The sequence below is a fragment of the Enterobacter sp. BIDMC92 genome, assembly GCF_001030225.1.
Classification (GTDB): Bacteria; Pseudomonadota; Gammaproteobacteria; order Enterobacterales; family Enterobacteriaceae; genus Enterobacter; species Enterobacter sichuanensis.
The window spans coordinates 3857449-3972791 of the sequence record NZ_KQ087598.1 but is presented as its reverse complement, the minus strand read 5'-3'; the positions used below and the strand labels follow the sequence as shown (position 1 = coordinate 3972791).

Annotated in this window: 109 protein-coding genes, 2 tRNA genes, 1 other RNA gene and 1 pseudogene (1 of these 113 running past the window's edge); 68 read left to right on the top strand and 45 right to left on the bottom strand. The window is 55.5% G+C overall.

The window, feature by feature from the left end; all coding sequences use genetic code 11:
- The 3 genes in view from trmB to SP99_RS18530 are tightly spaced (at most 56 nt apart) and all read left to right on the top strand, a layout consistent with a single transcriptional unit that may run on beyond the window.
- Positions 1-305, top strand: partial view of a tRNA (guanosine(46)-N7)-methyltransferase TrmB gene (gene trmB, locus SP99_RS18540; RefSeq protein ID WP_047959438.1) — the final stretch only. 415 nt of this gene lie to the left of the window's left edge; 305 of the gene's 720 nt are visible here — the last part of the coding sequence; its start codon lies off the left edge, out of view; it ends in the stop codon at positions 303-305.
- Positions 305-631, top strand: a complete 327-nt coding sequence (locus SP99_RS18535) for a YggL family protein (protein ID WP_003862421.1) — start codon at positions 305-307, stop codon at positions 629-631. The genes trmB and SP99_RS18535 overlap by 1 nt, the downstream gene beginning before the upstream one ends.
- Positions 632-687: 56 nt before the next feature.
- A complete protein-coding gene (locus SP99_RS18530) occupies positions 688-1404 on the top strand; it encodes a YggN family protein (protein ID WP_025760375.1) in 717 nt (238 codons plus the stop codon).
- An 82-nt stretch (positions 1405-1486) separates the two neighbouring features.
- Here the strand turns inward: SP99_RS18530 and SP99_RS18525 are convergent, their stop codons facing one another.
- Genes SP99_RS18525 through SP99_RS18500 form a run of 6 tightly spaced genes read right to left on the bottom strand, consistent with a single transcriptional unit; the run spans position 1487 to position 5202 of the window.
- Complete coding sequence (locus tag SP99_RS18525) at positions 1487-1825, bottom strand: endonuclease domain-containing protein (protein ID WP_047959437.1); 339 nt, start codon at positions 1823-1825, stop codon at positions 1487-1489.
- 56 nt (positions 1826-1881) lie between these two features.
- The gene (gene hemW / locus SP99_RS18520) at positions 1882-3030 is read right to left on the bottom strand and encodes a radical SAM family heme chaperone HemW (RefSeq protein WP_047959436.1); all 1149 of its coding nucleotides are present in this window, start codon (positions 3028-3030) and stop codon (positions 1882-1884) included.
- Positions 3023-3616 (bottom strand): XTP/dITP diphosphatase, encoded by a 594-nt coding sequence (locus SP99_RS18515; protein ID WP_047959435.1) that lies wholly within the window; start codon positions 3614-3616, stop codon positions 3023-3025. Before SP99_RS18515 ends, hemW begins: the two co-directional genes overlap by 8 nt.
- A gap of 3 nt (positions 3617-3619) precedes the next feature.
- Positions 3620-3916 carry a DUF167 family protein YggU gene (yggU, locus tag SP99_RS18510; protein ID WP_025757710.1) on the bottom strand — a complete coding sequence of 99 codons (297 nt, stop codon included), beginning with the start codon at positions 3914-3916 and terminating at the stop codon, positions 3620-3622.
- Entirely contained in the window at positions 3913-4479 is a 567-nt protein-coding gene (locus SP99_RS18505) for a YggT family protein (RefSeq protein WP_013098667.1), read from the bottom strand. Before SP99_RS18505 ends, yggU begins: the two co-directional genes overlap by 4 nt.
- 21 nt (positions 4480-4500) lie before the next feature.
- Positions 4501-5202 carry a YggS family pyridoxal phosphate-dependent enzyme gene (locus tag SP99_RS18500; RefSeq protein ID WP_047959434.1) on the bottom strand — a complete coding sequence of 234 codons (702 nt, stop codon included), beginning with the start codon at positions 5200-5202 and terminating at the stop codon, positions 4501-4503.
- Positions 5203-5219: 17 nt separating this feature from the next.
- Here SP99_RS18500 and SP99_RS18495 point away from each other — a divergent pair, with 17 nt between their 5' ends.
- The gene (locus SP99_RS18495) at positions 5220-6200 is read left to right on the top strand and encodes a type IV pilus twitching motility protein PilT (protein ID WP_047959433.1); all 981 of its coding nucleotides are present in this window, start codon (positions 5220-5222) and stop codon (positions 6198-6200) included.
- Between the two features lie 9 nt (positions 6201-6209).
- Here the strand turns inward: SP99_RS18495 and ruvX are convergent, their stop codons facing one another.
- The 8 genes from ruvX to metK form a co-directional block, all read right to left on the bottom strand.
- A complete protein-coding gene (gene ruvX / locus SP99_RS18490) occupies positions 6210-6626 on the bottom strand; it encodes a Holliday junction resolvase RuvX (protein WP_021242076.1) in 417 nt (138 codons plus the stop codon).
- Positions 6626-7186: a YqgE/AlgH family protein gene (locus SP99_RS18485; protein WP_025757717.1), complete on the bottom strand. Its 561-nt coding sequence runs from the start codon at positions 7184-7186 to the stop codon at positions 6626-6628. The genes ruvX and SP99_RS18485 overlap by 1 nt, the downstream gene beginning before the upstream one ends.
- Before the next feature lie 82 nt (positions 7187-7268).
- The gene (gshB, locus tag SP99_RS18480; RefSeq protein ID WP_025757718.1) at positions 7269-8216 is read right to left on the bottom strand and encodes a glutathione synthase; all 948 of its coding nucleotides are present in this window, start codon (positions 8214-8216) and stop codon (positions 7269-7271) included.
- Between the two features lie 18 nt (positions 8217-8234).
- Complete coding sequence (gene rsmE, locus SP99_RS18475; RefSeq protein ID WP_047959432.1) at positions 8235-8966, bottom strand: 16S rRNA (uracil(1498)-N(3))-methyltransferase; 732 nt, start codon at positions 8964-8966, stop codon at positions 8235-8237.
- Positions 8967-9018: 52 nt separating this feature from the next.
- Positions 9019-9726, bottom strand: coding sequence for a deoxyribonuclease I (gene endA / locus SP99_RS18470; RefSeq protein WP_047959431.1), 708 nt, complete (start codon positions 9724-9726; stop codon positions 9019-9021).
- A 94-nt stretch (positions 9727-9820) separates the two neighbouring features.
- Positions 9821-10318, bottom strand: coding sequence for a SprT family zinc-dependent metalloprotease (locus tag SP99_RS18465; RefSeq protein ID WP_025757721.1), 498 nt, complete (start codon positions 10316-10318; stop codon positions 9821-9823).
- A gap of 58 nt (positions 10319-10376) precedes the next feature.
- Positions 10377-11774: a galactose/proton symporter gene (galP, locus tag SP99_RS18460; protein ID WP_047959430.1), complete on the bottom strand. Its 1398-nt coding sequence runs from the start codon at positions 11772-11774 to the stop codon at positions 10377-10379.
- Positions 11775-12133: 359 nt separating this feature from the next.
- Complete coding sequence (metK, locus tag SP99_RS18455; protein ID WP_014885184.1) at positions 12134-13288, bottom strand: methionine adenosyltransferase; 1155 nt, start codon at positions 13286-13288, stop codon at positions 12134-12136.
- Between the two features lie 138 nt (positions 13289-13426).
- Here metK and SP99_RS25130 point away from each other — a divergent pair, with 138 nt between their 5' ends.
- The 5 genes from SP99_RS25130 to speB all read left to right on the top strand — a co-directional run bounded on the left by SP99_RS25130 (position 13427) and on the right by speB (position 17326).
- Entirely contained in the window at positions 13427-13825 is a 399-nt protein-coding gene (locus tag SP99_RS25130; RefSeq protein ID WP_025757723.1) for a hypothetical protein, read from the top strand.
- Between the two features lie 9 nt (positions 13826-13834).
- Complete coding sequence (locus SP99_RS25390) at positions 13835-13978, top strand: hypothetical protein (protein ID WP_420796100.1); 144 nt, start codon at positions 13835-13837, stop codon at positions 13976-13978.
- A 94-nt stretch (positions 13979-14072) separates the two neighbouring features.
- Entirely contained in the window at positions 14073-14204 is a 132-nt protein-coding gene (yqgB, locus tag SP99_RS24055; protein WP_127312443.1) for an acid stress response protein YqgB, read from the top strand.
- An 8-nt stretch (positions 14205-14212) separates the two neighbouring features.
- Positions 14213-16189, top strand: coding sequence for a biosynthetic arginine decarboxylase (speA, locus tag SP99_RS18445; RefSeq protein WP_025757724.1), 1977 nt, complete (start codon positions 14213-14215; stop codon positions 16187-16189).
- Between the two features lie 216 nt (positions 16190-16405).
- A complete protein-coding gene (gene speB / locus SP99_RS18440) occupies positions 16406-17326 on the top strand; it encodes an agmatinase (protein ID WP_025757725.1) in 921 nt (306 codons plus the stop codon).
- Between the two features lie 51 nt (positions 17327-17377).
- Here speB and SP99_RS18435 read toward each other — a convergent pair whose 3' ends face one another.
- Positions 17378-18646, bottom strand: coding sequence for an OprD family outer membrane porin (locus tag SP99_RS18435; protein ID WP_047959429.1), 1269 nt, complete (start codon positions 18644-18646; stop codon positions 17378-17380).
- A gap of 209 nt (positions 18647-18855) precedes the next feature.
- Positions 18856-19614 carry a metalloprotease LoiP gene (locus SP99_RS18430; protein WP_021242066.1) on the bottom strand — a complete coding sequence of 253 codons (759 nt, stop codon included), beginning with the start codon at positions 19612-19614 and terminating at the stop codon, positions 18856-18858.
- Positions 19615-19886: 272 nt separating this feature from the next.
- On the opposite strand from SP99_RS18430, the gene tkt reads away from it, so the two are divergent.
- The 7 genes from tkt (at position 19887) to SP99_RS18395 (ending at position 28251) form a co-directional block, all read left to right on the top strand.
- Positions 19887-21878 (top strand): transketolase, encoded by a 1992-nt coding sequence (tkt, locus tag SP99_RS18425; RefSeq protein ID WP_025757729.1) that lies wholly within the window; start codon positions 19887-19889, stop codon positions 21876-21878.
- A gap of 325 nt (positions 21879-22203) precedes the next feature.
- Positions 22204-23223, top strand: a complete 1020-nt coding sequence (gene epd / locus SP99_RS18420) for an erythrose-4-phosphate dehydrogenase (protein ID WP_025757731.1) — start codon at positions 22204-22206, stop codon at positions 23221-23223.
- A gap of 49 nt (positions 23224-23272) precedes the next feature.
- Positions 23273-24436 carry a phosphoglycerate kinase gene (gene pgk, locus SP99_RS18415; RefSeq protein ID WP_023309116.1) on the top strand — a complete coding sequence of 388 codons (1164 nt, stop codon included), beginning with the start codon at positions 23273-23275 and terminating at the stop codon, positions 24434-24436.
- Between the two features lie 92 nt (positions 24437-24528).
- A complete protein-coding gene (gene fbaA / locus SP99_RS18410) occupies positions 24529-25608 on the top strand; it encodes a class II fructose-bisphosphate aldolase (protein ID WP_008499731.1) in 1080 nt (359 codons plus the stop codon).
- 186 nt (positions 25609-25794) lie between these two features.
- Entirely contained in the window at positions 25795-26649 is an 855-nt protein-coding gene (mscS, locus tag SP99_RS18405; protein ID WP_045286591.1) for a small-conductance mechanosensitive channel MscS, read from the top strand.
- A gap of 142 nt (positions 26650-26791) precedes the next feature.
- Complete coding sequence (argO, locus tag SP99_RS18400) at positions 26792-27427, top strand: arginine exporter ArgO (RefSeq protein ID WP_025757735.1); 636 nt, start codon at positions 26792-26794, stop codon at positions 27425-27427.
- A 92-nt stretch (positions 27428-27519) separates the two neighbouring features.
- Positions 27520-28251, top strand: coding sequence for an oxidative stress defense protein (locus tag SP99_RS18395; protein WP_025757736.1), 732 nt, complete (start codon positions 27520-27522; stop codon positions 28249-28251).
- Between the two features lie 42 nt (positions 28252-28293).
- Here SP99_RS18395 and argP read toward each other — a convergent pair whose 3' ends face one another.
- Entirely contained in the window at positions 28294-29187 is an 894-nt protein-coding gene (gene argP / locus SP99_RS18390; protein WP_008499727.1) for a DNA-binding transcriptional regulator ArgP, read from the bottom strand.
- A gap of 127 nt (positions 29188-29314) precedes the next feature.
- On the opposite strand from argP, the gene rpiA reads away from it, so the two are divergent.
- Both rpiA and serA read left to right on the top strand, forming a co-directional pair.
- A complete protein-coding gene (gene rpiA, locus SP99_RS18385; protein WP_013098630.1) occupies positions 29315-29974 on the top strand; it encodes a ribose-5-phosphate isomerase RpiA in 660 nt (219 codons plus the stop codon).
- Positions 29975-30241: 267 nt separating this feature from the next.
- A complete protein-coding gene (gene serA, locus SP99_RS18380; RefSeq protein ID WP_045286590.1) occupies positions 30242-31474 on the top strand; it encodes a phosphoglycerate dehydrogenase in 1233 nt (410 codons plus the stop codon).
- Positions 31475-31574: 100 nt separating this feature from the next.
- Here serA and SP99_RS18375 read toward each other — a convergent pair whose 3' ends face one another.
- The 3 genes from SP99_RS18375 to zapA form a co-directional block, all read right to left on the bottom strand.
- Positions 31575-32171 (bottom strand): 5-formyltetrahydrofolate cyclo-ligase, encoded by a 597-nt coding sequence (locus SP99_RS18375; protein WP_047959428.1) that lies wholly within the window; start codon positions 32169-32171, stop codon positions 31575-31577.
- A gap of 24 nt (positions 32172-32195) precedes the next feature.
- Positions 32196-32379, bottom strand: a non-coding RNA gene (gene ssrS, locus SP99_RS24045) — 6S RNA.
- A gap of 41 nt (positions 32380-32420) precedes the next feature.
- Positions 32421-32750, bottom strand: coding sequence for a cell division protein ZapA (gene zapA / locus SP99_RS18370; RefSeq protein WP_006811891.1), 330 nt, complete (start codon positions 32748-32750; stop codon positions 32421-32423).
- A 168-nt stretch (positions 32751-32918) separates the two neighbouring features.
- On the opposite strand from zapA, the gene SP99_RS18365 reads away from it, so the two are divergent.
- From SP99_RS18365 to SP99_RS18325, 9 genes are all read left to right on the top strand, one after another.
- Entirely contained in the window at positions 32919-33497 is a 579-nt protein-coding gene (locus tag SP99_RS18365) for a YecA/YgfB family protein (RefSeq protein WP_024906571.1), read from the top strand.
- A gap of 31 nt (positions 33498-33528) precedes the next feature.
- Positions 33529-34842: a Xaa-Pro aminopeptidase gene (pepP, locus tag SP99_RS18360; RefSeq protein WP_095452450.1), complete on the top strand. Its 1314-nt coding sequence runs from the start codon at positions 33529-33531 to the stop codon at positions 34840-34842.
- Entirely contained in the window at positions 34839-36017 is a 1179-nt protein-coding gene (gene ubiH, locus SP99_RS18355) for a 2-octaprenyl-6-methoxyphenyl hydroxylase (protein ID WP_047959426.1), read from the top strand. The genes pepP and ubiH overlap by 4 nt, the downstream gene beginning before the upstream one ends.
- A gap of 12 nt (positions 36018-36029) precedes the next feature.
- On the top strand, positions 36030-37232 hold the full coding sequence (ubiI, locus tag SP99_RS18350) for an FAD-dependent 2-octaprenylphenol hydroxylase (RefSeq protein ID WP_047959425.1): 1203 nt from the start codon (positions 36030-36032) through the stop codon (positions 37230-37232).
- Positions 37233-37628: 396 nt separating this feature from the next.
- Positions 37629-38723: a glycine cleavage system aminomethyltransferase GcvT gene (gene gcvT / locus SP99_RS18345; protein WP_025757745.1), complete on the top strand. Its 1095-nt coding sequence runs from the start codon at positions 37629-37631 to the stop codon at positions 38721-38723.
- 23 nt (positions 38724-38746) lie between these two features.
- Positions 38747-39136, top strand: coding sequence for a glycine cleavage system protein GcvH (gene gcvH / locus SP99_RS18340; protein WP_025757746.1), 390 nt, complete (start codon positions 38747-38749; stop codon positions 39134-39136).
- Between the two features lie 68 nt (positions 39137-39204).
- Entirely contained in the window at positions 39205-42078 is a 2874-nt protein-coding gene (gene gcvP, locus SP99_RS18335) for an aminomethyl-transferring glycine dehydrogenase (protein WP_047959424.1), read from the top strand.
- A gap of 70 nt (positions 42079-42148) precedes the next feature.
- Entirely contained in the window at positions 42149-42892 is a 744-nt protein-coding gene (locus SP99_RS18330) for an SDR family oxidoreductase (RefSeq protein ID WP_047959423.1), read from the top strand.
- Between the two features lie 114 nt (positions 42893-43006).
- Positions 43007-44149: an IS481 family transposase gene (locus SP99_RS18325; protein WP_047958346.1), complete on the top strand. Its 1143-nt coding sequence runs from the start codon at positions 43007-43009 to the stop codon at positions 44147-44149.
- A gap of 102 nt (positions 44150-44251) precedes the next feature.
- On the opposite strand, the gene SP99_RS18320 is transcribed toward SP99_RS18325, so the two are convergent.
- Together SP99_RS18320 and SP99_RS18315 are read right to left on the bottom strand one after the other, a co-directional pair.
- Positions 44252-45685 (bottom strand): 6-phospho-beta-glucosidase, encoded by a 1434-nt coding sequence (locus tag SP99_RS18320; RefSeq protein ID WP_047959422.1) that lies wholly within the window; start codon positions 45683-45685, stop codon positions 44252-44254.
- Between the two features lie 116 nt (positions 45686-45801).
- Positions 45802-46533: a MurR/RpiR family transcriptional regulator gene (locus SP99_RS18315; RefSeq protein WP_025757752.1), complete on the bottom strand. Its 732-nt coding sequence runs from the start codon at positions 46531-46533 to the stop codon at positions 45802-45804.
- Between the two features lie 265 nt (positions 46534-46798).
- On the opposite strand from SP99_RS18315, the gene trhA reads away from it, so the two are divergent.
- A complete protein-coding gene (gene trhA / locus SP99_RS18310; protein ID WP_025757753.1) occupies positions 46799-47458 on the top strand; it encodes a PAQR family membrane homeostasis protein TrhA in 660 nt (219 codons plus the stop codon).
- An 84-nt stretch (positions 47459-47542) separates the two neighbouring features.
- On the opposite strand, the gene ygfZ is transcribed toward trhA, so the two are convergent.
- The gene (gene ygfZ, locus SP99_RS18305) at positions 47543-48523 is read right to left on the bottom strand and encodes a tRNA-modifying protein YgfZ (protein WP_047959421.1); all 981 of its coding nucleotides are present in this window, start codon (positions 48521-48523) and stop codon (positions 47543-47545) included.
- Positions 48524-48817: 294 nt separating this feature from the next.
- Between ygfZ and sdhE the strand changes: the two genes are divergently transcribed.
- Both sdhE and SP99_RS18295 read left to right on the top strand, forming a co-directional pair.
- Positions 48818-49084, top strand: a complete 267-nt coding sequence (gene sdhE, locus SP99_RS18300) for an FAD assembly factor SdhE (RefSeq protein WP_025757757.1) — start codon at positions 48818-48820, stop codon at positions 49082-49084.
- Positions 49065-49475, top strand: coding sequence for a protein YgfX (locus SP99_RS18295; protein ID WP_025757758.1), 411 nt, complete (start codon positions 49065-49067; stop codon positions 49473-49475). Before sdhE ends, SP99_RS18295 begins: the two co-directional genes overlap by 20 nt.
- Before the next feature lie 6 nt (positions 49476-49481).
- On the opposite strand, the gene fldB is transcribed toward SP99_RS18295, so the two are convergent.
- Positions 49482-50003, bottom strand: coding sequence for a flavodoxin FldB (gene fldB / locus SP99_RS18290; protein ID WP_047959420.1), 522 nt, complete (start codon positions 50001-50003; stop codon positions 49482-49484).
- 101 nt (positions 50004-50104) lie between these two features.
- Between fldB and xerD the strand changes: the two genes are divergently transcribed.
- The 5 genes from xerD to lysS all read left to right on the top strand — a co-directional run bounded on the left by xerD (position 50105) and on the right by lysS (position 56198).
- Entirely contained in the window at positions 50105-51001 is an 897-nt protein-coding gene (gene xerD, locus SP99_RS18285) for a site-specific tyrosine recombinase XerD (protein WP_028016949.1), read from the top strand.
- Between the two features lie 28 nt (positions 51002-51029).
- The gene (gene dsbC / locus SP99_RS18280) at positions 51030-51743 is read left to right on the top strand and encodes a bifunctional protein-disulfide isomerase/oxidoreductase DsbC (protein ID WP_047959419.1); all 714 of its coding nucleotides are present in this window, start codon (positions 51030-51032) and stop codon (positions 51741-51743) included.
- Between the two features lie 5 nt (positions 51744-51748).
- Positions 51749-53482 carry a single-stranded-DNA-specific exonuclease RecJ gene (recJ, locus tag SP99_RS18275; protein ID WP_047959418.1) on the top strand — a complete coding sequence of 578 codons (1734 nt, stop codon included), beginning with the start codon at positions 51749-51751 and terminating at the stop codon, positions 53480-53482.
- Between the two features lie 90 nt (positions 53483-53572).
- A protein-coding gene (prfB, locus tag SP99_RS18270) for a peptide chain release factor 2 (RefSeq protein ID WP_095908218.1) occupies positions 53573-54671 on the top strand; the annotation gives its coding sequence in 2 pieces (ribosomal slippage) (positions 53573-53647 and positions 53649-54671; 1098 coding nt in all).
- Positions 54672-54680: 9 nt separating this feature from the next.
- A complete protein-coding gene (gene lysS, locus SP99_RS18265; protein WP_047959417.1) occupies positions 54681-56198 on the top strand; it encodes a lysine--tRNA ligase in 1518 nt (505 codons plus the stop codon).
- A 38-nt stretch (positions 56199-56236) separates the two neighbouring features.
- Here lysS and idi read toward each other — a convergent pair whose 3' ends face one another.
- Entirely contained in the window at positions 56237-56779 is a 543-nt protein-coding gene (gene idi, locus SP99_RS18260) for an isopentenyl-diphosphate Delta-isomerase (RefSeq protein WP_025757767.1), read from the bottom strand.
- Positions 56780-56943: 164 nt separating this feature from the next.
- Between idi and actS the strand changes: the two genes are divergently transcribed.
- From actS to SP99_RS18235, 6 genes and pseudogenes are all read left to right on the top strand, one after another.
- Positions 56944-57687 (top strand): amidase activator ActS, encoded by a 744-nt coding sequence (actS, locus tag SP99_RS18255; protein WP_047959416.1) that lies wholly within the window; start codon positions 56944-56946, stop codon positions 57685-57687.
- 80 nt (positions 57688-57767) lie between these two features.
- Positions 57768-57841, top strand: a tRNA-Gly gene (locus SP99_RS18250).
- A gap of 506 nt (positions 57842-58347) precedes the next feature.
- A complete protein-coding gene (locus tag SP99_RS18245) occupies positions 58348-59046 on the top strand; it encodes a hypothetical protein (protein ID WP_045285845.1) in 699 nt (232 codons plus the stop codon).
- Positions 59046-59474 carry a hypothetical protein gene (locus SP99_RS18240; protein WP_047959415.1) on the top strand — a complete coding sequence of 143 codons (429 nt, stop codon included), beginning with the start codon at positions 59046-59048 and terminating at the stop codon, positions 59472-59474. Before SP99_RS18245 ends, SP99_RS18240 begins: the two co-directional genes overlap by 1 nt.
- Positions 59475-59590: 116 nt before the next feature.
- Positions 59591-59755, top strand: a pseudogene (locus SP99_RS24035) (recombinase family protein); the annotation flags it as partial.
- Between the two features lie 305 nt (positions 59756-60060).
- Positions 60061-60375: a hypothetical protein gene (locus SP99_RS18235; RefSeq protein ID WP_047959414.1), complete on the top strand. Its 315-nt coding sequence runs from the start codon at positions 60061-60063 to the stop codon at positions 60373-60375.
- On the opposite strand, the gene SP99_RS24030 is transcribed toward SP99_RS18235, so the two are convergent.
- The 9 genes from SP99_RS24030 to SP99_RS18190 form a co-directional block, all read right to left on the bottom strand.
- Positions 60372-60572 (bottom strand): DUF4225 domain-containing protein, encoded by a 201-nt coding sequence (locus SP99_RS24030; RefSeq protein WP_072060286.1) that lies wholly within the window; start codon positions 60570-60572, stop codon positions 60372-60374. The two genes, SP99_RS18235 and SP99_RS24030, sit on opposite strands and share 4 nt — an antisense overlap.
- Positions 60573-60630: 58 nt before the next feature.
- On the bottom strand, positions 60631-60957 hold the full coding sequence (locus tag SP99_RS18225) for an NIPSNAP family protein (protein WP_047959854.1): 327 nt from the start codon (positions 60955-60957) through the stop codon (positions 60631-60633).
- A 331-nt stretch (positions 60958-61288) separates the two neighbouring features.
- On the bottom strand, positions 61289-62428 hold the full coding sequence (locus tag SP99_RS18220; protein ID WP_224752926.1) for an MFS transporter: 1140 nt from the start codon (positions 62426-62428) through the stop codon (positions 61289-61291).
- A gap of 52 nt (positions 62429-62480) precedes the next feature.
- Positions 62481-63404, bottom strand: coding sequence for an aKG-HExxH-type peptide beta-hydroxylase (locus tag SP99_RS18215; RefSeq protein WP_045285841.1), 924 nt, complete (start codon positions 63402-63404; stop codon positions 62481-62483).
- 439 nt (positions 63405-63843) lie between these two features.
- The gene (locus tag SP99_RS18210; protein WP_047959413.1) at positions 63844-64914 is read right to left on the bottom strand and encodes an ABC transporter ATP-binding protein; all 1071 of its coding nucleotides are present in this window, start codon (positions 64912-64914) and stop codon (positions 63844-63846) included.
- Positions 64907-66676: an ABC transporter permease gene (locus SP99_RS18205; RefSeq protein WP_025757776.1), complete on the bottom strand. Its 1770-nt coding sequence runs from the start codon at positions 66674-66676 to the stop codon at positions 64907-64909. Before SP99_RS18205 ends, SP99_RS18210 begins: the two co-directional genes overlap by 8 nt.
- A gap of 81 nt (positions 66677-66757) precedes the next feature.
- Complete coding sequence (locus tag SP99_RS18200; protein ID WP_045285838.1) at positions 66758-67846, bottom strand: ABC transporter substrate-binding protein; 1089 nt, start codon at positions 67844-67846, stop codon at positions 66758-66760.
- Positions 67847-68014: 168 nt separating this feature from the next.
- Positions 68015-68710, bottom strand: a complete 696-nt coding sequence (locus tag SP99_RS18195) for a response regulator (protein ID WP_156167807.1) — start codon at positions 68708-68710, stop codon at positions 68015-68017.
- A complete protein-coding gene (locus SP99_RS18190; protein WP_047959411.1) occupies positions 68694-70334 on the bottom strand; it encodes an ATP-binding protein in 1641 nt (546 codons plus the stop codon). The genes SP99_RS18195 and SP99_RS18190 overlap by 17 nt, the downstream gene beginning before the upstream one ends.
- 176 nt (positions 70335-70510) lie before the next feature.
- On the opposite strand from SP99_RS18190, the gene yjdI reads away from it, so the two are divergent.
- Together yjdI and SP99_RS18180 are read left to right on the top strand one after the other, a co-directional pair.
- On the top strand, positions 70511-70741 hold the full coding sequence (yjdI, locus tag SP99_RS18185; protein ID WP_008499689.1) for a 4Fe-4S mono-cluster protein YjdI: 231 nt from the start codon (positions 70511-70513) through the stop codon (positions 70739-70741).
- A gap of 10 nt (positions 70742-70751) precedes the next feature.
- Complete coding sequence (locus SP99_RS18180) at positions 70752-71024, top strand: GNAT family N-acetyltransferase (RefSeq protein WP_008499687.1); 273 nt, start codon at positions 70752-70754, stop codon at positions 71022-71024.
- A gap of 169 nt (positions 71025-71193) precedes the next feature.
- Here SP99_RS18180 and SP99_RS18175 read toward each other — a convergent pair whose 3' ends face one another.
- A complete protein-coding gene (locus SP99_RS18175; RefSeq protein WP_047959410.1) occupies positions 71194-71805 on the bottom strand; it encodes a LysE family translocator in 612 nt (203 codons plus the stop codon).
- A 116-nt stretch (positions 71806-71921) separates the two neighbouring features.
- On the opposite strand from SP99_RS18175, the gene SP99_RS18170 reads away from it, so the two are divergent.
- Positions 71922-72374: an Lrp/AsnC family transcriptional regulator gene (locus SP99_RS18170; RefSeq protein WP_021242030.1), complete on the top strand. Its 453-nt coding sequence runs from the start codon at positions 71922-71924 to the stop codon at positions 72372-72374.
- Between the two features lie 55 nt (positions 72375-72429).
- Here SP99_RS18170 and SP99_RS18165 read toward each other — a convergent pair whose 3' ends face one another.
- Together SP99_RS18165 and SP99_RS18160 are read right to left on the bottom strand one after the other, a co-directional pair.
- Entirely contained in the window at positions 72430-73659 is a 1230-nt protein-coding gene (locus SP99_RS18165; protein ID WP_047959409.1) for an amino acid permease, read from the bottom strand.
- 119 nt (positions 73660-73778) lie between these two features.
- Positions 73779-74240, bottom strand: coding sequence for a multidrug/biocide efflux PACE transporter (locus SP99_RS18160; protein WP_047959408.1), 462 nt, complete (start codon positions 74238-74240; stop codon positions 73779-73781).
- 105 nt (positions 74241-74345) lie between these two features.
- Between SP99_RS18160 and SP99_RS18155 the strand changes: the two genes are divergently transcribed.
- The 7 genes from SP99_RS18155 to SP99_RS18125 all read left to right on the top strand — a co-directional run bounded on the left by SP99_RS18155 (position 74346) and on the right by SP99_RS18125 (position 82228).
- A complete protein-coding gene (locus SP99_RS18155) occupies positions 74346-75212 on the top strand; it encodes a LysR family transcriptional regulator (protein WP_047959407.1) in 867 nt (288 codons plus the stop codon).
- A gap of 93 nt (positions 75213-75305) precedes the next feature.
- Positions 75306-76484 carry an acetyl-CoA C-acetyltransferase gene (locus SP99_RS18150; RefSeq protein ID WP_025757788.1) on the top strand — a complete coding sequence of 393 codons (1179 nt, stop codon included), beginning with the start codon at positions 75306-75308 and terminating at the stop codon, positions 76482-76484.
- 238 nt (positions 76485-76722) lie between these two features.
- Positions 76723-77559, top strand: a complete 837-nt coding sequence (gene kduI, locus SP99_RS18145; RefSeq protein ID WP_047959406.1) for a 5-dehydro-4-deoxy-D-glucuronate isomerase — start codon at positions 76723-76725, stop codon at positions 77557-77559.
- 63 nt (positions 77560-77622) lie between these two features.
- The gene (gene kduD, locus SP99_RS18140) at positions 77623-78384 is read left to right on the top strand and encodes a 2-dehydro-3-deoxy-D-gluconate 5-dehydrogenase KduD (RefSeq protein ID WP_047959405.1); all 762 of its coding nucleotides are present in this window, start codon (positions 77623-77625) and stop codon (positions 78382-78384) included.
- A gap of 310 nt (positions 78385-78694) precedes the next feature.
- Entirely contained in the window at positions 78695-80110 is a 1416-nt protein-coding gene (gene araE / locus SP99_RS18135) for an arabinose-proton symporter AraE (RefSeq protein WP_025757791.1), read from the top strand.
- A 210-nt stretch (positions 80111-80320) separates the two neighbouring features.
- Positions 80321-81445, top strand: coding sequence for an LPS O-antigen length regulator Wzz(fepE) (gene wzz(fepE) / locus SP99_RS18130; protein ID WP_047959404.1), 1125 nt, complete (start codon positions 80321-80323; stop codon positions 81443-81445).
- A gap of 90 nt (positions 81446-81535) precedes the next feature.
- Positions 81536-82228 carry an aspartate/glutamate racemase gene (locus SP99_RS18125; RefSeq protein ID WP_045285830.1) on the top strand — a complete coding sequence of 231 codons (693 nt, stop codon included), beginning with the start codon at positions 81536-81538 and terminating at the stop codon, positions 82226-82228.
- Here SP99_RS18125 and SP99_RS18120 read toward each other — a convergent pair.
- On the bottom strand, positions 82223-83149 hold the full coding sequence (locus SP99_RS18120) for a LysR family transcriptional regulator (protein WP_047959403.1): 927 nt from the start codon (positions 83147-83149) through the stop codon (positions 82223-82225). The genes SP99_RS18125 and SP99_RS18120 overlap by 6 nt on opposite strands.
- Before the next feature lie 122 nt (positions 83150-83271).
- On the opposite strand from SP99_RS18120, the gene lysA reads away from it, so the two are divergent.
- A complete protein-coding gene (lysA, locus tag SP99_RS18115; protein WP_045285829.1) occupies positions 83272-84534 on the top strand; it encodes a diaminopimelate decarboxylase in 1263 nt (420 codons plus the stop codon).
- On the opposite strand, the gene SP99_RS18110 is transcribed toward lysA, so the two are convergent.
- Complete coding sequence (locus SP99_RS18110; protein ID WP_047959402.1) at positions 84504-85541, bottom strand: LacI family DNA-binding transcriptional regulator; 1038 nt, start codon at positions 85539-85541, stop codon at positions 84504-84506. The genes lysA and SP99_RS18110 overlap by 31 nt on opposite strands.
- 222 nt (positions 85542-85763) lie before the next feature.
- Here SP99_RS18110 and SP99_RS18105 point away from each other — a divergent pair, with 222 nt between their 5' ends.
- Entirely contained in the window at positions 85764-86249 is a 486-nt protein-coding gene (locus SP99_RS18105; protein ID WP_047959401.1) for a GNAT family N-acetyltransferase, read from the top strand.
- On the opposite strand, the gene galR is transcribed toward SP99_RS18105, so the two are convergent.
- Positions 86210-87226, bottom strand: a complete 1017-nt coding sequence (galR, locus tag SP99_RS18100; RefSeq protein WP_025757800.1) for an HTH-type transcriptional regulator GalR — start codon at positions 87224-87226, stop codon at positions 86210-86212. The genes SP99_RS18105 and galR overlap by 40 nt on opposite strands.
- Positions 87227-87651: 425 nt before the next feature.
- Here galR and aas point away from each other — a divergent pair, with 425 nt between their 5' ends.
- Both aas and lplT read left to right on the top strand, forming a co-directional pair.
- The gene (aas, locus tag SP99_RS18095) at positions 87652-89811 is read left to right on the top strand and encodes a bifunctional acyl-ACP--phospholipid O-acyltransferase/long-chain-fatty-acid--ACP ligase (protein WP_047959400.1); all 2160 of its coding nucleotides are present in this window, start codon (positions 87652-87654) and stop codon (positions 89809-89811) included.
- Complete coding sequence (lplT, locus tag SP99_RS18090) at positions 89804-90997, top strand: lysophospholipid transporter LplT (RefSeq protein WP_025757803.1); 1194 nt, start codon at positions 89804-89806, stop codon at positions 90995-90997. The genes aas and lplT overlap by 8 nt, the downstream gene beginning before the upstream one ends.
- A gap of 93 nt (positions 90998-91090) precedes the next feature.
- Here the strand turns inward: lplT and SP99_RS18085 are convergent, their stop codons facing one another.
- The 3 genes from SP99_RS18085 to mutH form a co-directional block, all read right to left on the bottom strand.
- Positions 91091-92131, bottom strand: a complete 1041-nt coding sequence (locus tag SP99_RS18085) for an NADP(H)-dependent aldo-keto reductase (RefSeq protein ID WP_047959399.1) — start codon at positions 92129-92131, stop codon at positions 91091-91093.
- A gap of 131 nt (positions 92132-92262) precedes the next feature.
- Entirely contained in the window at positions 92263-92481 is a 219-nt protein-coding gene (locus tag SP99_RS23245; protein WP_008499668.1) for a YgdI/YgdR family lipoprotein, read from the bottom strand.
- Between the two features lie 128 nt (positions 92482-92609).
- Complete coding sequence (gene mutH, locus SP99_RS18075) at positions 92610-93302, bottom strand: DNA mismatch repair endonuclease MutH (protein WP_047959398.1); 693 nt, start codon at positions 93300-93302, stop codon at positions 92610-92612.
- Between the two features lie 683 nt (positions 93303-93985).
- Here mutH and rppH point away from each other — a divergent pair.
- The 12 genes from rppH to recD all read left to right on the top strand — a co-directional run bounded on the left by rppH (position 93986) and on the right by recD (position 112316).
- Positions 93986-94516: an RNA pyrophosphohydrolase gene (gene rppH, locus SP99_RS18070; protein WP_013098553.1), complete on the top strand. Its 531-nt coding sequence runs from the start codon at positions 93986-93988 to the stop codon at positions 94514-94516.
- Positions 94517-94528: 12 nt separating this feature from the next.
- A complete protein-coding gene (gene ptsP / locus SP99_RS18065; protein WP_045285824.1) occupies positions 94529-96775 on the top strand; it encodes a phosphoenolpyruvate--protein phosphotransferase in 2247 nt (748 codons plus the stop codon).
- A gap of 193 nt (positions 96776-96968) precedes the next feature.
- Positions 96969-97844 carry a prolipoprotein diacylglyceryl transferase gene (gene lgt, locus SP99_RS18060; RefSeq protein WP_047959397.1) on the top strand — a complete coding sequence of 292 codons (876 nt, stop codon included), beginning with the start codon at positions 96969-96971 and terminating at the stop codon, positions 97842-97844.
- A 6-nt stretch (positions 97845-97850) separates the two neighbouring features.
- The gene (gene thyA, locus SP99_RS18055) at positions 97851-98645 is read left to right on the top strand and encodes a thymidylate synthase (RefSeq protein WP_047959396.1); all 795 of its coding nucleotides are present in this window, start codon (positions 97851-97853) and stop codon (positions 98643-98645) included.
- A gap of 184 nt (positions 98646-98829) precedes the next feature.
- A complete protein-coding gene (locus tag SP99_RS18050; RefSeq protein ID WP_047959395.1) occupies positions 98830-99294 on the top strand; it encodes a prepilin peptidase-dependent protein in 465 nt (154 codons plus the stop codon).
- The gene (locus tag SP99_RS18045) at positions 99285-99845 is read left to right on the top strand and encodes a prepilin peptidase-dependent protein (protein WP_047959394.1); all 561 of its coding nucleotides are present in this window, start codon (positions 99285-99287) and stop codon (positions 99843-99845) included. The genes SP99_RS18050 and SP99_RS18045 overlap by 10 nt, the downstream gene beginning before the upstream one ends.
- Positions 99842-100243, top strand: coding sequence for a DUF2509 family protein (locus SP99_RS18040; RefSeq protein ID WP_047959393.1), 402 nt, complete (start codon positions 99842-99844; stop codon positions 100241-100243). The genes SP99_RS18045 and SP99_RS18040 overlap by 4 nt, the downstream gene beginning before the upstream one ends.
- Positions 100228-100551, top strand: coding sequence for a prepilin-type N-terminal cleavage/methylation domain-containing protein (locus SP99_RS18035; protein ID WP_047959392.1), 324 nt, complete (start codon positions 100228-100230; stop codon positions 100549-100551). Before SP99_RS18040 ends, SP99_RS18035 begins: the two co-directional genes overlap by 16 nt.
- A gap of 12 nt (positions 100552-100563) precedes the next feature.
- A complete protein-coding gene (gene recC / locus SP99_RS18030; RefSeq protein WP_047959391.1) occupies positions 100564-103938 on the top strand; it encodes an exodeoxyribonuclease V subunit gamma in 3375 nt (1124 codons plus the stop codon).
- Between the two features lie 139 nt (positions 103939-104077).
- Entirely contained in the window at positions 104078-106960 is a 2883-nt protein-coding gene (gene ptrA, locus SP99_RS18025) for a pitrilysin (RefSeq protein WP_047959390.1), read from the top strand.
- Positions 106957-110499 (top strand): exodeoxyribonuclease V subunit beta, encoded by a 3543-nt coding sequence (recB, locus tag SP99_RS18020; RefSeq protein ID WP_047959389.1) that lies wholly within the window; start codon positions 106957-106959, stop codon positions 110497-110499. Before ptrA ends, recB begins: the two co-directional genes overlap by 4 nt.
- Positions 110496-112316 carry an exodeoxyribonuclease V subunit alpha gene (recD, locus tag SP99_RS18015; RefSeq protein ID WP_047959388.1) on the top strand — a complete coding sequence of 607 codons (1821 nt, stop codon included), beginning with the start codon at positions 110496-110498 and terminating at the stop codon, positions 112314-112316. The genes recB and recD overlap by 4 nt, the downstream gene beginning before the upstream one ends.
- A gap of 34 nt (positions 112317-112350) precedes the next feature.
- Here recD and argA read toward each other — a convergent pair whose 3' ends face one another.
- Positions 112351-113682: an amino-acid N-acetyltransferase gene (gene argA, locus SP99_RS18010; protein ID WP_014885072.1), complete on the bottom strand. Its 1332-nt coding sequence runs from the start codon at positions 113680-113682 to the stop codon at positions 112351-112353.
- A 227-nt stretch (positions 113683-113909) separates the two neighbouring features.
- Between argA and amiC the strand changes: the two genes are divergently transcribed.
- Positions 113910-115163, top strand: a complete 1254-nt coding sequence (gene amiC / locus SP99_RS18005) for an N-acetylmuramoyl-L-alanine amidase AmiC (protein WP_025760261.1) — start codon at positions 113910-113912, stop codon at positions 115161-115163.
- 86 nt (positions 115164-115249) lie between these two features.
- Here amiC and SP99_RS18000 read toward each other — a convergent pair.
- A tRNA-Met gene (locus SP99_RS18000) sits at positions 115250-115326 on the bottom strand.
- Positions 115327-115343: the final 17 nt, after the last annotated feature.

Genomic DNA, 115343 nt, shown 5'->3' with positions numbered 1-115343 from the left:
AGCTCTTTTTCCCTGACCCGTGGCACAAAGCACGTCATAATAAACGCCGTATCGTTCAGGCGCCGTTTGCTGAGCTGGTAAAAAGTAAGCTCAAGCTGGGCGGTGTCTTCCATATGGCGACCGACTGGGAACCTTATGCGGAACATATGCTGGAAGTGATGTCATCGCTGGACGGTTACAAAAACCAGTCGGCGAGCAACGACTATGTACCGCGTCCGGAATCGCGTCCGGTAACGAAATTTGAACAGCGTGGCCATCGTCTTGGTCACGGTGTATGGGACTTAATGTTCGAGAGGGTGAAATAATGGCAAAGAATCGTAGCCGTCGTCTGCGTAAAAAGATGCACATCGAAGAATTCCAGGAAGTGGGCTTCTCCGTTGCCTGGCGTTTCCCGGAAGGCACCAGCGTTGAGCAGATCGATCAGGACGTTGATGCGTTCATCAACGAGGTGATCGAGCCAAACAAACTGGCCTTCGATGGTAGCGGCTATCTGGCGTGGGAAGGTCTGATCTGCACCCAGGAAGTGGGTAAATGCACCGAAGAACATCAGGCCCTGGTACGTAAATGGCTTGAAGACCACAAGCTGGAAGATGTTCGCGTCAGCGAACTTTTCGACGTTTGGTGGGACTAATAAAGTAGTAAAGGGCCAGCATTAGCTGGCCCATTTTGTCTGAGGGAGTGTTTAAGATGCGCAAAACGTTGCTGGCTGCTGCTTTGATGGCAACCGGATTCACCGCCCATGCGGAGTATAAATGTAGCGTCACCCCGCGTGATGACGTGGTGTTAAGCCCGCAAACCGTGCAGGTCAAAGGCGAGAACGGCAATCTGGTGATTACGCCGGAAGGGAACGTCACCTTTAACGGCAAACAGTACAACCTGACTGCGGCACAGCGTGAGCAGGCGAAAGACTACCAGGCCGATTTGCGTACCGCGCTGCCATGGATTAACGAAGGCGCGCTGACGCGCGTTGAGAAAAGCCGCGTGGCGCTGGATAAGATCATCACCAAAGAGGTGGGGGAGAGCAGCAATATGCGCACCCGCCTGACGAAGCTCGATAAGCAGTTGAAAGAGCAGATGAACCGGATTATCGAGACGCGTACCGACGGCCTGACGTTCCACTACAAGGCGATTGATCAGGTCCGCGCTGACGGGCAGCAGCTGGTGAACCAGGCGATGGGCGGTATCCTGCAGGACAGCATTAACGAGATGGGCGCCAAAGCGGTACTGAAAGGCGGCGGTAACCCACTTCAGGGCGTGCTGGGCAGTCTGGGCGGCCTGCAGACCTCCATTCAGAATGAGTGGAAGAACCAGGAAGATGATTTCCAGAAGTTCGGCAAAGACGTGTGTAAACGCGTTGTATCGCTGGAAGATAGCCGGAAGGCGCTGGTGGGGACGTTGAAGTAAGATCTCTGCGCGCTGGGCCCCTCACCCCGGCCCTCTCCCCATGGGAGAGGGTGTAATCGTTCCCTCTCCCTGTGGGAGAGGGTTAGGGTGAGGGCATCAGGCAGCGCAGTCGTTGCAATATAGCCATCAACACCTCCTCCTCGTTTGTCCTGAATTCATTATTCCAGAACCGTAGTATTTCCCAGCCGTTCGCATTCAAAAATTCAGCACGACGTGAATCATACATTTCGTTGTTCTGATGTTGTCCACCATCCAGCTCAATGATCAGTTTCGCCTTAAAGCAGGCAAAATCTACGATATACGCACCAATCGGCATCTGGCGGCGAAACTTATAGCCAAAGAAGCGGCGTCCCCTGAGTAAATACCAGAGGCGTAACTCTTCGGGCGTCATGTGTTTGCGGAGTTGTTTTGATTTGTCCATCCCCACACTCTGCCAGCCTCTCCCTCAGCCGGCAGCGCGGGATGCAAAATCCTGAATCAGCCTTCAGATTCTTCGGCGAGGAACAGCTCAAGAAGGGAGTTTAAGAACAGTTTGCCGTGCTCGGTGATCTGCCAGTATTCCTCACATTCCGTGAGATACCCCTTCGCCAGCGCTTCGTCAATCTGTGGACGAATCACTGACTCCGGCAGCCCGGTGTAACGCGAAAATTCCGCACGCGGTGCGGCTTCCAGCAGGCGGAAGCGGTTCATAAAGAACTCAAACGGTTTATCCACCGCCTCGACATCATGCTGACGTTCCAGGTAACGGCCTTCCATATAGCCACGCGGGTGGCGGGTCTTCGCCGTGCGCAGAATGCGCCCGTCCGGGAAAGTCACTTTACCGTGCGCGCCGCAGCCAATCCCCAGATAGTCGCCAAACCGCCAGTAGTTCAGGTTGTGCTGACACTGATAGCCCGGTTTCGCATAGGCGGACGTTTCATACTGCTGATAGCCTGCGGCAGTCAAAAGCCTGTGGCCCTGCTCGAAGATATCCCACAGGGCGTCGTCGTCCGGCAGGACTGGCGGGCGCGAACCAAACAGCGTGTTGGGCTCGATGGTGAGCTGGTACCACGAAAGGTGTGGTGGGTTCAGTTCAATCGCCTGGCGCAGGTCGTCCAGCGCCTCGTCCAGCGACTGGTCCGGGAGGCCGTGCATCAAATCCAGGTTGAAGCTGCGAAGATTAAGCCCCGTCGCCAGCGTTGCCGCACGCTTCGCCTCTTCCGGGCCGTGAATGCGCCCCAGGCGTTTCAGTTTCGGCTCGCTAAAGCTCTGCACACCGATGGAGATGCGGTTCACGCCTGCACGCTGATACTCGACAAAACGGTCGGCCTCAACGGTGCCGGGGTTGGCTTCCATCGTAATTTCAGCATCCGCTGCCAGGTTCAGGCGCGCACGCACGCCGTCCAGCAGCGTTTGCATCGCCGGGCCTGACAGCAGGCTCGGCGTACCGCCACCAATGAAAATGGTCTTAACTTCACGTCCCTGTGCGTACACGACATCGGCGTCCAGATCGGCCAGCAGATGCGCAACGTAGTCATCGTGCGGCACTTCGCCCTTCAGCGCGTGCGAGTTGAAATCACAGTACGGGCATTTCTGCACGCACCACGGGATGTGAATATAAAGACTCAGAGGTGGCAGATTAGCCATTACGCAGTGCTTCCAGTAACAGTTTCAGGGCGCGTCCGCGGTGGGAAATCGCGCTTTTCTCTTCGCGGGTCAGTTCCGCAGCGGTCTTGCCCTCGGACGGGACAAAGAAAATAGGATCGTAACCAAAACCGCCGTTACCTGCCGCTTCGCGGGTAATCACTCCCGGCCAGCTGCCGTGGCAGACGATGGGGGTCGGGTCTTCCGCATGACGCATATAGACCAGCACGCAGTGGAACTGCGCGGTACGCTGCTCGTCCGGCACGTCTTTCAGCGCGACAAGCAGCTTTTCCAGATTCTGCTGGTCGGTCGCGTCCACGCCGGAATAGCGTGCAGAGTAGATCCCCGGCGCGCCGCCGAGAAAATCGACCGCCAGACCGGAGTCGTCAGCGATTGCGGGCAGGCCCGTAATCTGTGCGGCATGGCGTGCTTTCAGGATCGCGTTTTCGATAAACGTCAGCCCCGTCTCGTCGGCGGAATCCACGCCGAGCTCGGTCTGGGCGACCACATCCAGCCCAAAATCATGTAATAGCGAGGCCAGCTCGCGCACTTTACCGGCATTACCGGTCGCGAGAACAACTTTCTGCATGGTTTAGTCCTGTTCTGTCAAAGCCGCGACTTCCGTCGGGATAGATTGCGGGTTTAGGATTTTTACCTGTTTATGCCGCCCCAGTTCGCCTTTTTCAATGATGACCTGGCTTTTAGCCACGCGAAACTGTTTTGCCAGATATTTGGTCAGATGCGCGTTCGCCTGGCCGTCAACGGGCGGGGCAGTGATGGCGACTTTTAACTCGTCGCCATGCAGTCCAACAATAGTGTCACGGCTGGCTTTCGGCTGAATATACAGCCTTAAAACCAGCCCGTCAGCGCAGGTGCTTACTGCACTCATAGCGCCATCCACAGCCCCGGCAGCAGCATATCGCCCGTGGACTGTAACAGCTCGGCGATCCCCATGTTGACCACATAAAGCAGCAGAACGAGGATCATCGGAGAAAAATCGATACCGCCCATAGACGGAAGCAGGTTACGGATCGGACGCAGCAGCGGTTCGGCCAGCTGAATCAAGGCGTACTCCACCGGGCTACGTCCCTGGCTGACCCAGCTCATGATGGCCATCACCAGCAGCACCCAGAAGATCAGCAGACCGATGGTTTTAATCAGGATCAGGACGGCTGCAATCCAGATGATCGGCTGGAAGGTAATGACCATAAACAGCACGATTGCTTTGATAACGCTCAGAATAAACGCCACCAGCAAAGACGCGCTGTCGATGGGACCCATTGCCGGGATAATACGGCGCAGCGGTCCGACAACAGGTTGCGTGATTTTCACGACAAACTGCGAGAACGGGTTGTAAAAATCACAGCGGGCCCACTGCATCCAGACGCGTAGCAAAAGCGCCATCGTATACAGCTCAATGACCGTTGAGAGCAGGAAAGTCAACGTCTTCATGGCGTTCCTCAGGTTTCCTTATTATTGGGTGTAGTCGCGCGCACCGAAAATGGCTGTACCGATGCGCACCATAGTGCTGCCTGCCGCGATGGCGGCTTCCATATCATCCGACATGCCCAGAGAAAGCGTGTCTACCGTGTCATAGCGCGCTTTAAGCGCCTCAAATGCTACAGCCATTTGCTGTGCCACGGCAAACTGCCTTTCATAACTTGACTCAGGGGCCGGAATGGCCATCAGCCCGCGCAGGGTTAAGCGCGGCAGGGCGGCCACCTCTGCCGCCAGCGCATCTACTTCACCGAGCGCAATGCCAGACTTGCTGTTTTCATCGCTGATGTTGACCTGAATCAGCACGTTAAGCGCAGGCAACTCTGCCGGACGCTGGTCATTCAGGCGGGTCGCAATGCGCAGACGGTCAATGGTGTGGCACCAGTCGAAGTGCTCTGCCACCAGACGGCTTTTGTTCGACTGCAGGGGACCAATAAAGTGCCACTGCAGAGACGTATTCCCCTGTTGCTGGAAATAGCGAATTTTGTCCACGCCTTCCTGAACGTAGTTTTCACCAAACGCTCGCTGGCCTGCATCAATGGCTTCTGCGATGGCGCTCGCAGGCTTCGTTTTGCTGACTGCAAGTAACGTAATTTCTTCTGAAGCACGGCCGCAACGCGTTGCGGCGGTTGAGATTTTGTCCCGGACCTGTGCCAGGTTATGCGCAATGTCGTTCATTTTCCGAGGAGTAGTCTATGGATGTGGAAGAAATTGTGGCCCTTAGTGTAAAGCATAACGTCTCCGATCTACACCTGTGCAGTGATTCGCCACCCCGCTGGCGCAGAACAGGCCGTCTTGAGCCGGCACCGTTTCCGCCTCCGGACGTTGAAGCATTGCTAAAAGCGTGGCTCAACGACGAGCAGCAGGGAATATGGTGGGCAAACGGGCAGGTGGATTTTGCGGTGACGGTAGCGGGGGGCCAGCGCCTGCGCGGCAGTGCCTTCAGGCAGATGAGAGGTGTTTCCGTAACGCTGCGGCTGTTGCCGCGAACCTGTCCGCAACTCGCTTCGTTGGGCGTGCCGCGGGCCACTTCGGAACTGTTATCCAATGATGCCGGGTTGATTCTGGTGACGGGGGCAACCGGTAGCGGCAAATCCACTACGCTCGCTGCGATGGTCGATTTTCTCAACCATCATACCGACGGCCATATCCTCACGCTTGAAGACCCGGTGGAGTTTATCTACCAGAGTGAACGCTGCCTGATACAACAGCGGGAGATAGGCCAGCACACGCCGTCATTTGCTGAAGCGCTGCGCGGTGCGTTACGCGAGGATCCGGACGTGATCCTGCTGGGAGAGCTGCGCGACAGCGAGACAATCCGCCTGGCGCTGACGGCGGCCGAAACCGGGCATCTGGTGCTGGCGACGCTGCATACGCGCGGGGCATCGCAGGCGATTGAACGGCTGGTGGATACGTTTCCGGCGCAGGAGAAAGATCCGGTTCGCAATCAGCTGGCCGGCAGCCTGCGGGCGGTGCTGGCGCAGAGGCTGGTTCCCGATCTCCAGGATGGACGCGTCGCGCTGTATGAACTGCTGGTGAATACCGCTGCGGCGGCGAATCTGATTCGCGAAGGAAAAACGTGGCAACTGCCCGGCATCATTCAAACCGGTCAGCAGGCGGGCATGCAGAACTTTGACCAGAGCCTGGCGGAGAGACGGGCGCAGGGGCGGCTATAGGCCCCTTGCTCAGAAGCCCTGTTCGAAATAGCTTTCGAGGATGATGACGGCAGAAGCGGAGTCCACGCTGCCTTTGTTGAGCGCCCGGAAGCCGCCGTGTTCAAACAGACCCGCACGCGCTTCGACTGTGCTGAGACGCTCGTCGTGAAGCTTTACGGAAACACCAAAGCGGCCATGAATTTTATTGGCAAATTTACGCGCCCTGGCGGTAAGCGGCTGTTCTGTGCCATCCATGTTGAGCGGCAGCCCAACAATCACGTCATCCGGCTGCCACTCTTTGAGCAGACGTTCAATGAGATTCCAGTCTGGCGTGCCGTCGTTGGCCTTAAGGGCCGTCAGCGGACGTGCGGTACCGGTAATGCGCTGACCCACGGCGACGCCAATGCTTTTGGTGCCAAAATCAAAGGCCAGAAGTGTTCCGCTCATCAGGCGTGCCCCGCTACGCCAGGCATGGTCAGAATATCAATGCCAATCAGTTTCGCCGCGTCACGCCAGCGATCGGCGATAGGGGTTTTAAACAGGATATTCATGTCCGCAGGGGCGGTGAGCCAGGCGTTATCGAGGATCTCTTGCTCAAGCTGGCCTTTTTCCCACGAGGAATAGCCCAGCGCCACCAGCACTTCTGAAGGCTGCTCAGCGGTGCCCAGCGTTTCAAGCACGTCGCGCGAGGTAGTGATGACGGTGTTATCCGAAATGCGAATACTGGAAGCGAATACCGGCGGCGTATGAAGAATAAAACCGCGATCTTCTGCAAGAGGTCCACCCAGCATCACGGGTTTATCCAGCCGGATTTCCGGCAAGCGCGCTTCAGCCGGAATTTTCAGCTTGTCCAGAATCCCTTCAACCTGAAGATTTTCAAGCGGTTTGTTGATGATAATGCCCATCGCGCCGTCTTCATTGTATTCACAGATATACACCACTGCGCGGCGAAAAATCGGGTCCTGGAGAGCAGGCATGGCAATAAGAAAGTGATGCTGTAAATTCATTGTCAGAGGTACTGTTTCCTGGTTTAAAAAGCGACAGCGACCAGTATGCGGAGAAACCCGGGCGCTGTCACTCATTGGTGGGTTATTTCTGCAGGCGTTTTTCGATGGCGTCCATCAGCATTCCGGTGATCGAGACCGGGAATTCCGCTTCAATTTCACGAATGCAGGTCGGGCTGGTGACGTTCACTTCCGTCAGACGATCGCCGATGATATCCAGGCCAACGAAGATAAGCCCCTTAGCCTTAAGGGTTGGACCGACGCGGCGGGCAATTTCCCAGTCGCTTTCGGTCAGCGGGCGCGGCTCGCCGCGGCCACCTGCGGCCAGGTTACCGCGGGTTTCGCCACCCTGCGGGATGCGTGCAAGGCAGTAAGGAACCGGTTCGCCATCCACCACCAGCACGCGTTTGTCGCCGTCTTTGATCGCCGGAATATAGTTCTGCGCCATGCAGTAACGGGTGCCCAGCTCGGTCAGGGTTTCGGCAATCACGCCAATGTTCGGATCGCCTTCTTTCACGCGGAAAATCGACGCGCCGCCCATGCCGTCCAGCGGCTTCATGATGATATCACCGTGTTTCTGCCAGAATTCCTTCAACTGGGTTTTGCTGCGGGTCACCAGCGTTTCAGGCGTCAGGTCAGAGAACCAGGCGGTGTAGAGTTTTTCATTACAGTCGCGCAGGCTCTGCGGTTTGTTGACGATCAGCGTCCCTTTCTCTTCTGCACGTTCAAGGATATAGGTGCAGTAGATATACTCGGTGTCGAATGGCGGATCTTTACGCATCAGAATGACGTTGAGATCGGCAAGCGCGATGTCCTGCTCTGTGCCGAATTCGTACCATTTGTCGTAGTTCTGCTCGACGTTAACGATGCGGGTGCGCGCCCGGGCTTCACCGTTGATCAGGTAAAGATCGTTCATCTCCATATAGTGGAGTTCATAGCCGCGACGCTGCGCTTCCAGCAGCATAGCGAAGCTGGAATCTTTCTTGATGTTAATGTTTGCGATGGGGTCCATCACGATGCCGAGCTTGATCATCTTTCTCTCCAATATGCGTCAACCCAGATCGCCAAACCGTACCTGTAGCGCGGTAATGGCCGTGAGTGCCGTTGTCTCAGTGCGCAGAACGCGAGGTCCCAACAGAATATCAGTAAACTGGTAACGTGCCGTCATCGCGATTTCATCCGCCGAAAGCCCACCTTCGGGGCCAATCAGCAGGCGTACGCGCTCGACGGGCAAGGGCAGCGTATTGATGCTGGCGCTGGCGCGCGGATGAAGATTGAGCTTCCGCCCACCGTCCTCTTCTGCACACCACGCCTCCAGATCCATCGCCGGGCGGATCTCCGGAATACGGTTGCGGCCGCACTGTTCACAAGCCGCAATGGCAATTTTCTGCCACTGCTGGATCTTCTTGTTCAGACGTTCCGCATCCAGTTTAACGCCACAGCGCTCAGAAAAAAGTGGCGTAATGAGGCTTACACCGAGTTCAATCGATTTCTGAATGGTGAACTCCATCTTTTCCCCGCGCGACATCACCTGGCCCAGATGAATGTGCAGCGGTGATTCGCGATCATCCACCTCGCCATGCAGCACGTTAACGTGCACGCTTTTTTTATCGGACCGCGTAATTTGTGCGTCGAAAACCTGGTTTGAGCCATCGAACAGCTGAATGGCCTGACCTGCGCCCATGCGCAGCACGCGACCAACGTGGTTGGCGGCGTCATCAGACAGGGCGATTTCTCGGCCTGCGGTAATCAGTTCAGGATGGTAAATGCGGGGAATGCGCATAGTCAGAAATTCCGTGTGTCATACGATGTAAGCAAATTGCCGCTAGTGTAGGTTAGCTCTTTTGCGCCTGGCAAGCCCGCTGGACGTAAGGGTTATGATTCCCCTGAACCCTGGCGATGCGTTCGTCGCGCTGGCATTCCCACTCCGTCACCGGGTATTGCTTGTCCCAGGCGTTGAACAGCTGCGTCTGCTGGCGGGAAAGGTTGAGGTTGTAACGGTCACGCATATAGAAGTAGGTGCGGGCAATACTGCCGCGCGCGCGGGCAGGAGGCTCGGCGACTTTCTCTTTGAAATCAACCTTCATTCCACACTGGCCGTACTGGCCTTCGCCACCGTTCCACTGGCTGTACATGAAATTGCCGCGGTCGCCATTCACTTCACCCACAGCGGGCTGCAGGTTATGCATATCGCTTTCCATCTGGCGATAAACCGGATCTTTGGCGCAGTTTTTACGTCCGCCATCCTGCCAGCACTGGCGCTGGTGACCAAACTGCCATGCCGGAACGACATGTTCCCATTCAATACGGCTGGCGCGGTTTTCGTTTTTACGCACCTTATATCCGCAAGACTCAAGGTCAACGACCCCTTTTTTACCCTGCCAGTTAATTTTACAGCCGCAGTAGAAATCGCCCGGCACGTCAGCATTAACCTTTACACCGGCCGCTTTGGCCTGAGAGAAACTGGTGATACCGTCGGCCAGCGCGTGGCCTGAGAGCGCCGTCGTCAAAAAGGCGACCGCGAGAGAAACATTACGGGACATCTTACACTCCGTGTCAAAACGAGCCCGCAACGTAACGAATGTTGTTCCTGTATGCAATCAGTCAGATCAGGAAAGTTCCTGAAAGTTCAGGTGATTATTCCGCAACCAGCGGTTCACCGCATTTCACGCAGCGGTAGGTCGCTTCGCCGCGCACCACGCGATTATGGCGACGGACGGTAAGCTGGTGCTGCTGACACTGGCAGCGGTAGGGGAAGGTATTGCGGCGTACTGATTCCAGCTCGAACTGATGGGTCCGGCGCGCCGGAACGCCGAGCACCGCCTCCATCATCCACTTCCACTCTTTCCCGTGGGGGGCGACGCGCCCAAAGTGCTTCCACACCAGCAGGTGCGCCAGCTCATGCGGTACCACTTCATCGATAAACGCCTGCTGATTTTCCATCATCAGAACCGGGTTAAGGCGGATCTCATAAGACTCAAGCCAGGCGGTACCGGCCGCGGTGCCACGCTGCTGATACACGATCTTAGGTTCAGGATAGTTGCGACCGAGCTTCAGGTTCGCCTGGGCAAGTTTTTCCCGCAGGCTGCGCATAACGGCTTGCTGGATGGCAATGGGGAGACGGGGAGCTTTCATAGGGGCAGAGCATAAAGCGCGAAGCGGGGAGGTGCAAGGGGCACCTCCCGTGTGAGGATTAATCGTGGGCGCCGATTTCGCGCAGAGGACGACCTTTCATCAGGTTACGTTCAATATGTTCCAGGGACACATGTTTGGTTTCTGGAACCAGCCAGATGGTCAGCACAATAAAGAAGATGTTCAGACCGGCGTAAACCCAGAAGGTGTTGGCGTTACCCAGGGTGTTGAGCATGGTCAGGAACGTTGCGCCGACGATCATGTTGGCAATCCAGTTCGTTGCGGTAGAGCAGGTGATACCAAAATCACGCCCTTTCAGCGGCTGAATTTCGGAGCAGAGTACCCAAATCAGCGGACCGGCGCTCATCGCAAACCCGACGATAAACATCAGCAGCATGCCTACCGCAAAGTACTGCGCGGTTGGTGAGTGAATGCCTACGTGCATCATGGTCCCGAGGACACCCATGCCGGCCGCCATCACCAGGAAGCCCAGCGTCAGGGTTGGCTTACGTCCCCAGCGGTCCACCAGGCCGATGGCGATAAAGGTCGCCAGCACGTTGGTCAGACCCACGATGACGGTCCCCCACATCTGCTCGGTGGTGTTGGTGTAACCCGCCAGCTCAAAGATTTTTGGCGCGTAGTACATGATGACGTTCATCCCGGTGAACTGCTGCATGACCTGCAACAGCACGCCGAGGAAGACCGCACGGCGGAAGTTACTGTTCTCTTTGAACAGCGCCCAGCCAGACTGTTTAACCTTCAGGCTTTCGCGGATCTCTTCCAGTTCGTTCTTCGCCTCTGCGCTGGTATCACGCAGGCGAAGCAGCACGCGCTCGGCATCGACGAAACGGCGCTTAGCGGCAAACCAGCGCGGGCTGTCCGGCAGGAAGAAGACGCCAATCAGCAGCAGAACCGCAGGGATAATGATCACGCCGAGCATCCAGCGCCATGCGCCGCTGTAGCTAAACGCGGTATCGGAAAGGTATGCGCCCAAAATACCGATGGTAATCATCAGCTGGTACATCGAGATCATGCTGCCGCGGATCTTTTCCGGCGCGATTTCAGACAGGTAAAGCGGTGCGGTGTAGGACGCCACCCCCACGGCCAGACCGAGCAGCACGCGGGAAACCAGCAGCACTTCAACGTTAGGCGCAGCAGCAGAGAAGAGTGAACCGGCAACGAACAGGATCGCGCCGATCATCAGACTCTTTTTACGTCCAAGTTTGAAGGAGAGCCAGCCGCTACCGACGGCCCCGACGGCAGCACCAAACATCATGGAGCTGACCACCCACTCCTGGGTGTGAGCGCTGATCTGGAACTCTTCAGTGATAAAGGGTAATGCACCGGCAATTACGCCGATATCCAGGCCAAAAAGTAATCCTGCCAGGGCGGCGAGGAAACAGACGAAGAAAGTCATCGCCTTGTTGGACGTACGCCCCTGTTTTTTATTGTCAGGCATTATGCCCTCCAGTTGGGTTATCAGTTTTATTGATATTAAGGGTAGGTGAGCGACCCGTAAAAATATGTGAGATTAATCACATTGGTGTAATCGGTTACACTAATGTGCAACCGTAAATAAAATTAAGGCTTTGAAAATATAGAGGTAAATGAGGTGATGTGCATCGCGAAAGAGCACATTTCAGACTTAACTGAAAGGGGATGTAACAGCAGAAGAAAGGCGATCATGCAAAGAGAATATTCTGAAAGCGGAAGGCTTCCGTTGCGGTGTAATCGGTTCCAAATAGTGCGCCTTTCAGCCGCCACCCGACAAAAAAAGGCCAGCCCGAAGGCTGGCCTTTTAAAAGAGATGTCAGTCGATTATTTCAGACCGGCAGCTTCACGCAGCAGGGCGGCTTTGTCGGTTTTTTCCCATGGGAAATGTTCGCGACCAAAGTGACCGTATGCAGCGGTTTCTTTGTAGATAGGGTGCAGCAGATCCAGCATCTGAATCAGGCCGTATGGACGCAGGTCGAAGAACTCGCGCACCAGCAGGGTCAGCTGTTCTGAAGGCACTTTCTCAGTACCAAAGGTTTCAACCATGATGGAGGTTGGTTCCGCCACGCCGATAGCATAGGAAACCTGAATCTCACAGCGGTCAGCCAGGCCGGCAGCAACGATGTTTTTCGCCACATAACGCGCCGCATACGCCGCAGAACGGTCCACTTTGGACGGGTCTTTACCGGAGAACGCACCGCCGCCGTGACGCGCCATGCCGCCGTAGGTATCAACGATGATTTTACGGCCGGTCAGACCGCAGTCACCCATTGGGCCGCCGATCACAAAGCGTCCGGTTGGGTTGATGAAGAATTTGGTTGCGCTGCTCAGCCATTCAGTTGGCAGAACAGGTTTGATGATCTCTTCCATCACTGCTTCCTGCAGGGATTTCTGATCGATCTCTTCTGAATGCTGGGTAGAGAGAACCACCGCGTCAATGCCGACGATTTTGCCGTCGTCGTACTGGAAGGTCACCTGGCTTTTCGCATCCGGACGTAGCCACGGCAGGGTACCGTTTTTACGTACTTCAGCCTGGCGCTGCACCAGACGGTGTGCGTAGGTGACAGGTGCTGGCATCAGCACGTCGGTTTCGTTGGTTGCATAGCCGAACATCAGGCCCTGGTCGCCCGCACCCTGTTCCAGCGGATCGGCACGGTCAACGCCCTGGTTGATGTCTGGAGACTGTTTGCCAATCGCGCTCAGTACCGCGCAGGAGTTGGCATCAAAGCCCATATCAGAATGCACATAACCGATCTCACGCACCGTGTTACGGGTGATCTCTTCGATATCAACCCATGCGCTGGTGGTGATCTCACCGCCAACCAGAACCATGCCGGTTTTGACATAGGTTTCACACGCTACGCGCGCTTTTGGATCCTGGGCCAGGATCGCATCCAGCACCGCATCGGAGATTTGGTCAGCAATTTTATCAGGATGTCCTTCTGATACGGACTCGGACGTAAACAGGTGTTTTGCCATGTTTTATTTCACCTAAGAGGAATTTGGTTAGCTCAAGCTGCTGTGTGGAATAGCCAAAGGAGATAATTCTACCAAGGCCTGCAGGTTTTTGACACTGGCAGTATGAGTGTTAATCAGTATAGATGGATTAACATCTGGATGGCTATTTTAGGTCACTTCTTCGCCCGATTTCCAGTTTTTTTTGACTCACCTCTCACTGAGTTGAAAACAGCGCTGGAAATTTTTCCTGACGGCACTGGCAACACGCGCATTTTTGTTTTGCTTTTTAGCCCCCTTCTCGGTATAAAACGCGGCGCGCGGCTCATATCCGTCATACTTCAAGTTTCATGTGCGTTGGCTTCCTCGCTCACCCCAGTCACTTACTTTTGTAAGCTCCCGGGGATTCGCTGCGTCGCCGCCTTCCTGAAACTCGAATTATTTAGGATAACCAAAAAAGCGCTCGATGGATTCATCGTGTCGCCACTTCCAGCCGGGTTAAGCAGTGAACTTTTAGCTTTGGCTTGTGGTCCGTTTCAGCAGAGGCGGCCGTGGAGGTGATACGAGATAATGAACCATCGTTTTTCGCTAATTCAGCGCAGCCGTTCTGGCGCGCATTTGATTCCCGCAACCCGCATTTCTAGTCTGCAAACCTGCCGATGTTATACCCATCTCGGCGCTTCTCAGGATTCCAGGGCCGGTCACGCTTTGTGAAAACTGAACAAGGGCGCTCTTGTTAATACAAGAGTTTTCTCGTGGTTTCGCCGAACCTTGTCATACAGAGTTCGGATACGTGTTTTACAATGATATGAATAAGAAACCGGTCGCACGGTCTGGATTTCAGCATACTCTGCTGGGAAACGGAGCCGTTTATGGGTTGTTATCGCCGTATAACGCTGCGATAGTAGTCAACTGTTTTACACTTAATACAAAGAGTTGAGGTTCGCTATGTCTGACGACATGTCTTCTTTTTCGCCTTCGTCAGCGGGCGAACAGGGTGTACTACGTTCTATGCAGGAGGTTGCGATGAGCTCCCAGGAAGCCAGCAAGATGCTGCGCACTTACAATATTGCCTGGTGGGGCAATAACTACTACGACGTCAACGAACTGGGCCACATTAGCGTTTGCCCGGATCCCGACGTCCCTGAAGCGCGCGTGGATCTTGCCAAACTGGTAAAAGCCCGCGAAGCACAGGGCCAGCGTTTGCCTGCACTGTTCTGCTTCCCGCAGATCCTGCAACACCGTCTGCGTTCGATTAACGCCGCGTTCAAGCGTGCGCGTGAATCTTACGGCTATAAAGGCGACTACTTCCTGGTTTACCCGATCAAGGTGAACCAGCACCGCCGCGTGATTGAATCCCTGATCCACTCCGGTGAACCGCTGGGTCTGGAAGCGGGCTCCAAGGCAGAGCTGATGGCCGTGCTGGCGCATGCGGGCATGACCCGTTCGGTGATCGTCTGTAACGGTTATAAGGACCGTGAATATATTCGTCTGGCGCTGATTGGCGAGAAGATGGGCCACAAGGTCTATCTGGTTATCGAGAAGATGACCGAAATCGCGATCGTGCTGGAAGAGGCCGAGCGTCTGAACGTGGTGCCTCGTCTTGGCGTGCGTGCGCGTCTGGCGTCCCAGGGGTCCGGTAAATGGCAGTCGTCCGGTGGCGAAAAATCCAAGTTCGGCCTGGCGGCCAACCAGGTGCTGCAGCTGGTAGAAATTCTCCGCGAGCGCGGTCGTCTGGACAGCATTCAGCTGCTGCACTTCCACCTCGGCTCGCAGATGGCCAACATTCGCGATATCGCCACCGGCGTGCGTGAATCAGCGCGTTTCTACGTTGAGCTGCATAAGCTTGGCGTCAATATTCAGTGCTTTGACGTGGGCGGCGGCCTGGGCGTGGACTATGAAGGTACCCGCTCGCAGTCCGACTGCTCCGTGAACTACGGCCTGAACGAATACGCCAACAACATTATCTGGGCGATTGGCGATGCCTGTGAAGAGCATGGCCTGCCGCACCCGACGGTGATCACCGAATCCGGACGTGCCGTTACGGCGCACCATACCGTGCTGGTCTCGAATATCATTGGCGTTGAGCGCAGCGAAACCACCGAAGCGACGCCGCCGGCAGAGGATGCTCCGCGTTCCCTGCAAAGCATGTGGGAAACCTGGCAGGAGATGCACGAGCCGGGCACGCGTCGTTCCCTGCGCGAATGGCTGCACGACAGCCAGATGGATCTGCACGATATCCACGTCGGCTACTCTTCAGGCACCTTTAGCCTGCAGGAGCGTGCGTGGGCAGAGCAGCTCTATCTCAACATGTGCCACGAAGTGCAGAAGCAGCTCGATCCGAGCAACCGTGCGCACCGTCCGATTATCGACGAGCTGCAGGAACGTATGGCGGACAAGATTTACGTCAACTTCTCGCTGTTCCAGTCGATGCCGGATGCCTGGGGTATCGATCAGCTGTTCCCGGTTCTGCCGCTGGAAGGGCTGAATCATGCTCCGGAACGTCGTGCGGTGCTGCTGGATATTACCTGCGACTCTGACGGCGCTATCGACCACTACGTAGATGGCGACGGTATCGCCACGACGATGCCAATGCCGGAATATGACCCGGAGAACCCGCCAATGCTGGGCTTCTTTATGGTCGGGGCGTATCAGGAGATCCTCGGCAACATGCACAACCTGTTCGGTGATACCGAAGCGGTTGACGTGTTTGTCTTCCCTGACGGCAGCGTGGAAGTTGAGCTGTCCGACGAAGGGGACACCGTGGCGGACATGCTGGAATATGTGCAGTTGGATCCGAAAACGCTGCTGACCCAGTTCCGCGATCAGGTGAAAAACACCGGTCTGGACGATGCGCTGCAGCAGCAGTTCCTGGAAGAGTTTGAAGCGGGTCTGTACGGGTATACGTATCTGGAAGACGAGTAGTCGCTGATGCCCGGTGGCGCTGCGCTTACCGGGCCTACAGTCGTAGGCCGGATAAGGCGAAGCCGTCATCCGGCAGAGTGCTATACTCACTTGAACCCGTATGCATTACCGGCGATAATTCGCCCCAATTAGCGATTTACGAATCAATCCCTTCCTCGTCGGGTTTAACGACGCGGAGGGGATTTTTTTTACATAGACTTTGAATGAGGTCAGGACATGAGCACTTTAGGTCATCAGTACGATAACTCTCTGGTATCTAACGCGTTTGGTTTTTTACGCCTTCCAATGAACTTCCAGCCGTACGACAGCGACGCTGACTGGGTCATCACCGGTGTGCCGTTCGATATGGCCACTTCTGGTCGCGCGGGTGGTCGTCACGGCCCGGCAGCAATCCGTCAGGTTTCCACTAACCTGGCCTGGGAGCATAACCGCTTCCCGTGGAACTTCGACATGCGTGAGCGCCTGAACGTGGTGGACTGCGGTGACCTGGTGTACGCCTTCGGTGACGCGCGTGAGATGAGCGAGAAGCTGCAGGCCCATGCCGAGAAGCTGCTGGCTGCCGGTAAGCGCATGCTCTCCTTCGGCGGCGACCACTTCGTGACCCTGCCGCTGCTGCGCGCCCACGCGAAGCACTTCGGTAAAATGGCGCTGGTGCACTTCGATGCGCATACCGACACCTACGCGAACGGCTGCGAGTTCGACCACGGCACCATGTTCTTCACCGCGCCAAACGAAGGTCTGATCGACCCGAACCACTCCGTGCAGATTGGTATCCGTACCGAGTTCGACAAAGACAACGGCTTCACCGTGCTGGATGCTTGCCAGGTTAACGATCGCGGCGTGGATGACATTATCGCGCAGGTGAAACAGATCGTGGGTGATATGCCTGTCTATCTGACCTTCGACATCGACTGCCTGGATCCGGCATTTGCGCCGGGTACCGGTACGCCGGTGATCGGCGGCCTGACCTCTGACCGTGCGATTAAACTGGTGCGCGGCCTGAAGGATCTGAACATTGTCGGGATGGACGTGGTGGAAGTGGCCCCAGCCTATGACCAGTCCGAGATCACTGCGCTGGCTGCAGCGACTCTGGCGCTGGAAATGCTCTACATCCAGGCAGCGAAAAAAGGCGAATAAGCTAGCCCCTCGTGGCGTAAAAAAACCTCTCCGCGGAGAGGTTTTTTTTCATCAGAACACGTTAAACGGATACTCCACGTAAGCGCGGATCTCGTCCCCACCGACGTTGTAATCGCTGGCGTTGCTGGAGACGCGCAGGACGGAGTAACGCAGTTTGAGTTTAAGATCCTTCGCCGGACCATCCTGCACCTGGTACTGGATCTGGTTAAACCACTCGTGCTCTTTGCCGTTGCTGGTTTCAGACGTTTTGATGTTGTCACCACGCACGTAGGCGGTGGTCCAGCTCAGACCCGGCAGGCCGAGACCCGCGAAGTCCAGACCGTAAGAAGCCTGCCATGAACGTTCGTCTTCACCGTTGAAATCTGACCAGTAGGAGTTCGCCAGCCAGATGGTGTTGCCACCGTCACCCACGCCGCCCTGGTCGCGGTAGCCGCCGTAGTTGTAGCCGGTGCTGCCGCTGCTCTGCTGGTACGCCACTTTAAACGTGTGAATATCCCAGATATAACTTGCCGCCAGGCTCCAGATGGTGTTGCTGCGGCCCGTATTGAGGCTGTCAGCGTAACTCTGATCCAGACGTGAGTTATACCCGTTGAAGTCGAGCACCAGCTGTTGTCCGGTGCTGAACGGCTGTTTGAAGTTCATGCCCAGATACTGCTTGTTCATCACCTCTTCATTATGCGAGGCGTACAGCGCGCCGCTGAACTGGTCGTTGAACTGGTAGCTCGCGCCGCCGAAGGAGAGGCTCTTCAGTCCGCTGTCGTGGCGATCGTCGCTTTTACGCTGCTCGTCGGTGAAGTAACCGGCGTTGATTTCCAGACCGTCGATCTCTTTTGAGGTCAGCATGGTGCCGGTATAGCTTTCAAACAGCAGGCGGGAGCTGTCGGCATTAACGATGGGCAGCTCAGGGCGCTGATTACCGTAGCTCAGGACGGTGTTTGAAAAGCGCATTTTTGCGGTTGCACCAAACTTTGCCAGATCGGATTTCGCCCGGCCGTCGTCTTCCTGTTTAAAGAAGTCAATGCCACCCGCGCCGCTCCTGCCGCGACCACCGTCCAGACGCACGCCGTATTGGGCGATGCCATCGACCCCAAAGCCCACCACGCCTTCGGTATAGCCGGATTCAAAGGTCGCGATGATGCCCTGGCCCCATTCGGCTTTATCCTGCTGGCCCTGATGGTAATCACGGCTGATATACGCATTACGTAAAAACAGGTTCAAATGGCTGTCGTCAATAAAACCCTGGCTGTCGGATTGCTGGCTTGCAGCGGCGGGTAATGCGGCAAATAAGCTTAAAGCAACTAATGATAATTCTTTTTTCACGGAGGGAACGTCTCTGTATGGATATATTAATTTTAATGACTGCGGACGTGATAATTACCGGAAAGGTTAACGTTTGCAATAATTATGTGACCAAAGATTTCAATAGAAAAGACTGATTTGGCGGGGCTTCCGGGGGCGTTACCGATACGTGCGATTAAGTTAACAATTCATGCGAAATAAAAAGGAGGCAAATTTGCCTCCTTCCAAAATTATTTAATTCCGTCTGCTGCCATACGGTCGCGAATATGCTGCGCGCGTTCTTCTGAGGCCGGATGATCGTCAAACATGGAGCTTTGGCGTCCCGCTTCCAGTTTGGCCAGTTTTTCAAAGCTGGTGGCTAAACCGGAAGGATTAATCCCGCGTTTGCGCAACAGATCATAGGAGTAGTCATCTGCTTCGGACTCCTGGCGCTGTGAGAACTGGGAGTTAACCAGTTTTTCACCGACATCGCCCAGCTGTGACTGTGACAGGCTGCCAACGATACCGCCCGCTGAGGCCGCCGCTGCGCGAATGGCATTAGTGCCCAGGGCAACCTGCATCCCTTTCTTCACGTGACCGAGCGCAACGTGGCCCATCTCATGGCCGATGACCGCTTCAACTTCATTGTCGGTCATCATGTCCATCAGCCCGCTATAGACGCGGATACAGCCGTTCGCCATGGCGAAGGCGTTCACGTCTTTCGCCATGTAAACCTTGTAATTCACCGGCTGGCCGTTGATGTTATCGCCCAGCGCGGAAGCAATCTTATTCAGACGCTGCGTGTAGGTACTGTTAGCCGGCGCGAGGGTGGCTTTTCCGTCCATATCTTTACAGGCCTGGTCGCTCAGCGCTTTAACCTGCGCATCGCTCAGGGAATAGGCCTGAAAGGCTTCTGCGCCTGACGTCATCAGACCGTTAGAATCCATATTCTGACAGCCGCTCAGCAGGAGCGTTGTACCCAGGGCCAGCACTATTGCACGCATTTTCATGAGGTTGTTTCCGTACTCGTTAATCTGAATAAAATCTGAAAAGTGCACCGGCAGCGAAGCCGGACTCGGGCTAAGTATAAGGAATATCGACGAAGCCGGGCGAGCAGATTGCGCAACATGCGAGCATGATCCAGAGATTTCTTAAGCTGCAAAAGAATGGTCCATGTACATGGCATGCCGCTTGGGTTACATTGTTGGCACTTTTTTCCGGCGTAGCCCAAAACGCGCTGTCGTCAAGGGCATGGCCTTTAACAGTCCGATCTGGAGTTAAAATGTCCTCACGTAAAGAGCTTGCTAATGCTATTCGTGCGCTGAGCATGGACGCAGTACAGAAAGCCAAATCCGGCCACCCAGGGGCCCCTATGGGTATGGCTGATATCGCCGAAGTCCTGTGGCGTGATTTCCTGAACCACAACCCGCAGAACCCGTCATGGGCTGACCGCGACCGTTTCGTACTGTCTAACGGCCACGGCTCGATGCTGATTTATAGCCTGCTGCATCTCACAGGCTACGATCTGCCTATCGAAGAGCTGAAAAACTTCCGTCAGCTGCACTCCAAAACACCAGGTCATCCGGAAGTGGGTTACACCGCTGGCGTAGAAACCACCACCGGCCCACTGGGTCAGGGTATTGCTAACGCAGTGGGTATGGCGATTGCTGAGAAAACCCTGGCGGCGCAGTTCAACCGTCCTGGTCATGACATCGTTGACCACTTCACCTATGCGTTCATGGGTGACGGCTGCATGATGGAAGGCATTTCTCACGAAGTGTGCTCTCTGGCAGGTACCCTGAAGCTGGGCAAACTGGTTGCGTTCTATGACGACAACGGCATCTCCATCGACGGTCACGTTGAAGGCTGGTTCACTGATGACACCGCTAAACGTTTCGAAGCCTACGGCTGGCACGTGGTGCGTGGCGTTGATGGCCATGATGCTGACTCGATTAAACGTGCGGTTGAAGAAGCGCGCGCAGTCACTGACAAACCATCCCTGCTGATGTGCAAAACCATCATTGGCTTTGGTTCACCGAACAAAGCGGGTACTCACGACTCCCACGGTGCGCCACTGGGCGACGCGGAAATCGCGCTGACCCGTGAAGCGCTGGGCTGGAAACACCCTGCATTCGAAATCCCTTCTGACATTTATGCGCAGTGGGATGCAAAAGAAGCAGGTCAGGCCAAAGAAGCGGCATGGAACGAGAAGTTTGCTGCGTACGCGAAAGCCTTCCCGCAGGAAGCGGCTGAATTCACCCGTCGTATGAAAGGCGACATGCCGTCTGACTTCGACGCGAAAGCGAACGAGTTCATTGCTAAACTGCAGGCGAACCCATCCAAAATCGCCAGCCGTAAAGCGTCTCAGAACGCGATCGAAGCGTTCGGTCCTCTGCTTCCGGAATTCCTGGGCGGCTCCGCTGACCTGGCACCGTCTAACCTGACCCTGTGGTCTGGCTCTAAGCCAATCAACGAAGATACTGCCGGTAACTACATCCATTACGGTGTACGTGAATTCGGTATGACGGCTATCGCGAACGGTATCGCGCTGCACGGTGGTTTCCTGCCGTACACCTCTACCTTCCTGATGTTCGTGGAATATGCACGTAACGCCGTGCGTATGGCTGCGCTGATGAAACAGCGTCAGGTGATGGTTTATACCCACGACTCCATCGGTCTGGGCGAAGACGGTCCAACTCACCAGCCGGTAGAGCAGGTGGCTTCCCTGCGTGTGACCCCGAACATGAGCACATGGCGTCCATGTGACCAGGTTGAGTCCGCTGTGGCGTGGAAATATGGTGTTGAGCGTCAGGACGGCCCAACCGCGCTGATCCTCTCCCGTCAGAACCTGGCTCAGCAGGATCGTACGCCAGAGCAGCTGGCGAACATCGCGCGCGGTGGTTATGTGCTGAAAGATTGCGCAGGCCAGCCTGAGCTGATCTTCATCGCAACCGGTTCTGAAGTGGAACTGGCTGTCGCCGCTTGGGACAAACTGACTGCCGAAGGCGTGAAAGCGCGCGTGGTATCCATGCCGTCTACCGATGCGTTCGACAAACAGGATGCTGCTTACCGTGAATCCGTTCTGCCTAAAGCGGTAACCGCGCGTGTGGCAGTGGAAGCGGGTATCGCTGACTACTGGTTCAAATATGTGGGCCTGAACGGCGCCATCGTCGGTATGACCACTTTCGGTGAATCTGCTCCGGCAGAACAGCTGTTCGAAGAGTTCGGCTTCACCGTTGAGAACGTTGTCGCGAAAGCGAAAGAACTGCTGTAATCGCCGTTTTGCCCGGTGGCGCTACGCTTACCGGGTCTACAATTGGCTCGAAAGTAGGCCGGGTAAGCGCTAGCGCGCCACCCGGCTTTTTTTGCGTCATTATTCCACCTAAAATGTGACGCAAGTCATATAGCTTGCTTATTCATCTGGACAGACATTCCTTTTATTCCTCGTTTCGCTTATTCTTGCTGAAGCGTTTCAGTCGATTAAATGTTCGACAATTGACCAATCAATCGCAGTTTGTGACAGCAAGGATTCCCCTTCGGGCGTAGCTGGATTACTCTTTCAGCCACCTCAAACCCAGGGAGTGCTTTGCAGGAGATCTATGACCGTACGCGTAGCGATTAATGGCTTCGGTCGCATCGGGCGTAATGTGGTTCGTGCTCTGTATGAATCCGGACGTCGGGCGGAAATAACCGTGGTGGCAATCAATGAACTGGCGGATGCTACGGGCATGGCGCATTTATTGAAATATGACACCAGCCACGGACGCTTTGCCTGGGATGTACGCCAGGACAGAGATCAGCTCTATGTGGGTGACGACGCTATTCGTGTGCTGCATGAGAGCAGCATTTCCGGGCTACCCTGGCGCGAACTGGGTGTGGATGTGGTGCTTGACTGTACCGGTGTGTATGGCAACCGCGAACATGGCGAAGCGCATCTCGCGGCAGGTGCGAAAAAAGTCCTGTTCTCCCATCCCGGCAGTAACGACCTCGACGCGACCGTCGTGTTTGGCGTCAACCAGCATGAGCTGCAAGCTGAACACCGCATTGTCTCCAACGCCTCCTGTACCACTAACTGCATTATTCCGGTCATCAAACTGTTAGACGATGCGTATGGCATTGAATCCGGTACCGTGACCACGATTCACTCCGCCATGCACGATCAACAGGTAATTGACGCTTACCACCCGGATTTACGGCGCACGCGTGCAGCGAGCCAGTCAATCATTCCGGTGGATACCAAACTGGCGGCAGGGATCACCCGAATTTTTCCGCAGTTTAATGACCGCTTTGAAGCGATTGCCGTGCGTGTTCCGACGATCAACGTCACCGCCATCGACCTGAGCGTCACGGTGAAAAAACCGGTAAAAGCCTGTGAAGTCAACCAGTTGCTGCAAAAAGCGGCACAGGGGGCATTTCATGGTATAGTTGACTATACGGAATTACCGTTGGTCTCAGTGGATTTTAACCACGACCCGCACAGCGCCATCGTTGATGGTACTCAAACGCGCGTCAGTGGCGCACACCTTATCAAGACGCTGGTCTGGTGTGATAACGAATGGGGCTTTGCTAACCGAATGCTCGACACTACGTTAGCAATGGCCGCTCAAGGTTTCAGGTAAGACGCATCGTGCGTCTGCAAAACTTTAAGAATCAACGAGAGGATTCACCATGTCTGTAATTAAGATGACCGATCTGGATCTGGCTGGTAAACGCGTTTTCATCCGTGCTGATCTGAACGTACCGGTTAAAGATGGCAAAGTGACCAGTGACGCGCGTATCCGTGCATCACTGCCAACCATCGAACTGGCTCTGAAGCAGGGCGCGAAAGTGATGGTTACCTCCCACCTGGGTCGTCCAACCGAAGGCGAGTACAACGAAGAGTTCTCTCTGCTGCCAGTTGTTAATTACCTGAAAGACAAACTGTCCAACCCGGTTCGCCTGGTAAAAGATTATCTGGACGGCGTTGAAGTTGCTGCCGGTGAACTGGTGGTTCTGGAAAACGTTCGCTTCAACAAAGGCGAGAAGAAAGACGACGAAACCCTGTCCAAAAAATACGCTGCACTGTGCGACGTATTCGTGATGGATGCTTTCGGTACGGCTCACCGTGCGCAGGCGTCTACCCACGGTATCGGTAAATTTGCAGACGTTGCGTGTGCCGGTCCTCTGCTGGCTGACGAACTGGAAGCACTGGGTAAAGCACTGAAAGAACCCGCTCGCCCAATGGTGGCTATCGTGGGTGGTTCTAAAGTGTCTACCAAACTGACCGTTCTGGATTCCCTGTCTAAAATCGCTGACCAGCTGATCGTTGGCGGTGGTATCGCGAACACCTTCGTTGCCGCTCAGGGCCACAACGTCGGTAAATCCCTGTACGAAGCAGACCTGGTTGACGAAGCTAAACGCCTGCTGGGCACCTGCGATATCCCGGTTCCAACGGATGTTCGCGTCGCAACCGAGTTCTCTGAAACTGCGACAGCGACCCTGAAATCTGTAAACGACATCAAAGATGAAGAGCAGATTCTGGACCTGGGCGACGTTTCTGCACAGAAACTGGCTGAAATCCTGAAGAACGCAAAAACTATCCTGTGGAACGGTCCTGTTGGCGTGTTCGAATTCCCGAACTTCCGTAAAGGTACTGAAATCGTTGCTAACGCTATCGCAGACAGCGAAGCGTTCTCTATCGCAGGCGGCGGTGACACCCTGGCAGCAATCGACCTGTTCGGTATCGCTGACAAGATCTCCTACATCTCCACTGGTGGCGGTGCATTCCTCGAATTCGTGGAAGGTAAAGTACTGCCAGCAGTAGCAATGCTCGAAGAGCGCGCTAAGAAGTAAGCCATTCAGGGGCAGGGAAACCTGCCCAATTTTCAGCGCGCTTTTAAGAGCTCGCACCTTTTCTAACGGCCGAAGATACAGGACTAAGCAACATGTCTAAAATTTTTGATTTCGTAAAACCTGGCGTGATCACTGGTGATGACGTACAGAAAGTGTTCCAGGTAGCTAAAGAAAACAACTTCGCTCTGCCAGCAGTTAACTGCGTGGGTACCGACTCCATCAACGCCGTACTGGAAACCGCTGCAAAAGTTAAAGCGCCGGTTATCGTTCAGTTCTCTAACGGCGGTGCTGCGTTTATCGCGGGTAAAGGCGTGAAAACTGACATTCCTCAGGGTGCTGCTATCCTGGGCGCGATCTCTGGTGCGCACCACGTACACCAGATGGCTGAACACTACGGTGTTCCTGTTATCCTGCACACTGACCACTGCGCGAAGAAACTGCTGCCGTGGATCGACGGTCTGCTGGACGCGGGTGAAAAACACTTCGCGGCAACCGGTAAGCCACTGTTCTCTTCTCACATGATCGACCTGTCTGAAGAGTCACTGCACGAAAACATCGAAATCTGCTCTAAATACCTGGCGCGCATGGCCAAAATGGACATGACCCTGGAAATCGAACTGGGTTGCACCGGTGGTGAAGAAGACGGCGTGGACAACAGCCACATGGACGCTTCTGCCCTGTACACTCAGCCAGAAGACGTTGATTACGCTTACACCGAGCTGAGCAAAATCAGCCCACGCTTCACCATTGCAGCGTCCTTCGGTAACGTACACGGCGTTTACAAACCAGGTAACGTGGTTCTGACCCCGACCATCCTGCGTGACTCTCAGGAATACGTGTCCAAGAAACACAACCTGCCGCACAACAGCCTGAACTTCGTCTTCCACGGCGGTTCCGGTTCTTCTGCTCAGGAAATCAAAGACTCCGTAAGCTACGGCGTAGTGAAAATGAACATCGATACCGACACCCAGTGGGCAACCTGGGACGGTATTCTGCAGTACTACAAAGCGAACGAAGCTTACCTGCAGGGCCAGCTGGGCAACCCGAAAGGCGAAGACCAGCCGAACAAGAAATACTACGATCCACGCGTATGGCTGCGCGCAGCGCAGACGTCCATGGTGACCCGTCTGGAGCAGGCTTTCAAAGAACTGAACGCGATCGACGTTCTGTAATGTGAGCTGCTAACAGCATCAGAAGGCCCGCAAATGCGGGCCTTTTTTTATGCTTTTTCAATAGCCTGTCGGGCTGGTTTTTGTGATCTGTTTGGCAAATCCGGTGCTTTTTGTTTACCCTTTACTGACCTGCCTGTCTCCACGGGGGATGGATTTTATGTTTGGGTTTAACAAAAGGAAGAATAAATGGAACAACTCGATGTTGTAGACAGCATCAATACCGCCGGTAACTGGTTGGTGCGCAACCAGGCACTGCTGCTGAGCTATGCCGTGAACATTGTCGCGGCGATCGCCATCATTATCGTCGGGATGATCGTGGCGCGTATTGTCTCGAATGCGGTTAACCGAGTGATGCTGGCTCGTCATATTGACGCTACGGTCGCTGATTTCCTCTCCGCACTGGTGCGCTACGGCATTATCGCCTTTACGCTGATTGCAGCCCTGGGGCGCGTGGGCGTACAGACGGCATCCGTCATCGCAGTGCTCGGTGCCGCCGGCCTGGCTATTGGTCTGGCACTGCAGGGCTCGCTGGCGAACCTGGCGGCAGGTGTCTTGCTGGTAACCTTCCGCCCGTTCCGCTCAGGTGAATACGTTGACCTTGGCGGTATTGCCGGAACCGTGCTGCAGGTGCAGATTTTCTCAACGACACTGCGTACCGTTGATGGCCGCATCGTGGTCGTGCCGAACGGGAAAATCATTGCAGGCAATATCATTAACTTCTCCCGTGAACCGGTGCGTCGTAACGAGCTGATTATCAGTGTGGCGTATGACTCCGATATCGATCAGGTGAAGACGCTGATTAGCAACATCATTGCCTCAGACGATCGCATTCTGAAAGACAAAGAGCAGACCGTTCGTCTGAACGAACTGGGGGCATCATCTATTAACTTTGTGGTGCGTATCTGGAGCAAGAGTAGCGATCTGCAAAATGTCTACTGGGACGTGCTGGAGCGTATTAAGCGCGACTTCGACGCCAACGGCATCAGCTTCCCGTACCCGCAGATGGACGTCAACGTCAAAAAAGTCAAAGAAGCAGAATAACATCCTCAGGCCCGGTACGCGCTCGCGCCACCGGGCTTTACTTTTATAAGCCCCGCTAATCCCCAATTAATATTATCAATTTCCTCTAATGTGATTCGCGCAGTATAGTCTGCTTCCAGGACAATACAGTGAGAATCTCGTCATGTTATCGTATTACTTTCAAGGGCTTGCATTGGGTGCGGCCATGATCCTTCCCCTCGGTCCACAAAATGCGTTTGTGATGAACCAGGGCATCCGCCGCCAGTATCATCTGATGATTGCCCTGCTGTGCGCGGTAAGCGATTTACTGCTGATCTGTGCCGGCATTTTTGGCGGTAGCGCACTGCTGATGCAGTCTCCCTGGCTGCTGGCGCTGGTTACCTGGGGCGGCGTGGCGTTCCTGCTCTGGTATGGTTTCGGCGCGCTGAAAACGGCCATGAGCAGCAACCTCGAACTGGCAAGCGCTGAAGTGATGAAACAGGGGCGATGGAAGATTATCGTCACCATGCTGGCGGTGACCTGGCTTAACCCGCATGTTTATCTTGATACCTTCGTGGTGCTGGGCAGCCTGGGCGGACAGCTGGACGTTGAACCTAAACGCTGGTTTGCGCTCGGTACGGTAAGCGCCTCTTTCCTCTGGTTCTTCGGACTCGCGATTCTGGCGGCCTGGCTGGCCCCTCGTCTGCGTACGGCCAAAGCGCAGCGGATCATCAACACGCTGGTGGGCGTGGTGATGTGGTTTATCGCCTTTCAGCTGGCAAAAGAGGGGATTCACCATGTCCAGCAATTGTTCAACTAAGCCTTGTCTTATGGACAACTGAACAAGACGCGCTAAGCTTGCTGGCATGCGCCCTGTTGTTGGGGCACTCTTTGCAACATGGAGGAATGACAGTGAAGTTTAAGGTGATGGCCCTGGCGGCATTAGTAAGTTTAGGTGCGGTGTCGGTGCAGGCAAGTGAACTGCCGGATGGTCCGCACATCGTCACGTCAGGCACCGCAAGCGTGGATGCGGTACCCGATGTTGCAACGCTGGCAATTGAAGTGAATGTGGCCGCGAAAGATGCGGCGTCTGCCAAAAAGCAGGCTGACGATCGCGTTGCGCAATACCTCTCTTTCCTTGAGCAGAACGGTGTCGGTAAAAAAGATATCAACTCCGCTAACCTGCGCACTCAACCCGATTACGACTACCAGAATGGCAAAAGTATCCTGAAAGGTTACCGTGCCGTTCGTACCGTTGAAGTGACCGTCCGTCAGCTGGATAAGCTGAACGCCTTGCTGGATGGTGCGCTGAAGGCGGGCCTGAATGAAATTCGTTCCGTGTCACTGGGCGTTGCGCAACCGGAGAAATACAAAGACCAGGCACGTAAAGCGGCAATTGATGACGCAATGCACCAGGCACAGCAGCTGGCTGCCGGCTTTAACAGCAAGCTCGGCCCGGTATACAGCGTGCGTTACCACGTCTCTAACTACCAGCCAAGCCCAATGGTGCGAATGATGAAAGCCGATGCGGCGCCGGTATCCGCTCAGGAAACTTACGAGCAGCCGACGATCCAGTTTGACGATCAGGTTGATGTGGTGTTCCAGCTGGAACCCGTTGCAGCACAGCCGAAACCTGCACAATAATCAACAGGCCGGGTAAGGCGTAGCCGCCACCCGGCTTTTCTTTTAATCCTGTCGCAACACCTTATGCCCGTAGGCCAGCAGCGCGTCGGTGACGTTGCGCATCATGCGGCTTTCTGGCGCAAAACGGTGCCAGTAGAGCATCCGGCGCTGATACAGCCCCGGCGTCAAATCAATCAGCTCACCGCTTTTCAACTCTTTCTCAATCTGCAGATGCGGGATCATGCAGCAGGTCGTGCCCTGACGCGCCAGCTGCACGAAGGCTTCCGACGAGTTAACGATATGACACGGCACGCTGCCCGGCGGCAGGTCAAAGTTTTGCTGCAGGAACGCCTGATGCATATCGTCCAGATGGTCGAACGCCACGGCAGGCGCTTTCAGCAGCGCGGCGCGGGTCACGCCGTTGGGGAAATAGCGCTCGGCAAAGGCTTTTGAACCAACAAACAGGTAATCCAGCGCACCCAGCTGATCGACAAGACAGCTCGGTAGCGCCTGAGGCTGAATACTGACCGCCCCAACCACTTCACCACGACGCAGGCGCTCCTGGGTACGGGTTTCATCTTCAACCTGCAAATTCAGGCGGATAGGGGAGTCCGCCAATACCGGCGCAAGGGCCGGCAGCAGCCAGGTTGCCAGACTGTCGGCGTTAACCGCCAGAGAGAGCAGCAGCGGCGTAGAGCCCGTTTGTTCGTCACCCAGCCACTCATCTTCCAGCAGCTCAACCTGACGCAGCAGGGCGAGGAGTTTTTGTCCTTGCTCCGTTGGGCGAGGCGGCACGGTACGCACCAGCAGTGGCTGGCCGAACATATTTTCGAGCTGTTTGATACGCTGCGATACGGCGGACTGCGTGATGCAAAGCTTTTGCGCCGCGCGCTCAAAACCTCGTTCACGAATAACTGCATCAAGTGCCTGTAGTGTTCTGTAGTCCGGACGTTTCATTGCTCTGGCTGGCTCCTTAATTTTGCTTATTCTGCACTATGACACAATTTTCCCTTCGTGGCAGACGAATTCCATTCGACGTGTTCTATAATGCGCCCTGAGTTTTCACACCACAGGCAAAACGATCATGACGCAGGATGAACTGAAAAAAGCAGTAGGATGGGCCGCTCTCCAGTACGTACAACCGGGCACCATTGTCGGTGTTGGTACCGGGTCGACGGCGGCGCACTTTATCGATGCGCTGGGCACGATGAAAGGGCAGATTGAAGGGGCTGTGTCCAGCTCTGATGCTTCCACGGAAAAGCTGAAAAGCCTCGGCATTACCGTTTTCGATCTGAACGAAGTTGATCGTCTGGGCATTTACGTTGATGGCGCGGATGAGATCAACGGCCATATGCAGATGATCAAAGGCGGCGGCGCGGCGCTGACCCGTGAAAAAATCATCGCCTCCGTTGCGGATAAGTTCATCTGCATCGCTGATGCGTCCAAGCAGGTCGATATTCTGGGTAAATTCCCGCTGCCGGTTGAAGTGATCCCGATGGCACGCAGCGCCGTGGCGCGTGAACTGGTCAAACTGGGCGGACGTCCGGAATATCGTCAGGGCGTAGTGACCGATAACGGCAACGTGATCCTCGACGTTCACGGACTGGAAATTCTCGACGCGATTGCGCTGGAAAACGCCATCAATGGCATTCCGGGCGTTGTCACTGTAGGGTTATTTGCCAACCGTGGCGCGGACGTGGCGCTGATTGGTACGGCTGACGGTGTGAAAACCATCGTAAAATGATCTGACGGGGGGCGCTCACCCCCCGCTAAAAAATTTTTGAAAAGCTAAATTCGGTGACTTGTGTCACGTTTTTACGCCTCGTTTGCCGATCCTGCCACGTACGTAAAATTCCGCAGCATTTTCCTCTGTCATTTTGCCCTGTATGACTTTTCTTCAGAGTGCTGACGCAAACGTTCATATTGCTGCAATAGTTTTTTTTGATATGTTGGCTAGAGCGGATTTCAATCCAGCACAACATCAGTTCAGATAAAATACAGGGTCGGGTAAATGGCAAAGGTATCACTGGAGAAAGACAAGATTAAATTCCTGCTGGTCGAGGGTGTGCATCAGAAAGCACTCGATAGCCTTCGTGCGGCAGGTTACACCAACATCGAATTCCATAAAGGCGCGCTGGATACCGAAGAGCTGAAAGTAGCCATCCGGGATGCTCACTTCATTGGCCTGCGATCCCGTACCCACCTGACTGAAGATGTGATTGCCGCGGCGGAAAAGCTGGTTGCCATCGGTTGTTTCTGCATCGGTACCAACCAGGTTGATCTGAACGCCGCCGCTAAGCGCGGTATTCCTGTATTCAACGCACCTTTCTCCAACACCCGTTCCGTGGCGGAGTTAGTGATTGGCGAATTGCTGCTGTTGCTGCGCGGTATCCCGGAGGCTAACGCCAAAGCGCACCGTGGCGTCTGGAACAAACTGGCTACAGGTTCATACGAAGCCCGTGGTAAGAAACTGGGTATCATTGGTTATGGCCACATCGGTACTCAACTCGGGATTCTGGCGGAATCTCTGGGGATGCACGTTTACTTTTATGACATTGAAAGCAAACTGCCTCTGGGGAACGCCACTCAGGTTCAACATCTCTCCGACCTGCTGAACATGAGCGATGTGGTCAGCCTGCATGTGCCGGAAAACGCCTCTACCAAAAACATGATGGGTGCGGAAGAGCTGGCGCTGATGAAGCCGGGTTCACTGCTGATCAACGCCGCGCGCGGTACAGTTGTCGACATTCCAGCCCTGTGTGATGCGCTAAAACGCAAACATCTGGCAGGTGCCGCGATTGACGTCTTCCCGACTGAGCCTGCGACCAACAGCGATCCGTTTAACTCTCCGCTGTGCGAGTTCGACAACGTGATCCTGACGCCGCACATCGGCGGTTCGACTCAGGAAGCGCAGGAGAACATCGGTCTGGAAGTGGCGGGTAAACTGAGCAAATACTCCGACAATGGCTCGACGCTCTCCGCCGTTAACTTCCCGGAAGTGTCTCTGCCGCTGCACGGCGGCCGTCGTCTGCTGCACATTCACGAAAACCGTCCAGGCGTGCTGACTGCCATCAACCAGATCTTTGCTGAGCAGAGCGTCAACATCGCTGCGCAGTATCTGCAAACCAATTCGCAGATGGGCTACGTGGTTATTGATATCGAAGCGGATGAAGACGTTGCCGAGAAAGCGCTGCAGAGCATGAAGGCAATTCCAGGGACGATTCGCGCACGTCTTCTTTACTGATAGTGCGGGCTGTGTGTCGGGTGGCGCTAACGCTTACCCGACCTACAAAGTTCGAGAATTTATGTAGGCCGGGTAAGCGTAAGCGCCACCCGGCTTTATTCTACCAGGTCCAGGTTTTACTGGGCGTTATTATCGCCGGCAACGGCACATCCCACTTCTCAACCGGCAAAGATTCCACCGCCTGACAATCATGCGCGTAACCCACCGGCTGTAAACCGTATTGCTGCCAGTTTTGCAGCGTCCGGTCGTAAAAACCGCCGCCCATGCCCAAACGCTGACCCTGTTCGTCAAACGCCACCAGCGGCGTGACCAGCACATCCAGTTCGGCAAGCGGCAGCACATCGCGCACGTCGAGTTTGGGTTCAGTGATTTTCAGACGATTCACCACCAGCTCGCTGTGCGGGTGGTAGTGCAGAAACAGCAGGTTTCCTTTGCTAAACGGATGCAGCACCGGCAGATAGACCTTCTTCCCGGCTCGCCAGAGTTGCTCGATGAGCGGTTGGGTATCCAGTTCGCCATCAAACGACAGAAACAGTGCGACCGTATGCGCCATCACAACAGGGGGATACGCCATCATGCGAGCGGCGGCCTGCTGCGCAAAATGCGCTTGCTGTTCTGGAGTTAACGCACGACGGCGTTGACGAATGAGCTGACGAATATCCTGGCGTGAGGCAGAAACTTCAGGGAATTGAGTCATGGTAGTCGGTAGAAGAAAAGAGAGGGAATCTCCGAGATGCCGCCGCAGGCTGTAACCCTTGAACCCTTGGTTCAAGGTGAATGTGTCGTCATAGTTTTAAGGCTTCTCGGACGGACCGAGCATGCTCACCAACCATGGAGCGCCACATTCTTGTGGTATGAAATATCGGCTCAGGGGACTGGCCCGCTTGCGAACATCTCAGAGAAATTTTGTCTTCACAGTTACTCTACCATAGTCAACTGAGAAGTGTTATTCAAACTTTGGTCCCGGTCTTTCGGGATTGCGACCCTGATCAAGCAATGCCTGTTCAATGGTCTGCTGGAGCATTTTAATGCGCTGCTCCATGCTTGCCGCGTAGTCGCGGGTTTTCGCTTTTTCCTGAGTCAGTTCATAGCTGATGTTCAACGCGGCGATGAAAACCAGCTGCTCAGTATTTGTGACTCTAGTGCGTTCTTTTAGATCTTGCAACCGCTGATTCAAATCGTCCGCAGCCTGATTCAAAGCATCCCTTTGTTCAGGCGGACAATTCACTCGCAGTGAACGGCCAAAAATCTGGAGATCGACGGGTTGTGCAGACATGCCACCTTCCTGCTGATTGACTGCGCTGCCTTCGCCTGATGCCCCGGGGGCTGCGAAGGGGCGACACTATAGCTACCCTGATGTGAAGATACAAGCCCTTTTCTGGTATCACCAGGGTCCAAAGTGGTAGCATATCATGAAACTTCCCCCCAATGATGACGAATGCGCATGTCTATACAGAACGAAATGCCTGGTTACAAGGATTTAAACCAGTTACTGAACCAGCAGGGAGTCGGTTTAACCCCTGCCGAAATGCACGGTCTGATCAGTGGCATGCTGTGCGGCGGAAACAGCGACAGCTCATGGCAGCCGCTGATCCACGACCTCACGAATGAAGGGCTGGCGTTTGGTCACGAGCTGGCGGAAGCGCTGCGTAAAATGCATGCCGCCATCAGCGATTCGCTGGAAGACGATGGCTTCCTTTTTCAGCTTTATCTGCCTGAAGGCGACGACGTCAGCGTGTTCGATCGCGCCGATGCGCTGGCGGGTTGGGTAAATCATTATCTGCTGGGTCTGGGCGTCACGCAGCCTAAACTGGACAAAGTAACCGGCGAAGCGGGTGAAGCGATCGACGATCTGCGCAACATCGCCCAGCTTGGCTACGATGAGGACGAAGACCAGGAAGAGCTGGAAATGTCTCTCGAAGAGATCATTGAGTACGTGCGCGTGGCGGCACTGCTGTGCCATGACAACTTTACGCGCTCACAGCCGACCGCGCCGGAAGTCCGCAAGCCAACCTTACATTAAGAAAAATAACGCACAGGAGGGTGTCATGGTTATCTCGAGTCAAGAGTATTCGCGCCGCCGTCAGGCGCTGCTGGCAAAAATGCAGCCGGGCAGCGCCGCGCTGATTTTCGCTGCGCCCGAAGTGACGCGCAGCGCCGACAGCGAATATCCCTATCGCCAGAGCAGCGATTTCTGGTACTTCACCGGCTTTAACGAGCCGGAAGCGGTACTGGTGCTGATTAAGAGCAATGACACTCACAACCACAGCGTGATTTTTAACCGCGTGCGCGATCTGACGGCCGAAATCTGGTTTGGCCGCCGCCTGGGGCAGGAGGCCGCACCGGAAAAACTGGGCGTTGATCGTGCGCTGGCGTTTAGTGAAATCAACCAGCAGCTTTACCAGCTGCTTAACGGCCTCGACGTGCTCTATCACGCGCAGGGCGAATATGCATACGCCGATGAGATTGTTTTCACCGCGCTGGATAAGCTGCGCAAAGGCTCGCGGCAGAACCTCTCCGCGCCCGCTACTCTCACGGACTGGCGTCCGGTGGTGCATGAGATGCGTCTGTTCAAATCTGAAGAAGAGCTGAACGTGATGCGCCGTGCGGGCGAAATCAGCGCCCTGGCGCACACCCGCGCCATGGAGAAGTGCCGTCCCGGGATGTTCGAATATCAGCTGGAAGGCGAAATTCACCACGAATTTAACCGTCACGGCGCGCGTTATCCCTCTTACAACACCATTGTTGGCGGCGGGGAAAACGGCTGCATTCTGCACTACACCGAAAACGAAAGTGCGCTGCGCGATGGCGATCTGGTGCTTATCGATGCTGGTTGCGAATATCAGGGCTACGCGGGGGATATCACCCGCACCTTCCCGGTGAACGGTAAATTTTCACCGGCACAGCGCGCTATTTACGACATCGTGCTGGAATCCCTTGAGACGGCGCTCAACCTGTATCGCCCGGGGACCTCTATGCAGGAAGTGACCGGCGAAGTGGTACGCATCATGATTACCGGTCTGGTCAGGCTCGGGATCCTGAAAGGGGATGTGGAGACCCTGATTGCTGAAAATGCGCATCGACCGTACTTCATGCACGGCCTGAGCCACTGGCTGGGGCTGGATGTCCATGACGTTGGTGCGTATGGCGCCGACCGTTCGCGCGTGCTGGAGCCGGGCATGGTATTAACCGTGGAGCCGGGGTTATATATCGCGCCGGATGCCGACGTGCCTGAAGAATACCGCGGGATTGGCATTCGTATTGAAGACGACATCGTTATTACCGAAACCGGTAATGAAAACCTGACCGCGAGTGTCGTGAAAAACGCTGACGATATCGAGGCGCTGATGGCAGCGGCGCGCGCATGAGCGTGATCATCGTGGGCGGCGGCATGACCGGGGCCACGCTGGCGCTGGCCATTTCGCATTTGACGCAGGGCCAGCTTCCGGTGCACCTGGTGGAAGCCGTTGCGCCAGAGGCGTCGAATCACCCCGGTTTTGATGCCCGCGCCATTGCGCTGGCGCAGGGAACCTGTCAGCAGCTTGCGCGTATTGGTATCTGGCAGGCGATAGCCGACCGTGCCACGGCGATCGGTACCGTTCACGTTAGCGATCGCGGCCATGCTGGCTTTGTCACGCTGGAGGCGCAGGATTACCGTATTGATGCCCTGGGTCAGGTCGTTGAGCTACACGATGTGGGTTTACGTCTGTTCCGCCTGCTTCAGGATGCGCCGGGCGTGACGCTGCATTGTCCGGCGCGCGTGGCAAGCGTAAGCCGCAGTGAAGCGTCGGTCAGCGTGACGCTGGAAAACGGCACCGTGCTGGATGGCCAACTGCTGGTCGCCGCAGACGGTTCGCGCTCGGCGCTCGGCACCCAGTGTGGCGTGGAGTGGCGCCAGCAGCCTTACGGGCAGGTGGCGGTTATCGCCAACGTCTCAACGGCTGCAGAACACAACGGCAGGGCTTTTGAACGCTTTACGCAGCATGGTCCGCTGGCGATGCTGCCGATGTCGAACGGTCGCTGTTCGCTGGTCTGGTGTCACCCGCAGGATAAGGCGGAAGAGGTTAAGGCCTGGTCAGACGAACGTTTTTGTACCGAGCTGCAAAAGGCGTTTGGCTGGCGGCTGGGGCGCATTACCCATGCCGGCAAGCGGACGGTATATCCTCTTTCATTAACCACCGCGTCGCAGTCCATCTCCCATCGTCTGGCGCTGGTCGGTAATGCCGCGCAGACGCTGCACCCCATTGCGGGGCAAGGTTTCAACCTTGGGTTACGCGACGTGATGAGTCTGGCAGAAACGCTTTCGCAGGCGTGGGGCGAGCAAAAAGACTGTGGCGCATATCAGGTGCTCAGCCATTACCAGAAACGACGCCAGGCGGATAAAGAGGCGACAATCGGTGTCACCGATGGCCTGGTTCATCTGTTTGCCAATCGCTGGGCACCGCTGGTTGCGGGCCGCAACCTCGGGCTGATGGCGATGGAACTATTCATACCGGCACGTGACGTGCTGGCGCAGCGGACTCTTGGTTGGGTCGCGCGTTAAGGAGTTATCACCGTGCAAAATGTTGATGTCGCTATCGTTGGCGGCGGTATGGTTGGACTGGCGCTGGCCTGTGGTTTACAGGGCAGCGGCCTGCGCGTGGCGGTGCTGGAACAAAAGCAGCCCCAGCCGGTAGCCCAGGATGCGCCGCCGGAACTGCGCGTCTCGGCAATCAATGCGGCCAGCGAAAAGCTGCTGACGCACCTTGGCGTCTGGCCGGATATCGTGGCGCAGCGCGCCAGCTGCTATCACGGCATGGAAGTGTGGGACAAAGACAGCTTTGGCCATATTGCTTTTGATGATGAAAGCATGGGCTATAGCCACCTTGGCCACATTATTGAGAATGCCGTTATTCATCATGCGCTGTGGCAAAAAGCGCAGTCCTGTAGCGATGTCACCCTGATGGCACCCGCGCAAATCCAGCAGGTGGCGTGGGGGGAAAACGAGGCGTTTATCACCCTGCAGAGCGGCGACATGCTGACCGCGCGTCTGGTGGTGGGGGCTGACGGGGCGAACTCCTGGCTGCGTAATAAAGCCGATATCCCGCTGACCTTCTGGGATTACCGTCATCACGCGCTGGTCGCGACGATCCGCACCGAAGAGCCGCACGGCGGCGTGGCGCGGCAGATTTTCCACAACGACGGCATACTGGCGTTCCTGCCGCTTGCCGATCCGCACCTGTGCTCGATTGTCTGGTCGCTGGTGCCGGAGAAAGCCCGGCAGATGCATGAGGCGACGCCGGACGCCTTTAACCGGGCGCTGTGCGTGGCGTTTGATAACCGCCTTGGCCTGTGCACGCTTGAGAGCGAGCGGCAGGTGTTCCCGCTAACTGGCCGTTACGCGCGCCAGTTTGCGGCGCACCGTCTGGCGCTGGTGGGGGATGCAGCGCATACCATTCATCCGCTGGCCGGGCAGGGGGTTAACCTTGGCTTTATGGACGCGGCGGAGCTGGTAGAAGAGCTGCGTCGTTTGCATCGCGAAGGGAAAGATATCGGTCAGCATCTCTATCTGCGTCGCTATGAACGCAGCCGCAAGCACAGCGCGGCGGTGATGCTGGCGGGCATGCAGGGCTTCCGCGAACTGTTTGCCGGGGCCAATCCGGCGAAAAAACTGCTGCGCGACATTGGCCTCAAGCTTGCCGATACCCTTCCGGGTGTTAAACCCCAACTCCTTCGTCAGGCGATGGGTCTGAACGACCTGCCGGACTGGCTACGCTAATTTAGACCCCCGTCACACTTTATTTTCCCGGCCTCTGCGCCGGGGAAATTTCCTCGTTTGAAATATTCTAATTTCACGCCATTTTTCGCATTAGATAATCTAATGCCGCGTTTTTCGGGTTACGGAAATTCAGCCCGTTTTTCCGCATGAAATATCACCATGTGCTAAATCCTGTTAGCGCGATGTTAATTTTGTGCGGGGTTAATCGCATTTTTCCAGTGAATAACTCTGTAGGCTTTTCAGCGTTTTTTGGTCATAAGCTAATGTGATGACCCGTTTTACCTTATGGTTAACCGCCGGTTTCGGTGGTAAGTTCAGGTAAAAGAGAACGTTTGCGTCGGGCCTGATAACGGGGCCGATACCGGGTTTCACGGTGAATTTTTCAACGAGGACAAGATGGCTCAACAGACTCCTTTGTACGAACAGCACGTGTTATGCGGCGCCCGCATGGTGGACTTCCACGGCTGGATGATGCCGCTGCACTACGGCTCGCAGATTGATGAGCACCACGCGGTGCGCACCGATGCCGGTATGTTCGACGTGTCCCATATGACGATTGTCGATCTGCACGGTAGCCGCACCCGGGAGTTTTTGCGTTATCTGCTGGCAAACGACGTCGCCAAACTAAAAACGCCGGGTAAAGCGCTCTATACCGGCATGCTGAATGCCTCTGGCGGCGTGATTGACGACCTTATCGTTTATTACTTCACCGAAGATTTCTTCCGCCTCGTTGTAAACTCCGCCACCCGCGAAAAAGACCTCTCCTGGATCACCCAACACGCCGAACCGTATGCCATCGACATCACCGTCCGTGACGATCTGTCACTGATTGCCGTGCAGGGGCCGAACGCGCAGGCGAAAGCCGCGTCTCTGTTCAACGATGAGCAGCGTAAAGCCACTGAAGGCATGAAGCCGTTCTTCGGCGTGCAGGCGGGCGATCTGTTTATCGCCACCACCGGCTACACCGGCGAAGCAGGCTACGAAATTGCGATGCCGAACGAGAAGGCCGCTGATTTCTGGCGTGCGCTGGTGGAAGCGGGCGTGAAGCCGGCTGGCCTTGGCGCGCGCGATACGCTGCGCCTGGAGGCAGGCATGAACCTCTACGGTCAGGAGATGGATGAAGGCGTCTCTCCGCTGGCCGCTAACATGGGCTGGACCATCGCATGGGAACCGGCTGACCGTGACTTTATTGGCCGTGAAGCGCTGGAGATGCAGCGCGAGAAGGGCACTGAACAGCTGGTTGGCCTGGTGATGAAGGAAAAAGGCGTACTGCGCGGCGAGCTGCCGGTGCGTTTTACCGATGCTGATGGCAATCCTCGCGAAGGCGTGATCACCAGCGGAACCTTCTCCCCGACGCTGGGCTACAGTATTGCACTGGCACGTGTGCCGGCAGGCATTGGCGAAACGGCGGTGGTGCAAATCCGCAACCGCGAAATGCCGGTCAACGTGACCAAACCGATTTTTGTTCGCGCCGGTAAGCCGGTCGCCTAACTATTTTTATCAGGAGAACTTCAATGAGCAATGTGCCAGCAGAACTGAAATACAGCAAAGAACACGAGTGGCTGCGCAAAGAGGCGGACGGCACTTACACCGTCGGGATCACCGAGCATGCGCAAGAGCTGCTGGGCGACATGGTGTTTGTTGACCTGCCTGAAGTCGGCGCAACCGTCAGCGCGGGCGACGACTGCGCCGTGGCGGAGTCCGTCAAAGCGGCATCAGACATCTACGCACCGGTAAGCGGTGAAATTGTCGCTGTCAACGACGCGCTGAACGACTCCCCGGAGCTGGTCAACAGCGAGCCTTATGGCGAAGGCTGGATCTTCAAAATCAAAGCCAGCGACGAATCGCAGGTTGCCGCGCTGCTGGATGCGACCGCGTACGAAGCCCTGTTAGAAGACGAGTAAGCCATTATCCCTCTCCCTGTGGGAGAGGGAGAAAACACATTCACTGCACGTTTCAGGAACCATCGCTCATGACACAGACTTTAAGCCAGCTTGAAAACCGTGGCGCCTTCATTGAACGTCACATTGGGCCGGATGCTCAGCAACAGCAGGAGATGCTGAAGACGGTTGGCGCGGATTCATTAGACGCACTGATCGGCCAGATTGTGCCAAAAGACATCCAGCTTGCCACACCGCCGCAGGTGGGTGAAGCCACCACGGAGTTCGCCGCACTGGCGGAGCTGAAGGCTATCGCCGGCCTCAACAAGCGCTTTAAGTCTTACATTGGCATGGGCTACACCAACGTGCAGTTGCCGCCGGTCATCCTGCGCAACATGCTGGAAAACCCGGGCTGGTATACCGCCTATACCCCGTATCAGCCAGAAGTCTCTCAGGGTCGCCTGGAAGCGCTGCTGAACTTCCAGCAGGTGACGCTGGATCTGACCGGAATGGACATCGCTTCCGCGTCTTTGCTGGATGAAGCTACCGCGGCTGCCGAAGCCATGGCGATGGCGAAGCGCGTCAGCAAGCTGAAAAATGCTAACCGTTTCTTCGTGGCGGCGGACGTGCATCCGCAGACGCTGGACGTGGTGCGTACCCGAGCGGAAACTTTCGGCTTTGACGTGATTGTCGACGACGCTGATAAAGTGCTGGATCACCAGGACGTCTTCGGCGTGCTGCTGCAGCAGGTGGGAACCACCGGTGAAGTTCACGACTACGGCGCACTGATTGCCGAGCTGAAATCCCGTAAAGTGGTGGTCAGCGTCGCCGCCGATTTTATGGCGCTGGTGCTGCTGACGGCCCCGGGTAAACAGGGGGCGGATATTGTCTTCGGCTCTGCACAGCGCTTCGGCGTACCGATGGGCTACGGTGGCCCACATGCGGCGTTCTTCGGCGCGAAAGATGAATTCAAACGCTCCATGCCTGGCCGTATTATCGGCGTCTCAAAAGATGCTGCCGGTAACACCGCGCTGCGCATGGCGATGCAGACTCGCGAGCAGCATATCCGCCGCGAGAAAGCGAACTCCAACATCTGTACCTCGCAGGTGCTGCTGGCCAACATCGCCAGCCTGTACGCCGTGTTCCACGGCCCGGCTGGTCTGAAACGCATTGCCAGCCGCATTCACCGTCTGGCCGATATTCTGGCCTGCGGCCTGCAGCAGAAAGGCCTCAAACTGCGCCATGCCCACTACTTCGACACGCTGTGTGTGGACGTGGCGGATAAAGCGGCAGTGCTGGTTCGCGCGAATGCCGCAGAGATTAACCTGCGCAGCGACATCCACAACGCCGTCGGCATTACGCTGGATGAAAGCACCACCCGCGACGATATTCTCAACCTGTTTAACGTGCTGCTGGGTGATGCGCACGGTCTGGACATTGACGCGCTCGACAAAGAGGTTGCGCTCGACAGCCGCTCCATTCAGGACAGCATGCTGCGTAATGACGCGATCCTGACGCACCCGGTCTTTAACCGCTACCACAGCGAAACCGAGATGATGCGTTACATGCACTCTCTGGAACGCAAAGATTTGGCGCTGAATCAGGCGATGATCCCGCTGGGCTCATGCACCATGAAGCTGAACGCCGCGGCAGAGATGATCCCAATCACCTGGCCTGAGTTTGCCGAGCTGCACCCGTTCTGCCCGCCAGAGCAGGCGGAAGGCTATCATATGATGATCAATCAGCTTTCCGACTGGCTGGTGAAGCTGACCGGTTACGACGCGCTCTGCATGCAGCCGAACTCCGGCGCGCAGGGTGAATACGCGGGCCTGCTGGCCATCCGTCATTACCATGAAAGCCGTAACGAAGGGCACCGCGATATCTGCCTGATCCCAAGCTCCGCGCATGGCACCAACCCGGCCTCCGCTCAGATGGCGGGCATGGAAGTGGTGGTCGTGGCGTGCGATAAGAACGGCAACATCGATTTGGCCGACCTGCGTGCGAAAGCCGAGCAGGCAGGCGACAAGCTCTCCTGCATCATGGTGACCTATCCGTCCACCCACGGCGTGTACGAAGAGACCATCCGTGAAGTGTGCGAAGTGGTGCATCAGTTCGGCGGTCAGGTATACCTCGACGGCGCGAACATGAATGCTCAGGTAGGTATTACTTCTCCGGGCTTTATCGGCGCGGACGTGTCGCACCTGAACCTGCACAAGACCTTCTGCATCCCGCACGGCGGTGGCGGTCCGGGCATGGGGCCAATCGGTGTGAAAGCGCACCTGGCGCCGTTTGTCCCAGGCCACAGCGTCGTGCAGATCGAAGGCATGCTGACCCGTCAGGGTGCGGTCTCTGCGGCACCGTTCGGCAGCGCTTCTATCCTGCCAATCAGCTGGATGTATATCCGCATGATGGGCGCGGAAGGGCTGAAAAAAGCAAGCCAGGTGGCGATCCTGAATGCCAACTACATTGCGACTCGACTGAAGTCGGCCTTCCCGGTCCTCTATACCGGCCGTGACGGTCGCGTGGCGCACGAGTGCATCCTCGATATTCGTCCGCTGAAAGAGCAGACCGGCATCAGCGAGCTGGATATCGCCAAGCGCCTGATCGACTACGGCTTCCACGCGCCAACCATGTCGTTCCCGGTAGCGGGCACGCTGATGGTGGAGCCAACGGAGTCCGAGAGCAAAGCCGAGCTGGACCGCTTTATCGACGCGATGCTGGCCATCCGCATGGAGATCGATCGCGTGCAGGACGGCGAGTGGACGCTGGAAGATAACCCGCTGGTTAATGCCCCGCACACCCAGCACGAAATGGTGGACGAGTGGAACCACGGCTATTCCCGCGAGCTGGCGGTCTTCCCGGCAGGTGTGGCAAACAAATACTGGCCGACCGTGAAGCGTCTGGATGATGTGTACGGCGACCGTAACCTGTTCTGCTCCTGCGTACCGATGAGCGAATACCAGTAATCGCGCGGGTGAAGTCATGTAAGCCGGGTAAGGCGAAGCCGCCACCCGGCTTTTTTATTGGGAGAAGATAATGGGCATTGCACTTGTGACCGGCGCGAGCCGCGGCATTGGGAAAGCCACCGCGCTGCAGCTGGCACGCGAAGGCTATACCGTGGCGGTAAATTATCATCACAACATCAAGGCCGCGACGGACGTTATCAACCAGATTGTCAATGCCGGAGGGAAAGCCTTTGCCGTTCGCGCCGACATCAGCGATGAAGCTCAGGTGCTGGCGATGTTTGACAGCCTCGATCGTGATGGCGAGCCGCTTACCGCGCTGGTCAATAATGCGGGGATCCTGTTTGAACAATCGACTATCGAGAATTTGTCCGCAGAGCGCATTAACCGCGTACTTGCAACTAACGTCACGGGTTACTTCCTCTGCTGCCGGGAGGCGGTCAAGCGCATGTCTTTTAAACATGGCGGCAAGGGCGGGGCGATAGTGAATGTCTCGTCAGCGGCGTCCCGACTCGGTGCGCCTGGCGAATATGTGGATTATGCCGCGTCCAAGGGAGCGGTTGACTCTCTGACCACCGGCTTAGCGCTGGAGGTAGCGGCGCAGGGTATTCGCGTAAACTGTGTACGACCGGGGCTGATTTATACCGATATCCATGCCTCAGGCGGGGAACCGGGCCGCGTGGACCGGGTGAAATCGTTACTGCCGATGCAGCGCGGCGGGCAACCGGAAGAGGTGGCCCAGGCGATTATCTGGCTGCTGAGCGAGAAGGCGTCGTACGTGACGGGGAGTTTTATAGAGTTGGCGGGCGGGAAATAACCCCCTCACCCTAACCCTCTCCCCATGTACGGTCCGGGGACATAGTGAACGCTTGTTCGGGGACATGGTAGACACTTACAACTAAGGCATAAGAATCCGTTTATGGAGTCGCTTATGCCCTGGGATGCGAGAGATACCATGTCATTACGTACCGAGTTTGTTTTGTTCGCCTCGCAGGACGGGGCGAACATCCGTTCCCTCTGCCGTCGCTTCGGCATTTCACCTGCCACCGGCTACAAGTGGCTTCGTCGCTGGGCGGAGGAAGGGGCCTCCGGCCTTCAGGACCGCCCGCGCATACCGCACCATTCCCCGAACCGCTCATCTGACGACATCACTGCCCTGCTGCGCATGGCCCATGACCGTCATCAACGCTGGGGAGCCCGCAAGATTAAACGCTGGCTGGAAGACCAGGGGCACACCATGCCCGCCTTCAGCACCGTTCATACCCTGATGGCCCGTCACGGCCTGCTGCCGGGCACTTCACCGGGCATTCCCGCCACGGGACGGTTCGAACATGACGCGCCCAACCGGCTCTGGCAGATGGATTTTAAGGGCCACTTTCCCTTTGGCGGTGGCCGCTGCCATCCGCTCACTTTGCTGGACGACCACTCCCGTTTTTCCCTGTGCCTGGTGCACTGTAACGATGAACGTCGAGAGACCGTGCAGCAGCAGCTGGTCAGCGTGTTTGAACGCTACGGCCTGCCGGACAGGATGACGATGGATAACGGCTCACCGTGGGGAGACACCACCGGCACCTGGACGGCACTGGAGCTGTGGCTGATGCGCCAGGGTATCCGGGTGGGGCACTCCCGGCCGTATCATCCGCAGACGCAGGGCAAGCTGGAGCGTTTTCACCGCAGCCTGAAGGCGGAAGTGCTGCAGGGGAAGTGGTTCGCGGACAGCGGTGAACTGCAGCGCGCCTTCGACCACTGGCGGACGGTCTATAACCTTGAACGCCCGCATGAGGCGCTGGATATGGCGGTACCGGGCTCGCGGTATCAGCCGTCATCGCGACGGTACAGCGGCAACACAACGCCCCCGGAATACGACGAGGGCGTGATGGTCAGGAAAGTGGATATCAGCGGAAAGCTGAGCGTTAAAGGGGTAAGTCTGAGCGCGGGTAAAGCGTTCAGGGGAGAGCGGGTCGGACTGAAGGAGACGCAGGAGGATGGCTGCTATGAAGTGTGGTGGTACAGCACGAAAGTGGGGGTGATCGACCTGAAGAAAAAGTCGATCACCATGGGTAAAGGATGTTAAAAAGTGTTCACCATGTCCCCGAACACCTGTCTACCATGTCCCCGGACCGTACACCCCAAAGGGGAGAGGGGATCAATCGTAGCGCCGCCCGGCGTTACGGAGTTAGAGTTTCTCGCCGTTGCTGGCAATCACGCCTTTATACCACTCGAAGCTTTTCTTACGGGAGCGCGACATGTCGCCCGTACCGTCGTCGTGTTTGTTCACATAGATAAAGCCGTAGCGCTTGCTGTACTGGCCGGTGGTGAACGACACGCAGTCGATACAGCCCCACGGCGTGTAGCCCATCAGATCCACGCCATCATGGGTCACGGCTTTGATCATCTCTTCCACGTGAGCGCGCAGGTAGTCGATGCGATAGTCGTCGTTGATGCTGCCGTCTTCTTCGACTTTATCGTAAGCGCCGAAGCCGTTTTCCACGATAAACAGCGGCTTCTGGTAACGCTCGTACAGTTCGCACAGCGAATAGCGCAGGCCCACCGGATCAATCTGCCAGCCCCAGTCGGAGGCCTTGACGTGCGGGTTTGGCACGCTGCCTTCAAAGCCCGAAATCGCATCTCCGGTGCCGCCTTCCGCTTTGACCGCGTTGGTCATGTAGTAGCTGAAGCCTAAGTAGTCGCAGGTACCTTCACGCAGGATCTGCTCGTCACCTGGCTCCATCCTGATGGAGAAGCCACGACGCTCCCACTCATTCAGCACGTAAGACGGGTAGTAACCGCGAAGCTGGACGTCGGTAAAGACATAGCGCTCGCGCATCGATTCCTGGGCGAACATCACGTCTTCCGGTTTGCAGGAGAAGGGATAGAGTGCCACCATGGCCAGCATGCAGCCGACTTTCATCGCCGGGTTGATACGGCGCGCGGCTTTTACCGCCAGGGCGCTGGCCACAAACTGGTGATGCAGCACCTGGTACATGGTCTCTTCCGGGTTGTCGTGATCGGTATAAACCACACCGGAGCAGCAATAGCCGAACAGCGGTGCACGCCAGTTACGCTGGTTGTTGATTTCGTTGAAGGTCATCCAGTATTTGACCTTGTTTTTGTAGCGCTCAAAAACCACTTCCGCGAAGCGCACAAAGAAATCGACCACTTTACGGTTGGTCCAGCTGCCGTACTCCTGCACCAGGTGCAGCGGCATTTCGAAGTGGGAGAGGGTGATCACCGGTTCGATGTTGTATTTCAGCAGCTCATCGAACATGTCGTCGTAAAACTTCAGCCCTTCTTCGTTGGGCTGCGTTTCATCACCTTTCGGGAAGATGCGCGTCCAGGCGATGGAGGTGCGGAAACATTTGAAGCCCATCTCGGCGAACAGCTTGATGTCTTCTTTATAGTGGCCATGGAAGTCGATGGCCTCATGATTGGGATAGTATTTATCCGGCACCACCTCCTGGGTGATCTCCCGCGGCACACCGTGTGCGCCGCCGGTCAGAACATCACAAATGCTCGGCCCTTTACCGCCTTTATTCCAGCCGCCTTCCACCTGGTGAGCGGCAACGGCACCACCCCATAAAAAATCTTTTGGTAAGGTTAATTTTTTCATCGCTGCTATTCTCAATAAATGGCTTACTGGCATCGAGTCTAGCAAAGCGGAATTAAATGTCACGATATAACAATTTGCACTCAATGTGATTTGTTACATCAAAAAAACAGGATGTTTTATTCTGTCAGTTTCTTCGCCAGTTTACGGCCGAGAGATTCCAGAATATAGATGACGGGAATTTGCGTGGTAATATCGTAAACGCCCGCAATACGCGTCTGGGGGACATGCCAGGAGAGATTAAAGTCCGCCAGTTTTGCCAGACGCGAGTGCTCGTGGCTGGTAATGGAGAGCACCTTACAGTGGTGCAGGCTGAACTGGCTGGCGAAGCGCAGGATCTCTTCGGTCTCACCTGAGACGGAAAGGACAATGGCAAGTGCATTTTTCGCCATGTCATTGGTCACCGGGAAATAAGGGTCGTCGATATGGTTGCTGAATTTTCCAATATTTGAGAAGAAACGTGCGCCATATTTCGCCAGCGATCCTGATGTACCTGCACCGACAAATATAATTCGCTCTGAAGATAAAATAATATCGACTGCATCATCCAGTAACGCATCGAACTCTTCGTTATTCACGCTCTTAAAAAAGCTGATAATTTCGCTGGCACCGAAATTCGCCTGTTGGGGCTCATTTTGCTCTAAATAGAGCTTAAAGCGCACGCGAAACTCCGAATAGCCTTCGCAGTTGAGTTTGCGGCAAAAGCGCAGGATCGTGGTGGTGGAGACACCCGCCGCATCCGCCAGCTCGCGGATGGTCATGTACATCACTTTGTCACGGTTTTTAATGACATAGTTATAGACCATCATCTCAAGGTTATTGAGACTGGCAATGACGGAGTGGGTGAACATACTCACAATGGCATAACTCTCATTCAGACCTTATCTCCCCATCATAACATGCAGCCAGACGGCACGATCCATTTTTATACCTTTGATTCATAATGATTAAATTTTTATGTGAACAAATGTTAGGTGAAAAATTTATTTATGCCTATGATTTTTAGGTATAAATTCTGAAATGAAATTATTTTAGCTAACAGGTGTTCACTGGAATCATTCTCAGTTAGCATAGTGATGCGATGAATAATCATCTTTTGTTTTCCCGGAGTTTTGTATGGTGAGTAGACCATTAATCGCACAGGGATATTCGCTGGCTGAGGAGATAGCCAACAGCATCAGCCACGGCATTGGCCTGGTGTTTGGGATTGTCGGTTTAGTGTTATTGCTGGTACAGGCGGTGGATACCAACGCCAGCGCGATGGCCATTACCAGCTACAGCCTGTATGGCGGGAGCATGATCCTGTTGTTCCTGGCCTCGACGCTGTATCACGCTATCCCGCATCAGCGGGCCAAGATGTGGCTTAAGAAATTTGACCACTGCGCTATCTATCTTCTTATTGCAGGTACCTATACGCCGTTTCTGCTGGTGGGGCTCAACTCACCGCTGTCGCGCGGCCTGATGATTGTTATCTGGAGCCTGGCGCTGCTGGGGATCCTGTTTAAGCTGACCATCGCGCACCGCTTCAAGGTGCTGTCGCTGGTGACTTATCTGACGATGGGTTGGCTGTCGCTGATTGTGGTGTATCAGCTTGCCGTCAAACTGGCGGTAGGAGGCGTGACCCTGCTGGCCTTAGGTGGTGTGGTGTACTCGCTCGGTGTGATTTTCTACGTCTGCAAACGTATCCCCTACAACCATGCCATCTGGCACGGCTTTGTGCTGGGGGGCAGCGTGTGCCATTTTCTGGCGATTTATTTGTATGTGGGGCAGGTGTAGTTTTTTGTCGGGTGGCGGCTTCGCCTTACCCGACCTACGGGATCTGTAGGCCCGGTAAGCGCAGCGCCACCGGGCGATACAGCATCACTCTTCAAGAGAATACGGCAGCGGCTCAATGCTCAGCGTATTCGCGTCGTCACGCACGCGGAACACGCTGTCGGCTTCCATGTCGTTATTCATCACCGCCTGCACCAGAAGACGTCCGTCATCCAGTTGTACGGCGGCTAACACGGTGCCGGTACGGCGCCAGTTATCACCCATCTTCAGCTCGAGATCTTCACCGGCTTCCGGTACGCGGCTGGCGTGACCTGCCAGCGTCCACAGCGCACGTTTGTTTGCCCCGCGGAATTTTGCCCGCGCGACCATCTCCTGGCCGGTGTAACAGCCTTTTTTAAAGCTGATGCCGCCCAGCGCCTGCAGGTTGGTGGCCTGAGGAATAAACTGCGCGCTGTTGGCCGCGTCAATAACCGGCAGGCCCGCTTCGATATTCAGCGCCAGCCACTGCTGGCTGTTGTTGAGCTGCGCTTCGCCGCGCAGCGCCTCGGTCACGCGCTCGGCCGTTGTGGCATCCGTGACTAACAGGAAACGCTCCGCCGGGTGTTCAAACCACAGAATGGACGTCGCGCCTTCGCTGACCACCTGCTTTTCTGCATCCGGCAGTTCACTGAACAGGTTTTTCAGCGCCGCACGTGCCTGGAAGCCGGCCACGCCCAGCAGGACATGTTCATCGTCCGGGGCGATAGTGACTTTGGAAAAGACGGCGTACTTTTTCAGCTCTTTGAGCTGTGCATCACGCAGGCTGCGACGCTCAATAAAGGCAAAGCCGTCCTGACGGCGGAACAGACGCAGGTTGCTCCACATCTTGCCTTTTGGGTCGCAGTGCGCCGCCAGCAGGTGCTGGTGTTCGGTCATCTGGCTGACGTCGGCTGTCACCTGGCCCTGCAGGTATTTTTCGGCGTCGGCACCGGTGAGGGTTGCCAGCGCCCAGTCATCAAGAGAAATAAGCGTCAGCGGCAGACGCGCAGAGGCGGCGGGCTGGCGAGGAGAAAATGGTGTAAATGCCATAACGATATCCTGAATTGCTTAACGCTTTGATAATGCCTAATGGTAAAAGAGCCTGCAGGCAATGCAAGCGCTTTCAACAGGCCATTTGTGCCTTAAACCGCTTATGCGTAGCGCCACGCAAAATAGTGTAATCCGCTGTCTTCGTAGGGTTTATTCTGGAAGCTGACTCGTTGAACGCAATATTCCAGTAAAGAAACGGTCAAAAACACGTTACACTAACGAGTGTCCCCGTAGAGAAATAAAGAACACTGAACGGGGCGCCGACTGTGCCAAACGTAATGCAGGAAACTGAACATGGATATTAACAACAAGGCCCGTATCCACTGGGCGTGTCGTCGCGGCATGCGTGAGCTTGATATTTCCATCATGCCTTTCTTTGAATATGAGTATGACAGCTTAAGCGATGAGGATAAGCATCTGTTTGTTCGCCTGCTTGAGTCTGACGATCCGGATTTATTCAACTGGCTGATGAACCACGGCAAACCCGCCGACACCGAGTTGCAACGGATGGTGCAATTAATTCAAACACGGAATCGGGAACGTGGTCCTGTGGCAATCTGATCTTCGCGTCTCATGGCGCTCGCAGTGGATGTCGTTATTGCTCCACGGCCTGGTTGCGGCCATTGTGCTGCTGATGCCATGGCCGCTGAGCTACACGCCGCTGTGGCTGCTGCTACTGTCGTTTGTTGTATTTGACAGCGTACGCAGCCAGCGTCGCATCAATGCCCGTCAGGGAGAGATCAAATTACTGATGGATTCCCGCCTGCGCTGGCAGGGAACAGAGTGGGATATCCTCGGTATGCCCTGGATGCTCAATACCGGCATGATGTTACGGTTACGCAAGGTAGAAGGCGGACGTTGCCAGCATCTGTGGCTGGCCGCTGACAGTATGGATGCGGCCGAGTGGCGAGACCTGCGCCGTATGCTGTTGCAACAGACGACACAGGGGTAATGCGCGTTAGCTAAACTTTTCCGCCATTTCGTCAAGAATCTGCTCGCACCAGGTTTGCAGGCGTTCATCGCTGAGATCGTACTGGTTGGTTTCATCCAGCGCGAGCCCGACAAACAGCTCGCCGTCGGCAATAATCGGTTTTTTACTGGTGAACTCGTAACCTTCGGTTGGCCAGTAGCCGATGAACGACACCCCTTTCGGCGCCAGCTTATCATGCAGCATGCCCAGGGCATCCAGGAACCACTCCCCGTAACCCAGCTGATCCCCCATGCCGTACATGGCAACGATTTTGCCGTCGAGATTGACTGAATCGAGCTGATCCCAGATGGCTTCCCAGTCCTCCTGTATTTCACCGAAATCCCAGGTTGGGATGCCGAGGATCAGTACATCGTACTGTTCCATCAGCGCGACCGCGTCATCTTTCAGGTTATGCAACGTCACCAGTTCCGGGCCAATGATGTCGCGAATTTTTTCTGCCGCCATTTCGGTGTAGCAGGTGCTGGAACCATAGAACAGACCAATATTCATCGCGTAACTATCTCAATTCTTGCGTTGACTTTGCGCGTAGTGTACCAGAAACCGGTCACAATCAGGCATAATGGCCTGACTGCAGAATCAAAGGGGCTGACGTGGAAAAGGATCTCGCACTGATCGAACAGTTTCTCGATGCACTGTGGCTGGAGAAAAATCTGGCCGAGAATACCCTCAGTGCCTACCGTCGCGATCTCACCATGCTGGTGGAGTGGCTGGCGCACCGGGGGTTATCCCTTGCGAGCGCGCAAAGTGACGACCTGCAGGCGCTGCTCGGGGAACGTATCGCGGGGGGCTACAAAGCCACCAGTTCCGCACGTTTGCTCAGCGCCATGCGTCGGCTGTTCCAGCACCTTTACCGGGAGAAGATCCGCGAAGACGATCCCAGTGCGCTGCTGGCATCGCCGAAACTCCCGCAGCGGCTGCCGAAAGATCTCAGCGAAGCACAAGTTGAGAGATTATTACAGTCACCGGCAGTTGACCTGCCGCTGGAGTTACGCGATAAAGCCATGCTTGAGCTATTGTATGCTACCGGCTTGCGCGTTTCGGAACTGGTCGGCCTGACGATGAGCGATATCAGCCTGCGTCAGGGCGTGGTGCGCGTAATAGGTAAAGGTAACAAGGAACGGCTGGTACCGCTGGGTGAAGAGGCGGTGTACTGGCTGGAAACGTACCTGGAGCACGGCCGTCCGTGGTTGCTCAACGGTGCGTCTATCGACGTCCTGTTCCCGAGCCAGCGCGCCCAGCAGATGACGCGGCAAACGTTCTGGCATCGCATCAAGCATTACGCCACACTGGCGGGTATCGACAGTGAAAAGCTGTCGCCGCACGTATTGCGTCACGCCTTTGCGACGCATTTGCTGAACCATGGCGCCGATCTGCGCGTGGTGCAGATGCTGCTGGGACACAGCGATCTTTCCACGACGCAAATTTACACCCATGTCGCGACGGAACGCCTGCGGCAGCTACACCAACAGCACCACCCTCGTGCGTGAGTGCCGACGAATTGTAACAGGATCAACTATGAAAAAGTCTTTCGCGCTGTTCACCCTGCTGGCAGCCTCATTTACCGGTTTCGCCCATGCGGATGACGCCGCCATTAAACAGTCGCTGGCGAAGCTTGGCGTCACCAGTAGCGATATTCAGCCAGCCCCGGTTGCCGGCCTGAAAACGGTGCTGACCAACAGCGGCGTGCTGTACGTCACCGAAGACGGCAAACATATGATTCAGGGCCCGCTTTACGATGTGAGCGGCGCGCAGCCGGTCAACGTCACCAACCAGCTGCTGATGAAAAACCTGAACGCGCTCGAAAAAGAGATGATCGTATATAAAGCGGCGCAGGAAAAACACGTTATTACCGTCTTCACCGACATCACCTGCGGCTACTGCCACAAGCTGCATGAAGAGATGAAAGACTACAACGCGCTGGGCATTACCGTGCGTTACCTGGCTTTCCCGCGTGCAGGCGTGCAGAGCCAGCCGGAGAAGGACATGAAGGCTATCTGGTGTGCGAAAGACCGCAACAAAGCGTTTGATGATGCGATGAGTGGGAAAGAGGTTAAGCCTGCGTCCTGCGACATCGACATTGCTAACCACTACGCGCTGGGTGTGCAGTTTGGCGTGAACGGTACGCCTGCGATTGTGCTGAGCAACGGTTACGTTGTTCCGGGCTATCAGGGACCGAAAGAGATGAAAGAATTTCTCGACGCCCACCAGAAACAGTTTGGTGGTAAATAATCCGCGTGAAAGCCCCCATAAAATTGCGCCGCCGCGAGGCGGTTGAACCGGTTGATTTGCCAGACGATCTCTCACCGCTGCTGAAGCGCCTCTATGCCAGCCGCGGCGTGCGACGCGCTGAGGATCTTGAACGCAGCGTGAAAGGGATGCTGCCCTGGCAGCAGCTGAACGGTATCGAAAAAGCGACCGAGATGCTGTACGACGCGCTGCGCGAAGGCACGCGGATTGTGGTGGTAGGGGATTTCGATGCCGACGGCGCCACCAGCACCGCGCTGAGCGTACTCAGCCTGCGCGCGCTGGGCTGCGATAACGTCACCTATCTGGTGCCGAACCGTTTTGAAGACGGCTACGGCCTCAGCCCGGAAGTGGTCGATCAGGCCCACGCCCGCGGTGCGCAGATGATCATGACCGTGGATAACGGCATCTCCTCCCATGCGGGGGTCGATCATGCCCATCAGTTGGGGATCCCGGTGCTGGTCACCGATCACCACCTGCCGGGCGAAACGCTGCCTGAGGCAGAAGCGATCGTTAACCCAAACCTGCGCGACTGTGAATTTCCCTCCAAATCTCTCGCGGGCGTAGGCGTGGCGTTTTATCTGATGCTGGCGCTGCGCACGCTGCTGCGTGATAAAGGCTGGTTTGAATCCCGCGGGATTGCCGTACCGAACCTGGCCGAATATCTCGACCTGGTGGCGCTGGGTACCGTCGCGGACGTGGTCCCGCTCGATACCAATAACCGTATCCTGACCTGGCAGGGCTTAAGCCGTATCCGGGCAGGCAAGTGCCGTCCTGGGATCAAGGCGCTGCTGGAGATTGCCAACCGCGACCCGCTCAAGCTGGCGGCAAGCGATCTCGGCTTTGCCCTCGGGCCGCGCCTGAACGCTGCCGGACGACTGGACGATATGTCCGTCGGGGTCGCGCTGTTGCTGTGCGACAACATCGGTGAAGCGCGCGTGCTGGCCAACGAGCTGGATGCCCTGAACCAGACCCGTAAAGAGATTGAGCAGGGGATGCAGGCCGAAGCGCTGACCCTGTGTGAAAAGCTCGAGCGCAGCGGCGATACCTTGCCGGGTGGCCTGGCGATGTACCATCCCGAGTGGCATCAGGGCGTGGTCGGCATTCTGGCGTCACGCATTAAAGAGCGTTTCCACCGGCCGGTGATTGCCTTTGCACCTGCGGGCGACGGCACGCTGAAAGGCTCCGGCCGCTCGATTCAGGGTCTGCACATGCGCGACGCGCTGGAGCGGCTCGATACGCTCTACCCGGGTCTGATGATCAAGTTCGGCGGCCATGCGATGGCGGCGGGTTTGTCCCTTGAAGAGGCGAAGTTCGACGAGTTTCAGCGTCTGTTTGGTGAGCTGGTCACCGACTGGATTGACCCGGCCCTGTTGCAGGGAGAAGTGGTGTCCGATGGCGAGCTCTCACCGCTGGAGATGACGATGGAGGTGGCGCAAATGCTCCGCGATGCGGGTCCCTGGGGGCAGATGTTCCCGGAACCGTTGTTCGACGGCCGTTTCCGTCTGCTGCAGCAGCGTATCGTCGGCGAGCGTCATCTTAAAGTGATGGTTGAACCGGTCGGCGGCGGGCCGCTGCTGGACGGCATTGCCTTCAACGTGGACACGTCGATATGGCCGGATAATGGCGTGCGCGAGGTTGAACTGGCGTACAAACTGGATATCAACGAGTTTCGCGGTAACCGCTCCCTTCAGATCATCATCGACAATATCTGGCCAATTTAGCGGCAGTAATCTCTATAAAAAAGGGCGTGGATTCGGTACAATCCCGCTCTTATCACCGCATTTTGACTAGTCCATAAAAGAAAACAGACCATGTTTGAAATTAATCCGGTAAAAAACCGTATTCAGGACCTCACGGAGCGCTCTGACGTTCTTAGGGGGTATCTTTGACTACGATGCCAAGAAAGAGCGTCTTGAAGAAGTAAACGCCGAGCTGGAACAGCCGGACGTCTGGAACGAACCTGAACGCGCACAGGCGCTGGGTAAAGAGCGTTCCTCTCTCGAAGCTATCGTAGATACGCTGGATCAAATGGCTCAGGGGCTGGAAGATGTTTCCGGTTTGCTGGAGCTGGCTGTAGAAGCCGACGACGAAGAAACCTTTAACGAAGCCGTGGCAGAACTCGACGTGCTGGAAGAGAAGCTGGCGCAGCTTGAATTCCGTCGTATGTTCTCCGGCGAATACGACAGCGCTGACTGCTATCTCGATATTCAGGCAGGTTCTGGCGGTACCGAAGCGCAGGACTGGGCCAGTATGCTGATGCGTATGTATCTGCGCTGGGCTGAAGCGCGCGGTTTCAAAACCGAAATTATCGAAGAGTCTGAAGGTGAAGTGGCTGGCATTAAGTCCGTCACCATCAAGATCATTGGCGATTACGCCTACGGCTGGCTGCGTACCGAAACCGGCGTTCACCGTCTGGTGCGTAAGAGCCCGTTCGACTCCGGTGGCCGTCGGCATACCTCCTTCAGTTCCGCGTTTGTTTACCCGGAAGTGGATGAAGACATCGATATCGAAATCAACCCGGCGGACCTGCGTATCGACGTTTACCGCGCATCCGGCGCGGGCGGACAGCACGTTAACCGTACGGAATCTGCGGTACGTATTACCCACATTCCAACCGGGCTGGTCACGCAATGCCAGAACGACCGTTCCCAGCATAAGAACAAAGACCAGGCCATGAAGCAGATGAAAGCGAAGCTTTATGAGCTGGAGATGCAGAAGAAAAATGCTGAGAAACAGGCGATGGAAGATAACAAGTCTGACATCGGCTGGGGCAGCCAGATCCGTTCTTACGTCCTTGATGACTCCCGCATCAAAGACCTGCGTACCGGGGTTGAAACCCGCAACACGCAGGCGGTGCTGGACGGCAGCCTGGACCAATTTATCGAAGCAAGTTTGAAAGCAGGGTTATGAGGAACCAACATGTCTGAACAACAAGCACAGGGCGCTGACGCGGTAGTCGATCTTAACAACGAACTGAAAACCCGCCGCGAGAAGCTGGCAGCGCTGCGTGAGCAGGGCGTGCCGTTCCCGAACGATTTTCGTCGTGACCATACCTCAGACCAACTGCACGCTGACTTCGACGCGAAAGAGAACGAAGAGCTGGAAGCGCTGAACATCGAAGTGGCCGTTGCAGGCCGCATGATGACCCGTCGTATCATGGGTAAAGCCTCCTTCGTAACTCTGCAGGACGTTGGCGGCCGTATTCAGCTGTACGTGTCCCGTGACGATCTGCCGGAAGGTATCTACAACGAGCAGTTCAAGAAGTGGGACCTGGGCGATATCCTGGGCGCGAAAGGTAAACTGTTCAAAACCAAAACCGGTGAACTGTCTATCCACTGCACCGAGTTGCGTCTGCTGACCAAAGCCTTGCGCCCGCTGCCGGACAAATTCCACGGCCTGCAGGATCAGGAAGCGCGCTATCGTCAGCGCTACCTGGATCTCATCTCTAACGATGAATCCCGCAAGACCTTTAAAATTCGCTCCCAGATCATGGCCGGTATTCGCCAGTTCATGGTTAACCGCGACTTTATGGAAGTGGAAACCCCGATGATGCAGGTGATCCCAGGCGGCGCGTCTGCGCGTCCGTTCATCACCCATCACAACGCCCTGGACCTGGACATGTACCTGCGTATCGCGCCGGAACTGTACCTGAAGCGTCTGGTGGTCGGTGGTTTTGACCGCGTGTTCGAGATCAACCGTAACTTCCGTAACGAAGGTATCTCCGTTCGTCATAACCCAGAGTTCACCATGATGGAACTCTATATGGCGTATGCAGATTATAAAGACCTGATCGAGCTCACCGAATCCCTGTTCCGTACGCTGGCGCAGGATATTCTGGGCACCACCCAGGTCCCTTACGGTGAAGAAGTCTTCGACTTCGGCAAGCCGTTCGAAAAACTGACCATGCGCGAAGCGATCAAGAAATACCGTCCGGAAACCAACATGGCGGATCTGGATAACTTCGATTCTGCAAAAGCGATCGCCGAAAGCATCGGTATCAAGGTTGAGAAGAGCTGGGGTCTGGGTCGTATCGTAACTGAGATCTTCGAAGAAGTGGCCGAAGCGCACCTGATTCAGCCGACCTTCATCACCGAGTATCCGGCTGAAGTTTCTCCGCTGGCGCGTCGTAATGACCAGAACCCGGAGATCACTGACCGCTTTGAATTCTTCATCGGCGGCCGTGAAATCGGCAACGGCTTTAGCGAGCTGAACGATGCGGAAGACCAGGCTCAGCGTTTCCAGGACCAGGTTGATGCGAAAGCGGCAGGCGACGACGAAGCGATGTTCTTCGACGAAGACTACGTGACCGCGCTGGAGCACGGTCTGCCACCAACGGCGGGTCTGGGGATTGGTATCGACCGCATGGTGATGCTGTTTACCAACAGCCACACCATCCGTGACGTGATCCTGTTCCCGGCGATGCGCCCGGTGAAATAAGTCGAACCGACGTAAAAAAAGCCCCGAAAGGGGCTTTTTTATTGCGCGGCGAACGCTCTGAGGGCGTCTCGCGCGGCCGTCGCTTCCAGCACCATCCACGGGCTAAAGCTCCAGGGCGCGGCATCGAGGGCGTGGAATAACGACTCCAGCGTAACCCACTCGAACGCCATCACTTCATCGTGGTTAATCCGCAGTTCGCTGGTGATGCGTGCTGCGAATACCGGGCAAATCTCGTTTTCAACGATCCCGGAAGGATCGGTTTCACGGTAACGAAACTCGGACGCCACGGGGGTAATATCGGTAATTTCAGCGCCGATCTCATAGCGGCAGCGTCGGATAATGGCCTCTTGCGTCTCTTCACCCGATTGCGGATGCCCGCAGACGGAGTTCGTCCAGACGCCCGGCCAGGCTTTTTTGCTTAACGCACGCCGGGTTACCAGACATTCACCGTTGTCGTTAAACAACCAGGAGGAGAACGCCAGATGCAGAGGGGTTTGGGTCGTGTGCGCGGCGTACTTTTCCTGAGTGCCAATCACCTTTCCCTGGTCGTTTACCAAAATAACGTGTTCTTGAATACTCATTCCTGCTCCAGTGCCAACGATGCGGATGGTTCTGCACCATCAGCAGAGCAGCATTATACGGCATTCTTATACGAACGGTTTGTCTCCAGGAGCGGAAAAGGGCTGACCCTTCACACTTCTGGCTGGTATTATAGGGCGCCATTCACGCTGACCGAGGATCTGTTTTGTTTGCAGGAAGCCTGATGAGAAAACCCATCACCGCCATTTTTTGTCTGACGCTGACGCTATTACTGGCAGGCTGTTCAGGAAGCAAATCGTCGGATACGGGTAGCTATACCGGTTCGGTCTATACCGTTAAGCGCGGGGATACGCTGTATCGCATTTCGCGTGCGACCGGGACCAGCGTGAAGGATCTGGCACGGCTCAATAATCTCTCTCCGCCTTACACTATCGAGGTGGGGCAGAAGCTGAAGGTTTCTGGCGGTTCGTCCGCAGGCAAAAAATCCTCCTCGAAGGGCAAAACCGCGAAAGTGACGCCGTCTTACGCGGTGCCGCAGTCTTCCTGGCCGCCGGTCGGTCAACGCTGCTGGATCTGGCCGGCCAGCGGTAAAGTGGTGCTGCCGTACTCCCTTGCTGAAGGCGGTAACAAAGGTATTGATATCGCTGCTGCACGCGGTACGCCGGTTTATGCCTCCGGTGCCGGAAAGGTGGTTTACGTCGGTAACCAGCTGCGCGGCTACGGTAACCTGATCATGATTAAGCATGGCGAAGACTACATCACGGCTTATGCGCACAACGACACGATGCTGGTCAACAACGGACAGAACGTGAAGGCAGGGCAGAAGATCGCCACCATGGGCAGCACAGGCACGGACACGGTGAAGCTGCATTTCCAGATCCGCTATAAGGCGACGGCCATCGATCCGCAGCGTTATCTTCCTGCGCCCGGCGGCAAACCGAAGTGCTAAGTGATTATTTAATCGCCGGTTAGTTGTGAAGAGGCTTGTATGAAGAAGCGTAAGGTCTATAATGCCTTACGCACCTCAAAGCGGGCGTAGTTCAATGGTAGAACGAGAGCTTCCCAAGCTCTATACGAGGGTTCGATTCCCTTCGCCCGCTCCAGCCCATTAAAAGCCTTATAAATCAATGATTTATCTCTAAGGTAATGTGACCAAAGTACTGCTATTTACCCTGAAAGTTGTCGCGATTTGTTGAACGGTGAACAGGGAGTTTAGTAAAGCGCTGGCGGTCGTTCCACTGGTCATACCGCGATAGCCCATCATGAACTGAAAGCCGCACATCCGGCATGATTCCCTGAAACTTACAGCGAGGCACATTTTGCCCGATGCTCCCTTATGCCACCCGTCGAGATGACGTTGCAGGGAATAAACAGTTTTTTCGTACCTGCGAGCGATATGCAGGCTCTGTCTCCGTCTGGCTCACGGTTCCTTAGCGATACACGAGCGCCCTGATAAACCCCGCTGTCTGACATAACCCTGATGATGTCGCTGCGTTCCGCTTGATGTTGTATCACCAATCGGGCATTAGGCTTGCTTTTCCTACCGTCTGGACTGGCTTAAAAATAGGCTATAACATTGGCAACATAGATCTTTCAAGGAGATGGAAGGATGAGCACCAGAGCGGAGATAAAGGATGGGGCGCAGTTTGACGTTTTGCGCAGGGGGATCATTTATACTGAGGTGCTTGGCTGGGTTGACATGGGGCATGCTCGGGGTAGTGATATCATGGAGCTTAAAAGCCAGTTTATCGCGGGGGAGCGTAGCGGTAAGCCTTCCTACATAGTGATGTATCGGCAGGATATGCACTTTGTGAAATTCAATTCACAATTCGGCGTAGGCAAGTTCTCCCGCTGGGAGATTAAACGTGGCCGGAGTACCGAGGATATTAACAGAATCATGCTGGCGATGATGATGAATACAGCAGCTCGATTTGAAGGCTTGCAAAGCCTGCGAGCTTTCTCTTGGTACACTGATAGTGGCTTTAGTGGTGAAGACTTGGTTTCTGATCTGTTCGGATTCCATCGAGCTATTATGCCAGGACGGTACGGCTACCGCCTTAAACCCGTCAGTTATGATGCCGCTGTTCGTCGCTGGGATCATTACGGTGCTATTGGTTCCCATAAAAATCATGGTTTCCGTCCGATTCTGTTCCCTGACCCGGACGATCCGTGTGTGCGTCACCAGCCGTATACGGTGAACCTGCCGCATTTTATGACATGGCTGAGGCCGTGGGATGATTTTACCTCTGGTATTGTCAAAGTTATTACAGACAATGGAATGTCACTTGGTTACACAAAGGTGAAGTGATGATTCGTAAATTATTTAAATGGAGCGTCTTGGTATTAATTACGGTTGTTATCCTTTGCTGGTTATTTGTCTATTTTATTGCATCCGGTATCAATGAAGCGACCACATACACTGAAAATGATTTTTTCAATTATCACTCCCTGACTGATAAAGATATTGAAAAGGCTCCGCGTATATCGAACGATTATTACTTTGAATCGCACCCCGGCGATGGATACGCCCCCTCAAACACGATCATTTTTAGGGGGGTATCTGGTGTTGAGCCGTTGAGGGCTTATTTGACTAAGTTGGGCTATACCAGACAGAGAGGCGGATCGAGGGAGGCGGAGATATGGACGAAGCCTGAACAGATGAATAGTGATCTATTTTATCTGCGCTATGATGCTGCTACTAGTGAAGCAGAACTAACAAAGGAACTGAATAACTGAATGTCCGCTATTGGTTGAACCGACCCGGCATGATTGATAGTCTGAGATTAATCCCAAAACTAAAATCAGGCCGGACATGGGCTACTACAAAAAGTAAGACGCAGGGAAGCGCCAGTATGTCGAACTCCATTTTCGGCTACGGGCGTGTCTCTACCACTCAGCAAGATACGGAGAACCAGAGGTTGGAGCTTGAGCAAGCTGGTTGGACGTTTGACTTTTGGTTTGCCGATATTGTTAGCGGGAAAGTTCAAGCAATTCAGCGTAAGGCGTTTGCTGAAATATGCCCCGGTAGCTCTTCGGCTCTGCCAACGCTACGCTCTGCCAGCGCTACGCTCCGCTTGCTGTGTGTACCACTAATGGGGCTTTACGGCTGCTATTGTCTGGAATCTGATAAATAGCATAAACGTCACATCATGGGTCGTTAACTTTAAATCGACGCAATTCCTTAGCACCATCCAGAAGATAAGAAAGGGGAGATGCAGTCTGCCGAAAAGTTTCGGCTGGATTGCTGTAAGGTTCATCATTATGATTGCTTGCACAATCAACGATTGAGAAAACACTTCTGAGGGATCAGGGACAAGACGATATGAAAGTGACTGATGAAGCTTTGTTACGTTCAGGGTTTACTCCATCGGATTTGCAGAAGATAAAAAGCAACGTTGAAATCTATGGTGGAACGTTGGGGAATGCCATCAGGGACTTGGCCAGGCGTTTTATTCTCGCTGTGTGGGTTGTATCAGGTTGCCTTGCTGTATTCATTTTTCTGTTGATATTCGCATCTGAGCAGAGTGTTTTCTCTGGTGCTATTGGCCTTTCTTGTGGAGCAGCGGTTGCAATTTTTATACAACCGCCTGTGCTTGCTTATAAATCCTGGCGATTCTGCAGGGTGAATGAATCTTAATCAACTGTTATCAGTTGCAGAAACTCAAAAATCACTTTCGCTTTGACACCATATCCAGCGATTTTCATCGTTAGCGTGGGCTTGCTCATTGTGTCAACTTTCCGGTAGTAATTACGCGGCAACCAACGAAATAATTGCCAGGCCCCAGGTTTCCTTGCTAAGCCGAAGATGTTATAGACACTCGCCCCCAGAGTCACCGCATTATAAAAGCTAACCCATTTTTTGAGCTAAACCCCAAAAATTGTGCGGCTTCCATTATCCCCTCAGTCCTTCCACGCTTTCTGATGGCAGATTCATCACTGTTTTAATGCTGGTTTCGATGCTACGAATAATGTCTTCACGTGGACCGTTACGCCAGTCAGCACTTGCGTAAAAAGTTTCAAGAACCGTAGCCATGCTTTCAGCACTATCAAAGGCGCGGATAAGGTAGTAGCAATCCGGGTCATGCAGCGAGTTACCAAACGCAACAACATCGATCTTGTGGCGTTGGTGAAGGGGGACACTGATTTCCTGCATGATGGCGTGAAAAGCTGCTCCGGTGCCTTTGTGCAGTGTGTATTGCAGTATCTCAACCGTTCTCAAAGTATCATCTCCGTTGGTTGCCACTCGGCAGTTCCTTGTTAATAGAGATTAAAGTAAACGGAATTGTTCCGCGAGACCACAATTAATCAAAGGGCTTTCCGTAAGCAAAGCAGCAATATGTGACTCAAACACGTAGTAAAGCGCTATGCCGCGTTTTTAGCATGGAGCGGGGAATTCCCTTCTCCGCTCCCGATCTCTCGCCTTATGGAGAAGCCTAATAGAGCCCCTCTGTCAGCAACTTAAAAAAGATATCGGCTTTAATCGCCTGAGGCTGCGCTCAGGGCTATTCCACATTTCAGTATCAACGCTTAGAAAGAGAATGCCCGCGTATTCATGGCCTGATCAGGCCAGTTTTCTCGCCTCGAACAAAAAAGAAGCTCAGTACAAACAGTGTCATGACGAATGGGATAAACATAACCGGGTCGCCATAAATTGCTGCAGCCAATGCGGCCCCGGCAGAAAGTGCCACACTTGATACACCATCCAGAAGGGCAATTTTTTTGTCCGAGTCGGCAGATGCAATCACCGTATCGATCCCCGCACCGTAAAACATCTCCAGAAACGTGACGCCCACGACGATAAGCAGCAGCCCGCTCAGTTTAGCCCACTGCAGGAACCACGGGATAAACAGCACAATGCAGAGCGCTGTGGCAATTAACAGCGCATTTACCACGCCAAATTTTTCCGTGAAATATTTATAGACAGGTATTTGACCCAGAATAATCACGCCAGTATTAAACAGCATTACTGGCCCAATCAGGCTTTTCAGATCGCTTTGTACCAACTCCAGGGGAACGATTGTTTCAAATGTGTAATAAAGCATGGCGAAAACAATGCTCAGTGTGGCAACCGTCGCGGTTTCCTTACTGAACAGACCGGTCAATCCTGTTGCGCTTACCTCCGGGGTGGGAACCCGCTGGCACGGTTTGAGGCCAGTGGCGACCAGCACACCCATAGTAAATAAAGCGATTAGAATGAGCAGGGCTGGGCGAAACGGCACGGCGAAAAATACCAATGCGCTGATAACCATTGGAGAGATAGCGGCCCCGGCGTTACTGAGTGTCATCCTCGCAGAGAAGCTTTCGCTGATATTTTTCGATGTTGCGCGGACATATATTTTAGATGCGGTTGAGAAAAAAGATGACGCCAGACCATTTGTCAGCATCACAATCATACAAACCATAAAAGTCTGTCCGGTAAATAACACGGCCAGTGACAGTAACTTAAAGAACAAAGAAAAGACAATCATCTTTTTCACATCAAATCGACTGACCAATGGAATAACTAAAAAATAGGACAGTGAAAAAGACCAGAATTTCATGGTGCCTAAATATAGGATCTCTTTTGCGCTCAGGCTGGTCCCCGCAAGATAAAGCAGCGCGAGGGGCATAAGAAGCGTCGAACCGATGGAGTTAAAAAGAAAACAGAGGTTAATGTGTCGACTTTGACGTTCAAAAAGATGTCCGTACATGCTCATATTTCCTGCTCCATTTTTTGTATGGCACCATAGGGTGCCATATTAATTATTTCAGATCCCAACGTGTGCAGATATCGTTATAAATAGCCTGACCGATTTGCGTGAACTGTCCATGTTCCTTAACAATCTGATGCGTGTCGGTCAGCTTTTTGAAAGCCTGACGGAAACGTTCTTTGCACTCATCAACATACTCGCTCGTGCCCTTCTGAATGATCCTGTCAAAGACATAACAAATTCTGGACAGGACAAACAGGGCGTGAAAGATACCGATCATCGGTCTGTTATCAACACGCAGGGGGGCGACAAATGTGGCGCTTGGATCGTTCAGGACCAGTTCATCGAAAGCGTTGATAATATTCAGTGCGGTATGACCGCATTCGTGAGCAAGGATGTCAACATAATAAGGCACGGTATGCTCTTCATTCGCATACGCAAACATCATTCCCCACATATAAAAATTTGTTCCGGAACGCATAAAGCGTGAGCCGTCATCTGTCTCCTGCGTGAGATGGATCGCATGAATATACGTTTTAATTTCGCTGTAAGCCTCGGGCACATTCTCCCGAATGACATCAAGCGCTTTATAGACTTTCTCAGACTCGGTTGCTGCCAGTACCGGATCATCACAAAAGCCAAACCCCAATTCTTTGTCATCGCGGATAATCTTCAGAATCATCTCTTTATCGAAGGAATTATCTGCTGAACTGAGCGGGGATACCACAATGTCATTTGCTGCAGGAATTGACTCGATATAACGCAGATATTTAACCGCAGCTTCATGCTCCTCGGATTCAGCCGATTTGGCGGCAAGATAATGCGCTGCGCACATTTGCCACGTCAGAGCGGGTGATTTCTTTACATCCCTGAGCTCATAAAAATCGATCAGGTAATCTACCGAGGCGTGAAGGCTGTTTTCAAAAAACAACCGCGCGGCTTGATGATCATAATCAGGCGAAACGATATTAAACATAGCAAGCTCCCAAAAAAAATCACGCCCGAATGAGCGTGATCTATTTCAAATCAACGCCTCAGCTGTTACTTGCTGAAAGACCAGCCAGACAGAGGGGATTTGATTTTCAGCAGTTTTGCAGTATCAACTTTTTTCATTTTTTCATTCCTTAAATATATGATGTTGTATGTTGTGTTTAATTCGTTCCGGAACAAATAAATAATTAACCAAAAGGAAACGTGCTCGCAATATGTCTTTAATAAAAAGGATAAAATCCTGAAAGAAATATTTATTAGAGGATTAAATAATATCTTTCATCACTTCAAAGTAATTTCCACTCTTATCATTAGCGTGGTAATTCTGAGCATGAAAAATGCAAGTTCGCTATGATAATTCTACTAAAATTGGTGTATCCATTGCCAGGCGCCCACTAAAAAAGGCTGCATCCGCAGCCTTTTTGTCACCCTTTCGGAAACACCCACACATGCCTCTCCGGCAACGAAAGATGACAGTGCTGCGGATCCCGCACCTCATGCCCGTACGCGCGGATCACAAAGTCATCCCCCGCCGTACGGAACAGGTACTCCCAGCGGTCGCCGAGATACATGCTGGTGAGCAGCGGCAGCTCAAGCTGGTTTTCCCCTGGCCCCTCGACCACCGCGACGCGCTCGACGCGGATCACCGCTGTGGCTTCATCACCGCTCTGCACCCCTTCACCGGCCTGGCCCCACAGCACCCAACCTTTCCCCTCGATGCGTGCTCTGCCGTCGCGCACTTCAGTGACCTTGCCGTGCAGGCGATTGTTGCTGCCCATAAATTCGGCGGTAAATAGCGTTTTCGGCGAGCCGTACATCTCCTGCGGCGTACCCTGTTGCTCAATTTTGCCGTTGTTCAGCAGCAGGATGCGGTCGGAAATGGACATTGCTTCGTTCTGGTCGTGCGTCACCATCAGCGCCGATAGCCCGAGCTTGATAATCAGCTCGCGCAGGAACACGCGGGCCTCTTCGCGCAGCTTGGCGTCGAGGTTGGAAAGCGGCTCGTCCAGCAAAATCACTGGCGGGTTGTAGACCAGCGCCCGGCCAATCGCCACGCGCTGCTGCTGCCCACCGGAAAGCTGGTGCGGGTGACGTTTGCCAAGATGGCCCAGACCAAGCTGGTCCAGCACGTCCTGCACGCGCTGCTGGATCTCTTTGGCCGGGACTTTGCGCAGCTTGAGCGGATAGGCGACGTTTTCAAACACGGTTTTGTGCGGCCACAGGGCGTAGGACTGGAACACCAGCCCCAGGTTACGCTCTTCCGCCGGGACCTCACTGCGCGGCGTGCCGTCGTAAACTTTATTTTTACCAATGACAATCGAGCCCTGGGTCGGTTTTTCCAGACCCGCGACGGCGCGCAGCAGGGTGGTTTTGCCGCTGCCGGAAGGACCCAGCAGGGAGACCACTTCGCCGCGCTTCAGGTTCATGGAGACACCTTTTAAAACAGGATTGTCGCCGTAGGTTAAGTGCAGATCGTCAACCGCTAATTCAATCATGTATTTTCACTCCGAAACGAAGGGCAATGCCCAGACCTACCACGACCAGCAGGATGTTAATGAAAGAGAGCGCCGCCACGATATCAATGGCGCCTGCGGCCCAGAGGGAAACCAGCATCGAGCCGATGGTCTCCGTGCCGGGTGAAAGCAGGTACACACCCGTTGAGTATTCGCGTTCAAAGATCAGGAACATCAGCAGCCACGAACCGATAAGACCGTAGCGGGAGAGCGGAATGGTGACGTGGCGGGTGATCTGCCCGCGCGTCGCCCCGGTGCTGCGCGCCGCCTCTTCAAGCTCCGGCCCCACCTGCAGCAGCGTGGAAGAGATGAGCCTCAGCCCGTAGGCCATCCACACCACGGTATAGGCCAGCCAGACGCTGAAAATGGTGCTGCGCAGCGAACGCAGCCAGACGATGACGTTTTCGCGCATCCAGTCAGTCCAGGCAAAACCGGAAAGCCAGCCTGATTTGAGGGAGTTATCGAGCCACATCGGCAGGAACAGGAACACCCACAGGAAGGCCAGGCCCGCCAGCAGGCCGGGCACCGCGCGCGGTACCAGCACGCTGTAATCGAGGAAACGCGTGGTGTTGTCCGGCTTACGGTGCATCGCAATACCGACAAACAGATAGCAGACTACCGCCAGCGCACCGCCAATCACCCCGATCGCCATGGAGTTGATGATGGCGCGCAGCAGGTTGGGCTGCGCCCAGATGGTGCGGAAGGTGTTCAGCGAAAGCTCATCCCACAGCGAAACGCCCACGCCCCAGTTGGAGATAAACGCGCGCAATACCACGCCGAGCAGCGGAACGCCGATGGTCACGGTAAGCCAGAAGGCAATCACCGCGCCGGCTACCCAGCGCCATTTACCCAGCGGGAGCGCGCGGGCCTGCGAGGCCTTGCCCTTCATGGTGACGAAGCGGTTGGCGGTACGCATCAGGCGTCGCTGGAGCATCACCAGCGGGATGGTGATACAGATCAGCACCACGGCAACCGCTGCCATCAGGTTATAGGAGGGGGTACCCATCTTGTTCGTCAGCTTGTATAGATAGGTCGCCAGCACCATGTTGCCTTCCGGGTCGCCGAGGACCAGCATCAGGCCGAACACTTCCAGCCCGAGGAAGAACAGCAGCACGGTGGCGTACAGCACTGACGGGCGCACCATCGGCAGGCTGACGGAGGTCATCACCTGCCAGGGCGACGCGCCCGCGGTGCGTGCGGCCTCTTCCACATCGGAGCCTACGCTGCGCAGCGCTGACGAGATGTACAGATAAGCGTGCGGGACGTGCGTCAGGCCGGCAATGACCACAATGCTCGACATGTCGTAGATATTCCACGGCACAAAGCCAATCAGTGCTTCAGCCCACTGGGAGAGAAAGCCCACCGGACCGGCGGCCACCACGTAGCCAAAGCCCAGCACCATTGGTGAAACGAAAATCGGAACCAGGATCAGCGGTTCAATCAATCGGCGGCCGGGCAGGTCGGTACGCACCATCAAAAAGGCCAGCACGCCGCCCAGCGGGATAGAGATAAACACCAGCCCGAAAGCCAGAATAAAGCCACTCTTCAGGGCTTTATAAAAATCAGGGTCAGTGAAAATAAAATCAAATGATTCAAAGCTCCACTCTTTTGACGGCGAAAAGAAGGGGGCGGACAGGAAGCTCTGTATCACGATAAACGACAGCGGCGTATAGATAACCAGAGCGGTTATCAGCACGACGATGCCGCGCGGCAGGCTTTGCCACTTTCTGCGTAATGTATTCATGGGGTATCCCTGGTATTGCAGCCCAGAAAAACGAACTCAGGTCGATAAGGGAGCGCGGCGGCTTGCGCCGCGCTCAGACGCTTATTTGCCGGCGGCGGTACGCCACTCTTTGATGTACTCCAGGCGTTTTTTCGGCTGCAGGTATTCCAGCAGCGTTTCATCAACCGGGATCGGCTTCAGCGCGTTGCCGAGGATTTTGGTCAGGCCGTCGATATCATTTTTCCCTTCGATATCGTTACGAATGGACGGAATGTCCGCCTGATTGGCCAGAATGCTTTGCCCTTTTTCAGAGAGCACGTAGTCGAGCCACAGTTTGGCCGCATTGCTGTTTTGCGACTGCTGGCTGATGAACGACACGCGCGACAGCACCAGGGTGTAATCCTTCGGATAGGCGATGCCGAGCGACGGATCGTTCTTCGCACGCGCTTCAGCATAGGATCCAAGGATATTAAAGCCGATCAGGTTTTCACCGGAGGAGACACGCTCCATCATGGTGCCGGTAGACGACTGCACCGATAAGCCCCCTTTGGCGACGTCGGCCAGGGTCTTAAAGTAGTTTGGATCGGCGTTGTGATCCTGCACCGAGAGCATAAAGCCCAGACCCGATTTTTCGATGTCATAGGTGGTGACTTTGTTCTTGAATTTGTCCGTCTGGCTGGCGATAAGCTTCGCCAGCGCGGCGTGCGAATCCGGCACGTCGCCCGCCGGGATCAGGCGCTTGTTGTAGATAAAGACCACCGGCTCATAGGTGGTGCCGTAGGCCTTATCTTTCCAGACCGCCCATTTCGGCAGTTGGCTCTGTTCCGGGGATTTGTACTCCATGGCGTAGTCGGTGGCGAGCTTCAGCCCGGTGTCCATCGAGGAGCTCCAGACCACGTCGCCGCTCACGCCGCCTGAGGCCTGTTCGCTGATGAAACGGTTGTACAACTCGGTGCTGTTCATGTCGTTGTATTCGACTTTGATGCCCGGGTAGGTTTGTTCGAAGCCCTGGATCAGCGGTCCGGCGGCTTTGATGTCGGTGGTGGAATAAATGACAACCTTGCCCTCTTTCGTGGCGGCATCGACCACTTTTTGATACTCAGCAGGATAGCCCTGCGGCAGGGCGGACAGTGCAGAAGCAGAGAACAGTACAGTAGCGGTAAGCAGAGAAATTCGGAACGTGTTCGACATTATAGTTAACCTTTTAGTTACATTTGAGGAACTAATTGTCAACATAGCGTATCGGGCTCTCCCCACAATAGGGGGGAGCGGATAATGATTCCGAAGTGTGATTGTCGCCGTCGTTTCAGCAATTAACACCATAAAATCCGCGAACGTTAGCCAACGAACGGTTGCGGATTACGGTTTGTCGGGAGCTTTGCGGTATAACCTGCGCGGATGACCAATATTGCCATACAGCATTTCGATGTTGATCAACCCGCTCTCCACGCAGTATTCAAGGTAGCGGCGCCCCGTGGTTTTACTGATCCCCACGTTTTCCACCACCTCTTCAACCGACATCGCACTGTCGGGATGGTCGGCGAACAGACGTTTTATCCGCTCCAGCGTCTGGGGTTCAATGCCCTTCGTGGACGGCGCAGGTGAGGACTCCGCGGCCGGCAGGTTAAACAGGCGATCCAGCGCATGCTGGTCGACCACCTTCACCTGCTGCACGGTGTGGATGAAGCGCATAAAGCGCTCCAGCGAAGCGTGCAGACGCTGGAAAAAAACGGGTTTTATCAGGTAGTCAAACGCGCCGCTGCGCATGGCGTGGCTGCAGGTTTGCATATCGCTGGCGGCGGTGATGAAGATCACCGAGCATTCATAGCTTTTCAGCAGCGGGTTATCGATTAACTCCACCCCCTTGCCGTCCGGGAGATAGTTATCCAGCAGGATAAGCCGCGGCTGATATTGACGGATCAGGCTGTGCGCCTGTTCGATTGACGCGGCGATGCCCATCACGCGCAAATGAAAATTCTGCTCGATATACTCGCGATGCAGCTCCGCCAGGTGCGGCTCATCTTCAACTATCACAACATCAAGTGGTCGGGTCATGCTGTTGTCCATTCGGAATAAACACAGAAAAAATCGTGCCCTGCGGCGTGTTATCGGCAATCTCAATACTGCCGCCCACCTTATCGATATAGCCTGCCACCAGGAACAGGCCAATACCGTGCTCGGTGCCCACAATGTCGTTTTCACGTTCCGGCTTGCTGCTGAACCCCTGGCGGAAAATATGCGGTTTTAGCGCATCGTCCACGCCGCAGCCTCTGTCGGCCACCTCGATCAGCAGCTCCTGGTTACGGTCAGAGATGTAGAGTTCTACCGGGGCGTGGACCGGTGCGTTGAGGGTCGCATCCACGGCGTTATCCAGTAGATTACCAATAATGGACATCAGCTCCGTTTCACTCAGCGCGGCAGGCATGCGGGTGAGCTGGCAGGCGGGATCAAACTGCAGTTCTATGCCTTTTTCGCGCGCGCTGACATATTTACCCAGCAGCAGCCCGCACAGCGCCGGGGAGACAAAACGGGCAGAGACAAAGTCCAGCACGCGCTGCGCGCCTTCTGACTGCACCTGGATGTAACGGATCGCCTCATCATAGTGTTTCATCTGCAGCAAGCCCACCAGCGTGGCGGTCCAGTTCAGCTGTTCGTGACGCATAATGCGCAGGTTATCCGCATAGCGTTTGATCTGACTAAGCTGGCTGCTGAGGGTGTTGATGTCGTTTTTGTCGCGAAAGCTATACACCCATCCGCTTTCAACGCCGGGCTCGACCTCAATGGCGACGCGGTTGACGATCACCTCCCGCTGGTTCAGCACGGCAATCTGGTCGTGGCGGCCAGCGCTCACCGAGGCGTAACGCTGGGATAAAAAGCCCGGAGATGTCTGCAGAACGTCTTCCAGCGGTTTGCCGATAAGGTCTTTCTCACTTTGACGAATATCCAGCATTTCGCGGGCGGCGCGGTTAATTAAAATCAGCTGCTTCTCTTCATTGACGGCAAATACCCCTTCATACATGGCTTCTAATAGCGCCCGCTGCTGCAAAACCAGCTGAGCGATATCTTTCGGCTCCAGCCGGAACATCTGTTTTTTTAAATTGCGGGTAAACAGCCAGGAGAACATAAACAGCAACAGCAGAAGCGCAACGCCGTATAACCCGGACTGCCACAAAATGCGGGCGTTAATGTTGGCAATATACGACGTCAGATAGCCGACCGAGACAATGCCGATGACCTGATGCTGGGCGTTGAAAATGGGCGCTTTACTGCGCAGCGACACGCCAATCCCACCCTGACGCACGGAAATGATGGTTTTGCCCTTTAATACCTCCGCGTTATCCCCACCGATCATCGGTAAATTAATGCGCTCCGGAGATTCCGAATGGTAGAGGTGCTGCTCGCGGGTATCGCCAATCACAATATAGCTGGCATCGCTTTCGGCACGCAGCGGCTGAATCAGCCGGGCGATGCCCGGAATATCTCTGGTGGCCACCTTGTCTGCCAGACCCGGCATCAGCGCAATCTGGCTGGCCTGAACCCGGGCGCGCTGGCCGAGATCGTGATGAAGCTGTCGGTCAATAAAATGAAACAGGATGGTTCCCAGCAGAACTAACAGCAGGCAGGAGAAGCACACCAGCGCTAAAAACAGCTTTACCTGAAAAGAGAGTCTGCGTTTCATTCAACCTGCGACAGTGTTGTAAAAGTGACATTTGCCGAGCCTGACATGTGCAAATAGCGGACGCAATCTGGCGAGAAAAGAGTTGTGACCTGGCTTTTCGTTTTCGGCGTTATAGCCACAAGGATCCCGTCAGGCTATTCTTCATTCAGCACGATAATAATTACAGAGGCAATGTCATGGATAAAGAACTACTGGATGCGGGCTACCGGGCCTATACCGGCGAGAAAATTGACGTCTACTTCAACACCGGGATCTGCAAACACTCCGGTAACTGCGTGCGTGGGAGCGCAAAGCTGTTTAATCTGAAACGTAAGCCGTGGATCATTCCTGATGAAGTGGACGTTGAAACGGTTGTACGCGTGATTGATACCTGCCCGAGCGGTGCCCTGAAGTATCGCCAGAAATAAGCGAGGAACCATGGATATTCTTGAAGGCCATAACAAGTTTTACGTGAACGATGCGAACGGGAATCAGGTCGCAGAGATTGTCTTCGTGCCGACCGGCGAGCACCTGAGCATTATCGAGCATACCGATGTGGATGAGAGCCTGAAAGGGCAGGGCGTCGGTAAACAGCTGGTGGCGAAAGTGGTGGAGAAGATGCGCGGTGAGAACCGTAAAATTATTCCGCTGTGCCCGTTCGCGAAACATGAGTTTGATAAAACGCGGGAATATGACGATATTCGGGCGTAAATAACACCGGCGATAGCTGGTGTTATTTCAGACTGCTGACAACGTGCGATTCGTGAGTTTCGCCCGGCGGCGCTACGCTTGCACGGGCCTACAATGAATTGTGCAATTAATTGATATCGCTGTAAATGTAGGCCGGGTAAGCGCAGCGCCACCTGGCAAAAAAAGACAGTTATCTCACCTGCTCAAACAGCAATACCAGCGCTATCAGCACCATCAACCCTCCCGATGCCCTGCTCACCAGACGCGCCGCCTGTGGCCGGGTCGCCAGCACCGCTTTCGAACCATACCCCACCAGCAGGTAGACCAGGGTACAGGTGATAAGATGCATCATCCCAAGCGCAGACATCTGCATCGCTATCGACCAGCTTCCGGTTGGATCTGTAAATTGCGGAAGCAGGGCCAGGAACAGCAAAAAAACCTTCGGGTTTAGGCCGCTAATGCAGAGTCCTTTCACCGCCCACTGCGTCCAGTTACCCGCATGTTGGGTGGCCTTTTCCGGTGCGGCAGGGTGACGCCATAACGTTATGCCAAGCCACAGCAGATACAGGGCTCCCGCCACGGTCAGCCCGGCTAACGCCAGCGGATGTTGAGCAATCAATACCCCCACGCCAGCCACCACAATCAATGTGGCTAGCAGATGCCCGGACATTAGCCCCATCACCGCCGGGACCACGCGGCGGCCGTTGATCCCGGCGCTGATAGCGTAGGCCCAGTCGGCCCCCGGGGTCATGATGAGCAGAAAAGAAACCACCCAAAAGCCGGCCACAATACTCATTTCCATCGTCCTGAAATACTCCCGCAGTGCGTTAAACGTTGCGAAAAAGAATATCGTTAACCCTGCGAAATAGGCTTTCAATGTTATGCTCATAACACGGTGAAATTGAGAAAATCTTCCATATGGATAGCATTGATCGAAAAATTCTTGCTGAGCTGCAGTCTGACGGCCGCCTGTCGCTTACCGAACTGGCTGAGCGGGTTAATCTGAGCCTCTCGCCGTGCCATCGTCGCGTGCGGGCGCTGGAGCAAAGCGGGGCTATAACGGGATACCGTGCCAGCCTCGACCCCGCCAAAATGGGATTTAATTTCCTGGCGATAGTGTTCGCGACGCTGAAAGAGGGTGACCGCAAGGCGGTCAGTGCGTTTGAAGAGGCGGTGGAGGAGATCCCGCAGATCGTGCTGGCCCAGCGCTTATTTGGCGATCCTGATTATCTGATGCACGTCGTGACCCGCGACCTTTCCGCTTTCCAGAAGCTCTACGACGAGAAGCTCTCCGCCATGCCCGGCGTGCAGCATCTTCGCTCAACGCTTGTCATGAAAACGGTGGTGCAGGACAGGCCTTTTCCGCTGTAAGCAGCAGGCCGGGACTGAATGGCCTGCCCGGCATCGCGCCGGGCAGGAAAGGGGATTAGCCCACAAACATCACCGACACGCACAGCACGCCGACGATAAGCGTCAGCAGGTTGCCAATGGAACGGTACTGTTTCAGGGAGGGGATCAGATACGTCGACAGCGTCGGCATGATAAACAGGATCATGGCGATTAGCGGGCCGCTGATGGCGTAAATCATCGAAATGGCGTTCGGGTTAATGCAGCAGACGGCAAAGGTGATGAACGACACCCCCATAATAGAAACTGCGCGGTTAAAGGCGCGGCTCTTTTTCACACCCACCTGGTTGAGCGACGACCTCACGATCTCCGTCGCCCCTTCAATCACCCCAAAATAGGTGCCGAGGAACGATTTCGACATCGCAATAATCGCCACAATAATCCCGGAAATACCGAGCCATGCCGGTGACGACGGCATCATCGACAGCGCTGACAGGATAGTCACCCCTTGCGCTTTGGCGGTCACAATATACGACGGCGGGATAGAGAGCAGGCAGCTGAAGACAAAGAACAGCACGCTCAGGCAGATAATCAGATATGCCACCTTCATGATCTTCTTGCATTTATCCATCGCGCCATCGGCAAACTTCTCGCGACGGTCAACGGCAAACGTCGAGATAATCGGGGTATGGCTGAACGCAAACACCATCACCGGAATCGAAATCCATACCTGATGCAGCGTATGGCGATCGACGGTCATCTGGCTGGTCAGCAGCGAGGGCTGCCAGCTGCCAATCAGATAGAGCGAGACAAACAGGAAATAGGCAATCAGCGGAAACACGAGGAAGCCCATCACTTTTATCGTGATATGCCGTCCCATCAGGAAGATCAGATTAAGCACCAGTACCACGCCCAGGCTGACCAGCACGCGAACGGTGGTGTCTACCGTCAGGTGTTTCGCCAGCTGTTCCGTCAGCGAGTTGGTGATGGCCACCGCATAAATCTGCACCACCACAAAGAAGGCGATGAAATAGAGCGTGGTGATCAGATTGCCAATCTTCCTGCCGTAGTAGTGCGAGACGGCGCCGGTGATCCCTTCATTGCCCTTTGTTTTTGACGACAGGATAAATTGCGCCAGCGCCCGGTGCGGCCAGTAGGTTAAGGGGTAGGCCACGAGGGCGGTAATAAACAGGACAATAGCGCCTGCGGAGCCCAGCTGAATGGGCAAGAACAGCGTTCCTGCGCCCACGGCCGTGCCGTAGAGAGCGAAACTCCAGAGAGTCTCATCTTTTGACCAAATTTTCGACATTAGAGCAACGTATCAACTATCAAACCATCGGAATGGAGTGCAATTTACCATAGTTATGCATGGAGAGCGCAGTTGCTTCGAAGTGGTCAGGCCGGAACGGACGTCCGGCCAGAGGAGATTTAGCCTGCCAGAGCGCGTCGCTGCTGGCGGCGCTTAAGAAATTTTTCGCGAAGGCAATCGTACGCCCAGTTATAGAACACGGTGTACGGCAGGAAGAACAGGAAGAAACCTATTTCCAGTGTGAATGCCTGAAGCAGCGTGACCCCCAGCACGGCGGCGACAATCGATACGCCAATCACAATAAACCCGCATTCGAAGCCCAGCGCATGCAGCGTACGTACTTTTGCTGTACGTGTGACGCGCTGAACCGGCCAGAAACGGTCGAAGCCGACGTTATAGATAATGTTCCAGAGCATAGCCGTGGTGGCCAGAATAATGGTCAACCCACCCATCTCCACCACGGAACGCTGCATAAGCCAGGCCGCGGTGGGGGCGAGGATCGCCGTCGCGATCCCTTCGAAACAGACAGCATGAAAGATCCGCTCCGGCAGTTTACGTTGGAGTGCATCCTGATGTTGCATAGTTATAGACCTCATTAATTCGCCGGTATGGGCGTTGATGCTGCCTATTTTTATCGCTAAAGCTGATATATTAAAGATAGTATCCATCGTAAAATTAGATAGGTTATGCGCTATTCACCTGAAGCCCTTACCGCCTTTGTCGAGACCGTTGCGGCGGGCTCTTTTTCGGCGGCCGCTCGCCGGCTGCGTAAAAGCCAGTCGACGATCAGCACGTCCATTGCAAATCTTGAAGCCGATCTGGGATTCGAGCTGTTTGACCGCTCGGCGCGCCAGCCGGTGTTAACGGCCCAGGGGGAACAAGTGCTGGGCTATGTGCAGGCCATTCTCGCCGCCAGCACGCGGCTGGACGAGCTGGCGGTGTCATTAACGGCGCAAACCGAGGCGCGTCTGACGTTTGTCCTTTCCGATACCCTCAACCCGGACGTGCTGGAAGAGATGATGAAGCAGTTTGACGCCCGCTTTCCCCATACGGAATTCGAATGTCTGATTGGCGAGGAGGAGGACGTGATCGATCTGCTGCAAAAGGAGCGGGCTCAGGTGGGACTGACGGAAGCCCGGGACAGCTACCCCACCGATATCGGCGCTACCCGCCTGCCGATGCAGACCCGGATGGCGATCTATGTTGCCACCACGCACCCGCTGGCGGGGCAGGATGACGTTCAGCATGACGAGCTGCACGGCTGGCGGGAGCTGCGGCTGAGCACCTATCTTGAACGCGAGGCTGAGATCGCCCGCGGGCCCGTCTGGTCAGCACCGAATTACCTGTTACTCTTGAGTATGGCGGTACAGGGATTTGGCTGGTGCGTGTTGCCCTGCGCGCTGGTGGATGAGTTTGCCGCCGCGAAATCCCTGGTACAGCTCAACGTGCCAGGCTGGCCGCGGGCGATCGGCATCGATCTGCTGTGGAATAAACGATCCCCTCCCGGCGTGGCCGGACGCTGGCTGCGGCAGTATCTGCAGGATGCGCGCTGATCCTTGTGATTAAACTCACTATTTTTAAACAATTAAGATAATTGCCAGTAACAATCCTCTACTATCGTCATGTCATTTAACACAGAGGTCGTGATGAAAGATGTCGTAATAGTGGGTGCGTTGCGTACAGCTATCGGCTGTTTTCAGGGAGCGCTGGCGCGTCATTCGGCGGTTGACCTGGGGAGCGTGGTGGTGAAAGCGCTGGTGGAACGCAGCGGGATCGCAGCACATGAAGTGGACGAGGTGATCCTCGGTCAGGTGCTCACGGCCGGCGCCGGACAAAACCCTGCACGGCAGGCGGCGCTGAAAGGCGGACTGCCCAATACCGTCTCCGCCATTACCATCAACGACGTCTGTGGATCAGGATTAAAAGCGCTGCATCTCGCGACGCAGGCCATTCAGTGTGGTGAAGCGGATGTGGTTATTGCTGGCGGGCAAGAGAACATGAGCCGTGCGCCGCATGTACTGACCGACAGCCGTACCGGCGCACAGTTGGGCAATAGCCAGCTGCTCGACAGCCTGGTGCATGACGGGCTGTGGGATGCCTTTAATGATTACCATATGGGCGTGACGGCGGAAAACCTGGCGCGCGAGTATGGCATCAGCCGTGAATTGCAGGATGCGTATGCGCTCAGCTCGCAGCAAAAAGCGCGCGCGGCGATCGACTCCGGTCGTTTTCGCGACGAAATTGTACCGGTCAGCACCCGGCGTCAGAATGGCGACGTTATCGTCGTGGATACCGATGAACAGCCGCGCACCGACGCCAGTGCTGAAGGCCTGGCGAGGCTGAATCCTGCTTTTGAAACGCAGGGCTCGGTGACGGCGGGGAATGCCTCTTCCATTAACGACGGCGCTGCCGCCGTCATGATGATGAGCGAAAGCAAAGCCCTTGAGCTCGATCTCCCCGTGCTGGCCCGCATTAAAGCCTTCGCCAGCGTGGGGGTTGATCCTGCGTTAATGGGGATCGCGCCGGTCTATGCGACCCGTCGCTGTCTCGATCGCGCAGGGTGGCAGCTTTCTGACGTTGATCTGATTGAGGTGAACGAAGCTTTTGCCGCGCAGGCCATCTCGGTTGGCAAAATGCTGGAGTGGGATCCGCTGCGGGTTAACGTTAACGGTGGGGCGATCGCGCTGGGGCATCCTATCGGCGCCTCCGGGTGCCGGATCCTGGTTTCGCTGGTCCACGAAATGAAAAAGCGCAACGCCCGTAAAGGGATTGCCACCCTCTGTATCGGCGGTGGGCAAGGGGTGGCGCTGGCCATCGAACGCTAAACCTGGTTCATCGAATAAAACCTCCTGCGGGAGGTTTTTTTTATCCTACTGCTTGTTGCCTGGCCGCGTATCGTGATCCGGGCGTCATTTTCGTTATAAACAAAATAAAAAAATGAAACGCTGTTTTAATTGTAATTGAAAAGCCCACTTTATGCCGATAGTATGTGCTCATGATGAAAAACGAAACATTGTTTCGTTTATTTTCCGCCTTCGGGCATGACCACATCTGGAGGTTACCGTGGACGTCAGAGAAAGCATCCACAGTGCGCACGCCAAAACGCTGGATACTCAGGGGTTGCGCAATGCGTTTTTAGTCGGGCAGGTGTTCGAGGCTGATAACTACACCATGGTTTACAGCCATATCGACCGCATTATTGTGGGCGGGATTATGCCCGTCACGCAAACCGTCTCCGTGGGCGGTGAGGTCGGTAAACAGCTGGGCGTAAGCTATTTTCTGAAGCGTCGCGAGCTGGGGGTCATTAACATCGGCGGGCCGGGCACCATCACCGTCGACGGCCAGTGCTATGAGATTGGCCATCGCGAGGCGCTGTACGTGGGGAAAGGTGCAAAAGAGGTGCTCTTTGCCAGCATCGACGGCGGCAAACCGGCGAAGTTTTACTATAACTGCGCGCCGGCACATTACACCTGTCCAACCAAAAAAGTGACTCCGGCGGATGTCGCCCCGGTAACGCTTGGCGATAACCTCACCAGCAACCGCCGCACCATCAACAAATACTTCGTTCCTGACGTGCTGGAGACCTGCCAGCTCAGCATGGGGTTGACCGAGCTGGCGCCGGGCAACCTGTGGAACACCATGCCGTGCCATACCCACGAGCGCCGGATGGAGGTCTACTTCTATTTCAACATGGAGGAGGACGCCTGTGTGTTCCATATGATGGGACAACCCCAGGAAACGCGCCATATCGTGATGCACAATGAGCAGGCGGTCATTTCGCCGAGCTGGTCCATTCACTCCGGCGTCGGGACGAAAGCCTATACCTTTATCTGGGGAATGGTGGGTGAAAACCAGGTCTTTGATGATATGGACCATGTTGCGGTCAGCGATCTGCGCTAGTCGCGGGCAGTGAAGTATCAACCTGCCTGTGCGTGACAGGCTCTGAACGAGTAAGGAACAAACATGATTCTGGATGCATTCTCTCTGCAGGGTAAAGTGGCCGTGGTCTCCGGGTGTGACACCGGTCTGGGTCAGGGGATGGCGTTAGGGCTGGCGGAAGCGGGCTGCGATATCGTCGGGATTAATCTCGTCGAGCCAACGGAAACCATCGAGCGCGTGACGGCCCTGGGCCGCCGTTTCCTGAGCCTGACCGCTGACCTGCGTAAAATTGACGCCATTCCTGAACTGCTGGATCGCGCGGTGGCGGAATTCGGTCATATCGACATCCTGGTGAACAATGCCGGGCTGATTCGCCGCGAAGATGCGATTAACTTCAGCGAGCGCGACTGGGACGACGTGATGGATTTGAACATCAAGAGCGTATTTTTCATGTCCCAGGCGGCGGCAAAACACTTTATTGCGCAGGGGAACGGCGGCAAGATCGTTAATATCGCCTCTATGCTCTCGTTCCAGGGCGGTATTCGCGTACCGTCTTACACTGCGTCCAAAAGTGCCGTGATGGGTGTGACCCGCCTGCTGGCAAACGAATGGGCGAAGCATAATATCAATGTGAATGCGATTGCACCGGGTTACATGGCAACCAACAACACGCAGCAGTTGCGCGCCGACGAGCAGCGTAGCGCGGAAATTCTCGACCGCATTCCGGCGGGGCGCTGGGGGCTTCCGGGTGATCTGATGGGGCCGGTCGTGTTTCTGGCCTCGTCGGCATCGGACTATATCAACGGCTACACCGTGGCGGTGGATGGCGGCTGGCTGGCGCGATAAGCGGCTTCTGGCAAACACCTCTGCCTTCGGGCGGAGGTTTTTTTTGCTCAAAAATTGTCAACGTCCATATCGATAAACACGAAAAATCCATACTAAAAAGTCATAAATGACCATCATCACACTTTTATTGCTGGAAAATTAATGTATTAGTAAAACAATGCGATTATTCAGCATTAATTGAAATTGTAATGTCCATCACAGATCGCTATGTCGTAGCGAAATAATCCATATCTTCACCTTTTCCCACCTGACACTTTTTCTCGCTATCTCGTAATTTCACTTAACGCATTTACTGTTCAGGCAGGAAACTATGACATCAATAAATGACTCTACCCTTATGCCCGCTGCGCTGCGGGATACACGCCGCATGAACCAGTTTGTCTCTGTGGCCGCCGCCGTGGCGGGCTTATTATTCGGACTGGATATCGGCGTGATTGCCGGCGCCTTACCGTTTATTACCGATCACTTTACCCTGAGCAGCCGTCTGCAGGAGTGGGTGGTGAGCAGCATGATGCTTGGCGCGGCTATCGGCGCGTTGTTCAACGGCTGGCTCTCGTTTCGTCTGGGGCGCAAATACAGCCTGATGGTCGGGGCGGTTCTGTTTGTCGCGGGTTCCATTGGCTCCGCATTTGCCACGCACGTGGAGGTGTTGCTGCTCTCCCGCGTGCTGCTGGGGGTGGCGGTGGGGATTGCCTCCTACACGGCCCCACTTTATCTCTCCGAAATGGCGAGTGAGAATGTCCGCGGGAAGATGATCAGCATGTACCAGCTGATGGTCACCCTGGGTATTGTGCTGGCGTTCCTCTCTGACACTTACTTCAGCTACAGCGGCAACTGGCGCGCAATGCTCGGCGTGCTGGCCTTACCGGCGCTGGTGCTGATCGTGCTGGTGATTTTCCTGCCAAACAGTCCGCGCTGGCTGGCGCAAAAAGGGCGCCACGTGGAGGCGGAAGAGGTGTTGCGTATGCTGCGCGACACCTCAGAAAAAGCGCGTGAAGAGCTCAATGAAATCCGCGAAAGCCTGAAGCTGAAGCAGGGAGGCTGGGCGTTGTTTAAGATCAACCGCAACGTGCGCCGCGCGGTCTTCCTCGGCATGTTGCTGCAGGCGATGCAGCAATTTACCGGCATGAACATCATCATGTACTACGCGCCACGCATTTTCAAAATGGCCGGGTTCACCACCACGGAACAGCAGATGATCGCCACCCTGGTGGTCGGGCTGACCTTCATGTTCGCCACCTTTATTGCCGTATTCACCGTGGATAAAGCCGGACGTAAACCGGCGCTGAAAATTGGCTTCAGCGTGATGGCGCTCGGTACGCTGATCCTCGGCTACTGTCTGATGCAGTTTGATAACGGCACCGCCTCAAGTGGCCTTTCCTGGCTTTCTGTCGGCATGACGATGATGTGTATTGCAGGATACGCGATGAGCGCCGCGCCCGTGGTGTGGATCCTGTGCTCCGAAATTCAGCCGCTCAAATGCCGTGACTTTGGTATCACCTGCTCGACCACCACCAACTGGGTGTCCAACATGATCATCGGCGCGACGTTCCTGACGCTGCTGGACGCTATTGGCGCCGCGGGAACGTTCTGGCTCTATACCGTGCTGAACGTGGTGTTTATCGGCGTCACGTTCTGGCTGATCCCGGAAACGAAAGGCGTAACGCTGGAACATATCGAGCGCAAGCTGATGGCAGGAGAGAAATTGCGCAATATCGGGGTGTGATCGTATTGCCTGTATAAACGCTTCAGACGATGCCGGAGTTGGAATGATTCAGCGTTATGACAATAATAACGTAATGAAACTCACTACCAACTCTGGCAGGGGGGGATAAATTAAGGGATTTGAGCTTAAGATAATTCTTAGGATAATGTATCATCCGACCACCGCTGTTATTTGCGCAAATTAAGCCGAATCCTAAAAAGAAAAATGCCTATGTCTGAGATGGATATCAAAAAAAGCACAGATCTTGATTTTCCCCGTTATGCCACCCCGGTTGTACACGCTAAAGAGATAGATCTTTTGGGTCTGGTTGAAGTGCTGCTGGCGGCGAAAAAACGCATCATCGCCGTGACGCTTGCTTTCACGCTGGTAGGCCTGGCCGTTTCATTTTTACTGCCGCAGAAATGGACCAGTAAAGCCGTGATCACGCAGGCAGAGCAGTCGCAGTGGAACCCGTTGCGCCAGATGCTGGTTGCATTACAGGTCCTTGACGTGGATGCGAAAATTTCCCGCCCGGAAGTCTTTGATCTGTTTATTAAAAAGTTTCAGTCGCAGTCATTGCTCGAAGAGTACATGAAAACCTCTCCTTACGTGACGTCGCAGCTGGAAGGTACTGAGGTGGATGCGCTTGAGCTGCATCGTGCAATAGTCAATATCTCAGAACGAATGAAAGCGGTGAATGACACTCAGGTTAAAGATGCGGATAAAATGCCGTATGTCTCCTGGACATTGAGCTTCACGGCACCAACAGCAGGCGATGCGCAAACCGTGCTGGAAGGCTATATCAATTACATTACCGCGATTGTCGAAAAAGAGACGATTCAGAATATCCGTAGCCAGATAACCCTGAAAACGAAAGCCGTTGAACAGCAGCTGGAACTGGACCGTGTTCGTCTGACCAATATTCATAATACCAACCTGCAGCGACTGAATTATTCGCTGGCCGTGGCGAATGCCGCAGGTATTAAGAAGCCGGTCTACAGTAACGGGCAGGCAGTAAAAGATGACCCTGATTACTCCGTTGCGCTCGGCGCTGACGGCATTGCGCAAAAACTGCAGATTGAAAAAAATCTGAAGGACGTGACCGAGCTGAATGCGGATTTCCAGAACCGGGAATACTACCTGGCACAGCTGAAAAAACTCTCCTTTGCCGACGTCAAACTTGAGCCCTTCAGGTACCAGCTTTCACCGTCCATGCCGGTGAAAAAAGATGGCCCGGGTAAAGCCCTGATTGTCCTTCTGTCGGCAATCCTGGGTGGGCTGTTTGCCTGCGGTAGCGTTTTACTGCGTGAGGCGATGCTCACCCGTAATCCTCTGCCAGAGCCGGTGACGGAATAACCTCTGCAGATTAAAAAGGCGCTGACTTCAGCGCCTTTTTTTATGGCTGCCGGTTGTGTTAAAAAAGATCCTGGATAATAAGGAGGGATGATGAAAACGATCGGCCTGATAGGTGGAATGAGCTGGGAATCGACAATCCCTTATTACCGCCTGATTAACGAAGGAATAAAGCAGCGTCTGGGTGGTCTGCATTCCGCGAGTCTGCTGCTGCACAGCGTGGATTTTCATGAAATAGAAGCGTGCCAGTCGAGCGGAGAATGGGATAAAGCCGGGGAGATCCTGGCCCAGGCGGCGCTGGGGCTGGAGCGTGCCGGCGCCGAAGGGATCTTGCTCTGTACCAACACTATGCACAAAGTGGCGTCGCACATTGAGGATCGCTGCCCGCTGCCGTTCCTGCATATCGCTGATGCCACCGGGCGTGCGATTGCGGCATCCGGTATACGCCGCGTGGCGCTGCTGGGTACGCGCTACACCATGGAACAGGATTTTTATCGTGGGCGTTTGCACAGTGAGTTCGGCATCGAAAGCCTGATCCCTGATGAGCATGACCGGGCGCGTATCAACCAGATCATCTTTGACGAACTCTGCCTCGGTACCTTCAGCGAGTCATCCCGGGCGTATTACGTCAGCGTGATTGAAAAGCTGGCGCAGCAGGGGGCTGAAGGGGTGATCTTCGGCTGCACGGAGATCGGCCTGCTGGTGCCGGTTGAGCGAAGCCCTGTTCCGGTATTTGATACCGCCGCCATTCACGCAGCGGATGCCGTAGCGTTTATGCTCTCATAATGGCGCTTGTCGATCAGGTAAGCGAAGCGCTACCTGGCGCGCGTGCGCCACTAAGTGTTCGGTGAACGCATCTACCAGTGCGGAAGACGGGCGGTGCAGCGGACGGATCAGGCTCACGGTGAACGGAACGGAAATGCTGAAGCGGCGGATAACGATCCCGCTTCCGGCATAGTCCAGCGCCGTCAGCGGGTTAACGACCGCGACGCCGACGCCTGCCCGCACCATTGCACAGATTGAGGCTGCGCTGTGCGTCTCCACGACCATTCGCCGTTTTACCTGATGCTCGGCAAACAGCGTATCCAGGAGCTGTCGGTAACTGTCGGTCTGCGACAGACTAATGTAGTTTTCCCCGTGAAAATCCTCGGGTGTGAGCACGCTCTTTCCGGCAAGCGGATGTCCGGCCGGGAGAACGCACACTTCATCTAAAGAGAGTAATTCCATGCGTTCTGTTCCCGCGGGGGTAGAGAGGGTTTCGGTGAGTCCTAAATCATGACGTTGCGCCGAAAGCCACTCTTCCAGCAGCGGGGATTCCTGCGGCACGATAGTGAGGCTGACTTCAGGATAGCGCGTCAGAAAAGGCTGTAGCAGCGTCGGCAAAAAGGATTGCGAAAAGACCGGCAGGCAGACAATCGACAATTCGCCCTGACGAAACTCGCGCAGGCTTTCTGCCGCACTCACTATTCTGTCCAGCCCGTACCAGGAACGCTGCACTTCTTCGAACAAACGTAACCCCTGCACTGTTGGGTGCAGCCTTCCCCGGGTGCGCTCAAACAGCTTTAGCCCCAGCACTTTCTCGAAGCGCGCCAGCTCGCGGCTGACTGTCGGCTGTGAGGTATGCAGCATCTGCGCGGCTTCGGTGAGGTTACCGGTGGTCATCACGGCGTGAAAAATCTCAATCTGGCGTAAGTTGACGGCGGGCATGGGGCACCTGAAGGCTGAGGGTTATCCATATCATTTTTGCATAGACTCGGGATAAAACGATATTTTTTATTCTCTTTGCGCTGTGGCGTAATCATAAAAAATTTGATGACCCGGAGATGACCATGCCACGCCCGCTCAACCAGACTGATACCGATTTAAATGCTGACAACCTGCTGCGCCTGCCTGCCGAGTTTGGCTGCCCGGTGTGGGTTTATGACGCGCAGATCGTTCGCGAAAAGATCGCCGCCCTGCATCAGTTTGACGTGGTGCGTTTTGCCCAGAAGGCCTGTTCCAATATTCATATCCTGCGTCTGATGCGCGAGCAGGGGGTAAAAGTTGACTCCGTGTCACTGGGGGAAATCGAGCGCGCGCTGGCGGCGGGTTTTGATCCAAAAGCTGACAGCGATGCGATCGTCTTTACCGCCGATGTCATCGACGATGCCACCCTGGCGCGCGTGCACGAACTGCAGATCCCGGTGAATGCCGGGTCTGTGGATATGCTGGAGCAGCTGGGTCAGGTTTCTCCTGGCCATCGCGTCTGGCTGCGCGTGAACCCGGGCTTTGGCCATGGTCACAGCCAAAAAACCAACACCGGCGGTGAAAATAGCAAACACGGGATCTGGTATGCCGATATGCCTGCTGCGCTGGAGGTGCTGCAGCGTTACAACCTGAAGCTGGTGGGCATTCATATGCACATTGGCTCTGGTGTGGATTATGGTCATCTGGAGCAGGTGTGCGGCGCAATGGTGCGCCAGGTGGTGGACTTCGGGCAGGATCTGGAGGCGATCTCCGCCGGTGGTGGTCTCTCCATTCCTTATCGTGAAGGCGAAGAGGCGATCGATACCGATCACTATTACGGCCTGTGGAGCGCCGCGCGTGACCAAATTGCCGCGCATCTGGGCCACGCGGTGAAACTGGAAATTGAGCCGGGTCGTTTCCTGGTGGCGGAAGCCGGCGTGCTGGTGTCGCAGGTGCGCAGCGTGAAAGAGATGGGCTCTCGTCACTTCGTGTTGATTGACGCGGGCTTTAACGATCTGATGCGTCCGTCCATGTACGGCAGCTATCATCACATTACCGCACTGGCTGCCGACGGCCGCGATTTAACGCAGGCGCCTCGCGTTGAGACCGTCGTTGCAGGGCCGCTGTGCGAATCGGGTGACGTATTTACTCAGCAGGAGGGAGGTAAAGTGGAAACCCGCGCGCTGCCAGAGGTTAAACCGGGTGATTATCTGGTACTGCATGATACCGGTGCCTACGGGGCGTCGATGTCCTCTAACTACAACAGCCGCCCGCTGCTGCCGGAAGTGCTGTTTGATAACGGCAAGGCGCGGCTGATCCGCCGCCGCCAGACTATTCAGGAACTGCTGGCGCTGGAACTCGTCTGAGTAAAGTAGGGCCCGGTGGTGACCGAATCGCGTAAGACCAGCGTGCCGGTAAACGGCGGGATCGCATCGACCGGCTGGTTTTTTGCCAGCCGGATCGCCTGATCGATGGCGGTGATTATCATACTGTCGATGGGCAGATAGACCGATGACAGCGCAGGCTCCAGCCATTTCGCGCTGGGGGCATCGTCAAAGCCGAACAGGGAAATATCCTGCGGGATCTTCAGTCCCGCCTGATGCAGCGCTTTGGACGCACCCAGCGCCATATCATCGTTACAGGCAAACAGGGCGCTGAACGACACACCTTCGGCAATCAGCTCTTTGCACAGCTCATATCCCTGCGTCATGCCCGCGTCGCCGTATTTAATCCGACGCTCGTCCAGACGAATACCGTGCTTTTCCAGCGCCTTGCGGTAGCCCATCAGCCTCGCTTTCCCGGTGGGGGTGTGGATTGGGACGGTGATACAGGCGATTTCCCGGTGGCCCTGATTGATCAGGTAATCCACGGCCTTAAACGCGGCATCCTGCTGTTCGAAGAAAACGCAGCGATCCGGCGCCTGGCTCACTTCACGGTTAATGACCACCAGCGGCGTTTGTACGGTATTCATCAGCTTGATGATCGCTTTTTCACTCATATAGCGCGTGTAAAGCACGATGGCATCACACTGGCGATCGGCCAGCATCTGCACCGCCTGTTCTTCCTGTTCCGGCGCGTCGTGGCCATCGGTGACGATCAGCTGTTTCCCGTGGGTTTCGGTCTGCCGCGACGCCTGTTGCAGAAGGCGGCCAAAGTAAAAGCCATCGAAGGTCGAGACCACCAGACCAATGCTGTTGCTGGTCTGGTTTGCCAGGGAACGCGCGAGAAAGTTCGGGCGATAGCCCAGCTCTTCCATCGCCGCAAACACCTGCTGGCGCGTACTCTCTTTAACCTGACCTGTGCCGTTCAGCACGCGCGATACCGTGGCCTTCGACACGCCCGCACGCAGTGAGACATCCAGCATTGTTGCCATTCTACATTCCTGATTCCACGTATTGGTCTGCAGTTTAACACAGACCTCACGGCGTATAAGCGATGCGGAAAGGGCAAAAACTCTGCCACGATCACGCTTTTCGGTAACGATTCGTCAGCCGACATCCTTGCCTGCCGGCAGTAAAACGATTCTGATAAGATAATCGACAAACCGAGCGGGAGTCGTCAGGCCTGCATATTCATTGAAAAACTCAGGTGAAACGTGAAAAAGAGTGTCATCCTTCCGCTTTATCATGCGCCGCAGTATGCGCAGCAGGTGACCGACTGGATCTGGCAGGCTTTTGGCGAGGGGCTTCCACGGGAATTTTTCCACAGCATCGTGGAGCATAGCCAGACGCCGGGGGCATTACCGCTGACCTTTATTGCCCTGGAAGACGAACGGCTTGTGGGCACGGTGGGGCTCTGGCGCTGTGATCTCATCACCCGACAGGATCTCTTTCCATGGCTGGCGGCGCTGTACGTTGACGACGCGGCGCGCGGCAAAGGGCTGGCGGGGCAGCTTCAGCAACATGTTATTTCCTGCGCCGCGCAGGCGGGGTATGAGACGCTCCATCTGTGGTCTGCCTGCCGTGACTTCTATGAACGTTACGGCTGGCAGTACATTGGCGATGCGCTGGAGTACCCGGATAAGACGGTACACCTTTACCGTTATTCGCTCTGCGCTTCCGCAGGCGACGCGACGGAGTGACGGCGCACTAAGGTTGGGCTGAAGAGATGGGTAATATCCGGCGGCTGGCGTTGCTCGGCCAGCGCTAACGCCAGCTCCGCGGCCTGCGTTGCCATCGTGATGATCGGGTAACGTACGGTAGTCAGGCGCGGGCGGACGTAACGGGAGACCAGCACATCATCAAAGCCAATCAGTGAGATTTCTGCCGGCACCTCAATCCCGTTGTCATTCAACACCCCCATCGCCCCTGCGGCCATGGAGTCGTTATAGCTGGCCACTGCCGTAAAGTTTCGGCCGCGACCCAGCAGTTCGGTCATCGCCTGTTCGCCGCCGCTCTCATCCGGTTCACCGTAGGCTACCAGCCGGTCATTACACGGCAGACCGTTTTCGCGCAGGGCATCGTAGTAGCCTTGCAGACGGTCTTCAGCATCAGAAATCGGGTGATTTGAGCAGAGATAGCCAATCCGGGTGTGGCCCTGTTGGATCAGGTGACGGGTAGCAAGCCAGGCACCGTAGCGATCGTCGAGCGCCACGCAGCGTTTTTCGAAGCCGGGAATAATACGGTTGATGATTACCATCCCGGGGATCTGCTTCATCAGATGAATCAGTTCGGCATCCGGGATCATTTTGGCGTGAACCACCAGCGCCGCGCAGCGGTGGCGGATCAGCTGCTCGATGGCCTGGCGTTCTTTTTGCTCATTATGATAGCCATTGCCGATCAGTAAAAAATTGCCTGTCTGATAAGAAACCTGTTCAACCGCTTTTACCATGGCACCGAAAAAGGGGTCAGAAACATCTCCCACTACCAGACCAATGGTTTCTGTGGCCTGCTGGGCGAGCGCGCGGGCATTGGCATTGGGATGATAGTTCAGAGATTCCATGGCGTTTTGTACCGCCTGGCGCGATGCGTCACTGGCTTTTGGGGAGTCGTTAATCACACGCGAGACGGTGGCTACCGAGACACCTGCCAGACGGGCCACATCCTTTATTGTCGCCATTCAATACCTTCTTATTGGGGGTAAGCGTTTACACACCAAATAGTGTTGCGGAAAAGCGCCGCGCATTCAAGGGGAGCGGATCCCCGCTCTCCACAAACGTGACGCAGAACAACCCTGGCGGTGTAATCGTTACACGCGCAGTCATGTCTGAAGAATGTCATTCTGAACCTTTAGTTACACTTTGCCTCAGGCTGTTGCGATTGTCAGATGGCGAGGACGTGAAAGAGATTGCTAAAGTCGAGATCCCAGAGGTATTGATTGGTGAGAATTCTTAGTACGGTTTCGTACTCATCTCTTGCACCAACCTGCGCGGATGCGCAGGTTTTTTTTCGCCTCCATTTTTGCTGTCGCTCCCGTATCACTTCTCGTGTAATCTGCCACCATTTACTATCAACCCTTCACACTGGCTGGCAAAGGGAGTTGAGATGCTATTTGGGTTCTTCCGTACACTTTTCCGTATCCTCTTTCGCATCCGCGTCACGGGCGATGCCCAGGCGCTTCGCGGTGAACGCGTTTTAATCACACCAAATCACGTTTCCTTTATCGATGGCATTCTGCTGGCACTGTTTTTGCCCGTGCGTCCGGTGTTTGCGGTCTATACATCCATTAGCCAGCAGTGGTACATGCGCTGGCTCACGCCGTTGATTGATTTTGTGCCGCTCGACCCGACAAAGCCGATGATGATTAAACATCTGGTCCGTCTGGTAGAGCAGGGGCGCCCGGTGGTCATTTTCCCGGAAGGGCGTATCTCAGTGACCGGATCGCTGATGAAGATCTACGACGGTGCGGGGTTTGTCGCGGCGAAGTCAAAAGCGACCGTGGTGCCGCTGCGCATTGAAGGGGCGGAGCTGACCCATTTCAGTCGTCTGAAAGGGCTGGTGAAGCAGCGTCTGTTCCCCACCATCACGCTGCATATTCTGCCGCCAACGTCGCTCCCGATGCCCGACGCGCCGCGTGCCCGCGATCGCCGTAAGATCGCCGGGGAGATGCTGCATCAGATCATGATGGAAGCGCGTATGGCCGTTCGTCCGCGCGAAACGCTGTACGAATCCCTGCTTTCTGCGCAGTACCGCTATGGCGCGAAGAAAAACTGTATCGAAGACATCAACTTTACCCCGGATACCTATCGCAAACTGCTGACCAAGACCCTGTTCGTGGGCCGCATACTGGATAAATACAGCAAAAAGGGCGAAAAGATTGGCCTGATGCTGCCTAACGCGGGCATCAGCGCGGCGGTGATTTTTGGCGCGGTTTCACGGGGCCGTATTCCGGCGATGATGAACTACACGGCGGGTGTGAAGGGGCTGACCAGCGCCATCACCGCCGCTCAGATTAATACCGTCTTTACCTCCCGTCAGTTCCTGGACAAAGGCAAGCTCTGGCATCTTCCCGAGCAACTCACGCAGGTGCGCTGGGTCTTCCTGGAAGATCTGAAAGCGGACGTGACCACCGGCGACAAGCTGTGGATTTTTGCGCATCTGCTGATGCCGCGTCTGGCCCAGGTCAAACAGCAGCCGGAAGATGACGCGATTATCCTCTTCACATCGGGTTCTGAAGGCAACCCAAAAGGCGTTGTCCACAGCCACAAGAGCATTCTGGCAAACGTTGAGCAGATCAAAAGCATTGCCGACTTTACCGCGAACGACCGGTTTATGTCGGCGCTGCCGCTGTTCCACTCCTTTGGCCTGACGGTCGGGCTGTTTACGCCGCTGCTGACCGGCGCTGAAGTGTTCCTCTATCCCAGCCCGCTGCATTACCGCATTGTGCCGGAGCTGGTGTATGACCGTAACTGCACCGTGTTGTTCGGGACTTCAACCTTCCTGGGTAACTATGCGCGTTTTGCCAATCCGTATGACTTCTATCGCGTGCGGTATGTGGTGGCTGGCGCAGAAAAACTGCAGGAGAGCACGCGTCAGATCTGGCAGGACAAGTTTGGTCTGCGCATTCTCGAAGGCTATGGCGTGACCGAGTGTGCGCCCGTGGTCTCGATTAACGTGCCGATGGCGGCGAAACCGGGAACGGTTGGCCGCATTCTGCCGGGGATGGACGCGCGTCTGCTGGCGGTGCCGGGCATAGAGGACGGCGGCCGTCTGCAGCTCAAAGGGCCAAACGTGATGAACGGGTATCTGCGCGTGGAAAACCCAGGCGTGCTGGAAGCGCCGACGGCGGAGAACGTCAACGGCGAGGTAGAAACCGGCTGGTACGACACTGGTGATATTGTCCGCTTTGATGAACAAGGCTTTGTACAGATCCAGGGACGTGCAAAACGCTTCGCCAAAATTGCCGGTGAAATGGTCTCTCTGGAAATGGTTGAGCAACTGGCGACCGCCGTGTCCGCCGAGAAGATGCACGCTACAGTCGTGAAGAGCGATGCCAGCAAAGGTGAGGCGCTGGTGCTGTTTACAACCGACAGTGAGCTTAAGCGCGACAGGTTACTCAGCTATGCGCGTGAACATGGTATTCCTGAGCTGGCGGTACCGCGCGATATTCGCTACCTGAAGCAGCTCCCGGTGCTGGGAAGCGGGAAGCCCGATTTCGTGACCCTGAAAGGCATGGTTGAAGAGGCGGAACAGCAAAATGCGTGAGTCAGTACACACTAACACCTCGCTCAGATCGAAAGGCATGCTGGCGGTCATTGCCGCGCAGTTTCTCTCTGCGTTTGGCGATAACGCGCTGTTGTTTGCCACGCTGGCGCTGCTGAAGGCCGAGTTTTATCCCGACTGGAGCCAGCCGATTCTGCAGATGGTGTTTGTGGGCGCTTACATTATATTTGCTCCCTTCGTCGGACAGGTGGCGGACAGCTTCCCCAAAGGTCGGGTGATGATGTTTGCCAACGGACTCAAGCTGCTGGGCGCAGCCAGTATCTGTTTTGGCTTCAATCCGTTTGTTGGCTATACGCTGGTGGGCATCGGTGCTGCCGCCTACTCCCCGGCGAAGTATGGCATCCTCGGAGAGCTGACCACGGGGGATAAGCTGGTCAAAGCCAATGGCCTGATGGAGTCCTCAACGATTGCCGCTATCCTGCTCGGCTCCGTCGCGGGCGGCGTCCTGGCCGACTGGCATGTTCTGGCGGCCCTGGGCGTGTGTGCAGTGGTGTATGGCGGGGCGGTCGTCGCTAACCTGTTTATTCCGAAGCTGCCGGTGGCTCGCCCGGGCCAGTCCTGGCGCTTTAAGCCAATGACCGGCAGCTTCTTTACTGCCTGTCGTGTGCTGTGGCGTAACGGTGAAACCCGTTTCTCCTTGATGGGCACCAGTATGTTCTGGGGCGCAGGCGTTACGCTGCGCTTCCTGCTGGTACTGTGGGTGCCAGTGGCGCTGGGGATCACCGACAACGCGACGCCAACCTATCTGAATGCGATGGTGGCTATCGGGATTGTGGTTGGGGCAGGCGCGGCGGCGAAGCTGGTCACGCTTGAGACGGTAGCGCGCTGCATGCCGGCAGGGATCCTTATTGGCGTGGTGGTGCTTATTTTCTCGCTGCAGCATGCGTTATTGCCTGCTTATGCGCTCCTGATCCTGATTGGTATTCTCGGGGGCTTCTTCGTGGTGCCGCTCAATGCGTTACTGCAGGAACGGGGCAAGCAGACCGTCGGGGCGGGAAATGCCATCGCGGTACAAAACCTGGGTGAAAACCTGGCGATGCTGTTGATGCTGGGGCTTTATTCACTGGCAGTAAAAGTGGGCGTGCCGGTGGTGGGGATTGGCGTCGGGTTTGGCGGGCTGTTTGCGATTGCGATTGCCGCATTATGGCTTTGGCAGCGTCGCCGTTGATCAGTGCGGCCTGATGCCCTCATCCCGGCCTTCTCCCACAGGGAGAGGGAGCAAACCCTAAAAACGGCAACGTGCGTTGCCGTTTTGCTTTTATTACGGTGCAGGGTATGTGTATACCTGATGCACCGCCTCAATCTCCGCTAACACCTCTTCACTCAGGTTCAGATGGAAACTCTCAATGTTGGTTTTCAACTGCTCCAGGGTGGTCGCGCCCAGCAGGGTGCTGGCAACAAACTGCTGACGACGCACGAAGGCAAGCGCCATCTGCGCAGGGTCAAGACCGTGACGCTTTGCGATATCCACATAGGCGGCAACGGCTTTCTGCGTCTGCTCGCCGCTGTAGCGGGTAAAGCGGCTAAAGAGAGTGTTACGCGCCCCGGCCGGTTTCGCCCCGTTCAGGTATTTCCCCGTCAGCGTGCCGAAACCGAGGCAGGAATAGGCGAGCAGTTCCACCTCTTCATACTGCGTCACTTCGGCCAGACCCACTTCATAGCTGCGGTTAAGCAGGCTGTACGGGTTCTGGATGGTGACGATGCGCGGCAGATCGTGTTTATCCGCCAGATGCAGATAGCGCATCACCCCAAAGGCCGTTTCGTTAGAGACGCCAATGTAGCGGATTTTCCCCGCGCGCTGGCACTCGGCCAGCGCTTCCAGTGTTTCCAGCAGCGTCACGGCAGGGGCGCTTTCATTCCAGCTGTAGCCAAGCTTACCAAAGCAGTTAGTGGGGCGCTGTGGCCAGTGTACCTGGTACAGATCGAGGTAGTCGGTCTGCAGACGCTTCAGGCTGGCATCCAGCGCGGCGCGGATATTTTTGCGATCGAGGATCTGATTCGGGCGGATCCCGGTATCGTTGTTGCGCGCCGGGCCACTGACTTTTGAGGCGATCACCAGCTTTTCACGGTTACCGTGTTTTGCCAGCCAGTTACCTACATACGTTTCGGTAAGTCCCTGCGTTTCCGGACGGGGGGGAACAGGGTACATCTCTGCGACATCAATCAGGTTAATGCCCTGGCTGACGGCATAATCGAGTTGTGCATGGGCATCGGCTTCGCTGTTTTGTTCACCAAATGTCATCGTGCCCAACCCCAGTTGGCTAATTTCGAGAGCGCTGTGGGGGATACGGTGATAATGCATAGCCGGCTTCCTCATGAGACATATAGACCGCGTCAGGGTGTTCCCGACAAAGGAATATAAACATGGCAGAGGGGAAGCAAAAGGGGAAGAAAAAAATCAAAAAGGCCAGCAAGCTACTGACCTCTCTCTGTTTATCGCTCGATAATTTGCGAGACTTCGTCGCGATTGATCTGCATTTTATTGCCTTCCTGGTCGCGGTAGCTGACCAGACCGGTATCATCATCGACTTCGGGTTTGCCGTCAGTCAGGATCATTCGACCGTCTTTTGTTGCCATGACGTAATCGCTGCTACAACCCGATACGGCAAAGGCTAAACCGACTGCTGAAACTAACACTGCCCATTTTTTCATCGTTATTGTCCTCATCTGGCTCGTATCAAATCATAGTCTAGTATTAACCCGATATGGCGAATGGAGAAAGCGGTAAAATCTTAAAAACCAGGTGATTATGTTTGAGAGCTCTCAAAATAAGTAAAAAACTATGTGTTAAGCAGGAAATGGCGTGCCAGCAGCGCGCCGGTAAAATTCTTTTTGAGATAAAAACCGCGCGGCAGGGTCAGTATGGGTTCACCGTGTGCGCCGATGGCCTCAGTGAGCGCTTTGCTGTTCGCCGCTTTCGGACGCAGCTGTAACACTTCTCCGTGTCGGGCAGTAATGCGCTCGACCTGCCCAAGCACAATCATGTCCATCAGCTCCTCCCAGTCCAGACGCAGCTGGTGCTCCTCATCATCAGTTGGGCTCCAGAGCAGCGGGGCGCCAATGCGACGATCGGCCAGCGGGATCGCCCGCTCGCCTTCAACCGGTACCCACAGGACGCGCTTCAGCTTATGGCGAACATGGCTGGTTTCCCACGTTACGCCGGTATTGCCGGTTAATGGCGCAACGCAGACAAACGTGGTTTCAAGCGGCTTCCCCTGACGGTCTATGGGAATGGTTTTTAACTCCACGCCAAGGGCGGCAAAATCTTGCTCAGGTTTACTCCCTGCGCTGGCACCCAGCCAGAGCTCGAGCAGCATGCCGATCCAGCCTTTATCCCGTTTCTGATCCTTCGGGATCGGGAGCCCTGCCATTGCGGCCAGCTCGCCAAGCGAAAAGCCTGCCAGGCGCTGGGCCTGTTGTAGCAACAGGCTCTCGCTGGAGGGCGGTGAATGCAAGGGTGTAAGCGGATGCATGATGGTAACCTTTTGATTAAAAAATAAACGAAGAAATTGTCCCCTGTGGATAGAGTTTAACTTTTTCTGTACCAATATGACATGTCTATGATTTATTGGATATTTTGTCGCGTTGAAATCGTTTCACCGTGGGCGGAAAAGCGGTTGTTCAAATCTGGTCACTGACAATGAACAGGATCTTACACCATGTTATCCACAGAAAAATGGGATAACTGGGCATAACCCTGACTACTGTTTCAATTTACAGCCTTGACGTGCGATGAAAATCGAATTTTCACACAAATTGTGACTAACTTATTGGCACAATCTGTGGATAAAACCGACGCTGTTCGATCTTTCATCAGCACAACGATCTCTGATGTGATGATCGTCACGCTATTCTGCTTTTTGTTTACCGATCTGCATTTAACTAGCTGTAAATAAAGAAATTATACTAAGGTGGCATAAGAGGGAGACCGGCGGTGATAAAGGTTGTTCATCGGTAATCAGACACTTCTTCACAACTATATCCACAGAAAAGGTGAATAAAATTCCCCTCGCTGCATCACATCTGTTTATAACTCAGCACTTATTTGTGAGTTATTCAAATGTTATTAGGTTGCAGGCCTGTAAGAGAGTGGTTTACCGCCTCCTTGTAGTGTGAAACAATCATTCATATATAAGGTTTAGTTTGGGGTAGTCCGGTGATTGATGACGATGGCTACCGCCCGAACGTAGGAATAGTAATTTGTAATCGTCAGGGCCAGGTAATGTGGGCCCGGCGGTATGGTCAGCACTCCTGGCAGTTCCCGCAAGGCGGGATCAATCCGGGAGAGTCCCCAGAACAAGCGATGTACCGGGAGCTTTTTGAAGAGGTCGGTTTAAGCCGGAAAGATGTTCGTATCCTGGCTTCGACCCGCAACTGGTTGCGTTACAAGTTACCGAAACGTTTGGTGCGTTGGGACACAAAGCCGGTTTGTATCGGCCAGAAACAGAAATGGTTTCTGTTGCAGTTGGTGGGTAACGATTCAGACATCAATATGCAGACCAGCAGTACGCCGGAGTTTGATGGCTGGCGCTGGGTGAGCTATTGGTATCCTGTTCGTCAGGTCGTGTCATTTAAACGCGATGTTTACCGTAGGGTGATGAAAGAGTTTGCAAGTGTGGTGATGCAGCTTCAGGAGATCCCGCCTAAGCCGCAGAGCGCACCTGCCTGGCGACGTAAAAGAGGTTAAGCTACGCAAATCATGCTCACCCGCTTGCGAGAAATAGTCGAGAAGGTGGCCAGTGCGCCGCGTCTGAACGAGGCGCTGAATATTCTGGTCACTGACATCTGTCTTGCGATGGAGACCGAGGTCTGTTCGGTGTATCTGGCCGACCACGATCGACGCTGCTATTACCTGATGGCAACCCGTGGTTTGAAAAAACCACGTGGGCGCACTGTAACCCTCGCATTTGATGAAGGTATTGTGGGTCTGGTTGGACGGCTGGCTGAACCCATCAACCTTGCTGATGCGCAAAAACACCCCAGCTTCAAATACATTCCTTCCGTAAAAGAAGAGCGCTTCCGCGCTTTCCTCGGTGTGCCGATTATCCAGCGTCGTCAGCTGCTCGGCGTGCTGGTTGTCCAGCAGCGCGAGCTACGTCAGTACGATGAAAGCGAAGAGTCTTTCCTCGTGACGCTGGCTACGCAGATGGCGGCCATCCTCTCTCAGTCTCAGCTTGCCGCGCTCTTTGGTCAGTACCGCCATACGCGCATTCGTGCCCTTCCGGCCTCGCCAGGGGTGGCGATTGCTGAAGGCTGGATGGACGCCACGCTGCCGTTGATGGAGCAGGTTTACGAAGCCTCAACGCTTGATGAAGCGCTTGAGCGCGAGCGCCTTACCGCCGCGCTGGAAGAGGCGGCGAATGAATTTCGCCGCTACAGCAAACGTTTTGCCGCAGGCGCGCAGAAAGAGACGGCGGCCATTTTTGACCTCTATTCGCACCTTCTCTCCGATGCGCGTCTGCGCCGTGAGCTTTTTGCGGAGGTGGATAAAGGCTCGGTCGCGGAGTGGGCAGTTAAGAAGGTTATCGAAAAATTTGCCGAGCAATTTGCGGCGCTGACTGACGGTTACCTGAAAGAGCGGGCCGGGGATCTACGGGCCCTCGGACAACGGCTGCTGTTCCACCTTGATGACACCATTCAGGGGCCGAATGCCTGGCCAAAACGGTTTATTCTGGTCGCCGATGAACTCTCGGCAACGACGCTGGCTGAACTGCCCCAGGACAGGCTGGCCGGTGTCGTGGTGCGCGATGGGGCCGCTAACTCCCATGCCGCTATTATGGTGCGCGCGCTGGGTATTCCGACCGTTATGGGGGCGGATATCCAGCCGTCGGTTCTGCATCGACGGACGCTGGTGGTGGACGGCTATCGCGGAGAGCTGCTGGTCGATCCTGAGCCGGTTCTGCTCCAGGAATACCAGCGTCTTATCAGCGAAGAGAATGAATTAAGCAAGCTGGCAGAAGATGACGTTAACCTGCCCGCACAGCTTAAAAGCGGTGAGCGGATCAAAGTGATGCTCAATGCCGGTTTAAGCCCTGAGCACGAAGAAAAGCTTGGCAGCCGCATCGACGGTATTGGCCTGTACCGCACTGAGATCCCGTTCATGCTGCAGAGCGGTTTCCCCTCCGAAGAGGAGCAGGTGGCGCAGTATCAGGGCATGCTGCAGATGTTTAACGACAAACCGGTCACCCTGCGTACGCTGGATGTCGGGGCGGATAAACAGCTGCCTTATATGCCGATCAGTGAGGAAAACCCGTGCCTGGGCTGGCGTGGGATCCGCATTACGCTCGATCAGCCTGAGATCTTCCTGATCCAGGTGCGCGCGATGCTTCGCGCCAATGCGGCGACGGGTAACCTCAGCATTCTGTTGCCGATGGTCACCAGCATTGATGAGATCGACGAAGCGCGACGGCTGATTGAACGCGCAGGCCGTGAAGTGGAAGAGATGATTGGCTATGCGATCCCGAAACCGCGGATTGGGGTGATGCTCGAAGTGCCTTCCATGGTCTTTATGCTGCCGCAGCTGGCAAACCGGGTTGATTTTATCTCCGTCGGCACGAACGACCTGACGCAATATATTCTGGCTGTCGACCGTAATAATACCCGCGTCGCCAGTATCTACGATAGCCTGCATCCGGCGATCATTCGTGCGCTGGCGATGATCGCCCGGGAAGCGGAGCAGTACGGTATTGATTTACGCTTGTGTGGTGAAATGGCAGGGGATTCGATGTGCGTCGCGATCCTGATTGGTCTGGGATACCGCCATCTGTCGATGAACGGCCGGGCCGTCGCACGCGTGAAGTATCTGTTGCGCCATATCGATATCAACGATGCCCGCGAGCTGGCTGAACGCAGTCTTGAAGCGCAACTGGCAACCGAGGTTCGCCACCAGGTCGCCGCGTTTATGGAACGACGCGGCATGGGCGGTCTGATCCGCGGCGGCCGCTAATCGCCTTTCGCCCTCTCTCTGTGGGAGAGGGCACCTGCGCGCATAAAATCCTATACACATCTTTTACATCTCTGGCGCATCCTCCGCGCCCGCCTTATGCTATGATTCGCAACTTTGGAGCCTCTGCTTACGGCAGAATCGCATTTCTACCGCTGTCCACTTTCAGCGGAATAACAACATCTTGTGGTGACAGATGAACAGTGGTTATCTGCATTTTCCGGAATTTGATCCGGTCATTTTCTCAGTAGGACCTGTTTCGCTTCACTGGTACGGTCTGATGTACCTGGTGGGCTTCATTTTTGCCATGTGGCTCGCTGGCCGTCGTGCCAGCCGTCCGGGCAGCGGCTGGACCAAAAACGAAGTTGAAAACCTGCTGTATGCGGGCTTCCTCGGCGTGTTCCTCGGCGGCCGTATTGGGTATGTACTGTTCTATAATTTCCCGGTATTCCTGAACGATCCGCTCTATCTGTTCCGCGTCTGGGACGGCGGCATGTCCTTCCATGGCGGCCTGATTGGGGTGATCCTGGTGATGGTGATTTTTGCCAAACGCACCAAACGCAACTTCTTCCAGGTTTCCGATTTTATCGCACCGCTGATCCCGTTTGGGCTGGGCGCTGGCCGTCTGGGTAACTTCATCAACGGTGAGCTGTGGGGACGTGTCGATCCGAGCGTGTCCTTTACCATGCTGTTCCCGGGCTCGCGTGCGGAAGATATCGCCCTGCTGCCATCACACCCGGAGTGGCAGTCCATTTTCGATACCTACGGCGTTCTGCCGCGCCATATGTCTCAGCTGTACGAGCTGGCGCTGGAAGGCGTGGTGCTGTTTATCATCCTGAACCTGTTTATCCGCAAGCCACGTCCAATGGGGGCCGTGTCCGGTCTGTTCCTGATTGGCTATGGCGCATTCCGTATCATCGTCGAGTTCTTCCGTCAGCCGGATGCGCAGTTTACCGGCGAGTGGGTACAGTACATCAGCATGGGGCAAATCCTCTCCATTCCGATGATTGTCGCGGGTGCCATTATGATGATTTGGGCGTATCGTCGTCGTCCACAGCAACAACTTTCCTGAGGAACCATGAAACAGTATCTTGAATTGATGAAAAAAGTGCTCGACGAGGGCACGCCGAAAAACGACCGCACCGGTACCGGTACGCTCTCCATTTTTGGCCACCAGATGCGCTTCAATCTGCAGGAAGGCTTCCCCCTGGTGACGACGAAGCGCTGCCACCTGCGCTCGATCATTCATGAACTGCTCTGGTTCCTGCAAGGCGATACCAACGTTGCGTATCTGCACGAAAATAACGTCACCATCTGGGACGAATGGGCAGATGAGAACGGCAACCTGGGCCCGGTCTACGGCAAGCAGTGGCGCGCATGGCCAACGCCTGATGGCCGCCATATCGACCAGATCACCACCGTGATGAACCAGTTGAAGAACGACCCGGACTCGCGCCGCATCATCGTTTCCGCCTGGAACGTGGGCGAGCTGGATAAAATGGCGCTGGCACCGTGCCACGCGTTCTTCCAGTTCTATGTCGCAGACGGCAAGCTTTCCTGCCAGCTCTACCAGCGCTCCTGTGATGTGTTCCTCGGCCTGCCGTTTAACATCGCCAGCTATGCGCTGCTCGTTCACATGATGGCGCAGCAGTGCGACCTGGAAGTGGGTGATTTTGTCTGGACCGGTGGGGACACCCATCTCTACAGTAACCATATGGAACAGACACATCTTCAGCTGACGCGCGAACCGCGTGCGCTGCCGAAGCTGATTATCAAACGCAAACCGGCGTCAATCTTCGATTACCGCTTTGAAGATTTTGAGATTGAAGGTTACGACCCGCACCCAGGCATCAAAGCGCCCGTCGCTATCTGATGGGTTAAAGCGTGACACAACCGGTGCTTTAGAGCGCCGGTTTTTTTTCGCCATTATCCCCTTTCCCGACGCGCTATCCAGAAAGCGTGCAACACGCTGCAACTCTCCTGATCCTGCGGATAACGCCTCGTAAAACGATCATTCGTTGCTCGTCATGTCAACGGCGCTTCGCCACACTCCCGGTATGAACAAAGAGAACGGTTTTACGCTTATCGAAACGCTGGTCGCCATTTCGCTTGTGGTTGTCCTCAGCGCTTCAGGTCTGTATGGCTGGGACAGCTGGCAACGGCAGCAGCGTCTGTGGCAGACCGCCAGTCAGGTGCGAGATTACCTGGTGTTTCTGCGCAACCATGCCAACCGGCATAACCGCGACCACCAGATTACTCTTCAGCGGGTGGGCGAAAAAAGCTGTCTGATGAGTTCTGTCGTGCAGGCCTGCGAGAAAGGTAGCCCCTTTGTACTGATTCCGCTCTGGCCTGACGTGAAGGTGAGTGAGGTAACGCCCTCGCTAGGGTTCTATGGATTACGGAATACAGCGTGGGCAGGGCGGATACGCGTTCAAAGCCAGGCTGGAGAATGGCTGATCATTGTCTCCAATGGAGGGCGCATCAGGATGTGTAAGGTCTCAGAGGGAAGTCCATGTCGATGAGGCAGCGCGGTTTTTCACTGACTGAAGTGCTGATTGCCACGGCGGTAAGCAGCCTTTTACTGATAAGCGCATCGCGTTTCTTACCCGGCCTGCAGCGGGCGGTACTACTGCAATCCGGGCAACGAGAGCGGGAGGAAGAGGTCTGGCAGCACCTGTTTGCGATCGGCAAACAGCTTCAGCGTGCGGGATACTGCGCGGGAAACTGTCAGGGACAAGGGCTGTTAATCGGCAGGCAAGGACGCTGTGTCATTGTGCGTTGGGACGCCAACAGTAACGGCAAATGGGATAGCACAGGGTCAGAAAATGACAGCACCGGTTTTCGCCTGGAATCGGGGGCGCTGGAAACCCTGAGAGGGGCAACGTCGTGCGAAGGGAAGGGATGGGAAAAGCTCACGGACCCGGAAAGTCTGGCGATCACGCACTTTGCGGTGAGTAAAGCCGATCGCGCCGGTTTTGCCCCAGAGCTGAATATTGAACTGGCTGCTCTTCGTCAGGGGGAACAGGGTGAGCCCTGGCAGGCGCTGTACACGGTCACGGGGTACAACCTGTGAGGCGTCAACGCGGAATCTCTTCGCTGGCTCTGGTACTGCTTTTGCTGGTGCTCGGTACTCTGATCCTTACCGGCCTTAACCAGCAGCTCGTGACCTTTAGTACGCTCGTCGCGGGAGAGAGCCGGTCGCTCCAGCAACAGGCGTCTGTGCAGTCCGCGCTTGAGTGGGGACGCGTTCAGCGTTGGTCATCAGCGCCACAGGTTCAGTGCAAAAAGGTATTCTCCTCGCAGGTGTGTTTGCGTCCGCTGGGTGAAGCGCATGTGCTACTGATTGCCGGCGGCAATGACCTGCTGCTCTGGCGCGCAGGAGAGGTCATCGACGGGAAAATCCACTTTTCGCCGCATGGCTGGAGTGATTTTTGTCCACTACAGGAGAGTGCGTTATGCCAGCTGCCGTGAACAGAGAAAAGGGGTTTAGCATGGTGGAGGTTCTGCTGGCGATGATGTTGCTGGTGATGATCGTGACGGCACTGGCGGGTTATCATCGGGCGCTGGCGGCGCGGTTTGTCGTGTTTAACCAGTATCGCCAGCTTTGGCACCATGCCTGGAATCAGACACAGCTCTCAACAAAGAGTCTCCCCGCAGGCTGGCAGGCCAGTCGGGGGCAGACAACGCTCGCCGGATGTGTCAGCATCACGGTTACACTAATTTCTCCTCTGGGGCGGCGCGGTGAGTTAACGCGTCTGCATTGCCCGGTTAGCCAGTAGTCGGGAGCGTCTATGTTAAGGGTCTACCACTCAAATCGTCTGGATGTGCTGGAAGCACTGATGGAATTTATCGTTGAGCGCGAGCGGCTTGACGATCCTTTTGAGCCTGAAATGGTGCTGGTGCAGAGCACCGGTATGGCACAGTGGCTGCAAATGTCGCTTTCGCGTAAGTTTGGCATTGCCGCCAATATTGATTTCCCGCTGCCCGCGAGTTTTATCTGGGAGATGTTTGTCCGCGTATTGCCGGACATTCCGGAGCAAAGCGCCTTCAACAAGCAAGGCATGAGCTGGAAACTGATGGCGCTGCTGCCAGAAATGCTGCAGCACGATGAATTTGCCATGCTGCGCCACTACCTCAATGACGATACCGATAAACGCAAGCTGTTCCAGCTGGCGTCGCGCACCGCCGACCTTTATGACCAGTATCTGGTCTACCGTCCGGAGTGGCTGGCCCGCTGGGAAGCGGGTGAGCAGGTAGAGGGGTTGCCGGAGGCGCAGGTCTGGCAGGCTCCCTTGTGGAAAGCGCTGGTGGAACATACGGAGAAACTTGGCCAGCCTAAGTGGCACCGTGCCAACCTCTATCAGCGGTTTATCTCTGTTCTGCAAAACAGCAATGAACGACCGCCGCGACTGCCTTCCCGTGTGTTTATCTGCGGTATTTCGGCGTTGCCACCGGTTTACCTGCAAGCGCTGAATGCGCTGGGTAAACATATCGACATTCATATTCTCTTTACTAACCCCTGTCGCCAGTACTGGGGCGATATTCAGGATGGTCGCTGGCTTTCTCGACTGGTGAGCCGCCAGAGGCGACGCCTTTTTGAAGAGCGTACCGTCCCCCTGTTTAAGGACAGTGCCTCCGCCGCGCAGCTTTTCGATGAACACGGTATTCAGAACCTGCCCAATCCGCTTCTTGCCTCCTGGGGGAAGCTGGGGCGTGATTACATCCATATGCTCTCCGACATCACGTCATCAGGCGAAGGCGATGTGGATGCCTTCGTTGAAATCTCTCCGGACAGCCTGCTGCATCATATTCAGTCAGATATTCTGGATCTGGAAAACCGCGCCGTTATGGGCGTGACGGCGGACGAGTTTGAACGCAGCGACAGGAAACGAAAGCTGGATCCTGACGATCGCAGCATGACGATCCACGTTTGTCATAGCCCACAGCGTGAAGTCGAAGTGCTTCACGACCAGCTGCTGGCGATGCTGCAGGCGGATCCCGAGCTGACGCCGCGCGATATCGTGGTGATGGTGGCGGATATCGACAGCTACAGTCCCTTCATTCAGGCCGTGTTTGGCAGTGCGACGGGCGAGCGGTACCTGCCTTACGCCATCTCGGACCGTCGCGCCCGTCAATCTCATCCGGCGTTACAGGCATTTATCACGTTGCTGTCGCTGCCAGATAGTCGGTTTATCTCCGAAGATGTCCTTGCCTTACTGGATGTGCCCGTGCTGGCTGCACGCTTCAACATCAATGAAGAGGGGTTACGTTACCTTCGCCAGTGGGTTAACGAGTCTGGCGTGCGCTGGGGGATTGACGATGATAACGTCCAGGAGTTTGAACTTCCCCCAACCGGGCAGCACACGTGGCGATTTGGCCTGACGCGTATGCTGTTGGGCTACGCCATGGAAAGCAGCCAGGGCGAGTGGAACGAGGTTCTGCCTTACGATGAGTCCAGCGGCTTGATTGCGGAACTGGTGGGACATTTGGCGTCACTACTGATGCAGCTTAACCGCTGGCGACACGCACTGATGCAGCCGCGCCCGCTTGAAGAGTGGCTCCCGGTTTGCCGGGCACTGCTCAATGATTTCTTCCTGCCAGACAGCGATACCGAAGCGGCGATGGCCCTCATTGAAACGCAGTGGCAGGCTATCATCGACGAGGGGGTAAATTCCCACTATCACGAGGCGATTCCGTTGTCGCTGCTGCGGGATGAGTTGACGCAGCGGCTTGATCAGGAGCGAATTAGTCAGCGTTTCCTGGCGGGTCCGATCAATATCTGTACCCTGATGCCAATGCGTTCTATCCCGTTTAAAGTGGTTTGCCTGCTTGGCATGAATGACGGCGTCTATCCGCGCGCGCTGGCGCCGCTGGGGTTCGATTTGATGAGCGCAGACCCAAAACGGGGCGACCGTAGCCGCCGAGATGATGACCGCTATCTCTTCCTGGAAGCACTCATTTCCGCCCAGAGTAAGCTCTATATCAGCTATATCGGCCGTTCCATTCAGGACAACAGCGAGCGTTTCCCTTCGGTTCTGGTGCAGGAGCTGGTGGATTATATCGGCCAGAGCCACTACCTGCCGGGGGATGAAGAGCGCAACTGTGATGAGAGCGAGCAGCGGGTGAAAGCGCATATCACCTGTCACCACAGCCGCATGCCGTTTGATCCGGTGAATTACGTTGCCAGCGAGCGCCAGAGCTATGCCCAGGAGTGGCTGCCGGCGGCCAAAAAAGAGGGGAGCGCGCATACCGATTTCATTCAGGAACTTGACCCGCTACCGATTGATACCCTGACCGTCGAACAGCTTCAGCGGTTTTGGGCGCATCCGGTGCGCGCTTTCTTCCAGCAACGATTACAGGTCAACTTCCGCTCTGAAGAGAGCGAAATTCCTGATGCAGAACCCTTTACCCTGGAAGGGCTGGAGCGCTATCAGTTAAACCTGCAACTGCTGAATGCGCTGGTTGAAGAGGAAGATGCGGACAAACTTTACCGCCGCTACCGTGCGGCAGGGCAACTGCCTTATGGTGCGTTCGGGGAGATCGTCTGGGAGGCGCAGTGTCAGGAGATGACCGCTCTGGCAGAGCGCGTCAGAGCGTGCCGACAGCCCGGGAAGAGTATTGAAATCGACCTCAACTGTAATGGTGTGCAGCTTACGGGCTGGTTAACACAGGTTCAGCCAGATGGTCTGCTGCGCTGGCGGCCCTCAATGCTGAGCGTTTCGCAGGGATTGCAACTCTGGCTGGAACATCTTGTCTATAGTGCGGATGGCCATAAAGGCGAAAGCCGCATTTTTGTGCGCAAAGAGGGCGAATGGCGTTTCCCGCCGATGGAGGCGGAGCAGGCCTTACAATACCTGTCTTTGTACATTGAGGGCTACCGTCAGGGAATGAACAAACCGCTCCTGCTCCTGCCGGAAAGTGGTGGTGCCTGGATAAAAGCCTGTTATGACGCGCAGAATGATGCGATGTTAACGGATGAGGCGTCACTGCAGAAGGCGCGCAGTAAGTTTATGCAGGCCTACGAAGGAAACATGATGATGCGGGGCGAAGGGGAAGATGTCTGGTATCAGCGCTTATGGCGCGCGCTTGAACCCGAGTACTTTGAGGCGATCAAGGAAGAGGCGCAACGCTATTTGTTACCGTTGTTCAGATTTAATCAGTCCTGAGTGCTGTATAAAAATTGCGCAGTCAGGGGTGTTCATTTATGATGCACTTCTTATCACGGACTGATGTACCCAAAGAAAGAGATGTTGGCGTGTCCAGCACGCAGTTTGTTAATGATGTAGCCGTGATAAAGAGGTCGTAATGCCTGGCAGCACCTTGTTTAAAGCGTTGGTTTTGTTTGTCGCCCTTTGGGCACCTGTCACTCAGGCAGACTCCGGTTGGCAACCCGTTCAGGAAACTATCCGTAAGAGTGAAAAAGATACCCGTCAGTATCAGGCCATCCGCCTTGATAACGGCATGACCGTGCTGCTGGTTTCCGACCCGCAGGCGGTAAAATCCCTCTCGGCACTGGTGGTGCCGGTTGGGTCGCTAGAAGATCCTGAATCCCACCCCGGGCTTGCACACTATCTGGAACATATGACGCTGATGGGGTCAAAAAAATACCCGCAGCCAGATAGCCTGTCCGAATTTCTGAAAATGCATGGCGGCAGCCATAATGCCAGTACCGCCCCGTACCGCACGGCCTTCTATCTCGAAGTCGAGAACGATGCGCTGGAAGGGGCGGTCGATCGCCTTGCTGATGCCATCGCCGCCCCGTTGCTGGATAAAAAATACGCCGATCGTGAACGCAATGCGGTGAATGCCGAACTGACCCTGGCCCGCACGCGAGACGGTATGCGCATGGCTCAGGTGAGCGCCGAAACCATCAACCCTGCGCATCCGGGTTCTCGCTTCTCCGGCGGTAACCTGGAGACATTGAGCGACAAACCGAACAGCCCGGTTCTGGATGCGCTGCACGCGTTTCGCGATAAATACTACTCCGCCAATCTGATGAAAGCGGTTATCTACAGCAATAAACCGTTGCCAGAGCTGGCGGGCATGGCGGCGAAAACGTTTGGTCGGGTGCCGAATAAAAATATCGACCGGCCGCAAATAGATGTTCCGGTGGTCACGGATGCGCAAAAAGGCATCGTGATCCACTACGTGCCTGCGCTGCCGCGCAAAGTGTTACGCGTTGAATTTCGCATTGACAACAACACGGCACAGTTTCGCAGTAAAACCGACGAGCTGGTGACTTATCTCATCGGTAACCGTAGCCCGGATACGCTCTCTGACTGGCTGCAGAAACAGGGGCTGGCGGAAGGTATCCGCGCCGACTCCGATCCGGTGGTTAACGGGAACAGCGGCGTGCTGGCGATATCCGCAACCCTGACCGACAAAGGTCAGGCACACCGCGATGAAGTGGTGGCTGCAATCTTCAGCTACCTCTCTCTGCTGCGTGAAAAAGGCGTCGACAAGCGCTACTTTGATGAACTGGCGCACGTGCTGGATCTTGATTTCCGTTACCCATCGATAACCCGCGACATGGATTATGTGGAGTGGCTGGCCGATACCATGATCCGCGTGCCGGTGGAACACACCCTCGACGCGGTGAACATTGCCGACCAGTACAACCCTGAGGCGGTCAAAGCCCGTCTGGCGATGATGACCCCGGAGAATGCCCGCATCTGGTACATCAGCCCGGATGAGCCGCATAACAAAACGGCTTACTTTGTCGATGCCCCTTATCAGGTGGATAAAATCAGCGCCCAGACCTTTGCCGACTGGCAAAAGAAGGCGGGAGAGATCGCGTTAAAACTGCCGGAACTGAATCCCTATATCCCGGATGATTTCTCGTTGATCAAAACCGCGAAGGACTATCCGCATCCGGCACTTATCATTGATGAGCCGACGCTGCGCGTGGTGTATACCCCCAGCCGCTATTTCGCAAGCGAGCCAAAGGCCGACGTCAGCGTGGTGCTGCGTAACCCGAAAGCGATGAACAGCGCCAAAAATCAGGTGATGTTCGCGCTCAATGACTATCTTGCCGGGATTGCGCTCGATCAGCTTAGCAACCAGGCGGCCGTGGGCGGCATCAGCTTCTCCACCAACGCCAACAACGGTTTGATGCTCAATGCAAATGGCTATACCCAGCGTCTACCTCAGCTGTTCCAGGCGCTGCTGGAGGGCTATTTCAGCTATACGCCGACGGAAGAACAGTTTGAACAGGCCAAATCGTGGTATGCGCAGATGATGGATTCTGCGGAGAAGGGCAAAGCTTACGATCTGGCGCTTATGCCAGCGCAAATGTTATCGCAGGTTCCTTATTTCCAGCGCGAGGATCGCCGCGCGCTGTTGCCTTCGATCACCTTAAAAGACGTGCTGGCTTACCGTGACGCGCTGAAAACCAACACGCGCCCGGAGTTCCTGATTGTGGGCAATATGAGCGAGGATCAGGCCAAAACCCTGGCGCAGAATGTTCGCACTCAGCTCGGCTCTAAAGGCGATGAGTGGTGCCGCAACCAGGATGTGCTGGTTGAGAAAAAGCAGAATGTAATATTTGAAAAAGCGGGTAACAGCACGGATTCCGCCCTGGCCGCGGTATTTGTGCCAACTGGCTACGATGAATTCGCCAGTTCGGCGCAGAGTGCCGTGCTGGGCCAAATTATTCAACCGTGGTTCTATAACCAGTTACGCACGGAAGAGCAGCTCGGCTACGCGGTGTTTGCTTTCTCCATGAACGTGGGCCGCCAGTGGGGGCTGGGTTTCCTGCTGCAGAGCAGCGATAAGCAACCGGCATATCTCTGGCAGCGTTACCAGGCTTTCTTCCCGCAGGTGGAAGCAAAACTGCGCGCCATGAAGCCGGAAGAGTTCGCCCAGATCCAGCAGGCCGTCATTGCGCAGGTGATGCAGCCGCCGCAGACGTTGGGTGAAGAAGCCTCACAGCTGAGCAAAGATTTTGATCGCGGTAATCTGAAATTTGATTCGCGTGATAAAGTAGTGGCCGAGATAAAACAGCTGACGCCGCAAAAGGTTGCCGATTTCTTCCATCAGGCGGTGATTAAACCGCAGGGAATGACCATCCTGTCTCAGGTTTCTGGTAGCCAGAACGGGAAAACGGAGTACGTAAACCCGCAAGGCTGGAAAGTCTGGAAGAGCGTCAGCGCGCTGCAGCAATCTATGCCCTGGAGTAAGAAAGAATGACCGACACCGCTGAGCCCCTTAATCCCTTACGTTTACCTCTTCAGGGTGAACGATTGATTGAAGCCTCAGCGGGAACGGGAAAAACCTTCACCATCGCCGCGCTCTATTTGCGTCTGCTGTTAGGGCTCGGCGGCAACGCCGCTTTTCCCCGCCCGCTGAGCGTGGAAGAGCTGCTGGTGGTGACCTTCACCGAAGCCGCCACAGCAGAGCTGCGTGGCCGTATTCGCGCCAATATCCACGAGCTGCGCATCGCCTGCCTGCGTCAGAGCACGGATAACCCCCTTTATGCCAGTCTTCTGGAAGAGATTGCCGACAGGCAACAGGCCGCAGAGTGGCTGCTACTTGCCGAACGGCAGATGGATGAAGCCTCCGTCTTCACCATTCACGGTTTTTGCCAGCGCATGCTGAGCCTGAATGCGTTTGAATCCGGCATGCTGTTTGAACAACAGCTCATTGAAGATGAAACCGTACTTCGCTATCAGGCCTGCGCGGACTTCTGGCGTCGCCACTGCTACCCGCTACAGCGCGATATCGCCGAAGCGGTACATGCATTGTGGAAAGGCCCTGAGGCGCTGCTGCGCGCGATCGATCGTTATCTTCAGGGGGAAGCGCCGGTTATCAAATCTCCGCCGCCAGCGGATGAAACCCTGGCGTCACGCCATGAAAAAATCATCGCGCGAATTGTCGACATCAAACAAAAATGGATTGAATCAGTCGGCGAGATTGACGCCATTATTGAAAACTCCGGGATCGACCGCCGCAAATTCAACCGCGGCAATCAGGGGAAATGGATCGACAAGATCAACGCCTGGGCACAGGAAGAGACGCGGGGCTACCTGCTCCCGGACGCGCTGGAGAAATTCTCCCGGCGTTTCCTCGTCGAGCGCACCAAACCCGACGGTATTGTGCCTGAACATCCCCTGTTTGTGGCGATTGAAACCCTGCTGGCTGAGCCCTTAACGCTCAACGATCTGATGATAACCCGTGCCATGACGGAAATTCGCGAAGCCGTCGCCCGTGAGAAACGCCGCCGGGGGGAACTGGGATTTGACGATATGCTGAGCCGCCTTGATGCGGCTTTGTGCAGTGAAAATGGCGAAGCGCTTGCCGCCGCGATCCGCACCCGTTTCCCGGTGGCGATGATTGACGAATTTCAGGATACCGACCCTCAACAATACCGCATTTTCCGCCGTATCTGGCGCCAGCAGCCCGGCACCGCGCTGTTGTTAATCGGCGATCCTAAACAGGCTATCTACGCCTTCCGCGGTGCGGACATTTTCACCTACATGAAGGCCCGCAGCGAAGTTGAGGCGCACTACACCCTGGATACCAACTGGCGTTCGTCTCCCGGGATGGTGGAAAGCGTGAATGCGCTGTTCAGCCGCATGGATACGGCGTTTATGTTCCGGGAGATCCCGTTCCAGCCGGTAAAATTTGCTGAGAAAAATGCCTCGTTGCGCTTTGAGTTCAACGGCGAGACGCAGCCTGCCATGCGCTTCTGGCTGCTGGACGGTGAAGGGTGTGGCGTCGCCGACTATCAAAACGCCATGGCACAGCATTGTGCCGCGCAGATCCGTGACTGGCTCAGTGCGGGGGCTCGCGGCGAGGCGGTGCTCTGGAAAGGCCAGGATGCACTCCCCGTAAAAGCATCGGATATCACGGTGCTGGTGCGTAGCCGTCAGGAGGCCGCGCTTATTCGGGATGCCCTGACCCTGCTGAGTATTCCGTCCGTCTACCTCTCAAACCGTGACAGCGTCTTTGAAACGCTGGAAGCGCAGGAGATGCTATGGCTGCTGCAGGCCGTGCTGGCCCCGGAGCGGGAAAGCACACTGCGCAGCGCATTAGCCAGCGCGATGCTCGGGCTGAATGCCCGTGATATCGATGCGCTCAACAATGACGAGTCCGCATGGGATGCGGTGGTGGAAGAGTTTGTTCGCTACCGGGAGAAATGGCAAAAGCGCGGCGTGATGGCCATGGTGCGTGAGCTGATGGCACAGCGTCACATTGCGGAGAATATACTGGCAACCGCGGGCGGCGAGCGCCGGTTGACCGATATTTTACATATCAGCGAACTCCTGCAGGAGGCGGGCACGCAGCTGGAGAGCGAGCATGCTCTGGTGCGCTGGCTGGCACAGCAGATTGCCGACCCGAACAGCAATTCGTCCAGCCAGCAGATGCGTCTTGAGAGTGATAAACACCTGGTGCAGATCGTCACCATTCACAAATCGAAAGGGCTTGAGTATCCGCTGGTCTGGTTGCCGTTTATCGCCAATTACCGCGTGCAGGATCAGGCCTTTTACCACGATCGCGAGTCGTTCGAGGCGGTGCTCGATCTCAGCAACGCGGAATCCAGCGTTGAGCTGGCAGAAGCCGAACGTCTGGCGGAAGATTTACGCCTGCTGTACGTGGCACTGACCCGTTCGGTCTGGCACTGCAGTCTGGGCGTTGCCCCTCTGTTCCGTCGTCGCGGTGAAAAGACCGGGGAGAGCGATTTTCACCTGAGCGCGCTGGGGCGCTTAATTCAGCACGGCGAACCCAAAGACGCTGCGGGGTTACGGCAGTGTCTCGAATCACTTTGCGGGGAGCATGTTGCCCTGCATATTCCGGCACAACCGGATAATGACCGCTGGCAAATGCCGGAGCCGCGTGAGTCAGATCTGCATGCCCGCCAGGTGATACGCCCGATTGCTGACGACTGGCGCGTCACCAGCTACTCCGGTTTACAGCAGCACGGACAGAGTGTTGCGCTGGATCTGATGCCAAAACTGGACGTGGACGCGGCAGGAACCGGTAGTGTACTCGTTGAGCCGGTGCTTACGCCGCACCAGTTCCCGCGCGGCGCCTCTCCGGGCACGTTTTTGCACAGCCTGTTCGAAGAGCTCGATTTCACGCAGCCGGTTTCCGAAGAGTGGGTGCTGAAGATGTTACAGAGCGGCGGCTACGACGCACAATGGCAGCCGGTTTTGCGTGACTGGATCCACGCGGTTTTACACGCGCCGCTCACCACGCAGGGGGTCTCCCTCAGCCAGCTGACTGCCAGAGATAAGCAGGTCGAGATGGAGTTTTATCTCCCCATCGCCAGCCCGCTCAGGGCCGAGGCGCTCGATGGGCTGATCCGCGAGTACGATCCGCTATCCGCCGGGTGTCCGCCGCTGAACTTCCGCCAGGTGCAGGGGATGTTAAAAGGCTTTATCGACCTGGTTTTCCGCCATCAGGGGCGCTATTACCTGCTGGATTACAAATCGAACTGGCTGGGCGAAAACAGCGAAGCCTATACCCAACAGGCGATGGCGTCGGCCATGCAAATGCATCGCTACGATCTGCAGTACCAGCTTTATACCCTGGCGCTGCACCGTTATCTGCGTCATCGCATTGCTGATTATCGCTACGAAGACCATTTTGGCGGCGTGATTTACCTGTTCCTGCGCGGCGTGGATGCTAACGACCTGCGTTCCGGTGTCTTCAGCACGCGTCCGGCTGCGGAACTGATTGAAAAAATGGATAACCTGTTTGCTGCAGGCACGGAGGAGGTGGCATGACAATGCAGGCGCTACTGCTGGACGCGGTTGAACAACGATTACTGCGCCACCTTGATGTGCAGTTTGCTATGATGGTGGCGGGCGAAGAGCCAGCCGTGATGCTCGCCGCCGCCATTCTGAGCAAAGACGCGGGGGAAGGGCACGTCTGTCTGCCGCTGTCGCGTCTGGTGGTAGACGAGAAAATGCCCCCGGCTTTACAGGCCTGTTTCGCTCTGCTGGGTGACACCGTGGATTGGGAAGCGATATTACTCAGTTCGCCTGCCGTGAGCGGAACCGATACCGGTACGCCGATGATCCTCACCGGCGAGCGTTTGTATCTTAACCGACTCTGGCGCAACGAGCTGACGGTGGCGCGCTTCTTTAGTGAGACGAACGCCCCGCTTCCCTGCGATGAAGCGCAGCTTCGGCAGGTGCTGGATACGCTGTTTACCTCTGAGAACGAAACAGACTGGCAGAAAGTGGCGGCCGCCGTGGCGTTAACGCGACGGATCTCGGTGATATCTGGTGGCCCGGGCACCGGGAAAACGACCACCGTGGCAAAGCTGCTTGCTGCGCTGATTCAGCTCTCGGGTGAGCAAAAGTGCCGTATTCGCCTGGCGGCCCCTACCGGTAAAGCGGCGGCGCGTCTGACGGAGTCGTTAGGCGGGGCGCTGCAAAAATTACCCCTTACCGGCGAGCAGCTCGCGCTTTTCCCCAACGAAGCCAGCACGCTACACCGGCTGCTTGGCGCGCAGCCGGGTAGCCAGCGGCTGCGTTATCATGCTGGTAACCCCCTGCATCTGGATGTGCTGGTGGTGGATGAAGCGTCGATGATTGACCTGACGATGATGTCGCGTTTGATTGATGCGCTACCGCCTCATGCACGCGTCATTTTTCTCGGCGATCGTGACCAGCTTGCCTCCGTGGAGGCCGGGGCTGTACTCGGCGATATCTGCACCTATGCCAGCCTGGGGTATACCGCGGAACGCGCGCAGGAGTTGGCGCGTCTGACGGGATGTTCGCTCGCCTCTGAAAACCATTCCCTTGCGGGGGCTCTGCGCGACAGCCTGTGTCTGCTGCAAAAGAGCTATCGTTTCGGCAGCGACTCCGGCATTGGCCAGCTTGCGGCGGCCGTGAACCGCGGGGACCGTCACACCACCTGTGCGGTCTTTGACGGCACCTTTACGGATATTGAGAAAAAATCGCTGCAAAACGGGGAGGAGTATCAGGCGATGCTTGATGATGCTCTGCTGGGGTATCAGCATTTCCTGACGGGCGTACAGCAGCAACGCACACCGGAGCAGGTGATTGCCGCGTTTGGTGAATATCAGTTGCTCTGTGCGCTGAGGGAAGGGCCCTTTGGCGTCAGCGGCCTGAACGACAGGCTGGAACAGCTGCTGGCGCAAAAGCGTAAAATACACCGTACCCCGCATTCGCGCTGGTATGAAGGAAGACCGGTTATGATCTCCCGCAACGACAGTGCGCTGGGGTTGTTTAACGGGGATATTGGAATTGCGCTCGATCGCGGCCAGGGGCTGCGCGTCTGGTTCCAGATGCCGGACGGTAGCGTGAAGTCTTTCCAGCCGAGCCGTTTGCCTGAGCATGAAACCGCATGGGCGATGACGGTGCATAAATCCCAGGGCTCTGAGTTTAACCATGCGGCGCTGATCCTGCCCACGCAGCTATCACCCGTCATTACCCGCGAGCTGATCTATACCGCCATTACACGCGCGCATCAGCGCCTGTCGCTGTATACCGATGAACGCGTGCTGATGCAGGCGATTGCCACCCGCACGGAACGTCGAAGCGGGCTGAGCGCGATATTTGAGTCTCTGTAAACAAAAGCCCTCGCCGGACGGTGAGGGCGTCGTCTCACCCCAGATCCGCCATCAGCACTTTTGAGCGCCGCTGATAGTTGTACATCTCTTTCTTCGTTTCCGGCAGCGAATCAATATCCACCGGCGTAAACCCACGCTCCTGGAACCAGTGAATGCTGCGCGTTGTCAGCACAAACAGCTTGCTCAGGCCCATCTGGCGCGCCTGTGCTGCCACGCGCTCAAGCAGCATTTCACCGCGTGAAGAGCTGCGGTAGTCAGGATGCACCGCCACGCAGGCCATTTCGCCGATCTTCTCTTCCGGGAACGGATAGAGCGCGGCGCAGGCAATGGTCAGGTTATCACGCTGAATAATGGTGAATTTGTCGATCTCCATCTCCAGCTGCTCGCGCGAACGACGCACCAGAATCCCCTGCTGTTCGAGGGGGCGGATCAGCTCCAGAATGCCGCCGATATCGTTAATGGTGGCGCGGCGGATCTGCTCCGCACTCTCCATCACAATCTGGGTGCCGATACCGTCGCGGGAGAACAGCTCCTGCAGCAGGGCACCGTCTTCCTGATAGCTGATCAGGTGGCTACGGCGCACGCCGCTGCGGCAGGCTTTCACGGCGCCACGCAGAAAACGCACGGTCCCGGAGTGGTAATCGCCTTCTGCTTCCAGCGCTTCCACGCGGGCCTGGGCTTCATTCGGGAAGAGCTCTGGCACGATAACCCCTTCATCGTTCACGACCCCCTGGGAGGAGCAAAACCCAATCATTTTTTCCGCCTTCAGCTTGATCGCCAGCTGCGTGGCAATCTCTTCTGAAGTGAGGTTAAAGCTTTCACCGGTCACGGAAACCGCCACCGGACCCATCAGTACGATGGCACCGCTGTCGAGCTGGCGGTGAATGGCTTCTTCATCAATACGACGAATGCGTCCGCTGTGGCAGTAATCGACGCCATCGTCCACGCCGAGCGGCTGGGCAATGATAAAGTTGCCGCTCACGACGTTGATATGCGCGCCCTGCAGCGGCGTGTTGTTCAGGCTCATCGACAGGCGAGCCGTAATATCCAGCTGCAGCAGGCCAGCGGCCTGTTTCACCAGTTCAAGGGTTTTCGCATCCGTTACGCGGGTGTGTTTGTGATAAATCGGCTCGTGGTGATGAGCGGCCAGGTTGGCATCGATCTGCGGACGTGCGCCATAGACCACCACCAGGCGGATCCCGAGGCTGTGCAGCAGGCCAATGTCATTGACGATGCTGGAAAAATTTTCATGCTCAATGGCTTCGCCGCCAAGCATGATGACAAACGTTTTTCCCCGATGGGCGTTGATATAGGGAACAGAATGGCGGAATCCCTGGACCAGTTCGGTTCTACGCTCCTTCACCATGGCACAACCCTTAATGAATGTTTATTCGTAATTTCTGTATTTTTATTCGATTGTGGCCGCGTGTGCAAGCGTAAATTTCCCGCGACCCATAGAAAATAATAAGTAATCCGTGCGTTAGCACAGGATTGTTTACCCTTTTATAGATGACAGTTTATGCGTCATTCGTTAAAGTTTTCGGTCAATCTGGACATTTTGTATATCAATCAGTGTTCTTGCTCGGGAGAAGCATGTCGGGATCCAATTCAGCAATAAGCCGCCGCCGTTTGTTAAAAGGGGCCGGGGCAATGTGGTTGCTTAGCGTCAGTCAGGTCGGTCTTGCCGCCACCAGTCAGGTCGTGGCGGTGCGCGTCTGGCCGTCATCGACCTATACGCGCGTGACGGTCGAATCCAATCGCGTACTGAAATATAAGCAATTTGCCCTCAGTAACCCTGAACGTGTGGTGGTGGATCTCGAAGGTGTTAACCTCAACTCCGTGTTGAAGGGGATGGCGGCACAGATCCGCGGCGACGATCCGTTTATTAAATCGGCGCGCGTGGGGCAGTTTGATCCGCAAACCGTGCGCATGGTGTTTGAGCTGAAGCAGAACGTGAAGCCGCAGCTGTTTGCCCTTGCGCCTGTAGCCACGTTCAAAGAGCGTCTGGTGATGGATCTCTACCCGGCGAATGCGACGGATATTCAGGATCCCCTGCTGGCGCTGCTGGAAGACTACAACCAGGGCAACCTTGAGAAACAGGTCCCTCCTGCGCAAAGCGGCCCGCAGCCAGGAAAAGCAGGGCGCGATCGCCCGATTGTGATCATGCTCGATCCTGGCCACGGCGGCGAAGACTCCGGCGCGGTGGGGAAATATCGCACGCGTGAAAAAGACGTGGTGCTGCAAATCGCCCGTCGTCTGAAGGCGTTGATTGATAAAGAAGGCAATATGCGCGCCTACATGACGCGTAATGAGGATGTGTTTATCCCGCTGAAGGTCAGGGTGGCGAAAGCGCAGAAGCAGCGCGCGGATTTGTTCGTGTCGATCCATGCGGACGCCTTTACCAGCCGTCAGCCAAGCGGCTCGTCGGTGTTTGCGCTGTCCACCAAAGGTGCGACCAGTACCGCGGCGCGATACCTTGCGGACACCCAGAACGCCTCGGACCTGATTGGTGGCGTGAGTAAAAGCGGCGACCGCTACGTCGACCACACCATGTTCGACATGGTGCAGTCGCTGACCATCAACGACAGCCTGAAGTTTGGTAAAGCGGTGCTGGGTAAGCTGGGTAACATCAACAAGCTGCATAAAAACAGCGTTGAGCAGGCCGGGTTTGCGGTACTGAAGGCGCCGGATATTCCGTCTATTCTGGTCGAAACGGCATTTATCAGTAACGTGGAAGAGGAGCGTAAGCTCAAAACGGCCAAATTCCAGCAAGAGGTAGCGGAGTCGATTCTGGCAGGGATCCGGGCGTATTTCTCTGACGGGGCGACGCTGGCGCGACGCGGATAGTGTGGACGCCGGGGGCTCGCCCGGCAAATTCACAAACGACAAAAACAAAAAAACACCCTTAAGGGTGTTTATTGTTTTAGAAGTGTTGGTTGCGGGGGCCGGATTTGAACCGACGACCTTCGGGTTATGAGCCCGACGAGCTACCAGGCTGCTCCACCCCGCGTCACCGTACTGCTTATA

Excerpts from the sequence above, each read along its gene's own strand:
- recB (WP_047959389.1), top strand. The coding sequence starts at position 106,957 with ATGACCGACACCGCTGAGCCCCTTAATCCCTTACGTTTACCTCTTCAG.
- galP (WP_047959430.1), bottom strand. The coding sequence starts at position 11,774 with ATGCCTGACAATAAAAAACAGGGGCGTACGTCCAACAAGGCGATGACT.
- yggU (WP_025757710.1), bottom strand. The coding sequence starts at position 3,916 with ATGAGTGCAGTAAGCACCTGCGCTGACGGGCTGGTTTTAAGGCTGTAT.
- lysA (WP_045285829.1), top strand. The coding sequence starts at position 83,272 with ATGCCACGCCCGCTCAACCAGACTGATACCGATTTAAATGCTGACAAC.
- SP99_RS18155 (WP_047959407.1), top strand. The coding sequence starts at position 74,346 with ATGCGCTATTCACCTGAAGCCCTTACCGCCTTTGTCGAGACCGTTGCG.
- SP99_RS18205 (WP_025757776.1), bottom strand. The coding sequence starts at position 66,676 with ATGAATACATTACGCAGAAAGTGGCAAAGCCTGCCGCGCGGCATCGTC.
- argA (WP_014885072.1), bottom strand. The coding sequence starts at position 113,682 with ATGGTGAAGGAGCGTAGAACCGAACTGGTCCAGGGATTCCGCCATTCT.
- idi (WP_025757767.1), bottom strand. The coding sequence starts at position 56,779 with ATGAGTATTCAAGAACACGTTATTTTGGTAAACGACCAGGGAAAGGTG.
- SP99_RS18190 (WP_047959411.1), bottom strand. The coding sequence starts at position 70,334 with ATGAAACGCAGACTCTCTTTTCAGGTAAAGCTGTTTTTAGCGCTGGTG.
- amiC (WP_025760261.1), top strand. The coding sequence starts at position 113,910 with ATGTCGGGATCCAATTCAGCAATAAGCCGCCGCCGTTTGTTAAAAGGG.
- SP99_RS18535 (WP_003862421.1), top strand. The coding sequence starts at position 305 with ATGGCAAAGAATCGTAGCCGTCGTCTGCGTAAAAAGATGCACATCGAA.
- SP99_RS18330 (WP_047959423.1), top strand. The coding sequence starts at position 42,149 with ATGGGCATTGCACTTGTGACCGGCGCGAGCCGCGGCATTGGGAAAGCC.
- SP99_RS25390 (WP_420796100.1), top strand. The coding sequence starts at position 13,835 with ATGAACCATCGTTTTTCGCTAATTCAGCGCAGCCGTTCTGGCGCGCAT.
- SP99_RS18235 (WP_047959414.1), top strand. The coding sequence starts at position 60,061 with ATGAAAGTGACTGATGAAGCTTTGTTACGTTCAGGGTTTACTCCATCG.
- zapA (WP_006811891.1), bottom strand. The coding sequence starts at position 32,750 with ATGTCTGCACAACCCGTCGATCTCCAGATTTTTGGCCGTTCACTGCGA.
- SP99_RS18125 (WP_045285830.1), top strand. The coding sequence starts at position 81,536 with ATGAAAACGATCGGCCTGATAGGTGGAATGAGCTGGGAATCGACAATC.
- SP99_RS18215 (WP_045285841.1), bottom strand. The coding sequence starts at position 63,404 with ATGTTTAATATCGTTTCGCCTGATTATGATCATCAAGCCGCGCGGTTG.
- lplT (WP_025757803.1), top strand. The coding sequence starts at position 89,804 with ATGCGTGAGTCAGTACACACTAACACCTCGCTCAGATCGAAAGGCATG.
- SP99_RS18485 (WP_025757717.1), bottom strand. The coding sequence starts at position 7,186 with ATGAATTTACAGCATCACTTTCTTATTGCCATGCCTGCTCTCCAGGAC.
- SP99_RS18375 (WP_047959428.1), bottom strand. The coding sequence starts at position 32,171 with ATGACTCAATTCCCTGAAGTTTCTGCCTCACGCCAGGATATTCGTCAG.
- ygfZ (WP_047959421.1), bottom strand. The coding sequence starts at position 48,523 with ATGGCATTTACACCATTTTCTCCTCGCCAGCCCGCCGCCTCTGCGCGT.
- SP99_RS18160 (WP_047959408.1), bottom strand. The coding sequence starts at position 74,240 with ATGCAACATCAGGATGCACTCCAACGTAAACTGCCGGAGCGGATCTTT.
- ruvX (WP_021242076.1), bottom strand. The coding sequence starts at position 6,626 with ATGAGCGGAACACTTCTGGCCTTTGATTTTGGCACCAAAAGCATTGGC.
- SP99_RS18525 (WP_047959437.1), bottom strand. The coding sequence starts at position 1,825 with ATGGACAAATCAAAACAACTCCGCAAACACATGACGCCCGAAGAGTTA.
- galR (WP_025757800.1), bottom strand. The coding sequence starts at position 87,226 with ATGGCGACAATAAAGGATGTGGCCCGTCTGGCAGGTGTCTCGGTAGCC.
- tkt (WP_025757729.1), top strand. The coding sequence starts at position 19,887 with ATGTCCTCACGTAAAGAGCTTGCTAATGCTATTCGTGCGCTGAGCATG.
- fbaA (WP_008499731.1), top strand. The coding sequence starts at position 24,529 with ATGTCTAAAATTTTTGATTTCGTAAAACCTGGCGTGATCACTGGTGAT.
- rsmE (WP_047959432.1), bottom strand. The coding sequence starts at position 8,966 with ATGCGCATTCCCCGCATTTACCATCCTGAACTGATTACCGCAGGCCGA.
- SP99_RS18050 (WP_047959395.1), top strand. The coding sequence starts at position 98,830 with ATGAACAAAGAGAACGGTTTTACGCTTATCGAAACGCTGGTCGCCATT.
- yqgB (WP_127312443.1), top strand. The coding sequence starts at position 14,073 with ATGAATAAGAAACCGGTCGCACGGTCTGGATTTCAGCATACTCTGCTG.
- recC (WP_047959391.1), top strand. The coding sequence starts at position 100,564 with ATGTTAAGGGTCTACCACTCAAATCGTCTGGATGTGCTGGAAGCACTG.
- gshB (WP_025757718.1), bottom strand. The coding sequence starts at position 8,216 with ATGATCAAGCTCGGCATCGTGATGGACCCCATCGCAAACATTAACATC.
- epd (WP_025757731.1), top strand. The coding sequence starts at position 22,204 with ATGACCGTACGCGTAGCGATTAATGGCTTCGGTCGCATCGGGCGTAAT.
- SP99_RS18320 (WP_047959422.1), bottom strand. The coding sequence starts at position 45,685 with ATGAAAAAATTAACCTTACCAAAAGATTTTTTATGGGGTGGTGCCGTT.
- SP99_RS18110 (WP_047959402.1), bottom strand. The coding sequence starts at position 85,541 with ATGGCAACAATGCTGGATGTCTCACTGCGTGCGGGCGTGTCGAAGGCC.
- SP99_RS18500 (WP_047959434.1), bottom strand. The coding sequence starts at position 5,202 with ATGAACGACATTGCGCATAACCTGGCACAGGTCCGGGACAAAATCTCA.
- aas (WP_047959400.1), top strand. The coding sequence starts at position 87,652 with ATGCTATTTGGGTTCTTCCGTACACTTTTCCGTATCCTCTTTCGCATC.
- endA (WP_047959431.1), bottom strand. The coding sequence starts at position 9,726 with ATGTCCCGTAATGTTTCTCTCGCGGTCGCCTTTTTGACGACGGCGCTC.
- SP99_RS18175 (WP_047959410.1), bottom strand. The coding sequence starts at position 71,805 with ATGGAAATGAGTATTGTGGCCGGCTTTTGGGTGGTTTCTTTTCTGCTC.
- araE (WP_025757791.1), top strand. The coding sequence starts at position 78,695 with ATGACATCAATAAATGACTCTACCCTTATGCCCGCTGCGCTGCGGGAT.
- SP99_RS18315 (WP_025757752.1), bottom strand. The coding sequence starts at position 46,533 with ATGTTCACCCACTCCGTCATTGCCAGTCTCAATAACCTTGAGATGATG.
- SP99_RS18035 (WP_047959392.1), top strand. The coding sequence starts at position 100,228 with ATGCCAGCTGCCGTGAACAGAGAAAAGGGGTTTAGCATGGTGGAGGTT.
- SP99_RS18085 (WP_047959399.1), bottom strand. The coding sequence starts at position 92,131 with ATGCATTATCACCGTATCCCCCACAGCGCTCTCGAAATTAGCCAACTG.
- rpiA (WP_013098630.1), top strand. The coding sequence starts at position 29,315 with ATGACGCAGGATGAACTGAAAAAAGCAGTAGGATGGGCCGCTCTCCAG.
- gcvP (WP_047959424.1), top strand. The coding sequence starts at position 39,205 with ATGACACAGACTTTAAGCCAGCTTGAAAACCGTGGCGCCTTCATTGAA.
- pgk (WP_023309116.1), top strand. The coding sequence starts at position 23,273 with ATGTCTGTAATTAAGATGACCGATCTGGATCTGGCTGGTAAACGCGTT.
- recD (WP_047959388.1), top strand. The coding sequence starts at position 110,496 with ATGACAATGCAGGCGCTACTGCTGGACGCGGTTGAACAACGATTACTG.
- SP99_RS18365 (WP_024906571.1), top strand. The coding sequence starts at position 32,919 with ATGTCTATACAGAACGAAATGCCTGGTTACAAGGATTTAAACCAGTTA.
- SP99_RS25130 (WP_025757723.1), top strand. The coding sequence starts at position 13,427 with ATGGCTATTTTAGGTCACTTCTTCGCCCGATTTCCAGTTTTTTTTGAC.
- speB (WP_025757725.1), top strand. The coding sequence starts at position 16,406 with ATGAGCACTTTAGGTCATCAGTACGATAACTCTCTGGTATCTAACGCG.
- SP99_RS18045 (WP_047959394.1), top strand. The coding sequence starts at position 99,285 with ATGTCGATGAGGCAGCGCGGTTTTTCACTGACTGAAGTGCTGATTGCC.
- SP99_RS18150 (WP_025757788.1), top strand. The coding sequence starts at position 75,306 with ATGAAAGATGTCGTAATAGTGGGTGCGTTGCGTACAGCTATCGGCTGT.
- SP99_RS18495 (WP_047959433.1), top strand. The coding sequence starts at position 5,220 with ATGGATGTGGAAGAAATTGTGGCCCTTAGTGTAAAGCATAACGTCTCC.
- SP99_RS23245 (WP_008499668.1), bottom strand. The coding sequence starts at position 92,481 with ATGAAAAAATGGGCAGTGTTAGTTTCAGCAGTCGGTTTAGCCTTTGCC.
- ubiH (WP_047959426.1), top strand. The coding sequence starts at position 34,839 with ATGAGCGTGATCATCGTGGGCGGCGGCATGACCGGGGCCACGCTGGCG.
- mscS (WP_045286591.1), top strand. The coding sequence starts at position 25,795 with ATGGAACAACTCGATGTTGTAGACAGCATCAATACCGCCGGTAACTGG.
- SP99_RS18430 (WP_021242066.1), bottom strand. The coding sequence starts at position 19,614 with ATGAAAATGCGTGCAATAGTGCTGGCCCTGGGTACAACGCTCCTGCTG.
- thyA (WP_047959396.1), top strand. The coding sequence starts at position 97,851 with ATGAAACAGTATCTTGAATTGATGAAAAAAGTGCTCGACGAGGGCACG.
- SP99_RS18240 (WP_047959415.1), top strand. The coding sequence starts at position 59,046 with ATGATTCGTAAATTATTTAAATGGAGCGTCTTGGTATTAATTACGGTT.
- serA (WP_045286590.1), top strand. The coding sequence starts at position 30,242 with ATGGCAAAGGTATCACTGGAGAAAGACAAGATTAAATTCCTGCTGGTC.
- SP99_RS18195 (WP_156167807.1), bottom strand. The coding sequence starts at position 68,710 with ATGACCCGACCACTTGATGTTGTGATAGTTGAAGATGAGCCGCACCTG.
- dsbC (WP_047959419.1), top strand. The coding sequence starts at position 51,030 with ATGAAAAAGTCTTTCGCGCTGTTCACCCTGCTGGCAGCCTCATTTACC.
- SP99_RS18170 (WP_021242030.1), top strand. The coding sequence starts at position 71,922 with ATGGATAGCATTGATCGAAAAATTCTTGCTGAGCTGCAGTCTGACGGC.
- SP99_RS18200 (WP_045285838.1), bottom strand. The coding sequence starts at position 67,846 with ATGTCGAACACGTTCCGAATTTCTCTGCTTACCGCTACTGTACTGTTC.
- yjdI (WP_008499689.1), top strand. The coding sequence starts at position 70,511 with ATGGATAAAGAACTACTGGATGCGGGCTACCGGGCCTATACCGGCGAG.
- SP99_RS18505 (WP_013098667.1), bottom strand. The coding sequence starts at position 4,479 with ATGAAGACGTTGACTTTCCTGCTCTCAACGGTCATTGAGCTGTATACG.
- hemW (WP_047959436.1), bottom strand. The coding sequence starts at position 3,030 with ATGGCTAATCTGCCACCTCTGAGTCTTTATATTCACATCCCGTGGTGC.
- kduD (WP_047959405.1), top strand. The coding sequence starts at position 77,623 with ATGATTCTGGATGCATTCTCTCTGCAGGGTAAAGTGGCCGTGGTCTCC.
- SP99_RS18220 (WP_224752926.1), bottom strand. The coding sequence starts at position 62,428 with ATGTACGGACATCTTTTTGAACGTCAAAGTCGACACATTAACCTCTGT.
- SP99_RS18180 (WP_008499687.1), top strand. The coding sequence starts at position 70,752 with ATGGATATTCTTGAAGGCCATAACAAGTTTTACGTGAACGATGCGAAC.
- SP99_RS18515 (WP_047959435.1), bottom strand. The coding sequence starts at position 3,616 with ATGCAGAAAGTTGTTCTCGCGACCGGTAATGCCGGTAAAGTGCGCGAG.
- metK (WP_014885184.1), bottom strand. The coding sequence starts at position 13,288 with ATGGCAAAACACCTGTTTACGTCCGAGTCCGTATCAGAAGGACATCCT.
- SP99_RS18120 (WP_047959403.1), bottom strand. The coding sequence starts at position 83,149 with ATGCCCGCCGTCAACTTACGCCAGATTGAGATTTTTCACGCCGTGATG.
- SP99_RS18530 (WP_025760375.1), top strand. The coding sequence starts at position 688 with ATGCGCAAAACGTTGCTGGCTGCTGCTTTGATGGCAACCGGATTCACC.
- argP (WP_008499727.1), bottom strand. The coding sequence starts at position 29,187 with ATGAAACGTCCGGACTACAGAACACTACAGGCACTTGATGCAGTTATT.
- speA (WP_025757724.1), top strand. The coding sequence starts at position 14,213 with ATGTCTGACGACATGTCTTCTTTTTCGCCTTCGTCAGCGGGCGAACAG.
- SP99_RS18245 (WP_045285845.1), top strand. The coding sequence starts at position 58,348 with ATGAGCACCAGAGCGGAGATAAAGGATGGGGCGCAGTTTGACGTTTTG.
- SP99_RS18210 (WP_047959413.1), bottom strand. The coding sequence starts at position 64,914 with ATGATTGAATTAGCGGTTGACGATCTGCACTTAACCTACGGCGACAAT.
- lgt (WP_047959397.1), top strand. The coding sequence starts at position 96,969 with ATGAACAGTGGTTATCTGCATTTTCCGGAATTTGATCCGGTCATTTTC.
- ptsP (WP_045285824.1), top strand. The coding sequence starts at position 94,529 with ATGCTCACCCGCTTGCGAGAAATAGTCGAGAAGGTGGCCAGTGCGCCG.
- ptrA (WP_047959390.1), top strand. The coding sequence starts at position 104,078 with ATGCCTGGCAGCACCTTGTTTAAAGCGTTGGTTTTGTTTGTCGCCCTT.
- mutH (WP_047959398.1), bottom strand. The coding sequence starts at position 93,302 with ATGCATCCGCTTACACCCTTGCATTCACCGCCCTCCAGCGAGAGCCTG.
- lysS (WP_047959417.1), top strand. The coding sequence starts at position 54,681 with ATGTCTGAACAACAAGCACAGGGCGCTGACGCGGTAGTCGATCTTAAC.
- fldB (WP_047959420.1), bottom strand. The coding sequence starts at position 50,003 with ATGAATATTGGTCTGTTCTATGGTTCCAGCACCTGCTACACCGAAATG.
- SP99_RS18165 (WP_047959409.1), bottom strand. The coding sequence starts at position 73,659 with ATGTCGAAAATTTGGTCAAAAGATGAGACTCTCTGGAGTTTCGCTCTC.
- trhA (WP_025757753.1), top strand. The coding sequence starts at position 46,799 with ATGGTGAGTAGACCATTAATCGCACAGGGATATTCGCTGGCTGAGGAG.
- gcvT (WP_025757745.1), top strand. The coding sequence starts at position 37,629 with ATGGCTCAACAGACTCCTTTGTACGAACAGCACGTGTTATGCGGCGCC.
- argO (WP_025757735.1), top strand. The coding sequence starts at position 26,792 with ATGTTATCGTATTACTTTCAAGGGCTTGCATTGGGTGCGGCCATGATC.
- sdhE (WP_025757757.1), top strand. The coding sequence starts at position 48,818 with ATGGATATTAACAACAAGGCCCGTATCCACTGGGCGTGTCGTCGCGGC.
- gcvH (WP_025757746.1), top strand. The coding sequence starts at position 38,747 with ATGAGCAATGTGCCAGCAGAACTGAAATACAGCAAAGAACACGAGTGG.
- SP99_RS18325 (WP_047958346.1), top strand. The coding sequence starts at position 43,007 with ATGCCCTGGGATGCGAGAGATACCATGTCATTACGTACCGAGTTTGTT.
- SP99_RS18465 (WP_025757721.1), bottom strand. The coding sequence starts at position 10,318 with ATGAAAGCTCCCCGTCTCCCCATTGCCATCCAGCAAGCCGTTATGCGC.